This window comes from Pseudescherichia sp. (assembly GCF_031998825.1).
Lineage (GTDB): Bacteria > Pseudomonadota > Gammaproteobacteria > Enterobacterales > Enterobacteriaceae > Pseudescherichia.
Genome location: NZ_DAMACX010000003.1, coordinates 39,042 through 153,832, shown reverse-complemented (window position 1 = coordinate 153,832; position 114,791 = coordinate 39,042). Strand labels below are relative to the sequence as shown.

Here is a 114,791-nt window from a genome sequence, read left to right as displayed (position 1 = left end):
GATTATTGCAATTCGAACTGCGCCTGTTTCACCCGGGCGGAGTCGGTGCCAATAAAGACATTAAACTTGCCTGGCTCGGCAGCGTATTTCATCTTCTGGTTCCAGAACTTCAGCGCGTTAATATCGATCGGGAAGCTGACGGTCTGGGTCTCGCCCGGCTTGAGGGTGACCTTATCAAAGCCCTTCAGCTCCTTCACCGGACGGCTCAGGGAGGCGGTGACGTCCTGAATGTACATTTGCATTACCGTGGCCCCTTCCCGCTTGCCGGTGTTGGTCACGTCAACGCTGGCGGTAACCGTACCGTCACGCGACAGAGTCGGTGCCGAGAGCTTCACGTCAGAGACGCTAAAGGTGGTGTAGCTCAGGCCGTAGCCAAACGGATAGAGCGGCCCGTTAGCCTCGTCAAAGTAGCGCGAGGTGTACTTGTTCGGGTGCTCGGCGTTGTACGGACGACCGGTATTCAGGTGGCTGTAGTAGACCGGGATCTGCCCTACGGAACGCGGGAAGGAGATCGGCAGCTTGCCGGACGGGTTGTAGTCGCCAAACAGCACGTCGGCCACGGCGTTGCCGCCTTCGGTACCGGCGAACCAGGTCTCCAGAATAGCGTCCGCCTGCTGATCCTGCTTCACCATCGCCAGCGGACGGCCGTTCATCAGCACCAGCACCAGCGGCTTACCGGTGGCTTTCAGGGCGGCGATCAGATCCTGCTGGCTCTGGGGAATGGTGATATCGGTCCGGCTGGAGGCTTCGTGCGCCATCCCCTGAGACTCGCCCACGACCGCGACGACTACGTCAGCATCGTTTGCCGCCTTGACCGCTTCGTCAATCATCGCCTGCGGCGTGCGCTCGTCAACCTGAATGGCCGGTTCATACTGGTTGAGGAACTCAACAATATCTTTGTCGTTGGTAACGTTAGCACCTTTAGCGAAGATCACCTTCCCTTCGCTACCGACGGCGTTTTTGATCCCGGTAAGAATAGTGACCGACTGTTCGGTGACGCCGGCCGCGGACCAGCTGCCCATCACGTCACGCTTGCTGTCAGCCAGCGGCCCCACCACGGCAACGGTAGCGGATTTTTTCAGCGGCAGCGTCTCCATGCGGTTCTTCAGCAGCACCATGCTTTCGCGCGCCACTTCCCGGGCCTCTTTACGGTGGAGGCGGCTCTCGGCGTTGGTGTCCTGCGGATCGCTCTCTTTCGGGCCAAGGTGGCTGTAGGGATCGTTAAACAGCCCCATGTCGTATTTGACGTTCAGCACGTGGCGAGTGGCGTCGTCCAGCTCGTCCATCGTCACCTTGCCGCTCTTGATCAGCCCCGGCAGATACTTGCTGTAGTACTCATCGGCCATGCTCATGTCGACGCCGGACTTGATTGCCACGCGCACCGCATCCTCTGGATCCGCCGCCGTGCCGTGCTTGATCAGCTCTTTAATCGCCCCGTGATCGGAGATGGTAATGCCTTTAAATTTCCAGTCACCGCGCAGGAGATCCTTCAGCAGCCACGAGTCCGAGGAGGCGGGGGTACCGTTGAGGGAGTTAAGGGCGATCATCACCCCGCCGCTGCCGGCATCAAGGGCCGCTTTATAGGGCGGCATATAGTCGTTAAACAGACGCTGCAGGCTCATGTCGACGGTGTTGTACTCCTTCCCGCCCTCTACGGCACCGTAGGCGGCGAAGTGTTTCACGCTGGTCATCACCGAGTAGCGATCCGCCGGGCTTTTGCCCTGCATCGCTTCAACCATGGTTTTGCCCATCATTGCGGTGAGGTAGGTATCCTCCCCGAAACCCTCGGAGCCACGGCCCCAGCGCGGATCGCGCGTCACGTCAACCATTGGGGCCCAGGTCATGTTCAGACCGTCGTCCGCCGCTTCATAAGCGGAAATGCGACCCACGGTTTTTACCGCATCAAGGTCAAAGGAGGAGGCCAGGCCTAAGCTGATAGGGAAAACGGTCCGCTGACCGTGTACCACGTCATAGGCAAAGAAGAGAGGGATCTTCAGGCGGCTGAGCTGCATCGCCTGGTCCTGCATCGCACGGATATCCTGGCGGGTCACGGTGTTGAAGATTGCCCCCACCTGGCTGGCCTTGATCATGTCGCGGATCGCCTCTTTCGGGTTATCTGGGCCGACGCTGATCAGGCGTAGCTGGCCAATTTTTTCGTCGACCGTCATTTTTTTGAGCAAATCCGTGACGTATGCATCCCGGGCCTCCGGCGTCAGGGGATGGTTACCGGACGTATCCTCTGCCAGTGCGGGTTGCAGCGCCAGCCCTACGGCGACACCTACTGAACATAGCCATTTCATGTCGTTCACTCTCTTGTGTTAACAGCCGACTCAGCGGCCTGACCGTGCGAAAAAACGCAGTGTGCCATAATCGTAGCGCGCCTTGCAGGGTTATTCTCTTATTTTTCTGACGATTAGTCCGTCGGGATAGATTTTCCCGCGCTATGCTTTATCAGATGATTCTGGCCCTGCCACAAGGAGTGGAAAATGTCTGCTGTATCCCTACAAAATAACAATCAGTTTCTCAGCGAACTTGCCCGGCTGGTAGGCCATGCGCAGCTGCTAACCGACCCGGCTAAAACCGCCCGCTACCGCAAAGGCTTCCGCTCCGGTGAGGGCAAGGCGCTGGCGGTGGTCTTCCCCGAAACGCTGCTGCAGCTCTGGCACGTGCTCAACCTCTGCGTGCGTAACGATAAGATCATCTTAATGCAGGCGGCGAATACCGGCCTGACCGAAGGTTCGACGCCGAGCGGCAACGACTACGATCGCGATATCGTGATTATCAGCACCCTGCGCCTGGATCAGCTCCAGCTGATCGATGAGGGCAAGCAGGTGCTGGCTTATCCTGGCACCACCCTCTATTCACTGGAGAAGGCACTGAAGCCGCTGGGCCGCGAGCCGCACTCGGTGATCGGCTCCTCGTGCATCGGGGCCTCGGTGATTGGCGGGGTGTGCAACAATTCCGGCGGCTCGCTGGTGCAGCGCGGCCCGGCCTACACCGAGATGTCGCTCTTTGCCCGTATTGACGAGCAGGGGCAGCTGCGGCTGGTGAATCATTTAGGCATCGACCTGGGCGAGACGCCGGAGCAGATCCTCAGCAAGCTTGATGACCGCCGCGTAACCGACGCCGAGGTGCGCCACGACGGCCGCCATGCCCATGACAGCGACTACGTGCAGCGGGTACGCGATATCGAGGCCGATACGCCCGCGCGCTATAACGCCGATCCGGATCGCCTGTTTGAGTCCTCCGGCTGCGCAGGCAAGCTGGCGGTCTTCGCCGTACGCCTTGATACCTTCCCGGCCGCCAAGCGTCAGCAGGTGTTCTATATCGGCACCAACCAGCCAGAGGTGCTGACGGAGATCCGCCGTCATATGCTGGCCAACTTTGATAACCTGCCGGTGGCGGCGGAGTATATGCATCGGGATATCTACGATATCGCCGAGCGCTATGGCAAAGATACCTTCCTGATGATCGACAAGCTCGGCACCGATAAGATGCCGCTGCTCTTTACCCTGAAAGGGCGCACCGACGCCATGCTGGAGAAAGTGTCGCTGTTTAAGCCCCACTTTACCGATCGTCTGATGCAGCGTGTAGGCAGCGTTTTTCCTGGGCATCTGCCGCCGCGAATGAAAAGCTGGCGCAATAAGTATGAGCATCATCTTCTGCTGAAAATGGCCGGGGACGGCATTGCCGAAGCCCAGAGCTGGTTGAAAGATTACTTCACCGAGGCCGAGGGCGGCTTCTTCGCCTGCACCACCGAGGAGGGTAACAAAGCCTTTCTGCACCGCTTCGCGGCAGCGGGGGCGGCGATCCGCTACCAGGCCGTTCATGCCGATGAGGTAGAGGAGATTCTGGCCCTGGATATTGCCCTGCGACGCAACGATACCGAGTGGTTTGAGACGCTGCCGGAGGCGATCAACAGCAAACTGACGCATAAGCTTTACTACGGCCACTTTTTCTGTCACGTTTTCCATCAGGACTACATCGTCAAAAAAGGCGTGGATGTCCATGAGCTAAAAGCGCAGATGCTGGCGCTGCTGCAGGAGCGCGGCGCGCAGTATCCGGCTGAGCATAACGTCGGGCATCTGTATGAGGCGGCGGAGAGCCTGAAGCGCAACTATCGCGAGCTCGATCCCACCAACAGCATGAACCCCGGCATTGGCAAAACCAGTAAGCAGAAATACTGGGGCGAAGGTGTAGACCTGCCCCATTCGTAAAGGAGTGCAGAGCGATGTCTGCTGTTGATGTTTTAGCCATAACCGATGTTGAAGTCCGCGACGCCTTGCCGGACGACGTACACGCTATCTCCGCGATCTACGCCTGGCACGTGCTGCATGGCCGCGCCTCCTTTGAGGAGGTGCCTCCGACCATCGACGAAATGCGCCAGCGCATAGCGAAAATTACCGGCGAGGGGCTGCCATGGCTGGTGGCGCTCTATCGCGGCATCATCGTAGGCTACTGCTACGCCGGACACTACCGCCCGCGCCACGCCTACCGTTATACCCTTGAATGCTCTATCTATATTGAGTCCACCATGACCGGACGGCGGATCGGCAGCGCGCTGATGCAGGCCCTGATCGCCCGCTGTGAAGAGGGACCCTGGCGGCAGATGGTGGCGGTGATTGGTGATGGTCATCAAAACGAAGGCTCTCTGCGCCTGCATAAGAGCCACGGCTTTGAGGTGGTGGGACAGCTACGCAGCGTTGGTTACAAGAAGGGCGACTGGCGGGATACGCTCATTATGCAGCGCCCGCTCAACGATGGAGACTGGACGCTGCCGGAGTAGCTTCTAACGATTAATCATTCTGCGCGGTTTGCGCCGCGCTGCCGGTGGCGTTGATCGCCATCTGGGCCGCCTTCTGGCGTTTATAGCTCAGCGCCGAAGCTGGGACAGGCTGAACTTTGCCGGTCTCAATCCAGGTCCGCAGACGGCTGGCATCGGCGAAATGGGTATATTTACCAAAGGCGTCCATCACCACCAGCGCCACCGGTTTGTTATTGATCACCGTACGCATCACCAGGCAGTGTCCGGCCGCATTGGTGAAGCCGGTTTTGGTCAGCTGAATATTCCAGTTGTCGCGATAGACCAGGTGGTTGGTATTGCGAAACGGCAGGGTATAGGCCGGACTGGAGAAGGTCGCCATCTCTTCACGCGTGGTGCTGAGCTGGCCGATGAGCGGGTACTGCTTGCTGGCAATCAGCAGCTTCGTCAAATCGCGCGCGGTTGAGACGTTATGGATCGACAGCCCGGTCGGCTCCACAAAGTGGGTGTTCACCATGCCCAGGGATTTTGCTTTCGCATTCATCGCCCGAATAAACGCATCGTAGCCGCCCGGATAGTGATGGGCGAGGCTGGCGGCGGCGCGGTTCTCTGAAGACATCAACGCCAGCAGCAGCATATTCTTACGGCTGATTTCACTGTTCAGACGCACACGGGAGTAGATGCCACGCATCTCCGGCGTCTTGCTGATATCGACCTTCAGACGCTCGTCCAGCGGCAGGCGGGCGTCCAGCACCACCATCGCCGTCATCAGCTTGGTGATAGAGGCAATCGGCCGCACCAGATCCGGATGGCTGGCGTAGATCACTTTATTGGTTTGCAGGTCGACAATCATCGCGCTGCCGGAGGCGATCTCAGGCTGCGCCGCGGCGGTAGCAGGAGCGGTTTTTGCCAGCGCCTGGGGGGCAACGGGTGCGGCCAGCAGCAGGGCAAGGCTTAACAGGGAAACTCGAAATTTCAGCATGGTGAGACTTCTGGTGATTATTCACGCGCGTGATGACGCACACCGCTTTTGCAGGCAAAAAATGGCAAAAGCTGGCCAACGCATGATAGCTGCCATCATGCGTTGTCGCCAGAGAAGATTGTTTGCTGAACGTTACGCGCAGATCGCGGCAGGTTCAGAACAGGCGGTAGCCGTAGCCCCAGAGTATTACGGTCAGGGCCAGCAGCACTTCCAGCACCAGCACGCCGATAGCCAGCGTTGAACTGGAGAAGCTCAGCCCCTCCTCCTGGTTAATGTTCAGGAAGGTCGGGATGCCGACATAGAGCAGATAGCCGGTATAGAACAGCGCCACCGTACCTACCAGCGCGCAAAGCCACACCAGCGGGTAGAGCGCCACCAGACCGCTTAAGAAGAGCGGCGTCGCAACGTAGCCGGCAAAGACCATGCAGCGCGCCAGCGATGGCCGCTGGGGTATGTTACGCGCCATCCAGTAGATAACCCGCCCCATCACCGCCACGCCGGCCAGCATCAGGCCATAGAAGAGGATGCCAAGTAACAGCGCAGTGGAGAGCGACAGCCTCGAGAAGACACCTTCGCCAAAGTGCCAGCCAAGCTGGGTAGTACCGATGAATGCGGAGACAACCGGGATCGCCGCCATCAGCAGAACGTGGTGGATATAGTGGTGCGAAACCGTTTCGTTTTCGCCTCTGATCACCTTCATTTCACGATCGGGATGGGACAGGAGTCCCCAGACATGGTTCATAACGCCCCCTTGCTGTCAGCCCAGATGATTACGTCTTCAGTATAATGCACTTCTGGTTATTTTTTGGCTAATGGGCCGGGCCTCCCGCCGTCTGTCTATTCACAGGAGCTATGCTTATACAACCTTTTTTCTCTGGAGGAGAGTAATACGCATGGATATCAACAGCCTGATTGCGCACTACGGCTACGCCGCGCTGGTGGTTGGCAGCGTGGCAGAAGGTGAAACCATCACCCTGCTCGGCGGCGTGGCGGCGCACCAGGGCCTGCTGCGCTTCTGGCTGGTGGTCGCGGCGGTGGCGCTGGGCGGGATGATTGGCGATCAGCTGCTCTACCTGCTTGGCCGCCGTCTGGGGGACCGCGTGCTGCGTCACTTCTCGCGCCATCAGGATAAGATCGATCGCGCTCAGCGGTTGATCAACAAACGTCCCTGGCTGTTCGTGATCGGTACCCGCTTTATGTATGGCTTTCGCATCATCGGCCCGCTGCTGATTGGCTCAAGCGGCCTGCCGCCAAGGGTTTTTCTTCCGCTCAATATTGTGGGCGCTATCGTCTGGGCGCTGATCTTTACTACCCTGGGCTACGTGGGCGGTGAAGTGGTGGGTCCGTGGCTGCACGCTATCGATCAGCACCTGAAGCACTGGATATGGCTGATCCTGGCGATCGTTCTCGCCTTTGTACTGCGGGCAGTGATTAAACGCTGGCTGGCAAAAAACAGGGAGACGGGAGAGTAACCCCTCCCGCCTGCGCTTACTGAGGCTTAAACTGCGGGTTGGCCAGCATAAAGCCGCCGTCTACGATAAACGACTGGCCGGTGGTGTAGCTGGCATCCTCAGAGCTGAGCCAGCCCACCAGGCTGGCAATCTCCTGGGTTCTGCCCGGTCGGGTCAGAGGAATGGTCGGCAGGGAGCCCTCCTGAACATCTTCATCCTTCATGTCGTTCATCGGGGTGGCGATCGCCCCAGGCGCTACCGAGTTCACCAGGATCTTGTGCTGCACCAGCTCCATCGCTATCGACTTGGTCAGGCCGCCGAGGGCGTGCTTGGCGGCGGTGTAGGCGCTGGCATCCGGTAGCGGAGTGTGCTCATGCACGGAGGTGATATTAATAATGCGCCCACCCTCGCCCTGCTCTACCATCTTTCTGGCGGCAATCTGCGCGCACAAAAACGCGCCGTCAACGTCGACGGTAAAGACGGTGCGCCAGTCCTTAAACTCCATCTCCAGAAACGGCGCCTTGCTCATCGCCCCGGCGTTATTAACCAGCACGTCGATACGGCCAAATTTGTCGATCAGGGTCTGGATGGCCTGCGCGCCGTCGGGCAGGTTGCTCAGGTCGAGCTGTACGGTTTCGGCGCGGCGGCCCAGCGCGCTGACGGCCTCGGCGGTGGCTTTTGCCCCCTCGTCGTCCGAGTGCCAGGTGATACCAATATCATACCCCTGCTTAGCCAGCACCAGCGCGCACTGCTTGCCGATGCCTGAATCCGATGCCGTGACGATGGCAACCTTGTTGGTCGTGCCCATAAGAACCTCCATAAAAGAAGTGATAAGGGGAGAACGCGAAAAAGCTGAACAGTAAGTATAGAGAGTTCCCAGCTATCGCAAGGATGCAGGCCATTTTCTCCTTCGACCAGGCAAAACGGCAGATAATTGCCTATGCTTTCAGAGGTATCAGCAAGACGTCACAACAAAAGGACAGGACGATGAAAATTTTACTTTGGGCTATTTTGATTATTTTTCTGATTGGGCTGTTGGTGGTAACCGGCGTGTTTAAGATGATTTTCTAAGCTGTTCGCCTGAACATGGCCCCCGCAAGGGGGCATTCAGAAGAGTTATAGTTAATCGAAGAGTTCATTCTAATTAGTACGAGCCATTAATTTTTGATAGCGATGATACTCTTTTTCAAGAAACATAACCTTTCGCGGCAGCTCATTTAGGTAAAACTGGGGCAATACATAATCACCTGACGACTCAGCAAGTTCTTTTACCAACTGTGCAACAATGACATACAGCGGTATGCTGTGCTCAACTTGAAAACGCCGAAATTCGCGACGCCATATTATCGTAATAAAATAGTCCACATATTTCCTTGCTTCCTTAAAAGGTAAAGTTTGCAATTTTTCCAGCAAAAAGTTAAATACGGGAAGCGCTAATACTTTAATACGTATCGCTTCAGTAAATCTGTCTTTCCCCATTGGTACAGTTGCGTTTGCCAGGCGAGAAAGGATACATGCCACAGGGTTCAATACCCTGACAAAGCCATGGCTCATTGCTGCACCCTGCCGATCGGGCATAACCAAAAAAGGTTCAGTATTGAGTAAGAGCTTGTCACCTGCAAAATCATCGTGTTCGAATCCAGAAGGGCGATCGATAATATCAACTATATTCGCTTCGTTAAGCTGCTCATTCAAAAATTGCCCGTGCGAATTCTCTTTTACTTTTCCAGTATCTTTGTCTATTAGATTGAATACAGCGATAGATGGCGGATTAAATATTTCCTGCAATTTGCTATCAACATTGAATATTTTCGCAATAGCTTCTGCTCCCTCCTTTTTCGCTACATAGTCAACGTCAATTGATGTGATAAACGTCATATCTGGCTGTTCAGGGTAAAAATCCATGTAAGTGGCATACCAATACATAACGGCCTGTCCACCTACGGTTATGACAGGAGAGGGAAGCTGATCTGCATTATCAATCAGACAGCGGTTAAGCATAACCATCTGATTTTCAGGAGGTATCACCATTTTAGCCATAAAAAAGCTCACCTGTTAAGATGAGCTGATTTTAACACTACTTCATCTGGCAAGATGGGATGAGAAGTAGCTTTCAGAAAAAAGAGACGCTACGTCCGCTTTTAGCAGGCACGATACCATCAGGGCGTTGTTGCATCACACGTCCCGATGTCTGGCCGTTACGAACGGCTTCCACACGCTGTTGATACTCACGCTGATGTCTGGCTTTATCTTCTTTGGCTGACATGGTATTCACCAATTAAATGAATTTGTATATGCCTTATAGCTCAAATATACGCCTGTTTGTCCCGCCTCGCAAACCAAGCCAACATATCAACTCTGATGATACCCGCCGCCCAGCGCAGAGGTGAGTTGCAACGTAGCATCCAGCCACTGGCCGTGCAGAGTAATGCCGTTAATCTGCTCCTGAAGCAGCGGTAGCCGACTCTGGCTGACCCGCATGCCGGGAATAATCCCCACCTTAAAACGCGCTTCGGCCAACGCCACAATGCGTCCGGCATCCTGCTCGATCTGCTGCTGGCGTAGATTCTCGTCCGCCAGCGTCTCAACCTGCACTGCCGCTTTCTCTACCTCGTTGACCGCGTCTACCACCGCCTTGTTGTAGCTGGCAACGGAGAGGTTATGCTCCTCTTCGGCAATGTTCAGGCTGGCATTCAGCCGCCCACTGTCGAAAATCGGCAGCGTCAGCCCGCCGGTGACGCCCATCTGCTGCGCAGAGTGGCGGAAGAGATCGCTCAGATGCAGGGCATCCTGCTGAAGAAACGCCATCAGGTTAAGATCCGGGTAGAAAGCGGCCTTCGCCGCCTCCACGCTGCTGAGCGAGGACTCGATGTACCAGTGTGCCGCCTGCAGATCCGGGCGACGGGCCAGCAGCTCGTAGCCCAGCTGCGGCGGCATCTTGCCCTCAACTTTCGGCAGCCCGACCGGCTCCAGATGCAGCGTGGCCGCGCTGCTGTTCGTCAATGCTATCAGACGGGCTTCCATCACCCGCATTTTACCCCGGGCCTCGCTCTGCTGCTGGCGGGTTTTCTCCTTGTCGATGCTGTTTTCAGCATCTGCCACGGAAGAAGTAATGCCCGCCTGATGAAGCTGGCGGTCAGCGGCAACAACCGTCTGCTGGTCACGTTCGATCTCGTCCAGCACCTGACTGATGGCGGCCTCGGTCTGCCACTGCCAGTAGAGGCGTGCCACGCTGGTCGCCAGCAGCTGTCGCGTCTGCTGACGCTCGGCTTCGTGAGCGCGAACGTCGCCAATGCGGGCGGCAACCTCATCGCGGTTTTTGCCCCACAGATCCAGATCCCAGCCGGCAGTTAAGCCGAAAGTGCCGTTGGTATACCAGGGTCCGGTGGTACCGGCAGCGGGATCGGTTATGGCAAACGGCCCCATCAACCCCTCGGCAGACATGCGCTGCCGCTCGACGTCGGCGGAAAAATCAACTTCGGGGCCCTCGTTGGCGGCGACGCGCTGGGCCTGCGCTTCGGCGAGGTGGATCCGCTGCTCCGCAACCTGCATATCCGGGGCGTGGGCCAGGGCGCGTTCAATCAGGGCGTTAAGCTGCGGATCGTGATACGCCTGCCACCACTGGCTCTGTGGCCAGCCCGCGGCCAGCGCCGGAGGTAAGCTATTGCTAGCCGCCGCTGCCGGGGCTTGCTCTTTCAGGGGAACGACGCCGTCATGCATGGGCGCGCACCCGCTGAGGATCAATACCAGCGGGAAGCACGCCGCAGCGGCGATGATAAAGGGACGACTCATAGACACGCTCTGTCAAACCAGGGCGTTGCAGAGTACACACACTTTTATCTGGTTTTTTAGGTAAGCGTGGCAAAACACGGCTGGTCATAAAAAGACACAGCTGGAAAAACATTCATCTTATCAATGAAATAAGATGAATCTATTCTTGCAGAATATGGTTAGCGGCAGCCTCGATGGCCATCGCGATCTCCGCCGACCGCTTCAGGGTACGGATCTGGCTAAACAGGCCGTCGGCTTCCGCATACTCCTTGCGTAAATAGCCCAGCCACTGCTTGATGCGTGCTACGTGATACATCCCGGTATCGCCCTGCTTCTCAAGCTGGCTATACTGCTGGAGCAGGCCAACCACCTCCGGCCAGGGCATACGCGGCGCGTTATATTTGATCACCCGGCTGAGGTTAGGCACGTTCAGCGCACCGCGGCCAATCATCACCGCGTCACAGCCGGTCGCCGCCAGGCAATCCTGCGCACTCTGCCAGTCCCAGATCTCACCGTTGGCAATCACCGGGATGGTCAGCCGCTTACGGATCTCGCCGATCGCCTGCCAGTTGATGCGCTCCGCTTTATAGCCATCCTCTTTGGTGCGGCCGTGGACCACCAGCTCGGTCGCCCCCGCCTGCTGTACGGCATCGGCAATTTCAAACTGCCGCGCACCGCTGTCCCAGCCGAGGCGTATTTTTACGGTCACCGGCAGCGAGGCGGGCACCGCCTCACGCATCGCTTTCGCGCCGCGGTAGATAAGCTCAGGATCTTTGAGCAGCGTCGCCCCGCCGCCGCTGCCGTTCACCAGCTTTGACGGACAGCCGCAGTTGAGATCGACTCCGTACGAGCCAAGCTCCACGGCACGGGCGGCGTTCTCCGCCAGCCACTGCGGATACTGACCCAGCAGTTGGATGCGCACCGGCGTGCCGTTGCGCGTGCGGCTCTGGCGATGCAGCTCCGGACAGATTTTATAGAACGACTTTACCGGCAGCAGCTGATCGACCACGCGCAGAAATTCGGTGATGCAGAGATCGTAATCATTTACCCCGGTCAGCAGCTCGCGCACCAGCGAATCGAGCACGCCTTCCATCGGTGCCAGTAATACACGCATAACGTTACCCGTCAGAAAAGAGGCGCGTATGGTAGCGCCTCTGGCGCATGGGTGAAAGGGGCTTTATCGCCCGGTTTCCGCCTAATCTTGTATGAATGCCTGACGTTCCATTTGGGAATATTTGGTATGCTCACATTTCATGATGTGATCGATAGCACAGTTATCGAATCAATTGTATGATGAATGCGTTTCATCAGAGGCTTTCACCATGTCCAAATCGTTAACCATTGTCTGGCAGTATCTTCGTGCTTTCGCGCTGATCTATGCCTGCCTGTACGCCGGGATCGCTATCTCCGCCCTGCTGCCCATCACCATTCCCGGCAGCATCATCGGCATGCTGATCATGTTCTTCCTGCTGGCGCTGCAAATCCTGCCGGCAAAGTGGGTTAACCCCGGCTGCTACGTGCTGATCCGCTATATGGCGCTGCTGTTTGTGCCTATCGGCGTGGGCGTGATGCAGTACTACGACGTGCTGCGGGCGCAGTTTGGCCCCGTGGTGGTCTCCTGCGCCATCAGCACGCTTGTGGTCTTCCTGGTGGTGAGCTGGAGCTCGCACCTGGTGCACGGCGAGCGCAAGGTGACGGGTGATAAAGGAGCCAAACCGTGATGGAAAATATCTGGTGGTCGCTGCCGCTGACCCTGGCGGTCTTCTTTGCGGCCCGCAAGCTGGCGGCGCGTTTTAAGATGCCGCTGCTCAACCCGCTGCTGGTGGCGATGGTGGTGCTGATCCCCTTCCTGCTGCTGACCGGCATCCCCTATGAGCGCTATTTCGCCGGGAGCAAAATTCTTAACGATCTGCTCCAGCCCGCGGTGGTGGCGCTGGCCTACCCGCTGTATGAGCAGCTGCATCAGATCCGTGCCCGCTGGAAATCGATTATCTCCATCTGCTTTATCGGCAGCGTGGTGGCGATGGTAACTGGCACTACTATTGCCCTGCTGATGGGCGCCACACCGGAGATCGCCGCCTCGGTACTGCCAAAGTCGGTTACCACGCCAATTGCCATGGCGGTAGGCGGCAGCATCGGCGGCATTCCGGCTATCAGCGCGGTCTGCGTGATCTTCGTAGGTATTCTTGGCGCGGTATTTGGCCATACCCTGCTGAATCTAATGCGCATTCGAACCAAAGCGGCGCGCGGCCTGGCGATGGGTACCGCGTCTCACGCGCTGGGCACGGCACGCTGCGCAGAGCTGGATTATCAGGAGGGCGCATTCAGTTCGCTGGCGCTCGTGCTCTGCGGGATTATCACCTCGCTGATTGCTCCCCTGCTCTTTCCGCTGATCCTCGCACTGGTGGGCTAAAATTTGCGATGCGTCGCGCATTTTTAATTTGAATTTCATAAGTTGCATATACAGTGTGATTTAAATCACATATAAAGAGCCTCGCGCTCTTTACACTGGGCTCCCATTACACTGCTATGAGGCAACGCCATGCATTCACGTTTTCACTCGGCTTTCGCTACCCTTGCGGAGGATCTGCAATCTGCTTTAGCACCCCTTCTTGCGGATGACCATTTTCCCGCCATGCTGAGCGCAGAGCAGGTGAAGGCGCTGACAAGCGCCACGGGGCTGGATGAAGACGCGCTGGCCTTTGCGCTCCTGCCGCTGGCTGCCGCCTGCGCCCGGGCCGATCTCTCGCATTTTAACGTCGGCGCTATCGCCCGCGGGGTGAGCGGCACGTGGTACTTCGGCGGCAACATGGAGTTTCTTGGCTCCACCATGCAGCAGACCGTTCACGCCGAGCAGAGCGCCATCAGCCATGCCTGGCTGCGGGGCGAAAAATCCCTGGTCGCCATCACCGTTAACTACACCCCCTGCGGCCACTGCCGCCAGTTTATGAACGAGCTGAACAGCGGCCTCGACCTGCGTATTGCTCTCCCCGGCCGCGATCCGCATACGCTGGCGGATTACCTGCCCGACGCCTTTGGTCCCAAAGATCTTGAGATTAATACCCTGCTGATGGATGACGAGGATCACGCCTTCCCGGTAGAGGGAGAGGCGCTGGTCAAAGCGGCCATCACCGCCGCCAACCAGAGCCACGCGCCTTACAGCAACGCCCCCTCCGGCGTCGCCATCGAGTTGAGCAACGGGCAGATTTTCGCCGGGCGCTATGCGGAAAATGCGGCTTTCAACCCGTCCCTGCCGCCGTTACAGGGGGCGCTCAATCTGCTGAGCCTGAACGGCTATGACTATCCGGATATGCGCCGTGCCGTTCTGGCCGAGCGCCCGGACGCGCCACTCACCCAGTGGGACGCGACCTCCGCCACGCTGAGAGCGCTGGGCTGCCGCTACGTTGAGCGTGTGGCACTGCCAGCCTGAGCTGGCGGCAATAACACAATGAAATGATTGTGATGAAAATCCCCGCAGTTGAATCGCTGATTCTTGCGCTTCCTCTGCGGGTACAGTAGCCTGAATGAAATTTCATCTCTGCATCGAGCTATCTGCATGTTAAAGCGTTTGTTATACAGCCTGTTAGTCATCATCGGCTTGCTGCTGTTAACCGCGCTTGGTCTCGACCGCTGGATGAGCTGGAAAACCTCGCCGTGGATCTACGACGATTTGCAAGATCTGCCCTACCGCCAGGTTGGGGTCGTACTGGGTACCGCCAAGTATTACCGCACCGGCGTCATTAATCAGTACTATCGTTACCGCATTCAGGGAGCGCTGAACGCCTACAACAGCGGCAAGGTGAACTACCTGCTGCTGAGCGGCGACAATGCCCTGCAGAGCTATAACGAGCCGGTAACCATGCGTAAGGATCTGATTGCCGCCGGGGTTGACCCGCAGGATATCGTGCTCGATTACGCGGGCTTTCGCACCCTGGACTCCATTGTGCGTACGCGTAAGGTCTTCGACGCCAACGACTTTATTATCATCACCCAGCGTTTCCACTGCGAGCGTGCGCTGTTCATTGCCCTGCATCGGGGCATACAGGCCCAGTGCTACGCCGTGCCCTCGCCGAAAGATATGCTGACCGTGCGGGTACGGGAGTTTGGCGCTCGCCTTGGCGCGCTGGCGGATCTCTATATCTTCAAACGCGAGCCGCGCTTCCTTGGCCCGCTGCTGCCTATCTCGTCGTTGCAGGACGTACCGGACGATGCCCAGGGCTACCCGGCGGTGACGCCGGAGCAGCTGATGGATATCCAACCGAAAGCGAAAAAGTAGTGCTCAGAAGGCGATATTATCCGCCCAAGCGGTGGCGCGCTTCATGGTCTCTATCACCGTTTCAGGCGTCAGGCCGAGGCTTTTTGCTACCCTGTTAACCTCTTCCCAGCGCTGCTGTTCATAGAGGCGGGCCAGATCCAGGAACGGATAGAGTACCCCCTCATCCTCGGTCAGGGCTTGCATTACCCGCTCCGACAGCGCGATCTGCTTAACCAGATCCTCCAGCGCGATGCCGAGAATAGCATCCAGCAGTGAAAACAGACCGCAGAAGAAAGCGTCATGGGAGAGCGACTCTCGCCCCGCCGCTTTGGCAAGCAGCTCGCAGAACATGCCCCGCACCAGGCTCATATGGTATAGCTCGGTGGTTTTCACGTTGGCGATGCTGGTCAGACAGGAGATCGAAACAAAACGGCGCAGCTCGTTAAAGCCAAGATAGAGCAGCGTATCCTTGAGGGTGCTGTTCTTCACCATCTCAATGCCGCGGGTGTTATAGACCACGTTGCGGGCGTAGCGCATCAAGGTGTAGGAGAGGCTAATGTCGCTCTTCAGATAGTTTTCGATTTTTGCCAGGTCAGGATTCTCTGCGTTGACCTCAGCGATAAGCTGTATCTGCAAAACCTTATTCTGCGATAGCCGCCTGTTTTGCAGCACCTCGGGCTTGCTGTAGAAGTAGCCCTGAAAGAGATCGAAGCCAAACTCTCTGTATTGATCGAACTCCTCCTGAGTCTCGACCTTTTCGGCCAGCAGGGTAACTTTGCCCAGGCGATCGCGGTTTTGTGTGATATAGCGCGCTATCTCTTCAAAACGTTGCGCCCGGATATCAAATTTAACAATGCTGATGTAGGGAAAAAAGCGTTCCCACTCGCTTTTGAGAGCAAAGTCGTCGAGGGCGATCTGGAAGCCGCCAGCATAGAGGCGCCGCACGGCGGCCAGCAGAGCGTCATCCGGCGTCGCCGTCTCGAGGATCTCAATCACTACCTTGTCATGAGGCAGCGCATCGGCGAAGCCCTGCACAATCATCTCGCCGGGAAAGTTGATGTAGCAGGTGTGCTTGCCCACCAGCGACGGCAGCGGCGTAGAGAAGAAGAGATCGGAGATAATTTGCCGGGTCGCATACTCAGACGAGACGTCTGGAAACCGGTTGGTCAGCCCGTCACGAAACAGCAGCTCCCAGCCAACGGTCGCCATGTTTTTGTCAAAAATGGGTTGTCTCGCAACAAATGAGTACATACTCCTCTCCATGGCATATGTCGGCGGCAAAACTTAACTATAGCTAAAACCACCCTGAGATCGAGCGCTCAGGCCGCGCTAGCTCACACTTTAGTGCGTAACGCTTTTAGAAAAAAGGTTGATGACCAGTACTCCGGCACAAATTAGCGCCATCCCGCCAATGGCGGGCAGGTCCAGCTTCTGGCCGCTGAAGATCCACCCTGCGGCACTAATCAGTACAATACCGACTCCGGACCAGATGGCATAGGCAATGCCGGTAGGAATGTACTGTATCGTCTGGGACAGAAACCAGAACGCTACCGCATAGCAGCCCAGCGTTGCCGCCGTCGGCCAGAGTTTGGTGAACCCCTCCGAATAGCGCATCAGCGTTGTGCCAATCACCTCTGCCACAATGGCGATCCCCAGATGAACATAAGCGTGCATAAACCCTCCTCCTTTGAATCAATTTGTAAAATATGCCACCTGCCGTTACATCTCGCTACTTTTAAACCTCCCCCGTAGGGCATCTATACTGTTACTGACACAGGAGGTTATTCATTGTGAGAATTCTACGCTATCTATTCACCAGTCCGGAAAAGCTGCTCCAGGTAACCGATCACCGTGACGTTCAGGAATCTATCGACGACGGAGAGCGGATCATTATTGATGAGGACGGCAGGGCGCGGGTTAACGTACGCAGCCAGGCCGTGAAGGAGGATTTTATCCGCCATGTCGATGCGCTAAAGAGGGCATAAAATGGCGACAGCAATATTTATGGTATTGATGGTTTCCGGCTACTGGTACACCAGCCGCGATCTCTCGACCCGTTTCAAACTGCGGCGCTCCTTTGGCTGGGACGTCTACTTTCTGGTGGCCCTTTACGGCTGCATCTTTATGCTACAGGGGATCATTGCTACCGCGCTGGTATGGCTGCTGCTGCTGTTCTCATCCATGGGCATGGATGCGCTGCCGCAGTGGTTTGGTTATGAAGAGCACCGTCTACAGGTGACCTTCATGAACTGGAGCTTCCTCGGCATCCAGGCGCCGGTAGTGATCATGCTGGCCTTTGCCACGCTCTTTTGCCTTTACCGCTCCAACTGGGCGGGCAGCGCTCGCCTCGACAGCAACAGCCGTCGCCAGCTGTATAAGTTTCTGACGCGTGGCAACGGCGTCGAGGGGCTGCTCTATCAGTGTATGGAGACAGGCCAGCTGGCGTGGATCACGTTGAAGTCGCAGCGGGTCTATATCGGTATGATCCATGGCGCAACGCTTGACGATACCGAAGTCAGAAATATTGAGCTGATCCCGATGCTGAGCGGCCACCGGGACCGTCACTCCCACCAGCTCAATATTGAGAACAACTATAGCGCCTGGTATGCCAAGCATAATATTAACCTCGACACCGAGCCGCAGTCGGCGCTGGATTTTCGCAAGGTCATCCTGCTGGATGAGGTTGAGAGCCTGTCGCTGTTCGATCCGGCGCAGGTCATGGCGATGGGTATTAAAGAAGAGCCGCAGGCGTAACCTCAACAGGAAGGCCCTATGCGTAAAACGTCCCCGCCCGATCAGAATCCGCCTCCGGTGCGGGAGAAGCATGTCTGGTTAAGCTTCGAAGCCAACATACGCCGTATCGGCTTTTTTGTGCTGCTTTTCATTGTGCTGGCCGCCCTAAGCGGTCTCTTCTCCCGGGGCCACTTTAGCCACGTTGAACGCAGCAGCGCCGACAATACGCTGACCCTGAGCTATGAGCGGTTTAATCGCCAGCAGAGCGATGTCGATATGGAGATTTCAACTACGGCAGCCGCTGGCGACACCCTTACTCTTACTCTCGGCGGTGACTTTATGCAGGCGTTTAAGATCGCTACGCTCCAGCCGCAGCCGGATAAAACCTGGAGCGAGGGCAGCAGTCTGGTACTGGAGTACAAACGTAGCAACCTGCCCTCCGGCGGAAAAGTGTGGCTGGGCCTGCTTCCACAGCAGCCCGGCAGCAGCACGAGCACCGTCACCATCAACAACGGCCCGGCCCTCTCTTTCTGGCAGTTTACCTATCCTTAGGAGCGCAATATGGAAATGGTTCTCAGAGCGTTGGCTATCTACCTGGTGTTAATGGTGGTGTTTAAGATTGCTGGACGGCGGGCGCTGATGCAGATGACTTCATTCGATCTGATCCTGCTGCTGATTATCAGCGAGGCGACGCAGCAGGCGCTGCTGGGCAATGACTTTTCCGTTACCGGCGCTGCGCTTACCATTATTACGCTGGTGGTAGTGGATATGCTGTTTGGTTACCTGAAGCGGTATCTGCCGGGTGTTGAAGCGACCATCGACGGCACGCCGGTGATCCTCGTGGAGAATGGACGACTGCTTGAGAAGAAGATGAAACAGGCTGACATCTCCTATGACGATATCATGGCTTTTGCCCGTAACGGCCAGGGGATCGATAAGCTAGCGGATATCAAATACGCCATTCTGGAACAGAACGGCCATATCTCTATCATTCCAGCCAATAAATAAAAAAACCGGCCAGCAGGGCTGACCGGTTCTCTATAAGCCTGAGCTACTTTTTCTCAGGCTTTTTGTCACCGGACTCCGGCGACTCGGAAGGATCGTCTTTTTCAACGTTCAGGGAGTAATCAATACGCATAACGCCTCCTTATTTTTTGCCTTCGGCGATACCGGTGAGTTTCACATCGGTCTGTTTCTCTTCGTTCAGCGTCTCTTCCAGCAGCTTAGCCGCCTCTTTGTAGCCCAGCTTCAGGGCGAGGGTACGCAGCGTACCGTAAGAGGCGATCTCGTAGTGCTCGACTTTTTGCGCCGCACCAATCAAACCCTCGTCGCGCAGTTCACCTGCTTCAATGGACTCGATAATCTCCTGGGCCTCTTCCACCAGACCCTCAAGGGCGTGGCATTTCATGCGACGAATACGTAGGCCTTCGGTTACTTCAACAATTTGGTCGAGTCGCTCAATCTGTCCGTTAGTCTCTTCCAAATGAGTTTTAAAAGCGGCAATCAATTGTTCTGAGGTCGCTGCACGTGCCAGTTTTGGCAGCGCACGCGCTATTTGTTTCTCGGCGCTGTATATGTCTGACAGTTCATGAATAAAGAGATCTTCAAGTGTTTTTACCGTTGGCATAATTAATTCCTCTTTAGGTCGCCGGGATGGATCCTTAATTAAGTGTGGCAATCCTGTAAAGATAATTACAGGATTGCCACCGACAGTCAGTAGATATTTATTTAATCGGTTGCAAATTAATTAAATAATCTCTATGTGCTACGGTCAGGAGGAACGACCGCCGCTGTGACTGTTTTGTCCGCCTTTCTTACCTGCTTCAGAAGCGCGCTGCGGGTCGTTTTTGAAGTTCCCGCCGCTCTGCTGCCCGCCTTTACGGCCTGCTTCAGATGCACGCTGTTTATCTTCTGCAAAGTTTCCTGAACCGCCACGATGTTGTTGGGCCATAATATACTCCTTCCACATACAGTTTTGGTTAAAAATAGAGGGAAGTCATTCCCCCGTCAGGCATGTTTAACTGTAGCCATAATTCCCCCGCCTTCAAGTCAAAAATCCATGGAAATATCGCCAGCGAAGCATACCAGGAGCATTCCGAGAGGAATAATTTTTCCTTATAATGATAAATCAAGCAGATAGCAGAATATATATATCAGCGAAGCGGTAAATATATTCTCTCGGCTAAATATTGCAAAATATGTCTGCCCGTAATAAAAAAGCCCACCAATGAGGCGGGCTTTGATAAGCAGGCGAAAAATATAGGGTTATTTTTTACGCGCGTACTTCAGCGAGTCCAGCGCCACGGCGAAGATAATGATCCCACCCTTGATGATGTACTGCCAGTACGGGTTAACGCCGATATAGGTCAGACCGTAGTTGATAACGGTAAAGATGATTACCCCGGTCACTACCCCGAGCACCGTACCGACGCCGCCGCTAAAGGAGACCCCGCCTACCACGCAGGCGGCGATGGCATCCAACTCGTACATAAAGCCGAGGTTGTTAGTCGCCGAGCCGATACGGCCCGCTTCGAGCATCCCGCCGAAGGCATAGAAGACGCCGGACAGGGCATAGATCATCAGCAGGTTCAGCGCCACGTTAACGCCGGAGACCTTTGCCGCTTCCGGGTTGCCACCGATAGCGAAGATATTTTTGCCGAAGCGCGTCTTGTTCCACAGGATCCAGACAAAGGCCACGGCAATCAGCGCGTAGAAGGTGATGTAGGAGAGGCGGAAGCTGCCCAGCGCGACAAACCCCTGGGTAAAGGTTGAGAAGCCGCTGTCGAAGCCGGAGATCGGCGATGCGCCCACGAAGTCATAGTAGAGGGAGTTGATACCGTAGACGATGATCATCGTACCCAGGGTGGTGATAAACGGCGTCACGTTCAGATAGGCGATGATAATGCCGTTCACCAGACCAATGATCGCACCAATTACGCAGACGATAGCGATAACCGCGATAATCGGCATGGTGGCCATCTCAGGGAACACCTTGTTGGCGTTCTCCATCGACTGGAGCAGCGTTGCCGCGACAACTGCCGCGAGGCCAACCTGGCGTCCGGCAGAGAGGTCGGTCCCCTGGGTGACGATCAGCCCCGCCACGCCCAGCGCAATAATAATACGCACCGAGGACTGGGTCAGAATGTTACTGAGGTTCAGCAGGCTCAGGAACGTGGGATCCTGGAAGATAATAATGGCCAGCAACACTAAAAGAACGACGTAGAGACCGCCCTCTTTCAGGTAAGTGAGAAAACTCTTTTTATTTAGCGCACTCATGAGAAGCCCCTGATCTTAAAGGTGCAAAGACGCAAGACGTAAAATTTCGTTTTGCGTTGTCGTTTTAGTGTCAACAATTCCGGCAACGAGGCCATTGCTCATAACCAAAATACGGTCGGTGATACCCAGCAGCTCTGGCATTTCAGAGGAGATGATAATGATCCCCTTCTCCTTCTTCGCCAGCTCAGCTATCAGCTGGTAGATCTCAAATTTTGCCCCCACGTCGATACCGCGCGTCGGCTCATCCAGCATCAGGATCTCCGGCTGGGTCAACAGCCAGCGGCCGATGATGACCTTCTGCTGGTTGCCGCCGGAGAGAGAGCCAATCTGCGTGCGGTGGCCCGGCGTTTTGACGCGCATTGAATCGATCACCCACTGGGTGTCGCTCTTCATGCGGCTGTTATCCAGCAGGCCAACTTTATTTTTGTAGTTCTGGATGTTGGAGATAAGGGAGTTAAAACCGATATCCAGATAGGCGTAGATCCCCGTCGAGCGACGCTCTTCGGTTACCAGCGCAAAGCCGTTGTTAATCGCTTCGTGGGCGGTATGGTTATTGATGGTTTTCCCGTGCAGGGTGATAGTGCCGCCCGACTTTTCGCGGATGCCAAACAGGGTCTCCACGATATCGGTACGCTTGGCCCCCACCAGCCCGGCGATGCCGAGAATTTCACCCTTGTGCAGGTCAAAGGAGACGTCGCGAATAGAGGGCTGGCGCAGGGAGGTCAGGTTGCGCACCTCCATGATCGTCTCTCCCGGCGTATTCTGCTTGTCCGGGAAACGCTGGTTCAGCGAGCGGCCTACCATCATGGCGATGATTTTGTCCATATCCAGCCCTTCCAGCGGCTGGGTGGCAATCCACTGGCCGTCGCGCAGGATGGTGATCTCGTCGCAAAGCTGGAAGATCTCCTCCATTTTGTGCGAGATATAGACGATACCGCAGCCGCGCTCTTTCAGCTTACGGATAATTTTAAACAGATGGTTGACCTCTTTTTCGGTCAGCGAGGAGGTCGGCTCATCCATGATGACGATTTTGGCATCATAGGAGAACGCCTTCGCAATTTCGATCATCTGCATTTGCGAAACGGAGAGGGTTCCCACGCGGGCGCGCGGATCGATATCGATATCCAGCTCGTCGAAAATCGCTTTGGTGTCGCGGTACATTTTATCCTGATCGACAAACACGCCTTTGGTGGGGTAACGCCCCAGCCACATGTTGTCCATCACCGACCGCTGCAGCACCAGGTTAAGCTCCTGATGCACCATAGAAATACCGTTTTCCAACGCCTCTTTAGTCGAATGAAAATCGATCTCTTTGCCCTGGAATAGAATGCTGCCGGAATCTTTTTGATAGATCCCAAAAAGGCATTTTAATAGCGTTGATTTCCCTGCGCCGTTTTCACCCATCAGGGCGTGAATGGAGTGCGGACGCACTTTTAAATTAACGTTATCGAGTGCCTTAACGCCGGGAAATGACTTGTTGATGCCGCTCATTTCCAACAAGAATTCACCTGACGACTGAGTAGTATCGCTGACCATAATTATACCTTGTTGGCCTCGCACATCGCGTTATAAAAGGGCGCATCAAGATGCGCCCAGTGAAAGCAGAACAATGAATTATTTATTGCTGAACTCAGAGAGGTTCTCTTTATCCACGCCTACGTATGGGATACGGACGATTTTCTGTTCCAGCTTCCAGTTGGTGCCGTCAGCTGCGCCTTTGCCGTCGGCGAGGTTTTTCGCCAGATCAAAGGTGGCTTTCGCCTGGTTGTTGGCATCGTTCAGAACGGTACCGGCCAGCGCACCGGATTTCACCAGCGCCAGCGCTTCTGGCAGGGCGTCAACGCCGAATACCGGAATAGAGGATTTGTTGTGTGCCTTCAGGGCTTCTACCGCACCCATCGCCATGGCATCGTTGTTCGCGATAACCACTTCGATTTTGTTGGCGTTCGGGCCAGAGAGCCATGCATCCATCTTATCTTTCGCCATCGCGGTATCCCACATGGCGGTATCGAGCTGCAGCTGTTGGGTTTTCACACCCTTGTCGTTCAGCTCTTTGATGACATAGGTAGTACGCGCTTCAGCATCCGGGTGGCCCGGCTCGCCTTTCAGCAGTACGAACTGGATCTGGCCATCTTTGTTCAGGTCCCAGGTCGGGTTCGCCGCCCAGTGTTTAGCGATCAGGTCGCCCTGAATAATGCCGGACTCTTTTGAGTCGGTACCGACATAGTAGGCTTTGTCATAGCTATCCAGCGCCTTGCGGGATGGCTCTTTGTTGAAGAAGACGATCGGCACGTTCTGGCCGCGCGCTTTCTCGATAACCGTACCTGCGGCCGCCGGGTCAACCAGGTTAATCGCCAGCGCTTTAACGCCCTTCGCCAGCAGAACGTCGATCTGGTCATTCTGTTTTGACTGGTCGTTCTGCGAGTCGTTCATCAGCAGCTGAACGTCCGGCGTCTCTTTCGCATCTTTCTCAATTGCTTTACGCACAACCGACATAAAGTTGTCGTCATATTTATAAATGGTCACGCCAATGCGGGTATCTGCCGCATGTGCTGCCGCGCCAAAAAGCATGCTTGCCATTACGGCAGACAGAGTTAAAACCTTCTTATTCATGGTATCTCCGGTTTATGCAGGGTAGTTCTTGTGAATAAAGATCGGCGGGCAGCAGAATAGTGAAACGTTACTGTCGCCGAAGGTCACTCTAAAAATTGGGTCTTCCGTGTACGGTAACGCTCCAGAAAAGCTTTATTGATTGTCCATTGCGAAGCATCCTGTCTGACCGAACGGCCTGTATTACATGATGTTTCAGGCTCTGGAACGCTGACATCATAGTCAGCGCATTGTTAAGATACTGTGAATTTACTCACAGATTGAAAACGGTTACATACAGCTATGTTATAAGTTAGTGATCGGAGCCACAGTTTGCCGCAGCGCCACTGAATGACGACGCACCAGGGTCGGCATAAAGCAGTGGGTGACGGACAGATCCTGCGTCCCTGCCGCCCCCTGTAACGCCAGCTCGGTAGCCAGCCGGGCCATGGATGCGATGGGATAACGCACCGTTGTCAGCTGCGGATCGGTATAGCGAGCAATAGGGATATCATCGAAACCAATAAGGGACAGATGCTGCGGTACGGCGATGCCGTTATCCTTCAGCGCCGTCAGCGCCCCGGCGGCCATGCTGTCGTTATAGGCGAAGACGGCGGTGAGGTGCAGATTCCGGCCAAGCAGTTCAACCATCGCCGCCTCCCCACCCTGCATATCCGGCGCGCCTACCCCGACCCAGCCATCAGGTGCGTTGATACCCTGCTCGGCCAGCGCCTGACGCCAGCCCTGCTGACGCAGATCGTTATCTTCGATACGGTGGCTGGAGCCAAGGTAGCCCACGCGCTGGTGCCCCTGAGCAAGCAGCATCCGGGTGGCCATCACCGCCCCGCTGACGTTATCCAACGCAACGCAGCGGTGGGCGTAGCCGGGAACCACACGGTTGATCAGCACCATGCCGGGGATCTGCTCCATAAAGCCGGCCAGCTCCTCATCGCTTAAGGCTTTGGAGTGGACAATCAGGGCGTTACAGCGCTGGCGGATGAGGATCTCGATAGCGTGACGCTCTTTTTCCGCTTCATGATAGCTGTTGCCGATCAGGAGATACTTCTGGTGCTGCTGGGCCACGGTGTCCACCGCCTTAACCAGCGCGCCAAAGAAGGCGTCGGAGACGTCCATCACCACCACGCCAATGGTATCGCTGACCTGGGTCGCCAGCGCCTGGGCGTTGGCATTCGGACGATAGCCCAGCTGTGCCACCGCCTTCATCACCGCTTCACGGGTGTCAGGGCTGACCATCGCGCTATTGTTAAGCACGCGGGAGACCGTGGCGACGGAGACGCCCGCACGACGGGCTACGTCACGAATGGTAATCATGCCCGGCCTCCTGATTGAGATTGCAGCAGCTCACAGTTTCCCCCCTGGGTTTAGCAAGAGCGCTATTCTGGCAGGGGGAGCGGAGCCGCTACGTGAGGAAGGTCACAGCACTGAAAACGGTTACATCCGTTTTGTTAATGATTGTGATCCAGATCGTTATCTGGATGTATGAGAGAGTGAAACGCCTGCGGCACGGGCGGTCAGCTTGCGCCATAGCCACTCCACCGGCCCCTGGTGGAAAGCGCGCAGCCAGAGCACGGAGAAGAGAATATTCACCGCCCAGATAGGTGGAATAAATGCCAGCAGCTGTAAGCGGTTAAAGTGCATAAACAGGCCGAAATGATAGAAGATCGTGGTGCAGATCAGGGTTTGAAGCAGATAGTTGCTGAGGGCCATCCGCCCTACGCAGGCCACCGCCAGAACGATACGCCAGCGGCAGATCTGCGGCCAGAAGCCATAGGCCAGCGCCGCATAGCCGATGGTTTGCAGCGGTGCCCCAAGCTCGCGCGGAGCCTGCAACAAAAAGGCGCACCAGCGGTAGGACCAGCCCAGCTGCCACTGAGCAACAATGGCCGGCAGGTTGATCGCTACGCCAGCAAGGATCAGCAGCAACCCGGTTTTACGGTAGTGCCGCAGGCTAAACTGCCCTTTCAGCCAGCCGCTGCGCATCAGCGCCGCGCCCATCAGCATCATGCCCGCCAGCTGCCAGCCATACTGCGCCCCCAGCGCAATCAGGCTGTTGGAGAGCATATCCGCCCGGTTGCTGATGGCTTCATAGCCGCCGTTGGTCTTCCACCAGTACTCATATTGAAGATTGGCCGTATCGGGGATCCATGAGCGGCTGGTCTGGTTCCCGGAGATAAAGCCCAGCAGCAGCAGCACGCCTATGCCAACGAGATAGAGCATGATACCGGTATTAAACAGGCTCTTTATTCCCGGCGCGTCGCGCACCAGCCGCCAGCTAATTAACCCGATCAGCCCGTAGGCCAGCAGAATATCGCCATCCCAAAACAGCAGGCCGTGGATAAAACCCATCAGCACCAGCAGGGTAAGCCGGGACTGGATCCAGCGTTTGCCTTTAACGAGCAGCAGCTGTAACCCTGCGCCAAACAGCAGCGCAAACAAGGTGAGGAATTTTACCTGAGCAAAGAGATCGAGCACCGCCCAGGTCCAGGCATCGCGCAGGGTAATGTCGCCATACCATGCCGGATTAAGATAGGCCGCCTTCGGCAGACCAAAGGCGTTGATATTAAGCAGCAGAATACCGAGGATGGCGACGCCGCGAATGAAATCCAGCGTAACGTTTCGTTCCATGGCGTCGCCTCTGCGCGTCAATGACGGGATCGGTTATGGATGACGCACGGCGCGCAGAAACTCCTGGCGCGTATTCTGGCTGGATTTAAACAGTCCACCCAGCGAGGTGGTGGTGGTTGCACTGGTGGCATCACGAATACCGCGCGCTTTCACGCAGTAGTGTACCGCATCGATAGAGACGGCCACGTTGTTAGTGCCGAGCAGCGTTTGCAGCGCGATGAGGATCTGCTGCGTCAGGCGCTCCTGCACCTGCGGACGCTGGGCGAAGAACTGCACGATACGGTTGATCTTCGAGAGACCAATCACCGCATCTTTCGGGATATAGGCTACCGTCGCCTTGCCGTCGATAGTGACGAAGTGGTGCTCGCAGGTGCTGGTCAGCGTGATATCACGCACCGTTACCATCTCATCCACCTTCATCTTATTCTCAATGACGGTGATCTTCGGAAAGTTTGCGTAGTCGAGGCCAGAAAAGATCTCGTCAACGTACATTTTAGCGATACGGTGCGGCGTTTCCATCAAACTGTCATCACTCAGATCGAGATTTAACAGTTGCATGATCTCGGTCATGTGTCCGGCAATGAGACGTTTGCGGGTTTCATTGTCCAGATCGACCGGCGGACGCAGCGGGGTTTCCAGCCCGTGCGCGACCAGCGCCTCATGGACAAGGGCTGCTTCTTTACTGAGTGATGGCATTAGTTATTCTCCAGCAGGTGTGGCTCTCCTTTGCCGCTAAGGGGGCAAAGTGCGCGATCATTGTGCGTGAGGACGCGGGCAGAATCTAGTATTGCGTCATGATAATTATTGAAATTGCTATAACCTTTCATCTTGACGCCGCCAGACCAGCGCTCCGGCAACAAAAAGCCCTGCGCCTGCCAGACCCAGCGCAGGCTCCAGACGGTGGGTTAGCCAGGTCGATAGCGCCGAGGTCATCGGCCCGATCAGCTGGCCCACGGCATAGCCAGTGGTGAGCAAACCGGCCATATAGCGCGCGTGTCCCGCCGCCAGCTCGCGACCATACAGTAGCGACAGCTGCACGGCACAGAGAAAGCCTCCCCCCACCAGCAGCGCACCGCAGACCAGCCCCGCCATGCCCGGCAGCAGCCAGGCGGCAATCACCCCTACCCCCTGAAGCCAAAGCACCACGGCGAGACGCTGGTGGCTCTCACCCCTATGACGCAGCGCCACGCTGATAGCAATGCCGAGCACCGAGGCCAGGCCAAACACTGGCCAGACAAACTGGGCAAACAGGCTGCCGGGAAAGCGCAGCGCCGCCATCTGCGACAGAAAGGTGGCGGGCAGGATGTAGCCAAATCCGGCCAGGCTATAGCTCCACGCCAGCCGTTTAATATTTCCAGTGAGGTGTAGCGGCTGGGGCTGCTCACCGCTGCGGTGCAAGTCACCCGGCCGGGGGAGATCGCGTGCAATCAGCGTAATTAACCCCAACGCCAGCACGCCATAGACCAGCCAGCCCGCTGCCGCCGACAGACCCTGCGCCTGGATGGCCACCGCCAGCAGGCCGCTAAGGGCAATGCCCGCACCAGGGCCAGCAAACACCGCGGCGTTAAGGCCGGGCCTGCCCGTATGTGCCAACCGGTCGCCGATCCACGCGGCGGTCAGTACCATTGCCCAGCCGCTCATTACGCCGATAACCAGCCGCAGCGCGCCGTGGAGCAGCGGATTAAACGCCAGCGCCGAGAGGAAGGTCAGCAGTACCGCACCAAAGATGCCGACGTAAAGTCTGCGCTCAACATGGCGGCGGGCGCGCATGGCGTCCCACGCGCCGATAAGGTAGCCAAGGTAGTTCATCGCCGCCACCAGTCCCGTGCTGGTCAGGTTAAGCTGACCGTCGCGGATCATCAGCGGCACCTGGGGAGTAAAAGCAAAGCGCCCTATCCCCATCGCCACAATCAGCATCACAAACCCGGCCAGCGCAATACGTACCGCCATAACCGCCTCAAATGTTAACAGAAAGTTACGTTTATGATGCTTGATATTGCTTTTAGGCGGAAGTGAAAGTTTCTCTCCGTTTACGAATTATCTGTATGATTAATCAAACAGACGAAAGTATGACGATCCAAGGAGACAGGCATGGAAATGCTCGAACAACATCGCTGCTATGAGGGCTGGCAACAGCGCTGGCAGCACCACTCCGCCGTACTGAACTGTACGATGACCTTCAGCGTTTTTGTTCCGCCGTCGGCGAACGATGCCCCGCTGCCGGTACTCTACTGGCTCTCCGGGCTAACCTGTAACGATGAGAACTTCACGACCAAGGCCGGGGCGCAGCGCGTGGCAGCCGAGCTGGGGATCGTGCTGGTCATGCCCGACACCAGCCCGCGCGGTGATGATGTGGCCGATGACGCCGGTTACGATCTGGGCAAAGGTGCAGGGTTCTATCTCAACGCCACCCAGCAGCCGTGGGCCGCCCACTACCGGATGTACGACTACCTGCGCGACGAGCTGCCGGCCCTTATTAAAGAGCACTTTAACGTGAGCGATCGCTGCGCCATCAGCGGCCACTCAATGGGCGGCCACGGCGCACTGATCATGGCGCTAAAAAACCCAGGCAAATTTACCAGCGTATCGGCTTTCGCGCCGATCGTTAACCCGGCGCAGGTTCCATGGGGCGAGAAAGCCTTTGGCGCCTACCTGGGCGATAACCGCAGCGACTGGCAGGCATGGGACAGCTGCGCGTTGATGCAGGCCAGCCAGCCGGGAGAGGCTATTCCAACGCTTATCGATCAGGGCGACGGGGATCAGTTTCTGGCCGAACAGCTGCAGCCTGCCCGCCTTGCTGAAGCCGCTCGTCAGACCGACTGGCCGCTTACCCTGCGCGTGCAGCCGGGCTATGACCACAGCTATTTCTTTATCGCCAGCTTTATTGAAGATCATCTGCGTTTTCACGCTCAATATTTGCACGCTAGCTAAGTACCATACTAATATACCTCTCCACGGATGGAGAGTAGTTAAATACTGGTTAACCTGTCTGACAGTGCTGCTACATATAAGCCCTGGCGAGAACAAAATATATTCGTGATCTGCCCAGCAAAAACCTAAAACAGTATTCCAGAAATACCTCTCCCTATTACATCACTTTGCCTTTATCTATTTTCCTTTAGCCTCAGGTGTGACGCCTGTCAGATGCTGATTCATTGATAAATCAAATGAATGGTTGAAATATATTGATTAAGTTTATGAATCGTAACGATCTTTATTTTTCAAAGTTAAATAATTGTAGCACGATACAATTGCCGCACCTTTCTCAGGCATATGCCTACAGAAAATGCACAGCTTATCTATGTTGTTCAGTGCTAACTTACCTATGATGCAGTATTCACACTGTCGGAGGGAGTAATGAACCTTTTTATCTCTAATAAGCTTAAATACTTTATAGCGGTAATGGAGGAAGGCAGCGTAAGTAAGGCCTGCCAGCGGATGCACATATCAAGAACACCTATGAGTAAGGCGATATCGGATATTGAGCAGGCGCTGGGGGTCCCACTGTTTATCAGAACCAAGGAGGGAATGACACCCAGTAAATTTGGCACCATTCTTTATAACAAGATTGTGCCTTACTATAACGATTTAGTTAAAATTGAACACTGCATCCATACTGATGATGGATTACCCGTCACGCGTATAATGTGCAGCAGAAATATTCCAAGATCAATTATTAGCCACCTAAGCGTTGCGCTCGACACATACAATATAAATAATGAGTTTACCCTGGCCGATGAGATCAAGCAGGACGACCTCTCCTCGGAGCTACATTTTTATAATATTGTTATTACTGATAAAAAATTCCCCAGCCAGTACGCCAGCGCTGAATCGGTATCCTTTGATATCTATATCAACTCTACGCCTGCGGCCTGTGAGAAGATGATCCGCGGGGGAGAGGTTGACGTTTATCATGATTTTGATACAGAGAGCAGCGTCACCAATCTCTTCGCACACGATAGAATAAAGTTCAGGAGCTTCAAAAAAGTCTCTGAAAGCGATCTGATTGATATGATGTATAAGGTTAACAACCATAACGCCGTTATCATTTCTACGGATCCGCTGTTAAGCCTGCTTAACGTTAATGGTAGCACCGTATTAAAGCGCAGCGTCATCAACAAGACGTTATGGTTCTACTCGCAGTGGAAAGAAAAAAATAATAAAGAGACGGCGAAAGTAATGTCTACGGTATTTGCCGATTTAAAGAAATCAGGCCGTACCACTAATGAGTTATATCGTTAATTTACTTTTTTTTCTGGCAAACCATCCATTGGCTACGTTTTGCGGCCTGAGCGCTTTTATCGTCTCCTGCTGGTCAGGATATGTCGAAAAAGCCTCACCAGGGAATATTATAATAAGCAGCTTAGTCTGCGTCGTCAGCGCGCTGGCCTTTTTAGATGTGTTGATTCGCGGCAACCACTACCACCTTTTGTTCCCTTTAATAGGGATTATTACCGGTTTTATTGGTCCCTTTAAAATCAGAGCCATTATTACCGGTTTGTTTAAGTATTATTTTTCCTCTGACAATAAGAAATAGGTTGTAATTTTTAGGGGGGCTGGCACCCCCCATTTTTTATACGCTGTTAAAAGCGGTAGTCAACAGCCATGAAATAGCGTCGGCCATCTTCATTATAGCTGTAGTCGTCACGGCTCAGATCTTTATCCGTAAGGTTGAGTACCCCTGCCCGCAGCTTGACGTTTTTCGTCGCCTGCCATGCGCCGCCCGCATTCCAGATCACATAGCCGCCCGGCGTTTTGCCCGTATTGCTCACGTCACGCTTCTCACCGGTATAGTTACCGGTGACGTAGAAGGACCAATCCTGCATTGCCTGCCAGTCCAGGGTACCGTTTGCAGTATGGAACGGCAGCTCCTGCAACGGCTTATCGCCGCCGTCGCTGAGATCGCGACCGTCGTTATAGGTGTAGTTCAGCGTCAGCTTCCAGGCATCGTCAAACGGCACCTTCAGCTCGGTCTCTACGCCGCGAATGCGCGCTTTGTTGACGTTGAAGTAGCGGAACGTCGGCACGCGTTGACCGTTGGCATTGGTATAGAAGCCGACAAAATTAGAGTAGGACGGTGCGGCAGCCGCATCAGCGGTACGGTTGATGCTGATCATGTCGTCAACATCATTCTGGAAGGTGGTAATGCTGCCCTCCACGCCTTCCAGCCAGCCCTCTTCCCCGCTGTAGTAGAGACCCAGCTCAACGCTTTCGCTGGTCTCCGGCTTCAGATCCGGACTACCGACAATCCGACAGCTGCCGCGGCAGGAGTTCGTCGCCCAGTCCGGGCTGAGCTGTAGCAGAGAGGGCGCTTTAAAGGCCGTGGCCCAGCCGCCCTTAACGGTTACGGTATCGGTGGCGTTATAGACAAGGTAGGCGCGCGGGCTATAGTGATCCCCGTAGGTTTCATGATCGTCCATACGAATGCCGGTGGTCAGCGCCAGCGGCTCGAAAATACGCCACTCGTCTTCAATAAACAGCGCGTACTGGCTGGCGGAGGTGTTGCTGCTGCTGCCTCCGGTGAGGTTAACCGGATCCTTGAGCTTGTCGTGACGCCACTCGCCGCCGACGGTCACGAACTGATTAATCATCTCCAGCGGCAGGACATATTTGCCATCCACGGTGTTGTTTTCTGAGGTAATGCCTTTGCTGCCCGGATCTTTATTATCTACCTTCTCGCCATAGAACTTCAGCTCGCTGGTGCCGACGTCCCAGCGGCCATTGTGGCTCAGAGAGTAGTTTTCACGCTCTAGCCGGTTACGATCGAGGGAGTCGGAGTCCCGATCCTGGCGATCAAAGCCATATCCGGCGGTAAAGTCGTGGTTTTCGGACGGCGTCCAGGCAAACTCTACGTTCGCGTCGCGGCTGGTGAAGCCTTCGATACGCGGTGTCTCACCGGTCGCGGTAGTGTCTGACGGCTCCTGCTTATCCTTCTCACGCTTCGCTACGCTGCCGAAGGCCTTCATGCCCAGCACGCCATCCACCAGCGGGCCGCTGGTATAGAACTGGCCGTTGTACGTATCGCCGCGATCGCGTTTCTCCTGGATGGTGGTATCCGCCGAGAGCGTACCGGTCCACTGCTGACCCACCTTCTTAGTGATAATGTTGACCACGCCGCCCAGCGCGTCGGAGCCGTAGAGCGAGGACATCGGGCCGCGTACCACTTCAATACGCTCGATGGCATCCACCGGGATCCAGTTCAGGTCAAAATCGTTGTGGCGGAAGACCGCATTGCGCGAGTTGACGCGCTTGCCGTCGATCAGGATCAGCGTATAGCTGCTGCTCAGGCCGCGAATGCTGACGCCTTTACGGTTGTCGCCCTCGTTGGTGAGCTGTACGCCCGGTACGTCCTGGAGCACATCCTTAAGATTGTTGACCGGCCGGCGCTGCAGGTCCTGCTGCGTCACAACGCTAATACTGGCCGGGGCATCCTTCAGATTCTGCTCCGTGGCGGCGGCGGTCACGACCAGAGTGTCGGACTCACTGTCAACTGCGAAAGCTGGCAGCGCCAGCGCCATGGCGGACGCACAAAGCCCTCCCCGCACGATGGGATTCAACCTAAACATTCCATTTCTCCATGAGATAACTACAACAAATCTAAGAAGTTTTGCTCACAAGGTTTTATCTACTCCCCGCTACGTTGGCGAAGAGAGCGTAACGATAAAGCAAATAATAATGATTATCAATTTAATTGTTAAAAGTTATGTCAAGGAGAGGATTTATGGAGAAATTATGGGCAAAAAAAAGCCCTTTCAAAATGAAAGGGCTTGATAGTGAAAGGATTTATTTGTTAAACCTTTTCGGGAACTCCATGTCCCTATAGCTAACAAATTTCGTTCCGCGCGTCAGCTTGTAGCCGAACCAGATGATCAGGAACAGCGGAATACCGATATAGGTCGCTGCGACTCCGCCCCAGTCTATGCTGTCTTCAAGGAAGGCTTGATAGTTCTGACCCAGGGTGATGATCAGGCAGAGTATAAAGGCAAAGATCGGCCCCAGCGGGAAGAAGCCCGAGCGGTACGGCAGATCGCTCAGGTTATGACCCTGCATAACGTAGCCACGACGGAAACGGTAATGGCTAATAGCGATCCCCAGCCAGGCGATAAACCCGGTCATGCCCGAGGTGTTAAGCAACCACAGGTAAACCGTCTGGTTGCCAAACATGGAGGTCAGGAAGCAAAGCCCAGCAATCACCGTGGTGGCATACAGAGCGTTACGCGGTACGCCGCCATTAGAGAGACGAGCAAAGATACGCGGCGCTTTACCGTCGCAGGCCAGGGTGTAGAGCATACGCGTGGAGGCGTACATACCGGAGTTACCCGCCGACAATACCGCCGTCAGGATCACCGCATTCATTACCGCCGCCGCAGAGAGCAGGCCCGCGTGTTCGAACACCAGAGTGAATGGGCTGACGCTGATGTCTTTCACATCGTTACGCAGCAGGCTCGGATCGGTATACGGAATGATCAGGCTGATGATCAGGATAGCGAATACATAGAACAGCAGGATACGCCAGAACACCTGACGCACTGCACGCGGGATATTCTTCTCGGGATCTTCCGACTCACCCGCCGCGATACCAATCAGCTCGGTGCCCTGGAAAGAGAAGCCCACAATCATCGCCACGCCAATCATGGCGGCAAAACCACCGGCGAACGGTGCATCGCCGATGCCCCAGTTGCTCCAGCCAGCCGGTTTTGCGCCGTGGAAGATGCCGAGGATCATCATCACGCCGACGATGATAAAGATAATGACGGTGGCGACCTTAATTAACGAGAACCAGTACTCCGCCTCGCCAAAGCCTTTCACCGAGATCCAGTTCAGTAAAACGATGGCGGCCAGGAACAGCGCGCTCCAGATCCAGCCCGGCGTGTCCGGGAACCACCAGCTCATCACCAGCTGCGCGGCCACCAGGTCAACGGCGATGGTTACCGCCCAGTTGTACCAGTAGTTCCAGCCCAGCGCGAAGCCAAAGCCCTCTTCGACATATTTCTGACCATAGGTCGCGAACGAGCCGGACACCGGCATATAGGCCGCCAGCTCGCCGAGGCTGGTCATCAGGAAGTAGACCATCAGGCCAATCAATATATAAGAGAGCAGCGCGCCGCCGGGACCCGCCTGGGAGATGGTTGCGCCGCTGGCAACAAAGAGACCTGTACCAATAGATCCGCCAATAGCGATCATTGTCAGGTGACGCGCCTTGAGTTCACGGCGAAGCGTGGGCGCTTGTGTGGTTTTAGTATCGGAAACCATATGAAAATGCTATCCATCAAAAAAATGAGGCGGGATTGTAGCAGACGTCACCCTATCCTTCTGGCTCAAATATGCGGTTATAAGAGACCTTCATGATCGGCAATGGATTATAAGTAAAGCACAGAACCTCTTATATTTCACAGTAGCGCAGAAAGCGTTTCAGGGCGTTAGAGAGATGCTTCTGCCGGTGATGAATGCGCCACAGGGTACGCACCAGACGCGGCAGCGGAATAGCGATCTCCTTGAGCGTGCCGGTCTCCAGCTGCTCGGCAATCACCCGCCGCGACAGACAGCTGATACCCAGCCCGTGGCGCACCGCATGCTTGATAGCCTCCGAGTTGCCCAGCTCCATGCCGAGATGAAACTGCGGCAGGTGGGAGAGCAGCAGATAATCAACCAGTTCCCGGGTACCGGACCCGCGCTCGCGCAGGATCCACGGCGCGCTGGCGAGGCGATCCAGCGTCACCTCCCCCTGCAATAGCGGCGAGGCCGGGGAGGCAAACACCACCAGCTCATCCTCCAGCCAGGGTTCGGATACGATCTCAGCGGTATGGCACGGCCCCTCAATAAGGCCAATGTCGACGCGGAAATCCGCTACTGCGTTAATCACGTCCTGACTGTTGCCCACGCTCATCTCCAGCGGCAGCGCCGGAAAATCACGGCGGTAGCGGGCGATGATCTCCGGCAGGATATAGTTGCCGATGGTACTGCTGGCGTAGACGCGGATCGCCCCGTTATCTTCCCGGAACAGCTGCTCTATTTCTGTGGCCTGTTCAAGCAGCGCCAGCGCGCGGGGATAGAGCAGCCGACCATGCTCGTTAACCATCAGCCGCTTGCCAACCCGGTCGAAAAGCTGCACGTCAAGCTGCCCTTCCAGATCGGTCAGGGCTGCGCTGACCGCCGACTGGGAGAGCGCCAGCATCTGGGAAGCCTGGGTGGTCGAGCCGCTTTTCAGCACTTCAGCAAAAACTGCCAGCTGGCGCAGGGTGATATGCATGGTCACGGTCCTGTTAGGCAAGCGCGTTTGCTTACCACTTATATAGATTAATTATAAATATATAATCAATTTTATTTTTAAGCCAGCTCAACGTAACCTTTTATCCCAACAGAGGAGAAGGTTATGGCTGAACTGACATTAAAACATCATCGTAGCGTGGGGCATCTTGTTCCAGGCCTGGCGTTAAGCGCGGCCGTGGCTGGCGTAGCGCTGTGGAGCGGCACGATCCCTGCCGTCTCCGGTGCCGGTTTTAGCGCCCTTTCACTGGCTATTTTAATCGGGATGGTGCTCGGTAACACCCTTTATCCGCAGATTGGGCGGCCCTGCGAGAGCGGGATTGTGTTTGCCAAACAGCACCTGCTGCGGCTGGGGATCGTTCTGTATGGCTTTCGCCTGACCTTTTCCCAGATTGCTGACGTCGGCGTCAGCGGTATCGTCATAGACGTGCTGACGCTCTCCAGCACCTTTTTACTGGCGTGTTTTCTGGGCCAGAAAGTCTTCGGCCTCGACAAACATACCAGCTGGCTGATCGGGGCTGGCAGCAGCATCTGCGGCGCGGCGGCGGTCTTGGCCACCGAGCCGGTGCTGAAAGCCGAGTCCAGCAAGGTAGCCGTGGCCATCGCGACGGTGATGATTTTTGGCACGCTGGCTATTTTCATCTACCCCGCCCTCTATCCGCTGCTTGCGCACTGGTTTACGCCGGAGAGCTTCGGCATCTATATAGGATCGACGATGCATGAGGTGGCGCAGGTGGTTGCCGCAGGCCACGCCGTTAGCCCAGAGACGGAGAGCGCGGCGGTGATCGCTAAAATGCTGCGGGTAATGATGCTGGCCCCGTTCCTGATCCTGCTTGCCGCCCGCGTAAAGCAGCTGGCTCCGGCCAGGGTCGGTCAATGCGGCAAGATTACGATCCCGTGGTTTGCGATCCTGTTTATTGCGGTTGCGGTATTCAACTCTTTCGGCCTGCTGCCGAAAACCGTTGTCGATATGCTGGTTACGCTGGATACCCTGCTGCTGGCGATGGCAATGGCGGCGCTGGGCGTGACGACGCACATTAGCGCAATTCGCAAAGCGGGGGCGCGGCCGCTGCTGATGGCGCTGCTCCTTTTTGCCTGGCTAATCGTTGGCGGCGGCGCCATAAACCTGGTGGTTCATTATTTAATAACATAAATCAATACATTCTACTGTAGCGAACCCGCTATCATACGCCTTTGTTTTTACCTGCGGGTTTTACAGGAGTAGTAGATGAAATTTATTGGCGCGCACGTTAGCGCGGCGGGCGGCGTGGCAAATGCCGCCGTACGTGCGGCAGAGATCGGGGCCACCGCCTTTGCCCTGTTTACCAAAAACCAGCGCCAGTGGCGGGCGGCGGCGCTCAGTAGCGCGACAATCAACGAGTTTAAGGCCGCCTGTGAAAAACACCGCTTTGGTCCAGGGCAGATCCTGCCCCATGACAGCTATCTGATTAACCTCGGGCACCCGGTAGCCGAGGCGCTGGAGAAGTCCCGGGAGGCCTTTATTGATGAGCTGCAGCGCTGCGAGCAGCTCGGCCTGACCCTGCTGAACTTCCATCCTGGTAGCCACCTGATGCAGATCCCGGAGGATGAGTGCCTGGCGCGCATCGCCGAGTCGATCAACATCGCGCTGGATAAAACCGAGGGCGTCACGGCGGTGATTGAAAACACTGCGGGCCAGGGCAGCAACCTCGGCTTTAAGTTTGAACACCTGGCGGCAATTATCGACGGCGTGGAGGATAAATCCCGCGTTGGCGTCTGCATCGATACCTGCCACGCCTTTGCGGCAGGCTACGATCTGCGCGGCAGCGAGGCCTGTGAAAAAACCTTTGCCGAGTTTGATCGCATCGTCGGCTTCCAGTATTTACGGGGAATGCACCTCAACGATGCCAAAAGCGCCTTTGCCAGCCGCGTCGACCGTCACCACAGCCTGGGTGAAGGCAATATTGGCCACGAGGCCTTTAGCTGGATCATGCAGGACGCCCGCTTTGACGGTATTCCGCTGATCCTCGAGACCATTAACTCAGATATCTGGGATGAAGAGATTGCGTGGCTGAAGGCGCAACAGGTACAGACAGCCACGGTCCTGTAGGCCCGGTAAGCGTAGCGCCACCGGGCGCAAAAAAAGGGCAGCCCGTGGGCTGTAATGTTTGTCAGTTAAGCTGTGGGAAAAGGGAAATATGTGACTCTGGTATATGTGTTCCGTTCACCTTATGCAGGGCAGAACATATAACGAGTGTCACACGTGAACGGGATAAGGGGGCCACCGCGGCCCCCTTATCGATCCCCGCGGCCCCGCGGGGAAACCGGTGCTGCGCACTGCGCTCACCTCCCGTCCGGCTGACCGACGGCCGGCTCGACTCGACGTCGTGTCTCGTTTCGCCTCTGGCCGCCCTCCCTGGCGTCCAGTCCTTGTCATCCGGTCTCCGGTTCGCCGGTTTCAGCGGGGACTCAACACCCGCGCTGTTAGACCGGAACTTACAGCAACATTGAAGCCGCTATAAGCACGATATCAAAGCGAGGTGTTGGGTCCGGCTGAAAATCGCCGAGGCGTTCACTTCTGGCCGGGGCAGCCCGCATGGATGCGGGCTGAGGGCGTGACTTACAGGGACGTTGCATCTCGCCCGACCCGGAAGCCGGAAGGGATAAGCAGAGGACAAAATTGCCGGGAGCAATTTTGGACAGCGCTTGCGCTGCCCCCGAAGGGGTGAGCCCCAGGGATGGGGCGAACAATCCGCAAAGCGGCGATTTTCCCTGCCGGGAGCCAGGGTCGCCAGGGTGGTGGCGGCGAGCCACCCTGGCACGTTCACGTGTGTAGGTTTTTCAGAAAAGCACAGCCCATGAGGTGAACGGAAACCACTGCGGCCCCTCATATTCCTCCCTCTCTTCCCATAAAAAAGGGCAGCCCGTGGGCTGCCCTTTTTGATCCAGCAAGCGTTACGCGGTTTTTACCGCCATTTCCGCTTCCGGACGTTTCAGGAAGGCATAGGCCAGACCCGCCAGCAGCGTACCGGCAACAATCGCCACCAGGTAACCCAGCACCGGCGTAATCGCACCCGGGATCAGCAGCACAAACAGACCGCCGTGCGGCGCCATCAGCTTCGCGCCAATCGCCATTGAGATAGCCCCGGTCACCGCGCCACCTACGATACAGCACGGGATCACCCGCATAGGATCGCGCGCGGCAAACGGAATTGCGCCTTCGGAAATAAAGCACAGGCCCAGCACCAGCGCGGCTTTGCCCCCCTCCTGCTGCCCTTTATCGAACTTCTTACGGGCAACCATGGTTGCAACACCCATCGCCAGCGGCGGTACCATACCCGCGGCCATGATAGCAGCCATCGGCGCATAGGTCTGGGTACTCAGCAGGCCAACGCCGAAGGCATAGGCCGCTTTGTTAACCGGACCACCCATGTCGGTACACATCATGCCGCCGAGGATCGCTCCCAGCAGTACCGCGTTCGCCGTACCCATGGTTTGCAGCCAGTGGGTCAGGCCCGTCAGGATACCCGCAACCGGTTTACCGATCAGGTAGATCATCGCCAGGCCAACCACCAGGCTGGAGAAGAGCGGAATGATCAGGATAGGCTTCAGCGCCTCCATGCTTGGCGGCAGCTTCAGCTTCTGGCTGATCGCTTTCGCTACGTAGCCTGCGAGGAAGCCCGCAATGATACCGCCGATAAAGCCGGAGCCAGTGCTGACCGCCAGCATGCCGCCAATCAGGCCGGGAGTCAGACCCGGACGGTCGGCAATAGAGAACGCAATGTAACCTGCCAGCACCGGCACCATCAGCGCGAACGCCGAGCCGCCACCGATCTGCATCAGCGCAGCGGCCAGGGTGTCAGGGGTTTTAAACGCTTCGATACCAAAGGCAAACGACAGAGCGATACAGAGACCGCCCGCCACCACCATCGGCAGCATATAGGAGACGCCGGTCAGCAGGTGACGGTACGCGCCCGCGCCCTCTTTCTTCCCTTCCGTCGCCGCCTGGGCTTTGCCGGAAGGCTGGTAAGGCTTGGCTTCCGCCTGGGCCTTATCCAGCTCCTGCGCGGTTTTCTTCAGCGCCAGACCGGTGGTGGTACGGTACATCGGCTTACCGGCAAACTTCGCCAGATCCACTTCGATATCTGCCGCAACGATCACCAGATCCGCCTCGGCCACCTCTTCCGGAGTGATGGCATTGCCAGCACCCACGGAGCCGCGGGTTTCAACCTTCACCCACCAGCCGCGTTTTTTGGCTTCGGTTTCGATCGCTTCCGCCGCCATAAAGGTGTGCGCTACGCCGGTCGGGCATGCGGTCACCGCCACAATGCGCTTCACGCCGCCGCTCGCCGCCGGGGCGGCAGTCGCAGCGGTGGCGACCGGGGCGCTGTAGACCGCGGCGTGACTTTTCGCCTCGCTCAGGAACAGCTCCGGATGTGCAACGGCGCGGTTTACGTCGCCAAGCCACACCTTCTTGCCGCTCAGGGCGCTGTCGTTTGGCACGCTGGAGCCGAGCACAATCGCCAGCTCCGCTTCATTCGGGTTGTCGATAAATTGCAGATTTGCTTTTTGTGCCGCCGCACCCAGCAGGGTTTTCGCCATGTAAGCGCGAGCCTGTCCAAGAGCGGAGTCAATAATCAGCAGCGTTTTCATTATGCTCTCCTGCTGTTAGTTAAAAGGTTTTAAGTCAACGCGCGCCATCATCGCGGCTAACTGGGTACGATCGGTAATGCCCACGTTACTCTGGCTCACGGCCAGCGCCGCGACAGCGGTCGCAAGGCGTAACGTATGCTCACTGGACTCACGCATCAGCAGGCCATAAATCAGGCCACCAACCATCGAATCCCCTGCGCCAACGGTGCTTACCACCTCCATTGACGGCGGTTTGGCGATCCATTCGCCTGAAGCGTTAACCCACAGCGCGCCTTCCGCACCCAGCGAAATCACCACGTGGGCGATCCCCTGCTCGCGAAGGGCATGAGCGGCTTCAATCACATCTTTCAGCTCAGGCAGCTTGCGCCCGGCCCAGATCTCCAGCTCGCGGCGGTTCGGCTTCACCAGCCACGGCGCGGCTTTCAGCCCGGCGACCAGCGCCTCGCGGCTGCTATCGAAGATGATGCACGGGCACTGGCTGCGCAGGCGGGTCATCCAGTCGGTAAAGGCTTCCGGACTGACGCCGGCCGGCAGGCTACCGCTGACGCAAACCATATCGAACTGGCCCAGCCAGCTCAGGGAGTCGGCGACAAAGCGTTCCCAGTCCGACGGGGTCACTTCAAAACCAGAGAAGTTGAAATCGGTGACCTCGCTATCTTTTTCGGTCAGCTTAACGTTGATGCGGGTACGTCCCTGCACCACCTGGAAACGGTTGGCAATCCCCAGCTCGCTGAACAGCTGCTGGAAGCCATCCTGATTGTCTTTGCCGAGGAAACCGCCAACGGTAACATCAATGCCGAGGTCTTTAAGCACCTTGGCGACGTTGATGCCTTTACCTGCCGCGTGCAGGCCGGTAGTCCGGACGAGGTTCACTTCACCGCGTTCAATTTCCGGGGTGAATCCCACCAGGTCGTAGGCTGGGTTAAGGGTGATGGTGGCTACACGTCTGCTCATTATGCGCCCTCCCCCAGACCGCTCGCGATGGCTTCGCCAATCGCCTGCAGCGCCTGTTCAGCATCTTCGCCCTGCGCGGTAAAGCGCAGGCGATGGCCCTTCTTGACGCCCAGCGCCACTACCTTCATCAGGCTGCGACCGTTGGCCGGCTTGCCGCTGCCGTCCAGGTTGGTGACGGTCACGTCGCTGTTAAACTGTTTAATGGTATTGACCAGCATCGTACCCGGACGAGCGTGCAGGCCGTGCTCGTTACGCACAACAAACTCGGCGTTCAGCACGTCAGCCTTCAGCGCATCATCGCTGGTCAGCAGCGCCAGCAGCGTGGCGGAATCAGCGGACAGCAGGCGGTCAGCTTTATTCGCCAGCAGAATGTCAGCCAGACGCTTCAGCACCGCTTCCGGACCGTTGTCGGTCATCGCCACGCTCACCAGCAGCGCCGCGCGCTCGCCGTTTACGTCAAAGGCGTTTGCCGCCCGGCTGACGGCAATGGCGCTCTGCAGGTTGCCTTCGGCGCTGTCGTTCAGCCAGATACCCTGGCCGAGGTTCAGCGGCTGTTCGCTGATGGCGCGGGTCACGAAGTTAACGTCAACTGCACCGGCCTCTTTCAGGCGTCCGGCGTTCAGGGCTTGCAGAGTCACCAGATCGCTGGCGGCGACGTCGAGGGTCAGCGTCTCGTTATCCAGCTTCATGCCGGCACTCTGCTTTTCACCCATCAGCAGGGCGCGCAGCTCTTCAGCCGTCGTCGCTGACTGTAGCTGGGCTGCGACGTCATCATCGCTCAGAACGTGGGTCAGCTGGCGCAGCAGGCCCAGGTGCTCATCGGAGCTGGCAGCGATACCGATGGCGACATAGGCCACCTGTCCTTCCCCCCACAGGACGCCCTGCGGGAACTGGTAGACCTGCACGCCGGTTTTCAGCACCTGATCACGGGTATCGGTAGTGCCGTGCGGAATAGCGATGCCGTTGCCAAGGAAGGTCGAGGTCTGCTGCTCGCGCGCGAGCATACCGGCCACGTAGCCGTCAGCCACATTGCCCGCCTGCACCAGCGCGCCCGCTATCTGGCGAATAGCCTCTTCTTTATTACCGGCCTGCTGGCCTGGATGGATGTCCTGAACGGATAACTGGAACATGAATCTCCACTCCTGCTGAACTTGAATCGTTTCAGCTAGCTGGTGAAATGGAGCGTCACCGGCGCAAAGAAAGATCGGGCAGATGACGCTGAAACGTTTCACGAAGTCTTGCTCAGACTGCTCCATCGATCAAGGAAACTCTTAATTTAGGTATTAAAATTTAGAGCTAATGCACATTTTTCTACCGCTTGCCGACGCGCTGCTGAACAAAATTTGCCGTCTTCGCGGCCTGTTTCAGCAATGTCAGCCTTAATGATAATTATTTCAAAATAGCGTTTTGCTTTTTTGTGGCAAAACCCGGTCCGATAGCTGTCTATTTTCGCTCCAGCGGCGTAAAATCCGCGTCTCTCTACGATAAACGATAGTCCAAGATGCAAACTTCCCCTGCTGACGCTGCCCCAAGACCCGTTGATTTCACCTCTGCCGCGTTCCTGATCGTTGCCTTCTTAACCGGCATCGCCGGGGCGTTACAGACCCCTACCCTGAGCCTGTTTTTGACTAACGAGGTGCACGTTCGTCCAGCGATGGTTGGCTTCTTCTTTACCGGCAGCGCGGTGATCGGCATCCTGGTCAGCCAGTTCCTGGCCGGACGATCCGACCGTAAAGGCAGCCGGAAAAACCTGATCGTCTTCTGCTGCCTGCTCGGGGTGCTGTCCTGCGTGCTGTTTGCCTGGAACCGCAACTATTTTATTCTGCTGTTCATTGGCGTATTCCTGAGCAGCTTTGGCTCCACCGCTAACCCACAGATGTTCGCTCTTGCCAGGGAGCATGCTGACCATACCGGGCGGGAAGCGGTGATGTTCAGCTCAATCCTGCGCGCCCAGGTGTCGCTGGCATGGGTGATTGGCCCGCCGCTGGCCTACGCCCTGGCGATGGGGTTTGGCTTTACGACGATGTACCTCAGCGCGGCGGTAGCCTATATCGTCTGTGGTGTGATGGTCTGGCTCTTTCTGCCCGCCATGCGTAAAGAGCCACGGCTCGCCACTGGCGTAGCTGAAGCGCCGCGCACCAACCGCTGCGACGCTCTGCTGCTGTTTACTATCTGCACCCTGATGTGGGGCACCAACAGCCTCTACATTATCAATATGCCGCTGTTTATTATTGAAGAGCTGCACCTGCCGGAGAAACTGGCTGGCGTGATGATGGGCACCGCCGCCGGGCTGGAGATCCCAACGATGCTGATTGCAGGCTACTATGCAAAACGCTTCGGGAAGCGCTTTCTGATGCGCATCGCAGTGGTAGGCGGCGTGCTGTTCTATATCGCCATGCTGACGGTGCACACCCCCGCTCTGCTGCTGGCCTTCCAGCTGCTGAACGCCATCTATATCGGCATTCTGGCGGGGATTGGCATGCTCTACTTCCAGGATCTGATGCCGGGCCAGGCCGGGGCCGCTACTACGCTCTATACCAATACCACCCGCGTCGGCTGGATCATCGCGGGCTCAATGGCCGGGGTAGTGGCGGAGATCTGGAGCTATCACGCCGTGTTCTGGATCGCACTGGTGATGGCGCTGATGGCCGCCGTTTGCCTGGCGCGGATTAAGGACGTTTAGGGTGCGGTTGCCGCTTCGAGCTGGAGTAGCCAGGTTATCGCCTCGTCGCGGCTGGTGAGGCACATCTCCCGTGACGGCTGCAGGCCGGAACAGACCTTTGGGCGCAGGGGCGAGCCAAAGATGTTGCAGAGGTTATCCGCAGAGAGCTGGACGCAGCGCGTATTGGCCGGTTTGCCGTTGGGCATCCCGGGGATTGGACTACTGATTGACGGGGCGGTACAGCAGGCTCCGCAGTCCGGGCGACACTCCATAAAACGGCTCTCTTTTAGTGATGAATAGCGCAGTAAATGCCGACGCTAACACTTTTCGTAGTGAAGATGCAAAACCTGGCGAAGAGGCTTGCCAACTGCGCCCCTCGCGAGTACTTTGTCGCGATATTTTTCCCACTTTCCCGCACAGGATCCATCATGGCAAGAGCGAACGAAATCAAAAAAGGTATGGTATTGAATTACAACGGTAAGCTGCTGATTGTAAAAAATATCGATATTCAGTCTCCCAGCGCCCGCGGCGCAGCCACCCTCTATAAAATGCGCTTCGCCGACGTCCGCACCGGGCTGAAAGTGGAAGAGCGCTTCAAGGGCGATGATATCGTTGATACCGTAACCCTGACCCGTCGCTTCGTTGACTTCTCCTACGTGGACGGCAACGAATACGTCTTTATGGATAAAGAGGATTACACCCCGTATATCTTCACCAAAGAGCAGATTGAAGAAGAGTTACAGTTTATGCCGGAAGGCGGCATGCCGGATATGCAGGTTCTGACGTGGGATGGTCAGCTGCTGGCGCTGGAGCTGCCGCAGACGGTAGATCTGGAAATTGTGGAGACCGCGCCGGGCATTAAAGGCGCATCGGCCAGTTCACGGACTAAGCCAGCGACCCTGAGCACCGGTCTGGTGATCCAGGTGCCTGAGTACCTGACCACCGGCGAGAAGATCCGTATTCATATCGAAGAGAGCCGCTACATGGGCCGCGCGGATTAAGATCCCGTAAGTGAACGCCGGGTGGCGGCTAAACGCCTTACCCGGCCTACGTAAGTTCACGAAAACTTATAATAAATCGCGGAACAGCATCTGCTTCAGCGCCAGCTCCACACCACGCACTTCCGCCATCCCCTTCAGGCGGCCAATAGCCGAATAGCCAGGGTTGGTTTTCTTCCGCAGATCGTCAAGCATCTGATGGCCGTGATCCGGACGGAACGGGATCGGACGCAGATCGCCCGCCTGTTTACGCCGCTGCTCTTCGGTCAAAATCGCTTTCACCACCGCCACCATATCGACGTCGCCGTGCAGATGCGCCGCCTCGTGGAAGGTTTTTGGGTTCTCTTCCCGGCAGGTTGAGCGCAGGTGGGTGAAGTGAATACGGTCACCAAAGGTTTCTACCATCTTCACCAGATCGTTATCGGCACGCACGCCGTAGGAGCCGGTACACATGGTGAAGCCGTTGTTGATGCTGTCGACCGTCTCTTTTAACCACTGCATATCTTCAATGGTAGAAACAATACGCGGCAGGCCGAGGATTGGGCGCGGCGGATCGTCCGGATGCACCGCCAGGCGCACACCTGCCTCTTCCGCTACCGGAACAATCGCCCGCAGGAAGACGGCCATATTCTCCCGCAGCTGCGCTTTATCGATGCCGTCATACTCCGCCAGGCGGGCGCGGAACTGGTCCAGCGTGTAGCCCTCTTCCGCCCCCGGTAGACCAGCAATAATATTGCGGGTCAGCTTGTCGATCTCCGCCTCGCTGGCTGCGTTGAAGTATGCCTGCGCCTGACGCTGCTCCTCTTCGCTGTAGTCCGCTTCCGCACCTTTACGCTTCAGAACGTGTAGCTCGAAGGCGGCGAAGGCGATCTGATCGAAACGCAGGGCTTTCGAACCGTCCGGCAGCTCATACTCCAGATCGGTACGGGTCCAGTCGAGGATCGGCATAAAGTTGTAGCAGATGGTATCGATGCCGCAGGCCGCCAGGTTACGGATGCTCTGCTGGTAGTTGGCAATCCAGGTGTCAACCTGGCCACTGTGGGTTTTGATCTCTTCGTGTACCGGAATGCTCTCAACGACCGACCAGGTTAACCCTTTTTCAGCCAGCAGCGCCTGGCGCTGTTTGATCTCTTCAACCGGCCACACCTGCCCATTAGGGATGTGGTGTAGCGCGGTGACTACGCCCGTTGCGCCTGCCTGACGCACATCATCAAGTGAAACCGGATCGTTCGGACCGTACCAACGCCAGGTTTGTTCCATCGCCTCATCCTCAATAAAGTTGTTATACCAATATGGCTCATACAGATGTTGACTACCATACATGTTTCGCGGGAAGGGTCAATTGGTCCGCTATCTTTGATTGATCCAGCTCACGTTCCTCAGATATTTGGGGCACACCAATTCAATTTGCTGTCATATAACTTTACACTGCATTTTGTTAATTATTGGTTAATCAGGTGTATTGGTCATGAAAACTATTGCCTCTGTTGCCCTCGCGGAAAACGTTCAACAGCCAGGGTACGATCGTCAGGCGCTGCGCTCGCGCATTGTCCACTTCGGGTTTGGTGCGTTTCACCGCGCTCACCAGGCACTCTTAACCGATCGGGTACTGAACGCCCGAGGCGGTGACTGGGGCATCTGTGAGATCAGCCTGTTTAGCGGCGACACGTTAATGACCCAGCTCCGCGAGCAGGATCATCTCTTTACCGTGCTGGAGAAAGGCGCAGAGGGAAATCAGGCGATTGTCGTGGGTGCGGTGAAGGAGTGCCTTAACGCGAAGCTCGACTCGCTGGCAGCCATTATTGAGAAGTTTTGCGAGCCGCAGGTGGCGATTGTCTCCCTGACTATCACCGAGAAAGGCTACTGCATCGATCCGGCCACCGGCAAACTGGATACCCGCAACGAACGCATCATGCACGATCTGCAGAACCCGCAGGCGCCGCACTCCGCGCCAGGCATTCTGGTTGAGGCCCTCTCCCGCCGCCGCGAGCGAGGCCTGCCTCCCTTTAGCGTCCTTTCTTGCGACAACATTCCGGATAACGGTCACGTAGTGAAAAATGCCGTGCTGGGGATGGCGCAGCAGCGCTCCGCCGAGCTGGCAGAGTGGATCGGCGAGCAGGTAAGCTTCCCGGGCACGATGGTCGATCGCATTGTTCCCGCCGCCACCGACGCCTCGCTGGCCGAGATCGCCGAGGTGCTGGGGGTGGACGATCCCTGCGCCATCAGCTGCGAGCCTTTTATTCAGTGGGTCATCGAAGACAACTTTGTCGCCGGGCGTCCGGAATGGGAAGCCGCTGGCGTGCAGATGGTTGATGACGTTCTCCCCTGGGAGCAGATGAAGCTGCGGATGCTCAACGGCAGCCACTCCTTTTTAGCGTATCTCGGCTATCTGGCTGGCTTCGCCCACATCAACGACTGTATGGCCGACGCGCATTTCCGCGATGCCGCCCGTCGTCTGATGCTGGATGAGCAGGCCCCAACGCTGCGCATTACCGGCGTCGATCTAACCGACTACGCCGAAAGCCTGCTGGCGCGCTTTGCTAATCCGGCGCTTCAGCACCGCACCTGGCAAATTGCGATGGACGGTAGCCAGAAGCTGCCTCAACGTATGCTGGAGAGTATTCGCCTGCACCTGGAGCGCGGGACAGAGTGGCCGCTGCTGGCGCTGGGCGTGGCGGGCTGGATGCGCTACGTCAGCGGCGTCGATGACGCGGGCCAGGCCATTGAGGTGCGCGATCCGCTGGCGGAGAAATTCCGTGAGAAGGTGGCTCAGAGCAGCGAGGACGCGCGCGTTGCGGCCCTGCTCTCCCTCAGCGAAATTTTTGGCAGCGACCTGCCGCATAACCCAACCTTTGTCTCCGCCATTGAAGCCGCCTGGCAACGTATCGCCACCCAGGGCGCGCATCGGGCGGTCATCGCCACGCTACAGCGTTAACCTTTCCTGCCTTTAACGCGGACGGAAAATGCTGCCGTCCGCGGTTGCCCTTCTCTTTTCACTCTTTTTTCGCCAGGATGATGGGATCGTTTTGACGCCCTTTAGCGGGCAGGACTATTTCTGGAGTGAATGTGACTAAGACCAACTTGATTACCGGCTTCCTGGGCACCGGCAAAACGACCTCTATATTACATCTGCTGGCGAACAAGCCGGAGGGGGAGGAGTGGGCCGTGCTGGTCAATGAATTTGGTGAGGTCGGCATTGACGGCGCGCTGATGGCAGAAAGCGGCGCGCTGCTAAAAGAGATCCCCGGCGGCTGCATGTGCTGCGTCAACGGCCTGCCGATGCAGGTGGGGCTGAATACGCTGCTGCGCCAGGGTAAACCCGACCGCCTGCTGATTGAGCCAACCGGGCTGGGCCATCCGAAACAGATCCTCGATATCCTCACTGCGGAGGTCTACGAGCCGTGGATCGACCTGCGCGCCACCCTCTGCCTGCTCGACCCACGCCAGCTGCTGGATGAAAAGGCGGTCACTAATGAAAACTTCCGCGATCAGCTGGCGGCGGCGGATATCATCGTCGCTAATAAACGCGATCGCGCAACCCCTGAAAGCGAGGCGGCGCTGACCCAGTGGTGGCAGCAGTTTGGCGGCGACCGTCAGCTGCTGACGGCTACCCAGGGCGAGATCGATCCTGCGCTGCTGGATACGCCTCGCCGCAACCGCCGCGAGCTGCCCACCAGCGCCGAACACAATCATGGCCACGGAGAGAAAAAGGGGCTAGCGGCGCTGAGCCTGCCTGCTCACCAGCGCTGGCGGCGCAGCCTGAACAGCGGCCAGGGCCATCACGCCTGCGGCTGGATTTTTGATGCTGAGACACGCTTTGATACCGTGGGGATTTTGGAGTGGGCGCGTCTGGCTCCGGCTGGACGAGTAAAAGGCGTCATGCGCATTGCCGAGGGGTTGGTACGTATTAATCGCCAGGGCGAAGATTTCCGTATTGAGACGCAAAACGTCGCCCCGCCGGACAGCCGCATCGAGCTGATTGCCGATCATGACGTAGACTGGAATGCGCTTCAGTCCGCTCTGTTGAAGCTTCGTTTAGCGGATGAGGATTAACGTTGCGGCTTTAGAATCTGCCGTGATGGAATAATGAAAAACCGACTGCCGCTTATATTACTGCTTAACGTTGCCGGGCTGGCACTGTTTTTATCCTGGTATCTGCCCGTCAATCATGGTGCCTGGTTTACGCTGGACTCCGCGATTTTTCATTTTTTCAATCATCTGCTGGTGGAGAGCCGCACCTTCCTGTGGCTGGTGGCAATCACCAATAATCGCGGGTTCGACGCCTGCTCGCTGCTGGCGATGGGCTGCGTCATGCTCGCGTTCTGGGTAAAAGCCGACAGCATGGGTCGTCGGCGTATTGTAGCTATTGGCTTAACGATGCTGATAACGGCGCTGGTGATAAACCAGCTGGCACAGCACCTCTATCCGGTTAAGCGCGCCAGCCCTACCCTCTATTTCAGCGATATCTGGCGGGTGAGCGAACTGCTGAATATTCCCACCAAGGATGCCTCGAAAGATAGTTTCCCTGGCGATCACGGCATGATGCTGCTTATTTTTTCTACATTTATGCTGCGCTATTTTGGCGTAAAAACGTTTATCGTTTCCCTGATTATTTTTGTGGTCTTTGCCTTTCCACGGGTAATGATCGGCGCTCACTGGTTTAGCGATATCGCCGTCGGGTCGCTCTCTGCGGTGCTAATTGGCCTGCCGTGGGTCTTGCTTACGTCATATAGTGATAAAGTCATTTCGCTATCAGATCGATATCTGCCCATTAAAAATAAACAATTTAATAACATTTAAACGATTGACATTAACAAAAAGCGTCAGGGATACATTAGGATCCCTGACACAAATTTTTACCGTTCCGCGTAATTTGTCATCATTTTGTCACTTAAATTTGTTTACAAATTAACAGGTTGAATACTCCTTAAGCCAAATTGCACGTTTTTTGCCCAAATCATTTTTTCCACTTTGTCTATCATAATTTCTTATAAAAAATCGTATAAAACTACTCGCAATGGGGGATACGATCGGGTAATCTCGATGACGTTTCGCCTCACAGAGATAAATATTCCCGCTGTGAATTAATTTGTGCGTTTCACCACAGATTTGACCAAGAGGAATTGTCTCTCAGTGCGCAAGTAATTAGGCTCGTCACGTTTGGCATTTTATAACGATTATTTATCGTTAAGGACTTCAAGGGAAAATAAGCAACATGGTCAAATCTCAACCGTTCCTGAGATATCTCTGGCGGGCTATCCCCGCGATTGCAGTAGCGGCACTGCTTTCAGCTTGTTCGACAAATACCGCAAAGAATATGCACCCTGAGACGCATGTTGTGGGCACAGAAGATGCCTCTTCACTGCAAGCCTCTCAGGATGAATTTGAAAGTATGGTTCGTAATCTCGACGTTAAATCGCGGCTTATGGATCAATACGCCAGCTGGAAAGGCGTGCGTTACCGTCTTGGCGGCGATACCAAACGCGGTATCGACTGCTCTGGTTTCGTACAGCGCACCTTCCGTGAACAGTTTGGCCTGGAGCTGCCACGTTCGACCTACGAACAGCAGGAGATGGGTAAATCGGTATCGCGCACCGGCCTGCGTACCGGCGACCTGGTTCTCTTCCGCGCCGGCTCTACGGGACGTCACGTTGGCATCTATATTGGTAATAACCAATTTGTCCATGCGTCCACCAGCAGCGGTGTGATGATCTCCAATCTGGACGAGCCATACTGGAAGAAGCGCTACAATGAAGCGCGCCGCGTTTTAGTTCGTAGCTAATTACTACGCCGCTAATTACCCGGGACCGGTTTTCCCTTGGCCGGTATCGAGAAAACATAATAAATAGAAGCGTTGCCACGGCAGCGCTTTTTTTTGCTTTGTTACCAGGCAAATTTTACCCCGTGCAATAGCGCGTGAATCATATTCACAATATCCCCAAGGTCACTTATCATTCACTGACCTCCAGCGCCCGGTAAAAGGATACTGCCTGATGACGTTTGCGCGCCTCTCTGCTCTGCTGCTTGCCCTGATCTGTTTTACCTGTCAGGCGCAGGCTATTAAAGAGAACTATGCCTTTGCCGTCATTGGCGAACCGAAATACGCTATCAACTTTACCCATTTTGACTATGTTAATCCGGCGGCCCCCAAAGGCGGTAGCGTCACCCTGTCGGTAATCGGCACCTTTGATAACTTCAACCGCTTTGCCCTGCGCGGCAATGCCGGGGTGCGCACGGAGTCGCTCTATGACTCGCTTTTTACCACCTCTGACGACGAGCCGGGCAGCTACTATCCGCTGATCGCCGAGGTAGCGCGCTATGCCGATGACTACTCCTGGATGGAGATCTCTCTCAACCCGCAGGCCACCTTTCATGACGGGTCGCCGATTACCGCCCGCGACGTCGCCTTCACCTTTCACAAATTTATGACCGAAGGGGTGCCGCAGTTTCGTCTGATCTATAAAGGCACAACGATGGAAGCCATTGCGCCGCTTACGGTGCGCATCCGGCTTGCGAAGCCGGGCAAAGAGGATCTGCTCAGCCTGCTTACCCTGCCGGTGATGCCGGAGAAGTTCTGGAAAGATCACAAGCTCAGCGATCCTCTCGCTACCCCGCCGCTGGGCAGCGGACCGTACCGCATCAGCAAGTGGCGAATGGGCCAGTATATTGTCTATAGCCGGGTGAAAGATTACTGGGGGGCAAACCTGCCGGTTAACCACGGCCGCTGGAATTTCGACAGCGTTCGCTACGACTACTATCTCGATGATAACGTGGCCTTTGAAGCCTTCAAGGCGGGTGCGTTTGATATGCGTACCGAGGGCGATGCCAAAAACTGGGCCACCCGCTACAGCGGTAAAAACTTCAGCAATCACCAAATTGTTAAACGGGAGCTGAAAAACGAATCCGCCCAGGATACGCGCTGGCTGGCGTTTAATAACCAGCGTCCCCTGTTTAGCGACCGCCGCGTGCGCGAGGCGCTCACCCTCGCCTTTGATTTTGAGTGGATGAACAAAGCGCTGTTCTATAAAGCCTATAGCCGCACCAACAGCTATTTCCAGAATACCGAGTACGCCGCACGCGGCTATCCGGATGCGGCCGAGCTTACTCTGCTTGCGCCAATGAAGGCCGATCTGCCGCCGGAGGTGTTCAACGCTATCTACCAGCCGCCGGTGTCAAAGGGTGACGGCTTCGATCGCCCTAACCTGCTGAAGGCCAGCAGGCTGCTGGACGATGCGGGCTGGGTGCTGAAAAATAAGCAGCGGGTGAATGCCAAAACCGGCAAACCCTTTAGCTTTGAACTGCTGCTTCCCTCAGGGGCAAATAACCTGTGGGTGATGCCTTTTCAGCATAACCTTGAGCGGCTGGGTATCACCATGAACGTGCGCCAGGTAGATAACTCCCAGCTCACCAACCGCCTGCGCAGCCGTGACTTTGATATGATGCCGCGCACCGTGCGCGCCATGCCATGGCCCGGCACCGACCTGCAGATCTCCTGGGGATCGCAATACCTTGATTCTACCTATAATACGCCAGGCGTTAGCAGCCCGGTGATTGACGCCCTGCTGACGCAGATTGTCGCCAACCAGGGAGATAAAGAGAAGCTTCTGCCGCTAGGGCGCGCGCTGGACCGCGTTCTGACCTGGAACTACTACATGCTGCCGATGTGGTATATGGCCGCGGATCGCCTCGCGTACTGGGACAAATTCTCCATGCCCGAGGTACGTCCAATCTACTCCCTCGGGTTTGATACCTGGTGGTACGACGTCAATAAAGCAGCAAAACTGCCTGCCGACAGGCGCTAAGGAGCATACGAGACGATGGGTGCCTATCTGATCCGCCGCCTGCTGCTGGTGATCCCTACCCTGTGGGCGATCATTACCATTAACTTTTTTATCGTTCAGATCGCCCCCGGCGGACCGGTGGACCAGGCGATTGCCGCCATTGAGTTCGGCAGCCAGGGCGGCGTGCCGGGCGGCGGCGGAGAAGGCATGGGTGCCACCCACGCCCGCACCGGCGTCGGCAACGTTGGCGAAGGCCAGTATCGCGGCGCGCGCGGTCTGGATCCAGAGGTGATCGCCGAGATCACCAAACGCTACGGCTTTGATAAGCCGCTGTACGAGCGCTACTTCACCATGCTGTGGAACTACGTACGCTTTGATTTTGGCGACAGCCTGTTTCGCAGCGCCTCGGTGCTGCAGCTGATTAAAGACAGCATGCCGGTCTCTATTACCCTTGGGCTGTGGGGCACGCTGATTATCTATCTGGTGTCGATCCCATTAGGGATCCGTAAAGCGGTCTACAACGGCAGCCGCTTCGATATCTGGAGCAGCGCGTTTATTATCATTGGCTACGCCATTCCCGCGTTTCTGTTCGCCATCTTGCTGATTGTGCTGTTTGCGGGCGGCAGCTACTACGATCTCTTCCCGCTGCGCGGGCTGGTGTCGGCCAACTTTGACGCCCTGCCCTGGTATCAAAAAATTACCGACTACCTGTGGCATATTACCCTGCCGGTGCTGGCGACGGTGATCGGCGGCTTCGCGGCGCTGACCATGCTAACCAAAAATTCGTTTCTCGATGAGATCCGCAAGCAGTATGTGGTCACCGCCCGGGCAAAAGGGGTGAGCGAGCGGGCTATTCTGCATAACCACGTCTTCCGTAACGCTATGCTGCTGGTGATCGCCGGTTTTCCTGCCACCTTTATCAGCATGTTTTTTACCGGCTCGCTGCTGATCGAGGTGATGTTCTCCCTCAACGGCCTCGGCCTGCTGGGCTATGAGGCGACCGTGTCGCGGGACTATCCGGTGATGTTTGGTACGCTCTATATTTTCACGCTGATTGGCCTGCTGCTGAATATCCTGAGCGATATCAGCTACACGCTGGTCGATCCGCGTATCGATTTTGAGGGTCGCTGATGCGCCGATTAAGCCACGTCAACCAGGCCCGCTGGGCGCGCTTTCGCCATAACCGCCGCGGCTACTGGTCGCTGTGGATCTTCGCGGTAATTTTTCTTCTGAGCCTCGCCTCAGAGCTGATCGCCAACGATAAGCCCCTGCTGGTGCACTATCAGGATCGCTGGTATGTGCCGGTGTTTAAGGATTACAGCGAGACCGAGTTTGGCGGCGCGTTTGCCACCCCGGCGGATTATCAGGATCCGTGGCTGCAACAGCAGCTCACCGCCCACGGCTGGGCGCTGTGGGCCCCGGTGCGTTTTGGTGCCACCAGCATTAACTTTGCCACCGATACCCCCTTCCCCTCGCCGCCGTCAGTGCAGAACTGGTTCGGAACCGATGCCAACGGCAGCGACGTACTGGCGCGCATCCTCTACGGCACACGCATCTCGGTGCTGTTTGGCCTGATGCTGACCCTCTGCTCCAGCGTGATTGGCGTGCTGGCCGGGGCGTTGCAAGGCTACTACGGGGGCAGGATCGACCTCTGGGGCCAGCGCTTTATTGAGGTCTGGTCGGGGATGCCAACCCTGTTTCTGATCATCCTGCTCTCCAGCGTGATCCAGCCAAACTTCTGGTGGCTGCTGGCGATCACGGTGATCTTCGGCTGGATGAGCCTGGTCGGCGTGGTGCGGGCAGAGTTCCTGCGTACCCGCAACTTCGACTATATCCGCGCGGCGCAGGCGCTGGGGGTAAGCGATCGCGGTATTATCCTCCGCCATATGCTGCCCAATGCGATGGTCGCCACCCTCACCTTCCTGCCCTTTATCCTCTGCGGCTCTATCACTACCCTGACCTCGCTCGACTTTCTCGGCTTCGGTCTGCCGCTGGGTTCCCCCTCGCTGGGGGAGCTGCTGTTACAGGGTAAAAATAACTTGCAGGCACCGTGGCTGGGTATTGCTGCCTTCCTGTCGGTGGCGGTGCTGCTCTCGCTGCTGATCTTCATTGGCGAAGCCGTGCGCGACGCGTTCGATCCCAACAAGGCGCTCTGATATGACTCCCCTGCTCACCATTGATTCGCTCTCGATAGCCTTCCGTCACCAGAACCAGCTGCGCACCGTGGTCAGCGATCTGTCATTGCAGGTCGAGGCCGGTGAGACCCTGGCGCTGGTAGGCGAGTCCGGCTCTGGCAAAAGCGTCAGCGCCCTGTCGATTCTGCGCCTGCTTCCCTCTCCGCCGGTGATCTATCCCAGCGGAGATATTCGCTTTCACGGTGAATCGCTGCTCCATGCCAGCGAGCAGACCCTGCGCGGCGTGCGCGGCAACCGGATCGCCATGATTTTCCAGGAGCCGATGGTATCGCTTAACCCGCTGCACACCCTGGAGAAGCAGCTCTATGAGGTGCTCTCCCTGCATCGCGGCATGCGGCGCGAGGCGGCGCGTGCTGAGATCCTGACCTGTCTCGATCGGGTAGGCATTCGTAACGCCCGGGCACGGCTGGGGGATTTCCCGCATCAGCTCTCCGGCGGCGAGCGCCAGCGGGTGATGATTGCCATGGCGCTGCTTACCCGCCCGGAGCTGCTTATCGCCGATGAACCTACCACCGCCCTCGACGTCGCGGTGCAGGCACAGATTTTACAGCTGCTGCGCGAGCTGCGTGACGAGCTGAATATGGGCCTGCTGTTTATTACCCATAACCTGAATATAGTGCGCAGGCTGGCGGACAGCGTGGCGGTGATGCACAACGGCCGCTGCGTGGAGCAGAGCCGGGCGGCAACCCTGTTTAGCGCGCCGCAGCACCCTTACACCCAGCGCCTGCTGGCAAGCGATCCGGCGGGCGACCCGGTTCCGCTGCCGACTGACGCGCCGACGCTGCTTGAAGTGGATCGCCTCGGCGTTGCCTTTCCACTGCGCAAGGGCGTATTTAAGCGCGTCGTCGGCTATAAACCGGTGGTCAACGATCTGAGCTTTACCCTAAGGGCGGGAGAAACCCTGGGCCTGGTGGGCGAGTCCGGCTCGGGCAAGAGCACCACCGGGCTGGCGCTGCTGCGTTTGATCGCCTCGCAGGGAACGATTAGCTTTGACGGCCAGCCGCTGCATCAGCGGGGGCGTAAACAGATGCTGCCGGTGCGTCATCGGATGCAGGTGGTTTTTCAGGATCCCAACTCCTCCCTTAATCCGCGCCTCGACGTGCAGCAGATTATTGAGGAGGGGCTGCGCGTTCATCAGCCAGCGCTGACTCCACAGGCACGCGAGGAGCGGGTTATCACGGTGATGCAGGAGGTGGGCCTCGATCCTGAAACCCGCCACCGCTACCCGGCAGAGTTCTCCGGCGGTCAGCGCCAGCGGATCGCCATCGCCCGGGCGTTGATTTTACAGCCCGAGCTGATCGTACTGGATGAGCCAACCTCGTCGCTGGATCGCACCGTGCAGGCGCAAATCCTGAGCCTGTTAAAGTCGTTGCAGGAGAAGCACCGGCTGGCCTATCTGTTTATCAGCCACGATCTGCAGGTGGTGCGGGCGCTATGTCACCAGGTGATTATCCTGCGACAGGGCGAAGTGGTTGAGCAGGGAGAGTGCCAGCGCGTATTTGCCGATCCGCAACACGACTATACGCGCCAGCTGCTGGCGCTCAGCCAGGGTTAGAAAGGATTATTGCTGGCGAACGGCTCAGCAATGGCCACGCCGAAGTTTTTCAGGCGACAGGTAGCAGCAAACTCATCCTGGCGATTAACAAACAGGCACGGCTCGCCTTCACACTCGAGGACGGAGCAGTCAACTTCGATATCGCTCAGCGCCTGGCTAAGCTTGTGCATCACCGGCCAGGCGTTATCGCCGTCCGGACTTAGCAGCTTTAACGCCACCAGGCAGTTATCACCGCTCTGGCCGTTCGATGGGATCGGTTCGACTTGCGAGCCGGCAGATCCTGCCAGCCAGCGGTAACTTTGGGGTAACCGATGCACAATAGAGAGATTTAAGCTATTCATGTTCTTCCCCGAAGCAATCACTTCACAATTCATTTACATCTATATTAACACATCATTGACATTTCATCCTGTCACGACGTGGTAACCGCTTACATCCTTGAATTTACAAGGTTAGCAGCCTCATTATTAGGGTGATCGGATGATGTCCCGCCTCACCTTTTGGGGGTATATGTACCCGTTTCTGCGATCTAACTCAACCTTTTTAACTACAACAGTGTGACATTTACACAAATGGATTTTACATAAAAGAAACAAATGATAGCAATCTAACAATAAATTGGGATGATATGTGTCAAAGAAAGGGGCAGTTTTGCCCCCTTGGGGAGTGCGCTAGCCGCGTTTAGGACGGCTGGCGTAGAGATAGAAGAGAATCGAGCTGGTTGCGCAGAAGGCAATAGACCAGATCATCGGCCAGGCGCTGGTAAAGGTTGCCAGGGAGAGCAGCGCGCCAACAATGGCACCGATACCAAAGCGGAACGTCCCCGCCAGCGACGAGGCGGTACCTGCCATATGGGGAAACTCATCGAGAATAACCGCCATGGCGTTAGAAGCCACCAGCGAAACGCAGCCGACAAAGGCGGCGACGCCCACTACCAGCGCCCAAAAGCCGACGTCAAACGCGGCGCTTAATACCATCCACAGCGCCATTACGAACTGGATCCACAGCCCGGCGCGGAACATCCTCAACGCCCCTACCCGTCGTACGAATCGACCATTGATAATGGTCATCACAAACAGAAAGACGATGTTCAGCGCGAAGTAGTAGCCAAAGTTCTGCGGCAGAACGTGGTTAAGCTCAATATAGACAAAGGGTCCGGCGCTCAGGAACGAGAACATGCCCGCAAAGCTGAAACCGCTTGCAAGCATATAGCTCAGCACCCGCTTGTGGCGAAACAGCGTCGCGAAGTTGCCGAGGGTGGTACGAATGTGAAACGGCTGACGCCGCTCGACCGGAAGCGTCTCGCTGATAAAGAAAAAGATCATCAGCGAGGCCAGCAGCGCGGCGATGGCCAGGATCCAGAAGATAGCATGCCAGCTTAGCCAGACCAGCACCGCGCCGCCAATCATCGGAGCCAGCAGCGGCGCAACGGTGGTGACCAGCATGACAAACGACATCATCCGCGAGAACTCCTCTTTCGGATAGATATCGCGCATCAGGGCATTGATCACCACGCTTGCCGCCGCCGCCGCCAGGCCGTGGAAAAAGCGCAGGGTGATAAGCTGATCGATACTCTGCGCCAGCGCGCAGGCCCCCGCCGCTGCGGCGAAGATCAGCGTACCACCGAGGATCACCGGCTTGCGGCCAATGCTGTCCGCCATCGGACCGTAGAGCAGCTGCCCCAGCGCAAAGCCAAGAATATAGGTACTCAGGGTCATCTGGGCGCTGCCGGCAGGGACGGCAAACTGCTGGGCAATCACCGGCAGCGCGGGCAGATACATATCGATCGAGAGCGGCATCAGCATGGCCAGCAGGCCAAGAATAAAGACAATGCGCAGGGAAGAGTGCTGCCTGGTGGTCACTACGGGCTCCTGGGATTTAGCGGGACGTTAAGCTAACGCTGGCGATCTCTTCTTCGGTCAACGGACGATACTCGCCCGGGGCCAGGTCGGCGTCGAGAACAATTGCGCCGATGCGCTCGCGATGCAGCCCAACAACATGGTTACCCACGGCAGCAAACATGCGTTTAACCTGGTGATAGCGCCCCTCGCTGATGGTCAGACGCACCTCGGTGGGGGTTATCACCTCCAGCACGGCGGGCCTGGTCAGGTCGGGTTCGTTATGCAGCTGTACGCCTTTGGCGAACTGCGCGGCAGTATCGTCGCTAACCGGGGACTCCAACGTCACCAGGTAGGTCTTCTCGCAGTGGTGGCGCGGAGAGGTGATGCGGTGCGACCACTGGCCGTCGTCGGTCATCAGCACCAGCCCGGTGGTGTCGATATCCAGCCGTCCGGCGGCGTGCAGCTTGTGGGCCACCGGCTCGTCAAGGAAGTAGAGCACCGTCGGGTGATCGGGATCGTCTGTGGAGCAGACGTAGCCCTGCGGCTTATGCAGCATAAAGTAGCGCGGGCCGGTCTGCTGCACCAGCATATTGCCGTCGTACTCTACCTCGTGTTCGGGCAGGAGTTTGAACGCGGCGTTTTTAACAATCTCGCCATCCACGGTAACGCGGCTGCCGCGGATTTCACGCCCGGCAATAGCCCGGCTGACGCCGAGTTGCTGAGCGATAAACTTATCAAGTCGCATGAAGTCTTATTAGCCTGTAAAGAGTGCCGGAGTCGGACAAAAGCCCGAAAAAAATGAAGCAATTGAGAATCTCTCAGTATAACGGTGTCTCAGCCGCGCTCAAGCGAAAATATCGTGGCATAATATGAGCAGACTAATGAACGCCGAGAGACAATGACCTTTACGCTACGCCCCTATCAACGTGACGCGGTAAACGCCACCCTCACCCACTTTCGCCATCGCCATGAACCGGCGGTAATCGTCCTGCCTACCGGCGCAGGTAAAAGCCTGGTGATTGCCGAGCTTGCCCGCGTGGCGCGCGGTCGCGTGCTGGTACTCGCCCATGTCAAAGAGCTGGTGGCGCAGAACCATGCAAAATATCTGGCGCTGGGGCTGGAGGCGGATATCTACGCCGCCGGACTGAAGCGCAAAGAGAGCCACGGCAAGGTGGTGTTTGGCAGCGTGCAGTCGGTCGCCCGCAACCTGGACCACTTCCAGGGCGAGTTCTCCCTGCTGATCGTCGACGAGTGCCACCGCATCAGCGATGACGACGAGAGCCAGTATCAGCAGATCCTCACCCACCTCTCACGGGTCAACCCTCGCCTGCGCCTGCTGGGGCTTACCGCTACGCCGTTTCGCCTCGGCAAAGGGTGGATCTACCAGTTTCACTACCACGGCATGGTGCGCGGCAACGACAAGGCGCTGTTTCGCGACTGCATCTACGAGCTGCCGCTGCGCTATATGATCAAGCACGGCTACCTGACGCCTCCCGAGCGGCTGGATATGCCTATTGTGCAGTATGACTTCAGCCGCTTGCAGGCCCAGAGCAGCGGTCTGTTCAGCGAGGCGGATCTCAACCGCGAGCTGAAGAAGCAGCAGCGTATTACTCCGCACATCGTCAGCCAGATCGTGGAATTTGCTGCCGAGCGCCAGGGGGTAATGATCTTTGCCGCCACCGTGGAGCATGCCCGGGAGATCACCGGCCTGCTGCCCGCTGGTGAAGCGGCGCTGATCACCGGTGAGACCCCCGGCCCCGAACGCGATGCGCTGATCGAAGACTTCAAATGTAAGCGTTTTCGCTATCTGGTGAACGTCTCGGTGCTGACCACCGGCTTCGATGCGCCGCATGTCGACCTGATCGCCATTCTGCGCCCGACGGAGTCCGTCAGTCTCTATCAGCAGATCGTGGGCCGTGGCCTGCGTCTTGCGCCAGGTAAAACCGACTGTCTGATCCTTGACTACGCCGGTAACCCGCACGATCTCTATGCGCCTGAAGTTGGGGAGCCGAAAGGGAAAAGCGATAACGTACCGGTGCAGGTCTTCTGCCCCGACTGCGGCTTTGCTAACACCTTCTGGGGCAAGATGACCGCCGACGGCACCTTAATTGAGCACTTTGGCCGCCGCTGCCAGGGCTTCTTTGAGGATGATGAAGGCCATCGGGAGCAGTGCAGCTACCGCTTCCGCTTTAAAAACTGTCCCCAATGCAATGCCGAGAACGACATTGCCGCCCGCCGCTGCCGGGAGTGCAACACGGTGCTGGTGGATCCGGACGATATGCTAAAGGCGGCGCTGAAGCTGAAGGATGCCCTGGTACTGCGCTGTAGCGGCATGGATCTGCAGCACGGCGCGGACGATAAGGGCGAGTGGCTAAAGATTACCTATTACGACGAGGACGGGGCCGACGTCAGCGAGCGCTTCCGCCTGCACACCCCTGCCCAGCGCACCGCCTTTGAGCAGCTCTTTATCCGCCCGCACACCCGCACGCCAGGCGTGCCGCTGCGCTGGATTGTGGCCGCCGATATCGTGGCCCAGCAGCCCCTGCTGCGCCACCCTGATTTTGTCGTAGCGCGCCTGAAGGGTCAGTACTGGCAGGTACGGGAGAAAGTGTTTGATTACGAAGGTCGCTTCCGCCGGGCAAACGAATTGCGTGGTTAGCGTACTTTTCGTTGAAGAAAAGGCAATTCGGGGCTACTATATCGCCCGCTTTACATCCGTAAAGCCAGAAATCTGCCTGCTGCTGGGTCGCCTGTAGCAGGAATTATTGAAGAGAAATTGATATGTTCACTATCGAAGCACAAGCACGTAAAGAGCAGGGTAAGGGTGCGAGCCGCCGCCTGCGTACCGCTAACAAGTTCCCGGCGATCGTTTACGGTGGCACTGAAGCCCCGATCGCTATCGAACTGGACCACGACAAAGTCATGAACATGCAGGCCAAAGAAGGTTTTTACGGCGAAGTTCTGACTCTGGTTGTTGACGGTACCGAAGTAAAAGTTAAAGTTCAGGCTGTACAGCGTCACCCGTACAAACCTAAACTGTCTCACATCGACTTCGTTCGCGCTTAATCGCTGACGTGTTGAAAAAAAACCCCGCTTCGGCGGGGTTTTTTATTATTGCTTGCCTGACGTTCTGCGCTGCAGCTGATCGCGCAGGTTAGGCGGCGTGCCCTTGATGGTCAGGGTATCGGTGGCCGGATCCCAGAAGATGCGCTCGCCGAGCAACATCGCATCAAAGTTGATGGTTAAGCCCCCGCCGCTGCCGGCGTACTTGGTCAGCTGGCGCAGGGTGCTGCGATCCGCCGGGAAGCTCTCTTCCAGCTCGTAGCCTTTATCGGCAGTGAACTCCTGGAAGCTCACCTCGCTGACGCCTCCCAGCTCTTGGGACAGCGACGCCAGCTCGATCTCCTCCCCAGCCTGCAGCTGCTCGTTGCAGTAGCTGTAAACCTGCTGACGCACATTCTGGCGCTCGGCTTTATCGAGCTGCGCCTCGGCGGTAAAGTCATCCACCGCCTGCAGCAGGCCGCGGTTCTGCGCCTTGGCGTTCAGCCCCTCACTGGCACCGAGGAAATCCATAAAGAAGTCGGCGACCTTGCGCCCTACCCTGCCCTTCAGGAAGGTCAGGTAGCGGGTCGACTCCGGATTGGTCTCCCACTCGGTGAGATCGATCCGCGCCACGATATCGGCATGGTTAATGTCGAGATAGTGGGTGGAGCTGATATCAAGCTGTTCGTTGACGCGCATGCTGCTGAGGTTGTTCAGCACCGCCACCAGCAGGTACTCTACCGCCAGGTAACGGTAGTGGCAGAACAGCACGATGCCGCCGTCGGCAAAGGGGTATTTCGCCAGCTCGTCGCGCAGGCGTCCGGTTGCCGCCCGGCTGAAGGCGAGGAAATCTTCGTTACCCTGGCGCTGCAGGCGCAGCGCGTCTGCCAGCTCACTCTCTTCGCTAAACAGACCGTAGGCTTTATTTTTTGCACTGTAGATCCGGTGCAGCTCGGCCATCATCTCAACAACGGTGGCCGTCGGCTCCAGTAATGAATCGCGCAGCACCAGCTCAAGGGTTTGCTCATCACGCTTGATAAGCTGGTGCAGGGCAATCTGGTTGATATCCAGACTCATGATAAACTCTCCTGTTAGACCGGCGGTATTCAACCACCGCAGAGGTAACAGCGCAACCAGAGATCAAACCAGAGATAAAAAAGCAGAAAAAAAGCTGTTGCTACGGTAATATGTTGCCCTTTCATAAAGAGACTGATTCTGATTTTATGCCACAGATTTCCCGTTATAGTGATGAACATGTTGAACAGCTGCTGAGCGAGCTGGCGAACGTGCTCGAAAAACACAAGGTTCCGACCGATCTCTCCCTGATGGTGCTGGGAAACATGGTCACCAACCTGATCAACACCAGCGTTGCCCCGGCACAGCGGCAGGCTATTGCGAAATCCTTCGCCCAGGCGTTGCAGTCCTCCGTGACTGACGATAAAGCGCACTAAGGACTACGACGGCATTTTATGGTGACTCATCGTCAACGCTACCGAGAAAAAGTCTCCCAGATGGTTAGCTGGGGGCACTGGTTTGCCCTGTTCAACATTCTGTTGGCCATGGTTCTTGGCAGCCGTTACCTGTTTGTCGCCGACTGGCCGACCACGCTTGGCGGCAGGATCTACTCCTGGCTGAGCGTCATCGGCCACTTCAGCTTTGTGGTATTTGCCACCTATCTGCTGATTCTCTTTCCGCTGACCTTTGTGGTGATGTCGCAGCGGCTGATGCGGGCGATCTCTGCCGTGCTGGCCACCATCGGCATGACGCTGCTGCTGATCGATAGCGAAGTCTTTACCCGTTTCCACCTGCACCTTAACCCTATCGTCTGGGAGCTGGTGATCAACCCGGACCAGAACGAGATGGCCCGCGACTGGCAGCTGATGTTTATCAGCGTGCCGGTGATCCTGCTGGTGGAGTTGCTGTTTGCGAACTGGAGCTGGCAGAAGCTGCGCAGCCTGACGCGCCGCCGCCGCTACGCCAAGCCGGTGGCTGCCCTCTTCTTTACCGCCTTTATCGCCTCGCATCTGACCTATATCTGGGCCGATGCCAACTTCTATCGGCCGATCACCATGCAGCGTGCCAACCTGCCGCTCTCCTACCCGATGACCGCGCGCCGGTTCCTGGAGAAGCATGGCCTGCTGGATGCGCAGGAGTATCAGCGTCGGCTGGTTGAACAGGGGAACCCAGAGGCGGTTTCGGTGCAGTATCCGCTGAGCGATCTGCGCTATCGCGATATGGGGCCGGGCCAGAATGTGCTGCTGATCACTGTCGATGCGTTAAACTACTCGCGCTACGAGAAAGAGATGCCGTCGCTGGCAGGCTTTGCCGCAGAGAACATCACCTTTACGCAGCACATGAGCGCCGGTAACGATACCGATAACGGCCTGTTCGGCCTGTTCTATGGTATCTCGCCCTCCTACATGGACGGCGTGCTGTCGGCGCGTATTCCGGCGGCGCTGGTCACCGCGCTTAACCAACAGGGCTACCAGCTGGGCCTCTTCTCTTCCGACGGCTTCAGCAGTTCGCTCTACCGCCAGGCGCTGCTCTCTGATTTCTCTCTGCCTGCGGCGAAGTCGCAGTCCGATAAGCAGACCGCCGACCAGTGGATCAACTGGCTGGATCGCTACGCTCAGGAAGATAACCGCTGGTTCTCGTGGGTGGCGCTTAACGGCACGTCGCTGGACGCCGACCGCCAGGACTTCGAACGCCGCTACGCGCGGGCCGCCGGTAACGTCGATGGGCAGATCGAACGCGTGCTGACCGCCCTGCGCGAGTCGGGCAAACTGGATAAGACGGTGGTCATCATCACCGCAGGCCACGGCGTCTCCGCTGAGAACAGTGAAATGGATGAAGGCTGGTCACGAGGCGATCTGCATGTGCCGCTGGTTGTCCACTGGCCGGGCACGCCTGCCCAGCGCATCAGCAAGCTGACCGACCATAAAGATGTGATGACCACCCTGATGCAGCGCCTGCTTCACGTCAGCACCCCGGCCAATGAGTACTCTCAGGGTCAGGATCTGTTTAACGCCACGCGCCGCCATAGCTGGGTTACCGCTGCCAACAGCGATACTCTGGCGGTGACGACGCCAGAGATGACGCTGGTGCTGAAGCACAACGGCACCTATCAGACCTACAACCTGAAGGGTGAAAAGATCCGCGACCAGAAGCCGCAGCTCAGCCTGCTGCTGCAGGTGCTGACGGATGAAAAACGCTTTATCGCTAACTGATTGATTAATTATAAATCAGTCAGCCTATAGCCCCTTGCAATCGGCGGTGAAAAGGGTACTATTAGCGCCACAGATCGGCACGTAGCGCAGCCTGGTAGCGCACCGTCATGGGGTGTCGGGGGTCGGAGGTTCAAATCCTCTCGTGCCGACCAAAAAATCCCAGAAGAACCAGCCTCTTACGGCTGGTTTTTTTATGCCTGTAATCACCGCATAAGTCCCCCGCAGCGCCGCCTATTAATAGTGCATTTTCTAATCGCCTTCTATCCCTCATGCTGAAGTTGAGAAATTGCTGTTACCCCTATCGAGTGCTTACTATTGTGAGGTAATAAACTATGTCATGGGATAATGTCTACTCAGTTTATGCTATTAAGATTTGGACAGAATACTCTGACTCCACGCAGGGACATCTGTTTGTCAACGATAATCATCAACTGAAATTATATGTTGGGATCGATTTTACACTAAATGCAGGTACGACAGAGGGTCCTACCGACGATGAAGTACGCAGCGCAATAACACTCGTTAATAATATAGATGGCGGGCCACTGAAATATCTCACCATTGTAGATATGAACAGTTATACCGCAGTCTATGACCCCTATCATAATCAAGCCGTTGACCAGGACGATACGAGCAATGTAGATGATGGCGTCTATGATAATGTGATTACTTATTATGTTTCCAGCCCATCCTCAGTTAATGCTGAAGCCTATTCTGAAAGCATTGCCCTGACACTGGAATACCATGGTACAAGCAGTGATGGCACCGCAAAAGATATCTTTGCAGATACCTCAGCAGTAGCAGAAAAAGGCGCGTTTGCAACATACGTCTCTGTAGCGTGCTACCCGGCGAAACTCTATGGTAATAAAGGGGAAAATCGCACATGTATTACTAGTAATTTTAGGTATACACCTGATAAAAGTGAGTACCTAGAAGGCCCTTGGGATATAGATTCGTATGAATGCAGAATTTTCTGGTTCTATATAGATGATCCGTATTTCAAAATATTTTATTTTGATGGTTGTAATGATCCTGACCCAAATATTAGCCATGACCCTTATTATATATATAAAGACTATGAGTCCGCACAATGGGATGCTATTAGTAATGCATTTTTCCCCAATATAAAATGCGGCGCAATGGACTATACTGTCAGAATTAATGTTCGGCCCGACCTGGATCAGAATCATTCTAAGATTGCTGTGTATGACATTATCATTAATCAGCTGGAAAATCAGCTTACATTTGTCACTGCATGGTTTGAAGTAAAAGCATTAGATTATGCTACAGATGTAAGCAAGCAAATCAACCTCAGCATTTACGACCAGTTTGGTAATAGTGCCTATGTCGTTGCTTTTTCCAACGCTGATGATGCTCTTGTTAAAAGCGTAAGCTGAATATTAATTCGATATTTAAAAGGTGATATTATGTCATGGGATAATGTAACATCAGTTGCCTCTGCAAAGATCTGGACTGATAATCCGGATACCACTCAGGCTTACCTGTTTGCCAACGGCAACCATCAGGTTAAACTCACCGTCAGGTTAATTTTTAACGTTGTTGATGCAAATCAGCCAGGCCCTACGCAAGATGAGTGTAAAGCAGCTCTCAGCCTCGTCGATTATCAAACCGGTGCCGACCTGTCTTTTCTTAAGGTTGGGGATAAAGGTGAATATACCTATGTTTATCAGGAAAACAGGCCTGCAGAGGTTAAACCTCTTCCTGACGCGGATGAGGAAACGGTCACTCTGCCTCATAGCGGCAGTTATGAATTTGACCTGTATGTTTCAAGCGACAGCACAATAAATGCCAACTATGCATCTGAAAGTGTTGCGATGTTTATCTCTTTTATAGACGCCAGCGGCACTGAAATAACATATAACTCGACAGCCAATGGTAAACCAAGCTATGTTTCGGTGAAGGTTTATCCGCCAAAAAAATATGGTATGTCTGGGTCTAATATGGTGCCGATAATTCTTAACACCATTGATGATAATGCAACCTTTAGCGAAATAAGTCATAATGGAGTGGTAACTCACCGCTATGACCCGAGCGCTATGATTTATGGATTGAAAATTAACGATGGTTATTTCAGGCTCAAAAATTACCAAGCGCCAAATGTAGTTGTATCGCCTTATGCATTTATGCAACATATAATAGTGGATGATGACAACGAACCTGGCTATTACTACACAGTTGCCCATTGCTTTATGCCCAATCAGAATAAATTGGGTGGGGTTGCTCTCGAATATAATTGCGATGTGGCTTTTGTCACTAAAAATAATTATTTTCTAATCGAATACGCGGTTAAAGTACATCAGCAGCCCAGTCAACTAATATTCATCCGATTTTATTGTCGAATAATGTACACTGACTCTAATAATGATGGCCCTATGGCCAATAGTAGCAACCCTGTGAAGCTGGTCGTTTTTGACCAATTTGGTAACTCAGCAGATATTGAAATAGGTAACGACGGTGATGGGTATTTGAAAATTACGAGCGTAGTTTGAAATTTTTCATCGCTTTTATAATGAAGCTGCACTTGGCCCTATGGCCAGTGCAGCTTCATCTCTCAAGCCAAATCCGCCGCAATTTCAACCTGTAACTGCTTCTGCGGTTGCGCCTTCAGCACAGGAACCACGTCGCCCCTCTGCGGCTGCTCATACGTCAGGCCTAATACTTCGCTGGTCTGCTGCAATACGCGCTGGGTCGCTTCGACGTTGCCGTTCAGCTGCGTGCCGAAGCTCGGGATAATCTCCTTCAGCTTCGCCTGCCATGCGGATGAGGCAAACTGGTCTTTAAAGACCCTCTTCATCAGCTCCAGCATGATCGGTGCTGCGGTTGAAGCGCCTGGCGATGCGCCAAGCAGTGCGGCAATAGTGCCCTGCCGATCGCTGACCACCTCAGTACCGAGACGCAGTACCCCACCCAGCAGCGGATCGCGCTTGATAATCTGCACCCGCTGGCCCGCCTGCCACAGACGCCACTCCTCTTTTTTCGCCTGCGGATAGTACTCTCGCAGTGCAGCAAAGCGCGCATCGTCGTTCTGGAGCACCTGCCCTACCAGATATTTTACCAGGCTAAAGTTGGTCAGGCCCACCTTCACCATCGGCATCAGGTTAGATGGTGTAGTTGAACGCGGCAGATCCCACAGGGAACCGTTTTTGAGGAACTTGGTGGAGAAGGTGGCGAACGGTCCGAACAGCAGTACCCGCTTGCCGTTAAGGATGCGGGTATCGATATGCGGAACCGACATCGGCGGCGCGCCGACCGATGCCTGGCCATAGACCTTCGCCAGGTGGCGGTTGACCACCTCCGGATTGTCCGACACCAGGAACTGGCCGCCCACCGGGAACCCGGCAAAATCCCGCGCCTCAGGAATGCCCGACTCCTGTAACAGCTTCAGCGCCGCACCGCCTGCCCCGATAAAGACAAATTTCGCCACGATGGTGCGCGTAGTGCGGGGATGATTGACGTCGGCAACGGTCACCGCCCAGCGGCCGTCGGCGTTGCGCTTAATCCCACGCACCTCGGTGCTCAGATTAAGGGAGAAGCTGTCGCTTTTCTGCAGGGAGGCCACCAGCTGGCGGGCGATTTCGCCGAAGTTGACGTCCGTCCCCAGCTCGGTACGGGTGGCGGCAATCTTCTGCTTCGCATCGCGTCCCTCCATCACCAGCGGTGCCCAGCGCTTGATCTGTGCGTGGTCTTCACTGTAGCGAATACCGCTGAAGAGGTTGCTCTGCTGGAGCGCGGCGTAGCGCGCGCGCAGGAAGTTGACGTTCTCTTCGCCCCACACAAAGCTCATGTGCGGCACGGTGTTAATAAAGGAGCGGGGATTGTTCAGCACGCCCGCTTTCACCTGATGCGCCCAGAACTGGCGGGAGAGGTGAAACGCCTCGTTGATCTCAACGGCTTTCTCAATACTGACGCTGCCGTCGGCCTTTTGCGGCGTGTAGTTCAGTTCCATTAATGCAGCGTGCCCGGTGCCAGCGTTGTTCCAGCCCTCGGAGCTCTCCTTTGCGACTTCATCCAGGCGTTCAATCATGGTCATCGACCACGTTGGTTCCAGCGCCTGTAGATAGGTTCCCAGCGTAGCGCTCATAATGCCGCCACCCAGGAGGAGTACATCAGTTTCTCGCTTCTTCGCCGCAGTGGCTTTCCCTGTCCGTGAGGCAGCGCGACTACCCGTAGCCACAGAAGAGAGCACGGCACGCATTTTTTTCATAATGTTAATGCCCTACAATTAGTACTGCTTTATTGGAATTTATTGGAGTGAAATTACCCGTTCAACTAACCTACCACCATCGTCGGGCAATTTAAATATTGTTGAGATAGTACACAGCAAGTTGATAGATGTTAACAAAAAGTTAGATTTTTATAACGGCTATGACAAAAAAACTGGTATCTCCTGCGCCGCACCGCTACTATGCTTCGCTTTGCTACACTGCACACTTTCTGTCCGCTTTGACTCTGTGAAATTTTATGTCTGATGCCCAAAAAGCTTTAACTCCTGTACAAGCTGGAAGCGTTGCCACTGTGCTGCGCTCGCCGTCGCTGCTGATGCGCGAAACCCTTGCCGGGGTGATGACCGCCCTGGCGCTGATCCCGGAAGTGATCTCCTTCTCGGTGATTGCTGGCGTCGATCCAACCGTAAGCCTGATCGCCTCCGTAGTGCTCTGTCTGGGGATGTCCTTCCTTGGCGGACGCCCGGCAATGGTTACGGCCGCGGCTGGCTCCGTGGCGCTGGTGATCGGCCCGATGGTGCATCAGCACGGCGTGGAGTACATCCTGCCTGCCGTCCTGCTCGCCGGGGTGATTCAGATCGTCTTTGGCCTGACGGGGATGGCGCGCCTGATGCGCTTTATTCCGCACACGGTGATGACCGGCTTTGTTAACGCCCTGGGGATCCTGATCTTCTTCGCTCAGGTACCGCACTTCTGGACTCGCGATCCGCTGATCCTCGGGCTGTTTGTCCTGACGCTGCTGATTGTGCTCTGGCTGCCGAAGGTGCTAAAGAGCGTCCCCTCCCCGCTGGTGGCCATCGTGGTGCTGACCCTCTTTACCGTCTTCTCCGGGCAGATCCTGCCGGTGGTGGGCGATGAAGGTCCGATGCAGGGCGGCCTGCCTGGCCTGACCCAGTGGCTGGTGCCGTTCAACCTGACCACGCTGAGTATCATCTGGCCCTGCGCACTGAGCATCGCCTTTGTTGGCCTGATGGAGTCGCTGCTGACGGCGAAGCTGGTAGACGATCTTACCGAAACGCCGTCCAACAAGGGCCGCGAAAGCGCAGGTCTCGGCATCGCTAACATTCTGGCCGGTTTCTACGGTGGGATTGCAGGCTGCGCGATGATCGGCCAGACCATCGTCAACGTTGAGATGGGTAAAGGGCGCAGCCGCGTCTCGACCGTCGCGGCGGGTCTGGTCCTGCTGCTGCTGGTGACTGCATTGAGCAACGTGATGGCGAAGATCCCGATGGCGGTGCTGGCTGGGATTATGGTCATTGTGGCGGTGAAGACTTTCAACTGGCACAGCATTCAGCCTGCGCAGCTAAAACGCGCCCCGGTAACCGAGACGCTGGTGATGCTGGTAACGGTGATTGCCACCGTCACCACCGGTAACTTAGCAATTGGCGTAGTGGCCGGCGTGGCGCTGATGTTCGTGCTGCCCCCGGTCTTTGGCCGCAAAAAGCGCGCTAAAGCAGAAACAGCGTCGCCAGACCCAGAAAAATAAAGAAGCCGCCGGTATCCGTCAGGGCGGTGATCATTACGCTGGAGCCGACCGCCGGGTCGCGCCCCAGCCGTACCATAATCATCGGGATCAGTACCCCCATGGTGGCGGCCAGCAGCAGGTTTAGCACCATTGCCAGGGTCATCACCCCGCCGAGGGCCATATCGTCATAGAGCCACCAGGTTACGCCGCCCATAATCCCGCCCCATACCAGGCCGTTAATCAACGCCACGCCCAGCTCACGGAAGATGAGAAAACGGTAGTTCCCCGGCTGAATGTTCTGCAGCGCCAGCGCACGCACGATCATGGTGATGGTCTGGTTACCGGTGTTGCCGCCGATCCCGGCGACGATGGGCATCAGCGAGGCCAGGGCCACCAGCTGGGAGATGGTATGCTCGAAGCCATCAATCACCCGCGAGGCAATAAAGGCGGTGCAGAGGTTGATCGCCAGCCACGCCCAACGGTTCTTGACCGCTTTGCCGACCGGGGCAAAGACATCCTCCTCCGGGCTGAGACCGCCCATCAGGCGCATGTCGTTATCGCTCTCTTCATACACCACGTTAACAATCTCATCGATGGTCACGCGTCCCAACAGCTTGCCGTCGGGGTTGACCACCGGCGCACTCACCAGGTTGTCACGCTCAAAGGTGCGGGCGGTCTTCTCCGCATCGTCATGGGGCGAGAAGGTGACGGGGTCGGCCTCCATCACCTCGCTGACCAGCGTCTGGGTATCACTGAGCAGAATAGTTTGCAGCGGCAGCTCGCCCAGCAGCTGCTCATCGCGATCGGTGACAAACAGCTTATCGGTGTTCTGCGGCATGCTGCCGAGGCGATGCAGATAGCGCTGGACCGTCTCCAGAGTGACATCCGGACGGACGGTGATCACCTCAAACTCCATCAGCGCGCCCACGCTGTTCTGCTCGTAGCTCATCACCTGATGCACGCGGGCGCGATCGTCCGGCGGCAGAGAGGCCACCAGCCGCCCGGTAAGGTTACGTGGCAGGCGCTTAACCAGATAGATCTGCTCGTCGATATCCAGTCCGCGCAGCGCCTCCAGCAGCGCCTTGTCGCTCATCTCCTCAATCAGATCCTCGCGCACGCTGTCCGAGGCTTCCACAAGGATCTCACCGCGCTTGAGATCGTCGACCAGACGCCACAGCGCCCGACGCTCCTCGGTAGGCAATGCCTCCAGCGTATCCGCCAGGTCCGGGGCCGGTAGATGGGCCACCAGCACGCCGACCTCGGCGATATCGTCGTTTAGTGCACTGCCGTCGAACTGTTCAACCAGGGTCAGCTTGCCGAGGATCTGGGAGGTGATGGCGCTGTTGGTATTCAGCAGCCAGATGAGGCGCGCCCGCTCCTCGTCACGGAGGCGGGCGCTATTTTTCGGGGTGGCGGACATTAACGACTCCTTATCCTTATCCTTATGCGGTGCGTGAAACGGCGTCGCGTGAAGCGAGCGCCCGCTCTTCTCCTGTCAGCTCTGTGAGCACGCCGCTGCGCATCTCCAGCAGGCGATCGGCATGTATAAAGTAGTGGTCGTCGTGACTAATAGCAAAGATGGTTTTCCCTTCGGCCTGCATTAGAGGCAGGATTGTCTGATAAAACTCGCGCCGGAAGTGCGGATCCTGATCGGCGGCCCACTCATCCAGCAGAATAATATCCCGCTCCTCCGCCAGCGCCAGCAGCAGCGCCACGCGCTTCTTCTGCCCCTTCGACAGCTTGAGGTTGAGGATCTTGCCGTTATCCAGCTCAAGCTTGTGCGCCATCTTCAGCTGCGCCAGCCATCTGTCGACGATAGCCGGATCCGCCTGCTTGCCTTCCGGGCCAATCAGCTGGTCAAACAGCCAGACGTCGGTAAATACCGCCGAGAAGAGCTTACGGTAATCCTCTTCGCGCCCGTCAGCCAGCGGCTGGCCGTCAATCAGGATAGTACCCGATACTGGCTGATAGAGTCCGGTCAGCAGCATCGCCAGGGTCGACTTGCCGCTGCCGTTGCCGCCGATAAGAAATACCAGCTCGCCACGCTTCAGGGTCAGGTTGATCGGCCCGACGGAGAAGGCCCCCTCTTGATAGGTGAAGGTCACGTCGCGCAGCTCCAGGGTCTGCCAGCCGGTAAAGGCGGTCGGGCGCGGGAAATCGGGCTGATAGGGGGCGAGGGAGAACTGCTTCAGCTTGTTGAACGCGACCTGGGCGCTGAGCAGGGTGGGCAGCGCGCCTACCGCCGAGAGCAGCGGCGTGCGCAGGAACAGCACCGTCAGGGAGAAGGTCGCCGCGACGTTAGTATCCGCCCAGCCGAGACCGTTGGCCATCCAGAACACCAGGCCAATCGCCCCCAGCATCATAATGTTTGACCAGTTAACGGCGCTAAGGTGGAAGGTGTCGGCGCGAATAATATGGTGGCGATACTCCCGGGCATCCGGCAGGTAAGCGTTGTTAAAGATAGACTCGGCACGCTCGCGGTTGAGGGTCAGCTCTTTGCGCCCCTCCAGCACCGTCTGGTAGTCATGGTGCAGCTTGTCTTCGGTTTCACGCAGCCTCGCTAAATGCTTATAGACCCGCGACACCAGCACAAAACCACCCCAGATGGTGATCGCCATCCACAGGGCGGTGACCAGCAGCATTTTGCCGGAGAGCCAGCCCAGGTAGGCCGCCGATCCGGCGGTCAGGATGATCCCCTGCACCAGCTCCGGCAGGCGCACAAAGGCGATGGTGATGTTACGCACGTCGCTGGTCAGCGCGGCCAGCAGCGCGGCGTTGCCCAGCTGCTCCACCCGCTCCACCTGGGTGTCGAGGATGCGCTTAATAAACTCGCCCCGCAGGCGATAGACAAAGTGGTGGCCAAGGGCGGTCAGCGCCAGCTGGGATCCGAGGGTCACCGCCATCAGCAGCAGCAGCAGGCCGAGAAACTCCGGCAGCACCGTCAGGGAGATATCCACATTCTCGATCAGCCGCGCGTTGATAAAGGCGATCAGCCCGATGCCCAGCGCTGCGCTGAGCAGGGTTAACAGGATGACGGCAATAAAAGGCCAGCGGTACTGCCGCCAGACAAGAAGAAGAAGTTCCATGAGAGCGATCCGGCAAGAAAAATCAGCCCGCAGTGTAAACTGCTATCGCACTGAATCAAGAATAATTCTGATTTATATTCTTAATTACCTGCCCGGCGAAAGGTTAAGTTGTAGCGGCATTCACCGGTCGCCGGATGGTGGCCTGGCTTAAGGGGCTGTATGCCGTGATAGAAGAGACGGGACGGGCCCCCCCACACCACCACGTCGCCATGCTCCAGCAGCAGACGCTTGAGCGGATCGCTGCGTCGGCTGCCACCAAACTGAAAGACGGCGGGCAGGCCCAGCGAGACCGAGACGATAGGCGCAGCCAGATCCGGCTCGTCTTTATCCTGATGCAGAGAGAGCTTTGCTCCCGGTAGGTAGCGGTTGATCAGGCAGGCGTCCGGCTGAAAATCGCTATAGCCCGCCGCCGCCGAAGCCTGCTGGCAGAGCGCGGCAAAGGCCTGCGGCATGGCTGGCCAGGGCTGGTCGGTAAGCGGATCGACGGGCGCATAGCGATAGCCATGCGCGTCGGTTGTCCAGCCCAGGCGGCCACAGTTGGTCATCGCCACCGACATGGTATAGCCGCCGGGGGTTATCATCTGGCGAAACGGTGACGCGCTGGCAACCGCATTGATTCCCACCAGTAGCGCATCGGCGTCGGCCAGGGCAAAGCGGCGCAGGATTGTCGCCCCCGGCGCCAGCGGCTCCTGCCACGGTTCGGCATCGGCAAACAGATCGAGCATCAGGTCTCCTCTTTTAACGACTCGCGCGCCAGCAGCTGGGCCTTGCGCGCCGCCCCCCAGCGGTAGCCGGAGAGCATGCCATCGCCGCGTACCACGCGATGGCAGGGGATTACGATAGCCAGGCGGTTGGCCGCACAGGCGCTGGCTACGGCACGGATCGCCTGCGGCTTGCCGATAGCAGTAGCGATGGCGCGGTAGCTGGCGGTTTCCCCCGCCGGGATCGCCTGCAATGCCTGCCAGACCTGCATCTGAAAGGCGGTGCCACGAATATCCAGCGGCAGAGCCAGCGGGCGGCCGGGGTGTTCGATCGTCGCCACCACCTCGGCAACCCGAGCGCTAAATTCAGCGTCGTCCTGCATAAGCTGAGCGCGAGGGAACAGGGTATGCAGCTCGGCGGTGAGCAGCGATTCGCAGTCGGCCAGCAGGATCGCGCAGATACCGCGATCGCTCTCGGCCACCAGGCAGCGCCCCAGCTCACAGTGCGTCAGCGCGTAGCGGATCGCCGTGCCCTCCCCGCCCTGGCGATACTGCCGGGCCGTCATGCCCAGCGTCTCATCGGCCTTGCGGTAGTAGCTGCCGCTGTCCGGAAAACCGGCGGTCAGCACCGCGTCAGTCACGGTTACGCTGTGGGGGAGCGCGCTGCGCAGGCGTTTCGCCCGGGCGGCCTGCTGCCAGGCCTTTGGCGTCATGCCGGTGGCGGCTTTAAACTGGCGGTGAAGATGGTACGGGCTGAGACCGACCCTCTGCGCCAGCACCTCCAGGGTTATCGGCGTCTCCTGCTCAAGCAGGCGGCAGACGGCGGTGATTTTTTGCGCCAGGCTGCTCTCATCTGCGGGCCTGTCAGGCTGGCAGCGTTTGCAGGGACGAAAACCCGCCTGCGCCGCCGCCTCTGCATCAGTAAAGAAGCGCACGTTTTCACGCAGGGCATGGCGCGCCCGGCACGAGGGGCGACAAAAGATACCGGTGGTAATGACGGCAAAGACGAAACAATTGTCTGCATCGGCCCGGCGTTCGAGCACCGCCTGCCAGCGGTGCTCGTCTTCAATAAAGGTTGTTACGCTCATATCAGGCTCCTCTATTTAGCTTAGCCTGACTATGCCCTGGGCTGGTGCAGCCTTCACCTGAAATCTTGCGCTTTAATTCTATTTACTCTGCAAAAAAGCGGCAAACTGCGGCGACATCCAGGGGGTAAAGGTATCGCCCTCTTTGGTGATCATATAGATCGCCAGCCCTTCACGCATCGCCACCTCACGGGCCTTCTGCGGCCCCAGCACCATCAGCCCGGTATCCCAGGTATCGGCCTCCAGCGCCGTCGGGGCGATCACCGTGACCGACACCAGGTTGTGATCGATAGGATGCCCGGTTTGCGGATCGATAACATGCGACAGGCGTTTGCCGTCCAGCTCGTAGTAGTTGCGGTAGCTGCCGGAGGTGCTGATGCCGTGCCCATTAATATCTACTACCGCCTGCACCGCGTTCTCACGATCGGTCGGCTTCTGGATCGCCACCCGCCAGGGTTTGCCTTCGCCGTTCATACCCCGGCTTACCAGCGCCCCGCCTACCGAGACCAGATAGCGAGGGATCCCCTCCTGCTCCATCAGCCGCGCCAGATGATCGGCCGCGTAGCCTTCGCCTACCGTGGAGAGATCGACATAGAGGTCGGGAATATCCTTCTGTAAAAACTGCTGCCCCGCCAGATAAGAGACCGACAGGTGCTGCAAACCCACGCGCATTTTTGCCGCGTCAATTTGCGACGGCGTCGGGGTGGTTTCCGGCTGCTTATCCGGGCCGAAGCCCCACAGGTTGACCAGTGGACCGATGGTAATATCCATCGCGCTGTCGGTTTTAACGCCGATACGCAGGGCAAGGGTGACAATATCCGCCAGCGCGGCGTCGACCGGCCACGGCGTGGTGCTGGTGGAGGCGTTAAAACGGCTCAGGGCCGAGTCGCTCTTCCAGGTGGAGAGCAGCCTGTCGTCTGCGTCGAGTTGGGCGGTGATTTTCTCCCGCAGCGCATCGGTTTCGGCTTTATCCATATCCACGACGCTAACGCGCCAGGAGGTGCCCATGGTTTTGCCTTCCAGAACGGTAACGGTAGCGCCAGGCTGCGGCGCAGGCGGCGTTGGATCGCAGCCAGTAAGAATCAGGGTAAACGCCAGCAGGGCAGCGCGAAAAAGAGTCGTATCCATAGCAATAATTCCCTTACGCAATGGGCGCAAGAGTACACCAAAAGTGGGCCTGTTCAGGAAAAAGTCGATAAAAAAGGGGCCTGCGCGGCCCCTTCATGCAGACAGATAACGTCTTAGAACTGGTAAACCAGGCCCAGCGCTACGATATCATCCGTGCTAACACCAGCCTGACGGGTGAAGTCGTTGTCATCCAGTAGGTTGATTTTGTAATCAACGTAGGTAGACATGTTTTTGTTGAAGTAGTAAGTCGCGCCAACGTCGATGTACTCCAGCAGATCCTGGTCGCCGTAGTTAGCGCCACCGAAACCGTTGCCGTTAATGTCTTTGCCTTCAGACTTCAGGTAGGCGAGGGACGGACGCAGGCCGAAGTCGAACTGGTACTGAGCAACCACTTCGAAGTTCTGCGCTTTGTTAGCAAAGCCGTATACCGGCTGATCATCACCACGAGAACCGAAACGGGTTGCGTTATAGGTCTGGGAGTACTGCGCTGCCAGGTACAGGTTGTTGGCGTCGTATTTCAGGCCGCCGGTGTAAACGGTTGCACGATCGCCGCTACCGTAAACGCCAATTGCGTTCTGGTCAGCGGTACGTTTAGAGCTAGTGATAGCACCACCGACGCTGAAGCCTTCGCCGATGTCATAGGTCAGGGAGCCGCCGTAGCCGTCGCCGTTCTGACGCAGGAGGCTGCGGCCGCCAACGTCTTCGCCACGGGCGCTGCCGTTTTTGCCCTGGTACTGCAGAGCAAAGTTCAGGCCGTCAACCAGACCGAAGAAGTCGGTGCTGCGGTAGGTCGCCACGCCGTTAGCGCGGGACTGCAGGAAGTTGTCGGCACCGTAGGTATCGCCACCGAACTCAGGCAGCACGTCGGTCCAGGCGGTAACGTCATAGGTTACGCCATAGTTACGACCGTAGTCGAAAGAGCCAGCGTCGCCGAATTTCACGCCGGCAAATGCCAGACGGGTCCAGGACTGGTTTTCGCTCTCAGCGGTGTTGCCCTGGATCTGGTATTCCCACTGGCCGTAGCCGGTTACCTGATCGTTAACCTGAGTTTCGCCTTTGAAGCCAAGACGCATGTAGGTCTGGTCGCCATCACTACCGTCGTCATCAGAGAAATAGTGCAGGCCGTCAACTTTGCCGTAGAGGTCTAATTTGTTGCCGTCTTTATTGTAAATTTCAGCCGCGTTCGCTGCGCCTGCTACCAGCAGAGCCGGTACCAGGAGGGACAGTACTTTAACTTTCATGTTATTAACCCTCATTTATATGCTTTTATTATTGCCACTGCTTACTGATTGAGCGTCAAATCAGTCGGCCAAGCCATTCTCCTAAAAAATACAGAATAATCCAACAAGAAAATGCTACTAAAACTTTTAATATGTTTCAGTTAGATAGATAGATGTTTCATTTTGTAAATATTGGGGAACTTTTGCTGGCACGAATAGCTAAAAAATAAAGCATCAATAATCAAGAAATAATATTTCTACATAAAAATCATTAGTTTGTATGATTTAGCGGTCATAGCACTGAAAGACAAAACAAATCGCGGATTGGCTACTAAAATAACCCTCGCTATCATCATTAACTTTTATTTATTACCGTCATTCGACTCTGAATGTCCGTTTACCCCAATTCTCGCCGGATGCTCTGCATTCGGCTTTTTTTTACCTTTCTTTACGTTGCCCGCTCAATTTTATGCTACCGCCCTGAAATCATAACGACTATTAACTAATGATGACGGAAAGTAAGCAAAATTCACTACGCCAAAAACATAAGCAATATCTTGTTATTTCGTGCTATTTCGCTGCTCTCATCGATGGTTATTTATACCGCTGCCTAAACCCTGTACAGGTTTACCGCTTCGCTGTGTTAAAGTCTCTTTTATGCCGTTCAGTTTCTCGCCAGACGTGAAGAGAGTCTGGAAATTCAGGCATTACCCTTTATACTGCCTGCTGTACGCCACCAAGTAGCATAACTTTTACCAGCCTGATGACACACTGATGAGTCGATCCGACAGCATGATCCCTGGCAAGTTTTCCCTGATACCAGGCAACATTACCCGTTTCTTTCTATTACTGATTATCGTTCTGCTGGTAACCCTGGGCGTCATGGTGCAAAGCGCCGTTAATGCATGGCTGAAAGATAAGAGCTATCAAATCGTCGATATCACCCATGCGATGCACAAGCGGGTCGATACCTGGCGCTATGCAACGTGGCAGATCTACGACAATATCGCTGCCGCCCCTGCCGCTCCCGCTGACGGTCTCCAGGAGACGCGTCTGAAGCAGGACGTCTACTATCTTGAGAAACCACGACGTAAAACCGAAGCGCTGATCTTCGGCTCCCACGACGGCTCAACCCTTGAGATGACGCAGCGCATCTCTACCTACCTTGACACGCTATGGGGCGCAGAGACCGTGCCCTGGTCGATGTACTATCTTAACGGCCAGGATAACAGCATGATCCTGGTCTCTACCCTGCCGCTGAAGGATCTCTCTTCGGGCTTCAAGGAGTCGACCATTGATAATATCGTCGACTCACGCCGGGCAGAGATGCTGCAGCAGGCTAACGCTCTCGACGAGCGGGAGAGCTTCTCCCCGCTGCGCAGCCTGAGCTGGCAAAACGGTTACTACTTTACCCTGCGTACCACCTTTAACCAGCCGGGCCATCTGGCGACGGTGGTGGCGTTCGATCTGCCGATTAACGATCTCATCCCTCCCGGCATGCCGATGGACAGCTTCCGCCTCGAGCCGGATAACGGCCCTACTCCCCTGCGCGCCTCGGACAAGGAGACGGCAGACAGCGTCTCGGTCAACTTTAGCGGGGCGAAGATTGAGATCTCCTCGTCGCTGAACTCAACGGATATGCGTCTGGTGTGGCAAGTGCCTTTCGGTACCCTGCTGCTGGAGACATTACAGAATATCGTCCTGCCGCTGCTGCTCAATATTGGCCTGCTGGCGCTGGCGCTGTTTGGCTTTACGACCTTCCGCCATCAGCCGGGCCGCCAGCTCGACGGCCAGTCCTCGCCGGGTGCAAATAACGAGCTGCGCCTGCTGCGGGCGCTAAACGAAGAGATTGTCTCGGTTCTGCCGCTGGGGCTGCTGGTGCACGACCAGGAGGCCAACCGGACGGTCATCAGCAACAAGATCGCAGATCACCTGCTGCCCCATCTGAACCTGCAAAACATCACCAGCATGGCGGATCAGCACCAGGGGGTTATCCAGGCAACGGTGAACAACGAGCTGTATGAGATCCGGCAGTTCCGCAGTCAGGTGGTGCCGAGAACGCAGATCTTTATTATTCGCGATCAGGACCGGGAGGTGCTGGTTAACAAAAAACTCAAGCAGGCTCAGCGTCTGTATGAGAAAAACCAGCAGGGCCGCTCGGCGTTTATGCAGCATATTGGCGAGGCGCTAAGCCTGCCGGCTAAGACGCTTGCCGGTGAGGCTGCGGCGATCGACAGCGAAGAGAGCCGCCATCTGACGCATCATGCCCAGACGCTGGTGCAGCTGGTTGAAGATATTCAGCTGGCAAACATGCTGGAGACCGACAGCTGGAAGGGAACGCTGACCCAGTTCTCGATTCAGGATCTGATTGATGAAGTGGTGCCCGAGGTGCTGCCGACCATCAAGCGTAAAGGCCTGCAGCTGCTGATTAATAATAACCTGCCCGCTAACGAAGAGCGGCACGGCGATCGCGAGGCGCTGAGACGCATCCTGCTGATGCTGATCCAGTATGCGGTGACCACCACCCAGATCGGCAAAATTACCCTTGAGGTTGATACCGACGAGTCGGCGGACGATCGCCTGACCTTCCGTATCCTCGATACCGGCGAAGGGGTCACGGCCAGCGAAGTGGACAACCTGCACTTCCCGTTCCTCAACGATACCCAGAGCGATCGCTACGGCAAAGCCAATGCCCTCACCTTCTGGCTGTGCGATCAGCTGGCGCGCAAGCTTGGTGGACATCTGAACATTAAAGCACGCGAAAGCTTAGGCACCCGCTATACGCTGCATGTGAAGATGGCGGCCCAGGCGCAGGAGGTTGAATCTGAAGAGAAGCTGTTGGATGACGTCGTAGCGATGATCGATATTACCTCCAACGAAATTCGTCATATCGTGGTTCGCCAGCTGGAAAATTGGGGAGCAAGCTGCATCACGCCGGATGAGAGATTAATAAGTCAAGAGTACGATCTCTTTTTAACGGATAATCCGTCTAATCTTACAGCCTCAGGCTTGCTTTTAAGCGATGATGAGGCCGCCGTGCGGAAAATTGGCCCCGGCCAGCTGCGCGTGAATTTCAATATCAGTAATGCGATGCAGGAAGCGATACTGCAACTTATCGAAGAACAGCTGGCGCAGGATGAGGTCTCGCCCTCACCGATGGGCGGGAATGAAAATGCCGAACTGCATGCCAGCGGCTATTATGCGCTGTTTGTCGATACAGTACCCGACGATGTTAAGAGGTTGTATACTGAAGCGGCTGTAAGCGATTTCGCGGCGCTGGCACAGACAGCGCACCGCCTCAAAGGGGTGTTTGCCATGCTAAATTTGGTTCCCGGCAAGCAATTATGTGAAACGCTGGAACATTTAATTCGTGAGAAAGATGTTTCAGGCATAGAAAAATATATCAGCGACATTGACGCCTACGTCAAAAGCTTGCTGTAGCAAGGTAGCCTTATACATGAACAATATGAACGTAATTATTGCCGATGACCATCCGATTGTACTGTTCGGTATTCGCAAGTCACTTGAACAGATCGAGTGGGTGAATGTAGTCGGTGAATTTGAAGACTCAACACAGCTTATCAATAACCTGCCAAAACTGGATGCGCATGTCCTGATCACCGATCTCTCCATGCCCGGTGACAAATATGGCGACGGCATTACCCTGATTAAATACATCAAGCGCCACTTCCCGAACCTGTCGGTGATCGTGCTGACCATGAACAACAACCCGGCCATCCTCAGCGCGGTGCTGGAGCTGGATATCGAAGGGATTGTCCTGAAACAGGGCGCGCCAACGGACCTGCCGAAAGCGCTGGCCTCGCTGCAGAAAGGGAAGAAGTTTACCCCGGAGAGCGTCTCTCGCCTGCTGGAGAAGATCAGCGCTGGCGGCTACGGCGACAAACGTCTGTCACCGAAAGAGAGCGAAGTGCTGCGTCTGTTCGCCGAAGGTTTCCTCGTTACCGAGATCGCCAAGAAGCTGAACCGCAGCATTAAAACCATCAGCAGCCAGAAGAAATCGGCAATGATGAAGCTGGGGGTGGATAACGATATCGCCCTGCTGAACTATCTCTCCTCCGTGACCCTGAGCCCGGCGGACAAAGATTAATCCTCTCTGAACGTTAAGCCGGGCGGCGCTGACGCTTGCCCGGCCTACATTTTCTATCCCCGCGATTTTCTCACCCGCTCCGCGTAGATCGCCAGCGTCTGCTCCAGCACGTCCAGCGTGACCGGTTTCGACAGACAGCTATCCATGCCCGACTCCAGGCAGCGCTGCTTCTCTTCCGCCAGCGCGTTAGCCGTCACGCCCACCACCGGTAGGGTCAGCCCCAGCTGACGAATGCGCTGCGTCAGGCGGTAGCCATCCATATTTGGCATGTTAACGTCGCTCAGGATGATATCGATATGGTTTTTGCTCAGCACGTTCAGGGCATCCACACCGTCGTTGGCAGTTTTGCACTGGTAGCCCAGGGAGCCAAGCTGATCGGCAAGCAGCCGTCGGTTGATCGGGTGATCGTCCACCACCAGAATCATCATGTCATCATTGTGGGCGTCCTGCGTCCCGGCAGCGGAGAGCACCGGCGCGGTTTCGCTGGTATCCACCTTAACGCTGTAGATGCGTGCCAGCAGGGCCAGCAGCTCATGGGGTGATGCCACGCTGTGCGTCCACTCGCCAGGCTTGCGCTCCTGCGGAATGCCGATATGCCGACGGCAGAAGATCACCGCCGCCCTGCCCTGCCAGGGTTGGTCGAGGGCATCATCGGTAAGCAGCATATCGTCTGCATCCGGAGTCTGCCCTTCGTAGCGCTCGGCACGAATGCCGTTGCGCGCCAGCAGCGACTCCACGAAGCTGCACAGCGAGGCGTTACGGATCGCCAGCCAGCAGCGCGTGTTAGCCAGGCCGTCAACGTCAATCACCTGCGGCGACTGGGCAGAGTAGAGCGGGATGCGCAGAGTAAACTGGCTCCCCATGCCCGGCTCGGTATCCACCGCGATATCACCATCCATCATGCTGATCAGCTTCTCGCAGATGGCGAGTCCCAGCCCGGTGCCCTGGAAGTTGCGCTGTACGCCGGTGCCCACCTGGAAGAAGGGATCGAACAGGCGAACCACCTCTTTGGCCGGAATGCCGACGCCGGTATCACGCACCTGAATAGAGAGATACTCCCCTACCCGCTGCACATGAAGCACGATACAGCCTACGTCGGTAAACTTGATGGCGTTGCTCAGCAGATTAGAGATCACCTGCTGAAGGCGCATCGGATCGCCCTGCATCATCACCGGCACGTCCGGATCGATAAAGCAGTACAGCCCGAGCTGCTTGCGCACCACCAGCGGCAGGTAGTTAGCGGTGATATGGTTCATCACCTCGCGCGGGGAGAACTCACGTGGCTCGATCTTCAGCTGCTCGGACTCAATTTTTGAGAAGTCGAGAATATCGCTGATGATCTTCAGCAGCAGGCTGGAGGAGTTGTTCATAGCCGTCACCAGGCGATCTACCCCTTTCGGCAGCGCCTTGGTTTGCAGCAGATCGAGGTTACCGATAATACCGTAGAGCGGCGTGCGCAGCTCGTGGCTAACGGTCGCCAGGAACATCGACTTCGACTGGCTCGCCTGCTCCGCCGCCTGGGCCATATCCTGCAGCGACTCCTCCATTTTGACGCGGGCGGAGACATCCACCAGCACGCAGATAGCCACGTTCTCATTGCGATAGCGCGAGTGAACAAAGCTGATCTGCAGATTGGTGTTGTTGCTGGTAAGCACATCGACAAAGTTGACCTGCTGACCACAGATAATCTGCGTCAGCCGCTGCCGATCCTCGTGGGTCAGCATATTGAGGTAGTTATGCGCCAGCTCGTTACTCAGAATGTTGGTGCCATCCTGAGTACGTAAAATACAGATCCCCACCGGGGCGGAGGCAACAATCTTACGGTTGAACTGCTCATGCTCTTCAAGACGCTGGGCATCTACCTCCGCCGGAATAAAGATGCGCCGCTCGTACATCCGCGCCAGGGTAAAGAGCGCGATCCCTACCAGCACGTTAAGCAGCACCGCGTTGAGGATCAGCATGCGGATATGCTCCAGCACCAGATCCACCGGCACCGAGTAGACCACGCTCAGGGAGGAGGGTTGCAGGCTCTTCTTCAGCACCAGATCGCGGAAGCCGGAGGTGTAGCCAAACCAGGAGCGCTCCTGCATCCAGCGCGGATCGATCTCCGGACGGTTATCCGGCCCGGTCAGGGAGATCAGCGCGTGGCCGTTCTCGTCCAGAATGGTCACGCTTATTGGCAGGCTGCCCGGCGTAAAGAAGTTATCCATGCGGATAGACTGCTCAACGCCCAGCAGCGCCTGCAGGCGGTTGGCCAGGTAGACCGGCGTCAGGGCGTAGAAGTAGCCGATGCCGGGACGCGCGCCCTGGCTTATCCAGAAGATGTTGTTGCCGCGCTCTTCCTGCGGGGCGTTGCGGTATTTCAGGATGCGCTCGTGCAGGTTTTTCAGGGCACTCTCACGCTCCAGCGGCACGTCGCGCAGGCCGAAGTCGGCCATGCAGAGGTTGACGCTGCCAATCAAAAATACCCGGTTGAGATCGTAGGCGGCAGAGAAGTTATCTCGCCAGTAGCGCATAAACCACGCCAGCGACTCCAGCGAGCCGCGCCATGCCGTACCCATCGCCGAGCAGTCGGAGTCCGGGAACAGCGGTTGAAAATCGGGGACGTCGTTCTGCGCACTCTGCACGCGAGAGGCCATGATGCCGTTCTCTGCCGTCAGGCGATTTTCTGCGATGTACTTGAGCTCTTTCATCACGTCTGAGGTGCGCTGAATATAGCGCTGGGCCTGATCGGAGCTGAGATTAAACTCCTTACGGATTTCAGACTCTTTCTGGTGCAGGGCGTTAACGATGTAGAACACCGAACAGAGGACAATCAGCAGCCAGAGCAGCAGTGCCAGCGCCCGGAACAGGTAGCGTGAAACTTTGAGAGTGGTTCGAAAAGAGACGAGGTATTTCAACGTGGCGATGCTCCGCCGTCAGGGTCACAAAAGGATGTCGATAAGGTAGCGGTAAAACGGGCAGACCGCAAAGAAAAAGGGCCGGATTGCCGGCCCTTTCATCAATGCTCTGACTTAATGCGCCGAATTACTCTTCGCCGTCATCCGCTGCATCATCGTCAGCTTCGGTTTCCGGGGCGATATCGTCATCGCCCTCGGCAACCGTACCGTCGATAGCGTCCAGCTCTTCGTCATCTACCGGCTCGGCCACGCGCTGCAGACCCACCACGTTCTCATCTTCCGCCGTGCGGATGAGGATCACGCCCTGGGTGTTACGCCCAACCACGCTGATCTCCGACACGCGGGTACGTACGAGGGTACCGGCATCGGTGATCATCATGATCTGGTCGCAGTCGTCGACCTGTACCGCGCCCACAACGGAGCCGTTACGCTCGGTAACCTTGATAGAGATAACGCCCTGGGTACCACGCGACTTGGTGGGGTACTCTTCCTGCGCCGTGCGTTTACCGTAGCCGTTCTGCGTCACGGTCAAGATAGCGCCTTCGCCACGTGGAATGATCAGGGAGACGACCTTGTCAACGCCGGCCAGCTTGATACCGCGCACGCCGGTAGCCGTACGGCCCATCGCACGCACCGCGTTATCTTTGAAGCGCACCACTTTACCGGCAGCGGAGAAGAGCATCACTTCGTCGTCGCCGGAAGTCAGGTCAACGCCAATCAGCTCGTCGCCGTCGTTCAGGTTCACCGCGATGATCCCGGCGGAACGCGGACGGCTGAACTCGGTCAGCGCCGTTTTCTTCACCGTACCGCTGGCGGTCGCCATAAAGACGTTGACGCCCTCTTCATACTCGCGCACCGGCAGAATAGCGGTGATACGCTCGTTGGCTTCCAGCGGCAGCAGGTTGACGATCGGACGACCGCGCGCACCACGGCTCGCTTCCGGCAGCTGGTAGACCTTCATCCAGTAGAGACGGCCCCGGCTGGAGAAGCAGAGGATCGTGTCGTGGGTGTTGGCCACCAGCAGACGGTCGATAAAGTCCTCTTCTTTTATGCGGGCGGCAGACTTACCTTTACCGCCGCGGCGCTGGGCCTCGTAGTCGGTCAGCGGCTGGTACTTAACGTAGCCCTGGTGCGACAGCGTGACCACCACGTCTTCCTGGCTGATCAGATCTTCGATATTGATATCGGCGCTGTTCGCGGTGATTTCGGTGCGGCGCGCGTCGCCAAACTGGTCGCGGACCAGCTCCAGCTCCTCGCGGATCACCTCCATCAGACGATCGGCGCTGCCGAGAATGTGCAGCAGCTCGGCGATCTGCGCCAGCAGCTCTTTGTACTCGTCAAGCAGCTTCTCGTGCTCCAGGCCGGTCAGCTTCTGCAGACGCAGGTCCAGGATCGCCTGAGCCTGCTGCTCGGTCAGGTAGTACTTACCGTCGCGTACGCCGAACTCCGGCTCCAGCCACTCCGGACGTGCGGCGTCATCGCCGGCGCCTGCCAGCATGGCCGCCACGTTGCCCAGATCCCACGCCTGCGCCACCAGCCCTGCCTTCGCTTCGGCCGGGGTCGGCGCACGGCGGATCAGCTCGATAATCGGATCGATGTTAGCCAGCGCAACCGCCAGCGCTTCAAGGATGTGCGCACGGTCGCGGGCTTTACGCAGTTCAAAAATGGTACGGCGGGTCACCACTTCGCGGCGGTGACGCACGAACGCGGAAAGAATATCTTTCAGGTTCATGATCTTTGGCTGGCCGTGGTGCAGCGCAACAATGTTGATGCCGAAGGAGACCTGCAGCTGCGTCTGGGAGTAGAGGTTGTTCAGCACCACCTCACCTACCGCGTCGCGTTTGATCTCAATCACGATGCGCATGCCGTCTTTATCGGACTCGTCGCGCAGGGCGCTGATGCCCTCGACGCGTTTGTCTTTCACCAGCTCGGCAATCTTCTCGATCAGGCGCGCTTTGTTCACCTGGTACGGGATTTCGTGCACGATAATGGTTTCACGACCGGTTTTCGCATCGGCTTCAACTTCCGCGCGTGCGCGAATGTAGATCTTGCCGCGGCCGGTGCGATAGGCCTCTTCGATACCGCGACGACCGTTAATGATCGCCGCCGTCGGGAAGTCCGGCCCCGGAATGTGCTCCATCAGCCCTTCAACGCTGATGTTCTCATCGTCGATGTAGGCCAGGCAGCCGTTGATCACTTCCGTCAGGTTGTGTGGCGGAATGTTGGTTGCCATACCGACTGCGATACCGGACGCGCCGTTAACCAGCAGGTTCGGGATTTTGGTTGGCATGACGTCCGGAATTCTTTCGGTACCGTCGTAGTTATCAACGAAATCGACCGTCTCTTTTTCCAGATCGGCCATCAGCTCGTGGGCAATTTTCGACATACGGATTTCCGTATAACGCATCGCCGCGGCGGAGTCGCCGTCTACCGAGCCGAAGTTACCCTGGCCATCGACCAGCATGTAACGCAGCGAAAACGGCTGCGCCATACGGACGATGGTGTCATACACCGCCGTGTCACCATGGGGATGGTATTTACCGATTACGTCACCAACGACACGGGCAGATTTTTTGTAGGCTTTATTCCAGTCATTGCCCAATACGTTCATGGCGTATAGTACGCGACGGTGTACCGGTTTCAGGCCATCGCGGACGTCTGGCAGCGCACGGCCAACAATGACCGACATCGCATAGTCCAGATAGGAGCTCTTCAGCTCTTCCTCGATGTTAACCGGTGTAATTTCTCTCGCAAGGTCGCTCATCTAACCGCTATCCCTCTACTGTATCCCGGATTCAAAGGTCGCAAATTATAACACAGCCGCCGTCATTCCGGTAAAGGAAACACCCCCGCTGGTGCTTTATTGATACTTCTCTCCTGATATACTCAATGCACTGATTGATTAAGGAGTAAAAGCGCCAATGAATGCTGAAAAACCGCCGGTGGCTCAAAACGTTGACTATGAAGAGATCGCCAAATTTGAAGCCGTGGCGTCACGCTGGTGGGATACCGAAGGCGAGTTTAAGCCGCTGCATCGTATCAACCCCCTGCGCCTGGGCTATATCGCCGAGCGCGTCGGCGGCCTGTTTGGCAAAAAAGTGCTGGATGTCGGCTGCGGCGGCGGCATTCTGGCCGAGAGCATGGCCCGGGAAGGCGCGAACGTCAGCGGCCTCGATATGGGCTTTGAGCCATTGCAGGTTGCTCGCCTGCACGCCCTGGAGTCCGGCATTCATGTCGACTACGTCCAGGAGACGGTTGAGGAGCATGCGGCAAAGCAGGCGGGACAGTATGATGTCGTGACCTGCATGGAGATGCTGGAGCACGTGCCCGATCCGCAGTCGGTAGTCCACGCCTGCGCCCGCCTCGTTAAACCGGGCGGCCACGTCTTCTTCTCGACGCTTAACCGCAGCGGTAAAGCCTGGCTGCTGGCGATTGTCGGCGCAGAGTACGTGCTGCGCATGGTGCCGAAAGGCACGCACGACGTGAAGAAGTTTATTAAGCCCGCCGAGCTGATTGGCTGGATCGATCCTACCCCGCTGCAGGAGCGGCACATGATCGGCCTGCACTACAATCCGCTTACCGATCGCTTCAAGCTGGCCCCGGGCGTTGACGTGAACTACATGCTGCATACTCAGGCAAAAAACAGCTAACGTTATTTGAAAATGTGATGACCATTACGCAGTGCCATAGGCTGCGTAATGGGCTTTTGCCACTTGCACGATGAAGATTTCAGCGTTCGATCACATTCAGATTTTTTTTTCGCATGCGTTGACTTTCCTGTAGCCCTTATCGTTCGCGGACTTAGCGATTATTACCTTTCCGCAACCGCAATTTAACCTCAAAATCAACTCTTGTACTGAAAAGAATCCAGACTAAAATACTCACCATATTGTGACGTTTTCATTAAACACCCCCTACATATAGTATTTATCCACAGGTTTAACCACAGCGCCGAACTGTGGATAAGCGGGGGATACTTTTTTTCTTAAGGACAGGTACATGAATCAGAGTCTGCTGGTGACGAAGCGTGATGGTCGTACTGAACGCATCAATCTGGATAAAATCCACCGGGTGCTGGATTGGGCGGCAGAAGGGCTGAATAACGTATCGATCTCTCAGGTTGAACTGCGCTCCCACATTCAGTTCTACGACGGCATCAAAACGTCCGACATCCACGAAACCATTATCAAAGCCGCGGCGGATCTCATCTCCCGCGATGCGCCGGACTATCAGTATCTGGCGGCCCGCCTTGCTATCTTCCACCTGCGTAAAAAAGCCTACGGCCAGTTTGAGCCGCCGGTGCTGATCGACCACGTGCGCAAGATGATTGAGCTGGGTAAATACGATAATCATCTGCTGGAAGACTACACGGAAGAAGAGTTCCAGCAGATGGATGGCTTCATCCAGCACGATCGCGATCTGACCTTCTCCTATGCGGCAGTGAAGCAGCTGGAAGGGAAATACCTGGTGCAGAACCGCGTAACGGGCGAAATCTACGAGAGCGCCCAGTTCCTCTACATTCTGGTTGCTGCGTGCCTGTTCTCTAACTATCCGCGTGAAACCCGTCTGGACTACGTGAAGCGTTTCTATGACGCGGTCTCGACCTTTAAAATCTCGCTGCCGACGCCGATCATGTCCGGCGTGCGCACCCCGACCCGCCAGTTCAGCTCCTGCGTGCTGATCGAGTGCGGCGACAGCCTGGACTCCATCAACGCCACCTCCAGCGCGATTGTGAAATATGTCTCCCAGCGTGCCGGTATCGGCATCAACGCGGGCCGCATTCGCGCCCTCGGTAGCCCGATCCGCGGCGGTGAAGCGTTCCACACCGGCTGCATTCCGTTCTACAAGCACTTCCAGACCGCAGTGAAGTCCTGCTCCCAGGGCGGCGTGCGCGGCGGTGCGGCGACGCTCTTCTACCCGATGTGGCATCTGGAAGTTGAGAGCCTGCTGGTGCTGAAAAACAACCGTGGCGTCGAAGGCAACCGCGTTCGTCACATGGACTACGGCGTACAGATCAACAAGCTGATGTACACCCGTCTGCTGAAGGGCCAGGATATCACCCTCTTCAGCCCGTCCGACGTTCCAGGCCTGTACGACGCCTTCTTCGCCGATCAGGACGAGTTTGAGCGCCTGTACGTGCAGTACGAGCAGGACGAAAGCATCCGTAAGCAGCGCGTGAAGGCGGTCGAGCTCTTCTCGCTGATGATGCAGGAGCGTGCCTCCACCGGCCGTATCTACATCCAGAACGTTGACCACTGCAACACCCACAGCCCGTTCGATCCGGCGGTGGCGCCGGTGCGCCAGTCAAACCTCTGCCTGGAGATCGCCCTGCCGACCAAACCGCTGATGGACGTCAACGACGAGAACGGCGAAATCGCGCTCTGCACGCTGTCGGCGTTCAACCTTGGCGCTATTAACAGCCTGGACGAGCTGGAAGAGCTGGCCGTGCTGGCGGTACGTGCGCTGGATGCCCTGCTGGACTATCAGGACTACCCGATCCCGGCCGCAAAACGCGGGGCCATGGGTCGCCGTACGCTGGGTATTGGCGTGATCAACTACGCCTACTGGCTGGCGAAAAACGGCAAGCGCTACTCCGACGGCAGCGCCAACAACCTGACTCACCAGACCTTTGAAGCCATTCAGTACTTCCTGCTGAAGGCCTCTAACGAGCTGGCAAAAGAGCAAGGCGCGTGCCCGTGGTTCAACGAGACCACCTATGCGCAAGGTATTCTGCCGACCGACACCTATAAAAAGGATCTCGACGGCATTACCGATGAGCCGCTGCACTACAACTGGGAAGCGCTGCGTCAGTCCATCAAGACGCACGGCCTGCGTAACTCCACGCTCTCTGCGCTGATGCCGTCCGAGACCTCGTCGCAGATCTCTAACGCCACCAACGGCATTGAGCCGCCGCGCGGCCACGTGAGCATTAAAGCATCAAAAGATGGCATCCTGCGCCAGGTGGTGCCGGACTATGAGCACCTGAAAAACAACTATGAGCTGCTGTGGGAGATGCCGAATAACGACGGTTACCTCCAGCTGGTAGGTATCATGCAGAAGTTTATCGACCAGTCGATCTCTGCGAATACCAACTACGATCCGTCCCGCTTCCCGTCTGGCAAAGTGCCGATGCAGCAGCTGCTGAAGGATCTGCTCACCGCCTATAAGTTTGGCGTCAAGACCCTGTACTATCAGAACACCCGTGACGGTGCGGAAGATGCGCAGGATGACCTGGTGCCTTCTATTCAGGACGACGGCTGCGAAAGCGGCGCATGTAAGATTTGATATCATTTAGCCGGGTGGCGCTTCGCTTACCCGGCCTACAGGGTATTGTAGGCCCGGCAAGCTCTGCGCCGCCGGGCGCTACCATTTTTGACAGGACTTCCATTCATGGCATACACCACCTTTTCACAGACGAAGAACGATCAGCTGAAAGAGCCGATGTTTTTCGGCCAGTCGGTCAACGTCGCCCGCTACGATCAGCAAAAATATGACATCTTCGAAAAGCTGATTGAGAAACAGCTCTCCTTCTTCTGGCGTCCGGAAGAGGTTGACGTCTCGCGCGACCGCATCGACTTCCAGGCGCTGCCGGAGCATGAAAAGCATATCTTCCTCAGCAACCTGAAGTATCAGACGCTGCTGGACTCCATTCAGGGCCGCAGCCCGAACGTGGCCCTGCTGCCGCTGATCTCTATCCCTGAGCTGGAGACGTGGGTCGAAACCTGGGCGTTTTCCGAGACCATCCACTCGCGCTCCTACACCCATATTATCCGTAACATCGTTAACGATCCGGCGATCGTCTTCGATGATATCGTTACCAACGAGCAGATCCTCAAGCGTGCAGAGGGTATCTCCCACTTCTATGACGATCTGATCCAACTGACCAGCTACTGGCACCTGCTGGGCGAAGGGACGCATACCGTCAACGGCCAGACCGTGACCGTGAACCTGCGCGAGCTGAAGAAGAAGCTCTACCTCTGCCTGATGAGCGTTAACGCGCTGGAAGCTATCCGCTTCTACGTCAGCTTCGCCTGCTCCTTCGCCTTCGCCGAGCGCGAGCTGATGGAAGGCAACGCCAAGATCATCCGTCTGATCGCCCGCGACGAAGCCCTGCACCTGACCGGCACCCAGCATATGCTGAATCTGCTGCGCAGCGGCGTAGACGATCCGGAGATGGCGGAGATCGCTGAAGAGTGCAAGCAGGCGTCTTACGATCTCTTCGTGCAGGCGGCACAGCAGGAGAAAGAGTGGGCAGAGTATCTCTTCCAGGGCGGCTCAATGATCGGCCTGAACAAAGATATTCTCTGCCAGTACGTGGAGTACATCACCAATATCCGCATGCAGGCGGTGGGTCTGGATCTGCCGTTTAAAACCCGCTCGAACCCGATCCCGTGGATCAACACCTGGCTGGTCTCCGACAACGTGCAGGTTGCACCGCAGGAAGTTGAAGTTAGCTCCTATCTGGTGGGCCAGATCGATTCGGAAGTGAACACCGACGATCTCAGCGATTTCCAGCTCTGATGGGAGCGGTGACGCTGCGCATCACTGGCGCACAGCTGCTGTGCCAGGATGAACATCCGTCGCTGCTGGCAGCGCTGGAGTTCCACAAGGTCAAGGTTGAGTATCAGTGCCGGGAGGGCTACTGCGGCTCCTGCCGCACCCGCCTGCTTGCTGGCCAGGTTGAGTGGCTCACCGAGCCGCTGGCCTTTATTCAGGCAGGGGAGATCCTCCCCTGCTGCTGTCGTGCAATGGGCGATATCGAACTCGACCTGTAATTAGCAGCCGAAAAATATAAAAAATCCCTGAGCATATATATGTTCAGGGATAAATTTCCGGGTTGACATCACTCACGCCGGAATAGCTAACTCTCCGTTATTTTCTCAGGGCTGCGCTGGAGTTCACTGACCCTGTAATAGATTGGCGTAATATCAACGTAGTTAATGATATAGCCGCTTCCCCTGACGTTGACGATAAAATCATCCGGTAATCCCAGCAGGCTAAGGCGTCGGTTAAGATTTTTTAATACCTGCCACAGACGCTGGCTCGACGGCACCAGATCGTTCTCTTCCCACACCACGCGCAGCAGCTCTTCGCGCGGCACCGTCGTATGACGGGCATGCTGTAATAGATAAACAAAAAGATGCAGCATCGTATGGTTAAATAATACCGAGCCAAAGATAAACGATTTATCGGCGTGTCCCTGCGGCAGGCGATAAAGCCTTCGGTTTTCAATTTCAAAGTGAATTTCTTTGCCTATTACGTAACCGTATAGCCGATATCCCATCGTATCTTTACTCATATCTTTTAAAACTGTCCGTAGAGTGCCGTTCGATCCTTATTTCATAAGTCGTACTGATAATAAGAACGATTATATGGCGATAGTGAATACTTTCAACATACAGCCCGGCGCTTATTTTTTCACGCCACCGTACATGTAAATAAATTATTATTCGACGTTAACAGCAATATTTAGCGTTAAATAGTGAAAAAAGGTAAACAGAGAGTCACACTGGGTCATCCAGGATCGTTGCGCGGATCATCAACATAATCTATTGATTTTACATGGTTTGTAAGAAGTAAATGCTACGTGAACCTTACCTGTTTCCTGGATACAAAAAAAGGGCCTTGCGGCCCTTTTCTGTTTTAATACTTATTAACGACGCGCCAGCACCTGCGCATGGTGACGTTTTTCACCGAACATCACCACCGTGAGCAGTAATACCGCCAGCACGCTCCCGCCAATCATCACCATGAAGCCACCGTCCCAGCCGAAGAAGTCAACGGTGTAGCCGACAATAGCACTCGCCGCGACCGAACCGCCCAGGTAACCAAACAGGCCGGTAAAGCCTGCCGCCGTGCCTGCCGCTTTTTTCGGTGCCAGCTCCAGCGCGTGCAGACCAATCAGCATTACCGGACCATAGATCAGGAAGCCGATAACAATCATGCAGGCCATATCCACGCCAGGGTTACCCGCCGGGTTGAGCCAGTACACCACGGTAGCGATAGTCACCAGCGTCATAAAGAAGACGCCCGTCGCACCACGGTTACCTTTAAACACCTTATCCGACATCCAGCCGCATAGCAGCGTGCCAGGGATCCCCGCATATTCATACAGGAAGTAGGCCCAGGAGGATTTATCCAGCGCAAAGTGCTTCACCTCCCGCAGGTAGGTTGGCGACCAGTCGAGGATGCCGTAACGCAGCAGGTAGACAAAGACGTTTGCCACCGCGATGTACCACAGCAGCTTGTTGGGCAGCACGTACTTCATGAAGATCTGTTTGGCGGTCAGCTCCTCCTCATGCTCTTCGCTGTAGTCATCCGGATAATCATTTTTATACTCTTCAACAGGCGGCAGCCCCTGGGACTGCGGCGTATCACGCATCAGCGCAAAGGCAATAATCGCTACTACAATCGCGCCAAACGCCGGCATATAGAGCGCCGCCTTCCAGTCGTTGAACCACGCCATCCCCAGCAGGAACAGCAGGGGCGGAATGCCGCCGCCTACGTTATGCGCGCAGTTCCACACTGAAACAATACCGCCGCGCTCTTTCTGCGACCACCAGTGAACCATCGTGCGTCCGCATGGCGGCCATCCCATCCCCTGGAACCAGCCGCACAGGAAGAGCAGCACAAACATAACGGCAATGCTTGATGTCGCCCAGGGTACAAAGCCCATAAATAGCATCACCGCTGCCGCCAGAATCAGACCCGCAGGCAGGAAAACGCGCGGGTTAGAACGATCGGATACCGAGCCCATAATGAATTTGGAGAAACCGTAGGCAATGGAGATGCCCGACAGCGCAAATCCAAGATCGCCGCGCGAAAAGCCCTGCTCCACCAGATAAGGCATAGCAAGAGCAAAGTTTTTGCGCACCAGGTAGTACGCCGCGTAGCCAAAGAAGATGCCGATGAAGATTTGCCAACGCAAACGACGGTAAAGCGGATCGATTTCTGCCTTTCCCAGGCGCGCCTGATGTGGCGCTGGTTTAAAGATACTGAGCATGTAGCCTCCGTGGCTAAGTATTAAATTTGTAGGGGTTTAAGTGCCTCACCACTCCAGCGAGGCGGCGATGTTAAGGAATATCGGTAATTGTTACTGTGAATCCACGCACAGATTGTTACAGAAATATGACAAAAATGCGCAAAAAGGCGCATTAAGCCACAAATATATTTTCGAATTACGCTCGGTATCGCTCACAATCAAACAAAATCAGCGTTAACAGGACTGAACGATCGTCAAACGAACATGCGGGAAGAGGAAGGAAAGCGTACGAGATGTCCACGAGCAGACGCTGTGAACATCCCATGATGCTACTGGTGCAGGTGTATCACGCCACAAACAGGGAATCGACGACGTTTACCCAGCCGTGATCGCTGGCGACCTCTTTACCGCTGAGCCAGCGGCGCAGCATGTTCAGAGCCATCATGGCGCACACCTCCTGGCGCACCGCCACGCCGTGGCGTCCGGTGGTGAATTTAACCCGCAGAGCATGGACGCCCTGCGGCGTGGCAAGGGCAAAGTTAATATGCTCTTCGTCCAGCCCGCCAACGGACAGCGCCAGCCCGGCCAGATGACGGTTACGCAGCTCGGCTGCCCAGCGTGCGGTCTGCTCCAGCGTGTCGGCCTGGAACGGCAGCACCTCACTCGCCAACAGCGGGGCGGAAGCGCGGGAGAGCTGTAACGCCAGCAGGCCGCTGGTAAACTGCTCGCTGACGGTCAGGCTCAGCTGCTGCTCACGCATCTTCTCCGCCAGCAGGGCCGGTAGCCCCTGGGTGCCTTCAAAGATCAGGCTTTCGCCAGCGACGCGCTGCACCTCTGGCCACAGCGCTTCCATTGCCTCGCGCTGCTCCGCCGGGCCGGTTAGCTTCAGTTCAATAATCGGCATGGACGAGCGATAGCCCATCACCACCCCTTCCGGCAGCTGAAGGTGATCGAGACTCTGGGCCAGATCGCTCTCAGAGCGGCCAAAGGTGGTCAGGCGCAGACAGACTGGCGGCAACGGCAGGCTAAAACGCTCCCGCAGGCGCGGCAGGATCTCCTGCTGCACCATCACCTTGAATTCAGAGGGTACGCCCGGCGTAAAGAACATCAGGCAGCGATTGAGCTTGACGGCAAAGCCGCAGGCGGTGCCCACCGGATTATCGATCAGCTCCGCGCTGGCCGGGATCTCCGCCTGCTTGCGGTTGCTGGGCGCCATCACGCGTCCGCGTTCGGTAAAGAAGCGCTCCATGTGGCTCAGCCACTCTTTATGCAGCACCAGCTCTTCGCCCGCCGCGGTCGCCGCCGCCAGGGCGCTGAGATCGTCGCTGGTCGGCCCCAGTCCGCCGTTCACGATAAGAACGTCAGCCTGTTCGCTGCGCTCGCGCAGGATAGCGATCAGATCGTTAAGGCTGTCGCCCACGGTATTGCGGCGCGTCAGCGGCAACCCTTCGGTGAAAAATAGATCGGCAAGCCAGGCGGCGTTAGTATCAACAATCTGGCCGTGCAACACTTCATCGCCGGTAGACAGCATTTCCACATTTATCATCAAATTGTCCCCTGAAGAACTTGCCCGGTCAGGCGGAAAGAAAAGGGGGTGCTAAATAACCCGACTTCTTTTTGTTTGGCCACTATCAATACCTCTTACATTTTTGCGTGTATTTTGTACAGTCATGAAACGCGCCTACAAATACAGGTTTTACCCAACACCCGATCAGGCTGAGCTACTGGCTCAGACGTTTGGCTGTGTGCGTTTCGTCTATAACAGCATCCTTCGCTGGCGCACTGCTGCCTGGTATGAGCGCCAGGAGAAAATCGGCTATATGCAGGCCAGCGCACGCTTGACAGCTCTGAAAAAAGAACCCGAATTTGCCTGGCTGAATGATGTTTCCAGCGTACCGCTCCAGCAGGCCCTGCGCCACCAGCAAACCGGATTCTCAAACTTCTTCGCCGGGCGTGCCAGATACCCAAAATTCAAAAGCAAGCGCCATAAACAGGCTGCTACCTTCATGAATACGGCGTTCAAATACCGCGACGGCGCGTTGTACATGGCAAAGAGCACCGCCCCGCTGGACGTGCGCTGGAGTCGTACGCTACCGTCTGCGCCGTCCTCCATCAACATTACCCGCGATGTCGCCGGACGATATTTCGTCTCCTGCCTCTGCGAATTTGAACCTGCATCACTGCCGTTCAGTCCGAAAACGACCGGCATTGATGTTGGTTTAAAAGATTTATTCGTCACCGATAGCGGATTCAAATCCGGCAATCCCCGCCATACCGCTAAATACGCGGCACGCCTGGCGCTGCTCCAGCGCCGGTTAAGCAAAAAGGCCAGAGGCTCAAAAAACCGCGCCAAAGCCCGCATGAAGGTTGCCCGGCTCCACGCGAAAATTGCCGATTGCCGTCTGGATGCCCTGCACAAGGCCACCCGCAAACTGATTAACGAGAACCAGGTTGTTTGCGTCGAATCCCTTAAAGTGAAGAACATGATCCGTAACCCGACGCTGTCGAAAGCGATAGCAGACGCAGGCTGGGGCGAATTTATGCGCCAGCTAAAGTATAAAGCCGAATGGGCAGGGCGTAGCGTGGTCGCCATTGACCCGTTTTTCCCGTCCTCAAAACGCTGTAGCTGCTGCGGCTTCACCCTGCAAAAAATGCCTCTTAACGTGCGTAAATGGTACTGCCCGGAATGCGGGGCAGATCATGATCGCGACATTAACGCGACCCGTAATATCAAAGCTGCCGGGCTGGCAGTGTTAGCCCACGGAGAGCCTGTAAATCCTGAACCGCATAAAGCGGCTCAGGTCCGGCTCGGTGAAGTGGGAATCCTCTCCCTTTAGGGCGGGGAGCAGTCAACTCCGTACTCTCCCTTACCTGTTGTCGGAGTACTATAACGCATGGGGAAATAAATAGGGGCAGGATCCAGCAGAGGAAAAGGCGCGGCAGATCGCCGCGCCAGGGGATTAGAAGCTAGCGTTAACCCCAACGTAGGGGCCATCGGCAAGCGCATTATCGCGGTTACCGTCTTTACCCGCCAGGTTCAGGTAACGATAGCCCGCTTCAATGCTCAGCGGACGCATGATAGTCCAGCGCGCACCGGCGTTGGCTTCCTGATAGCTTTCGATACCGCTGGAGAGCGAATCCGGAGAGTAGTAGTACTCGCCAAACAGGCGGAAGCTGTCGCCGATCGGCCACTGCAGGCCGCCGCCAACCGCTGCGGCATAGCCTTCATCGCCGTCGTTTGGATTGGTATAAATACCTTTACCGCCAACTGTCGCCAGCATCGGGCCGAGCGGAATATTAAGACCCAGACCCAAGCCCGCAGCATCGCCGTCGTCGTCGCTGTGCGTCCAGTTGCCGCTTAACGCCAGGCCGCTGGTTTCAGTCCCAAACCCGGCCGCCAGGTTAGTGTAGTGCTCCCCTGCCTGACCGCTGAGGCTCAGCGCGCTGGCCGATGCCGATACCAGCATCAGGCTGGCCACTCCCCACAAAATTCTCTTATCCATTGCCCTTTTCCATACAAAAAATGTAATACGCCCCAAAACCGGCACAGTGTACAAGCCTTTACTCCCTGCCGATGGGCGAAAAGTGTTTTACACGGTTTAGCGGCGCAGGGGAAGTGCTATCCGTCGCGCAGAGTCTGCTGAACCCAGTCGGTCAGCGACCGGCGGGAGATTTTAATCCCCCCGCCGTTAAGGCGTTCGGGCAGGGTCAGCCAGTGCACCGGCTGCTGGAAGCGGGCAAGTTTGTCGTTGACCCACTCCGCCAGCGAGTCGATTGCAAAGCCGCTGGCGCACTCCACTACGGCGACCGGACGCTGGCCAAATTCGTGGTCAGCCAGCGGCACCACAAAGGCCTGCTGCACGTGGGGATGGGCGACAATGACCCGCTCCACCTCCTCGGGCTGGATCCCCTCCCCGCCGCTGAAAAAAAGATTATCCACTCTCCCGAGCACGCTTAGCCGCTCGTTATGCAGCACGCCGCAATCGCGAGTGGCAAACCAGCCCTCGGCGTTAACCAACGGGATAAGTTCACCATGACGCCAGTAGCCTGCGGCCATACTCTCGCCGCGCAGCCATATCTCGCCGTTGACGACTCGCACCTCGCGTCCCGGCAGCGGCTGGCCGACATCTGGCTCACCGTCGGCTGTTTTTGCACACACCGTAGAGGCAAACTCGGTCAGCCCGTAGCCGCACCAGGTGCGGATCCCATGCTCGCTGGCGCGGGTGGTAAGCTCAACCGGTATGGCCGCGCCTCCCAGTAATACTGCCTTCAGGCTTACGCCAGCGTTCTCATTAAGCAGCCGCCAGAGCTGGGTCGGCACGAGCGAGGCGTGGGTACACCCCTCCAGCGCCTGCGCCAGAGGCTGTTTGTCGCGAACCGTCAGCCGCCCACCCGCCAGCAACCAACGCCATAAGATACCCTGCCCGGAGACATGAAACAGTGGAAGAGAAAGCAACCAGTCATCCTCCTGACCGTAGGGCAGCAGGGACAGCACGCCGCGAGCGCTAGCTAAGTGCGCAGCAGCGGTATGTACCGCGGCCTTCGGCAGACCGGTAGAGCCGGATGTTAAGGTCATGGAGGTTAGCCGCTGCGGCTGCCAGCTGACGGCACCCCTGCCTTCTGCTTCGCTTAACGTCAGCGCCGTAAGCTCGATGCCGCGCCAGTTATCACCAAAGCTCAATGTATGTTGTAACGAAAGCGACGGCAGCAGTTCTGCCAGCAGCGCATCGGGCAGCTGGGGGTTAATATGCAGCACCCGCGCCCCGCACTGGAGCAGCGCCAACCAGGCCAGCAGCGTCTGCGGTGAGTTGCCGGCGCGCAGCAGCACGCCATCTCCTGGCCGAACGTTCTGCCGGGCAAAGCCCACCGCCAGCGCATCGATGCGTGAACAGAGCGCACGCCAGCTGAGCGTTTCGCTATTCAAACGCACGGCGGCGGCGTCGCCCCGCTTCGCCCGCCAGTGACGCCAGGGCCAGTCGGCAAAGATCATCGCAACGGCTCCAGGGCAGCAAAATCAAGGCATGGCAGAATGCTGCCCGGCCAGCGGCGAACCTGCTGAACCTGCATCAGGCTCAGGGTATCGAGACCCGGAATGGTCTGCGGCGTCAGCCAGGCGGCAATTCGCGCCAGCTGGGTCAGGCCGAGGCTTGACTCAATGGAGGAGCTGATCACCGCCGTCAGCCCCAGCGCATGCGCAGCCTGCACCTGCTCGCGAACCTTCTCCAGCGCACCGGTGAGCATGGGCTTGATCACCACCGCCTTGACTCCCGCCTCGGCGACAAGCGCAAAATCAGGTTCGCGGAGGCTCTCATCCCAGGCGATGGCGATCCCGGTATCATGGGCAAAGGCCAGCGAGTCGGCACAAGTTCGGCACGGCTCCTCCAGGAAAGCGATGCGGGCGCGATGCTCTGGATGGATATACTTCGCAAACTGCTGCGCTTTTTGCGGGGTCCAGGCACGGTTAGCATCCAGCCGCAGCTGAAGATCGGGCAGCGCTTCGAGCAGCAGATTGACCACCATACCGTCACGCACCGCTTCATAGAGTCCCACCTTCACCTTCGCGACCTTCTCGCCGGGCATAGCAGCAAGCTGAAGCACCAGCTCGTCAGGGTCGCCGGTGCAGAGCGGCGCGGCGCGATAGTCCGCTGCCTCAGGTAAGGTTTCGGCCAGCTCCGCCTGCGCGCAGCTTACGCCAAAGGCTACCGACGGCATCGCCGGTAGTACATCGTCACCCTCCAGCCAGCGATCGACCCAGCCCAGCAGGGCGATCTTCGCCTCGTCCCGGGTTTCACGACTGAAGCCCGGCAGCGGAGCAATTTCCCCCCACCCTTCGCGTTGACCGTCACCCAGACAGAGATAGAGACCTTCGCGGGTTTTCAGCCGCCGCTCGCGCAGCACAACCCCCGCGTCCATCGGGATCTGCCAGCGGTAAACCTGCGCCCGGCGCATTACGGATTCCGTTTAAACTTGCTGAAGTCTGGCTGGCGCTTCTCGTTGAAGGCGTTGCGTCCCTCCTGCCCCTCTTCGGTCATGTAGAAAAGCATGGTGGCGTTGCCCGCCAGCTCCTGAAGTCCCGCCTGGCCGTCGCAGTCGGCGTTGAGGGCCGCCTTCAGGCAGCGCAGCGCCATCGGACTGTTTTGCAGCATCTCGCGACACCAGCGCACCGTCTCTCTCTCCAGGTCGGCAACCGGCACCACGGTATTGACTAGCCCCATGTCCAGTGCCTGCTGCGCGTCGTACTGACGACAGAGGAACCAGATTTCACGCGCTTTTTTCTGTCCAACAATGCGGGCCATGTAGGCTGCGCCCCAGCCGCCGTCGAAAGAGCCCACCTTCGGGCCGGTTTGACCGAATACCGCATTTTCTGCCGCAATGGTCAGATCGCACATCATATGCAGGACGTGGCCGCCACCGATCGAGTAGCCCGCCACCATCGCCACCACCGGTTTCGGACAGGTGCGGATCTGGCGCTGGAAATCGAGCACGTTGAGGTGATGCACTCCGGAGTCATCCTGATAGCCGCCGTAGTCGCCGCGCACCTTCTGGTCGCCCCCGGCGCAGAAGGCTTTCTCACCTTCGCCGGTGAGGATAATCACCCCAACCGCATCATCGTAGCGGGCGTCCGCCAGCGCCTGAAGCATCTCCTTCACCGTTAAGGGGCGAAACGCATTGCGCACCTGCGGCCGATTGATGGTGATTTTGGCGATGCCGTCCGCGGATTTGTGGTAGCGAATGTCGCGGTAGCCTTCAGAACAGTCCTGCCACTCTATTGGCGCGTAAAGCATGGATTCATCGGGGTAGATCATCAGAGTTCCTTAATCAGTAGCGCAAAATGTGCGCCAGACAGGCCGCCGCCCCGCCAGGGTTTTCCCGGTGGGCATTGTGTCCGGCGTCGTTAATCAGCTGGCAGGGAGCCGCAAGCTCTGCACCGAGGGCGCGAAATTTGTGGTCGTGCTCGCCGCACAGGTAGTGAATGGGGAAATGGCACCGTCGCAGCGCCGGACGGAGATCGGGCTGCACCGCCAGCGAGGTCGCCTCCAGCATCGCAGCCAGCGCCGCGCCGCTGTTCTCGCTGCGTAGAGTCACCAGCGTCTGGCGCTGTAACGCAGTCAGTCCGGCAAAAACCGGCTGCCGGTACCAGTCATTAAATACGTCTGCAAGCGGCTCCTTGCGAAAGCGCTGCGCCCACCGGGCATCAGAGAGCCAGCGTGCCTCGCGGGCGTCGGAGTGGGTGAGTCCGGGATGGCCGCCTTCCACGATTAAACCCTGCAACCCGGCAGGTTTTTGACATGAATAGTGCATAGCGATGCGGCCCCCGAGGGAGTAACCCACCAGCCAGTATTTAAGTATGTTGTAACTAATAAGGGTGGCGCTCAGCTGCAAACACACTTCGTCAAAGTCGCGTGCGAAAACCGCCGATGAGCCGCCGTGACCGGGAAGATCGATATAGAGCCGAGGGTGGCGGGAGAAACGCTCCCCGACTGCCATCCACTCCCGGCTATCGCCAGCGAAGCCATGCAGGAACACCAGCCAGGGCAGGTCATCCTGTCCCGCTTTTGCCACCGCATGGAGGATCATAGCTGGCTAACCTGGGCAAGGAGCTGCTGCAAAGTTTGCGCCCCCTCCTGTGGATCAACCACTAGCTCAATAAGCGTCGCCTGAGGCGTGCGCCAGGCTCCCGCGAGCGCCGACTCCAGCCCGGCCCAGCTCTCTGGGCGATGGTAGGCTAAACCGAACATTGCCGCCGCATGGTCAAAGTGAACGTTCTGCGGCATCAGGTAGAACTGCTCGCGCTCGGCCTGCGGGGTCGGCAGCAGAGAGAAGATCTGCCCGCCGTTATTGTTCACTACAATCAGCACAAAGGGGGCGGAGACCTGGCGCAGCAGCGCCAACGCGTTGAGATCGTAGAGCGCAGAGAGATCGCCCACCAGCGCCAGCGTCGACCTTGCGGTGGCCCGCTGCACCCCGGCAGCAGTTGAAAGCAGGCCATCAATGCCGCTGGCACCCCGATTGCTGTACACCGGATAGCCCGCTGGCAGCTGCCCAAGCGCATCCACCAGGCGTACCACCAGACTATTGCCAAGGAAGAGCTGCCCCTGATCCGGCAAAAACTCCGCCAGACGGTGGGCCAGCTGCGCTTCTCCCAGGGTTTCACGTCGGGTCGCAACGGCCTGCCACGCCCGCTCCGCCAGGGTTGGGATTGCCGTATACCACGGATGACGCTTTTCGGCCGGGTGCAACGCCAGCCACTCGCCAACGCCGGATAGCAGCCGTCGTCCGCGATGGTGCGCCGGATCGAGGCGGCCTGGAATATTATCAACCAGCCAATACTCCTCTGGCGCGCAGGTTGCCTGCCACTGCAACAGCCGTTTCCCGGTCAGGCTGCTGCCCAGCTGAATGACGATCTGCGCCTGAGCCAGCTCGCTTACCGCGCTGGCGTTTCCCAGCCACAGATCGGCGCAGGGCAGCGGCTGTCCGGTCTGAGAGAGCACATCGCCAATCAGCGGCCAGCCCAGAGTCTGCGCCCACTCGGCAACCCGTTTGCCCTCGGCGGCACTCATCCGCCCGGCCACCACGACGCCGCGCTTCTGCCGCCAGAAGAACCAGTCGCGCTGCTTCTCACTCTCGCGACGGATCTCCTCCCGCAGCCACGGACGATCGCTCTGCCACCAGCTGCCCAGCGCGCCCTGCCACTCGAGGCCGGAATCATCCAGCTCGCCATAGAGCGGCTCCGCAAAGGGAGAGTTGATATGCACCGCGCCGCCGTGCAGCGATCCAAGCGCGTTATCCAGGGTAGAGACCAACCAGCGGGCCGGGATCTCCCGAGCCGGGCGCGGCAGCGAGAGTGTCTGTGCCGGATGCGAGGCAAACATCCCCGGCTGGCGAATCGCCTGATTCGCGCCGCAGTCAATAAGCTCTGGGGGACGGTCGGCGGTCAGCAGGATCAGCTTTTCACCGGTCAGTCCGGCCTCAATCAGCGCGGGGTAGAGATTAGCCACCGCCGTTCCCGAAGTGACAATCACCGCCACCAGCTGCTGGCTGGCCTTTGCCAGCCCGAGCGCCAGATGACCCAGCCCGCGTTCGTCAAAATGGGTGTGGTGAATAAACGCCTTATTCTGCGCGGCCGCCAGGGTGAGCGGCGTCGAGCGGGAGCCGGGCGCGATGCAGACGTGTCTGACCCCGTGCCGCGCCAGCGTTTCGAGGATAACTTCCGCCCAGCGCCGGTTGAATGAGCTTGCTAACATGAGTTTGTCCGGTATCAAGAATACGGACCAGTATACGGAAACGCAGAGGCGGGATTTTTGATGTAAATCGGTAAGGCGTGAGGAAGCGAGAAAAAACAGCGGGCGCTGCCCTTAAGACAGCGCCCGCATCGAAAAGACCGTTACGGTATTAACGACGCAGCAGCAGGCCTAATACCAGGCCAGCAGCGGCACCGATACCCACGCCCTGCCACGGTTTTTCATGCACATAATCATCTGCACGGTATGCCGCCTGCTTAGCACGCACATAATAGGTGTCGGATGCCTGGCTCACGCGGTTTTTTACATCGTGCAGGGCCTGCTCGGCGCGTGCTTTCAGCTCGACATATTTCTGGTCGGCCGGATCGCCGGAGGAGCGTAGCACTTCTTCCAGCGTGTCGCTTAGCAGGGTCAGGTCGTCATCGATACGGGTACTCGTAAATTGGTTAGACATTAGGTTTCTCCATGTTTTGCACCTGTCAGCTAACTATAGACAATGACTTGCGGTTACGCCTGGTCAACTTTACCTGTGATTTCACGCGCCATACCAATATGAGGAATGCCATCTTCGTCGTAGACGTCGGTCACCGGGATGAAGCCAAAGTGGCGATAGAAGCTCTGTAAGTGCGCCTGCGCACCCAGATATATCGGGCTTTGCGGCCAGTTTTGGCTACAGCAGGCAACCGCCCTTTCCATTAGCTGGTAGCCCAGTTTTTCTCCCCGTACCGCAGCGCTAACGATGACGCGGCCAATCACTACCGGGGCAAAATCATCATCGCTTTTCAGAATCCTCGCATACGCCACCAGCTCGTTATCGCGCCAGCCAAGCAGATGCCGGTTTTCGCCAACCAGATCGTCACCGTCGACGTCGAGATAGACGCAGTTCTGCTCAACGACAAAGACTTCGCAGCGCAGCTTCAGCAGGGCGTAGAGTTCAGAGACGGTTAATTCAGAATGATGCAGGTCTTGCCAGCGGATCATGGTGCGCTCCTTTTTATACGTAGCTCGCTATAATAAGGCTTTTACCGACCCAGAGCGCATATGGAACTGATATTTTTAGGCACCTCGGCAGGCGTTCCCTCGCGTTCGCGAAACGTCAGCGCGGCGCTGCTCAATCTCCGTCACCCGACCCGGCCCGCACTGTGGCTGGTGGACTGCGGAGAGGGTACCCAGCAGCAGATGCAGCGTACCGCATGGCATCCCGGCAAGCTGGATCGCATATTCATTACCCATCTCCATGGCGATCATATCTTTGGCCTGCCGGGCCTGCTTTGCAGCCGTTCAATGGCGGGAAACGTCCACCCGCTGACTATCTATGGCCCCAAAGGGCTACGGGAATTTATCGACACCGCGCTGCGCCTGAGCGGCTCCTGGACCGACTACCCGCTAACGGTGGTAGAGATTGAAGAAGGCCCGGTGGTGGATGATGGCCTGCGCCGCGTCACCGCCGTTGCCCTTAACCATCCGGTGGAGTGTTACGGCTATCGCATCGAGGAGCACGACAAACCCGGCGCGCTTGACGCCGCTGCGCTAGTGGCGCAGGGCGTCAGGCCCGGTCCGCTTTTTCAACGTCTCAAAGCTGGCGAGAGCGTCACGCTGGAGGATGGCCGACGCATCAACGGCAAAGATTTCCTCGCCCCCGCCGTGCCGGGCAAAAAATTGGCGATGTTTGGCGATACCGCCCCCTGCCCCGGTGCGCTGACGCTGGCCCGTGGCGTGGACGTGATGGTGCACGAAACGACGCTGGAGGCGGAAATGGAGGAGAAAGCCAATAGCCGGGGTCACAGCTCGACGCGTCAGGCGGCGCAGCTGGCGCAGGAGGCGGGCGTCAGCAGGCTGGTGATGACGCACATCAGCTCACGCTACGATGATGAGGGCTGCCAGAGACTATTAGCAGAGTGTCAGGCCATCTTCCCCGACACGCTGCTGGCAGAAGATTTTGCGGTGGTCGAAATTTGATGTAAAACCCACCTCCACTTTTTCCTCAGCGTGCCGATAACTGTCTAAACGCAGGTATTTCACTCTGAGGGCATAATGGATAGTTTCCAGAAAGACATCGATGACAGGGCTAATCTCACCCTGTCCAACCGCTTTGAGCTGTTACTGTTTCGCCTTGGCACGTCTCAACATGAACAGAAATCGGAACTCTACGGCATCAACGTATTTAAGCTGCGTGAAATTGTGCCCATGCCTGTGTTTACCCGCCCTGCCGGGATGAAATCGCCCCTGCTGGGAATGGTCAATATTCGCGATCAGGTGATCCCGGTGATCGATCTCCCTGCCGTTGCGGGCTGCAAACCCACTACCGGTTTGAACATTCTGCTGATTACCGAGTATGCCCGTAGCATCCAGGCCTTTGCCGTCGAGTCGGTGGAGAACATTACCCGTCTGGACTGGAAGCAGGTACATACGGCGGAAAAGGCAATCAACGGCCGTTACATCACCAGCATCGCCTGCCTCGACGAAGAGAAAGACACCAATAACCTGGCGCTGGTGTTGGACGTTGAGCAGATCCTCTATGACATTGTACCGTCCGATCATGATGTACACGCCAACAATGCCGCAGTACAGAAATTCAATATTAAACCGGGCGCGGTGGCGATCGTCGCCGAGGATTCAAAGGTAGCGCGCGCGATGCTGGAGAAGGGTCTGGAGACCATGCAGATCCCAAACCAGATGCACGTGACCGGCAAAGACGCGTGGGAGAAGATCCAGCTGCTGGCCCAGCAGGCGGAAGCCGAAGGCGTACCGGTAAGCGATAAGATTGCTATGGTGCTGACCGACCTCGAAATGCCAGAGATGGATGGCTTTACCCTGACGCGCAAAATCAAAACCGACCCGCGCCTGAAGCACATTCCGGTGGTGATCCACTCCTCGCTCTCCGGCAGTGCCAACGAGGATCACGTCCGCAAGGTGCAGGCCGACGGCTACGTCGCCAAGTTTGAGGTTACCGAGCTGTCGGCGGTACTCAAAGAGGTCATGGATCGCGCCTCGAGCAAGGCCAACGGTCCGCTGATTAGCCATAAACAGGCAGTGTAACCGATTAACGCCTGATGGCGCTGCGCTTATCAGGCCTACGAAACGGTAGGCCGTACCAGCACCGCGCTATCCGGCTTCATCCGCTAGTCGGCGTCTAATAGAAAATAGCGATAGCTAAAGTCATCTAAAATGTCCGTATCCGGATCGCGCTGCAAATAGTGCTTAAGTTCTTTTTTACGGATAGTCATCCTGGCGCCAACGTTGAGTCCGTAAAGCTTAATCGTTGTCTCCGCGCGTAGTTGATTCTCGGCCGATGCCAACGGGTTAGGTTTTATCTCTCCCGTTAAGTAGTCTGCAATAAAATAGTCCTCAAAGGCATAGCCTTCTGCATCGGCAATCAATAGTGCATCGTCATATTGTTCGCGTTTCTCGCTCTGGCAGCGATCGCAGCAGGGGTAAAGGTTCTCCCACTGGTAAGCCAGCCGGTGAAACTCTGGCCTGCTTTTAGGACGAAAATGCTCCAGCGTTTCACGACTCATGGCACCTAAATCCCCGCCGTCACAAAATGCGCAATGGTTGTTGGTCATAACCAGGAGCAACTCACGCGTCTCTTCATAACGAAACTTTGTAAACCAATAAAAGTTATATTTCGGATTAGCTTTCTTTGCTGCTTCATACCGCAACCCTAAAGCTTCCCAGCATTCGGTTAAGTAGTCAGGACAAGCCGGACGGATAAAGGGATACATGAAATCGTCCTTATTTCTTACCCAGTAGCCGGGTCATCTGCCGCAGCTCCATACTTACCAGCGTCGCCAGCTCTTCACTTTTATCGCGAAGAGTTTGCGCCAGCGTCATCACTCTGGAATCATCCTGCGGGTTTTGCAGGTAGTGGCGTATAGCGAGTTTAAACGCGTGTAGCTGACGTTCGGTTTCGACATCAAACTCTTCGTCAATATCGAAAATTTCAGCGAGGATCAGCTGATAGCTTTTCCCCGCACCGGATTTAATGGCTTTTACGCTCTCGGGCACGCTGGCATCACGACAGATATTGCGCTCCAGCTCGGGTAAGCGATAGACATAGGCATCCTCTACCGATCCAACCACAAAGGGGGAGTGTGTTGAAACAAAAACCTGAGCGTTAGGCAGGAGCTTTTGGATCGCGGGTAGGATCCGTCGCTGCCATTTGGGATGAAGATGAATATCGACTTCATCAAGGAACAAAATCACCGGCTGAGAGAAAATATCCCGCTGCGTTTTCCAGGGGATGGCCTCAAGACGCAGGGCCATATCGCCTATCCAGCTGATAATCGATTTCAGCCCCTCCGGAAGCGTATCCAAATTGACCCGCTGACCAGCAAGCCCGACCTTCACTTCCAACGGATTTCTTTGCAGATGAAAGGTTAACTCAAGCTGACAGATATCGTTCACAAATGTAGTAATACGGTTTATCGCCGTATCATACTGCCTGGCCTCTTCCTCTGAACCATCATCTCTGGCGAGCGCGGCCTGCGTTCGGTTATTAGCAATCCACTGTGCCAGCAGTTGAGGACGAACGGTTTGGTCGAACGAGAGCGCTTTATCAAACGGTGACTGGATAATGTTTTGAATGGCGGAAAAGACATAGCCGGTCTGGGCGGCCCGGCTGCCTGAATAGGCAAGCGCTGCATAGTCAAATGTTTGAGAAGTGATGCTTTGGTTCATGTCCAACCATGGTCGATTTTTCCATGCTGGATGCTCTAAAGTTTCAGCAATGCGGTAATAGTAGGCCTTATCTTCAAGCAGCATATTACTGAGTTTCTCTTCGGCTTTAACACCATATCCTCCGGCTGCGCCGCAAAAGCGAAAATTCACTTTGCTGGTAACGCCGTGATAGCGTTTCCTGACCAGATCGTCGCCTCCCTGTCCTGGGTTTAAAATCCCCGCCAACGCATACAGCACCGTGCTCTTGCCGCAGCCGTTTGGCCCGGTAAAGATATGGATCTCCGCTTTTGTCGCATCCTCTGTTTCACTCACTATTTGCGGAAAGTCAAAATGGGTGTGTTCAAAAACGCCGATATCTCTTAGCGTAACGCTCTCAATCCTGTAAGGCTGTCGCATGGCGGGTTCCCTGAAGTTAGCTTCAATGCATGCGGCATATTACACCCTGGCCGAGTAAGGTTGTCATTAGCGTTTCAACTATGCGCGGCAGTACGCAATTTGCAAAAGACGAAAAAAAACGCCGACAAGTCGGCGTTTTTTTTTGGTATTACCACACGGTTACATCAGCGGCTGGGCCATCTGTACCAGGCTGATCAGCGGCTGCGGGTAGACACCCAGCAGCAGCACCAGCAGCGCAGAGATCAGGACTACAATCCCACCCGCGCTGTAGGCCCAGTCGGACGGCGCATCGCGGTTGAGCTGCTGCGGCGCATTGAGGTAGAGGCTCACCGCTACGCGCAGGTAGTAGTAGAGGCCGATAGCCGAGCCAATCACGACTGCCGCCGTCAGCCACCACAGGTGAGCATTCACACCCACCGCCAGCACGTAGAACTTACCGATAAAGCCGAGCGTCATCGGGATCCCCGCCAGGGAGAGCATCATCACCGTCATCACCGCAGAGAGGATCGGACGGTGCCAGAAGAGGCCACGGTAGGAGTAGAGCGAATCGGCATCCGGGCCACGGTACGGGCTGGACATCAGGCTGACCACGCCGAATGCACCGAGGCTGCTGAACAGGTAGCCCGCCAGGTAGACGCCTACGGTCTCCATCGACATCTCGCCGCTCTGCAGGGCAATCAGCGCCACCAGCAGATAGCCGAGGTGAGAGATAGAGGAGTAGCCGAGCAGACGCTTGATGTTGGTCTGGCTCAGGGCCATCAGGTTACCGAAGATAATCGAGGCGAAGGCGATAATGCCCAGCACCACGCGTACGGCTTCGCTCTCACCTACCGGCGCGTAGAGGAACAGACGCATCACCACGCCAAAGATGGCGATCTTGCTGGCGGTTGCCAGGAAGGTGGAGACCGGCGCAGGCGCGCCCTGATAGACGTCCGGCGTCCAGAGATGGAACGGCACCAGCGACAGCTTGAAGCCAAGGCCGACGATCATCAGGCCGAGACCGATCAGCAGCAGCGGCTCGTGCAGCATGCCGTCACCGAGGCTCTTACCGATGGCCAGGAACGACAGGTTACCGGAGTTGGCATACACCAGCGCCATACCAAACAGCAGGAACGACGACGCTGCGGCAGAGAGGATGGTGTACTTGATGCTTGCTTCCAGAGAGCGCTTCTGGCGGAACGCGTAGCCAATCAGGCCGAACAGCGGCAGCGAGATCAGCTCGATGCCGAGGAACAGCGCGGCAAGATGGTTAGCGTTGGCCAGCAGAATGCCACCGAGGGCGGCAATCAGCACCAGCAGGTAGAACTCCTCTTTATTATCTTTGTACCCTTCCAGCCACGGGTAGGCAAAGGTACAGGTCGCAAGGCTCGCCAGCAGCACCAGCCCGGTATAGAGCATGGAGAAGCCGTCAACGCGCATCAGCGGCGTCACGTCCATGGCTCCCGCCTGGCCAACCAGCCAGAGCGAGACCAGGGCGGCGTTCAGGCCGACAACGGCAATCGTGGCGTTCAGGAAGTGGTTGCGTCGCCACGCAATGGAGAGCATCACAACCACCACCGTCAATCCGACGATCAGCAGCGGTAGCAGCGCGATCAGGTGTTGTGGAGTAAGTGTCATATGCGCTTTACGGCCTTGTAGTAGTAACGGAATTAACAAACCACTGCTGGATATTGCTCATCGCAGAGTGCGAGGTATCCAGAATCGGCTGCGGATAGATGCCGAGCAGTACCAGAAGTACTACCAGCAGCAGGATGATGAACAGCTCACGCAGCGACATCCCTGGCAGTTCTTTAGCGGCAATTTCACTCTTCGCCTTACCGAAGTAGGCGCGGTGCAGCATCGCCAGCGAGTAGACCGAGGCGAAAACCAGACCAAAGGTCGAGATCACGGTGATGACCGGTACGACGCCGAAGCTGCCGAAGAGGATCATAAACTCGCCCACGAAGTTACCGGTACCCGGCATCCCGAGGGTGGCGACGGCAAAGAACATCGACAGCGCTGGCAGCCACTTAATTTTGCTCCACAGGCCGCCCATCATGCGCATATCACGAGTATGCAGACGCTCATAGAGCTGGCCGCAGATGATGAACAGACCGGCCGCAGAGAGACCGTGAGCAATCATCTGGATCACCGCACCCTGATAGGCGAGCTGGCTGCCGGTATAGATGGCGATCAGCACGAAGCCCATGTGGGAGACGGAGGTGTAGGCGATCAGACGTTTAATATCGGTTTGGGCAAAGGCCATCCACGCGCCGTAGAAGATACCGATTACACCCAGCCACATCGCAATAGGCGCAAACTCGGCAGAGGCGTTCGGGAACAGCGGCAGCGCAAAGCGCAGCAGACCATAGGCCGCGGTTTTCAGCAAAATCCCTGCGAGGTCAACGGAACCCGCGGTCGGTGCCTGGGAGTGCGCGTCCGGCAGCCAGCCGTGCAGCGGTACGACCGGCATTTTCACCGCAAAAGCGATGAAGAAGCCCAGCATCAGCAGGTACTCTATGCCGTGAGACATCGGGGTGTTCAGCAGCTGCTCGTAGTTGAAGGTCCAGACGCCGGTGGCGTTATAGTGGACAAACACCAGCCCAAGGATCGCAATCAGCATCACCAGCCCGCTCGCCTGGGTGTAGATGAAGAACTTGGTGGCCGCCGTGATACGCGTTTTACCATCGGAGGCCTTGTGGCCCCAGAGCGCGATCAGGAAGTACATCGGCACCAGCATCATCTCCCAGAAGAAGAAGAACAGGAACATGTCGATGGCAAGGAACACGCCGATCACGCCACCCAGGATCCACATCAGGTTGAGGTGGAAGAAGCCCTGGTATTTTTCGATCTCGCGCCATGAGCAGAGTACCGCCAGCACGCCGAGGAAGCCGGTCAGGACGACCATCAGCAGCGACAAACCGTCCAGCGCCAGGTGAATGGTGATACCAAAGCGCGGGATCCACGGCAGCACAAACTCAGACTGCCACTGCGGCAGACCTGCAGCCTGGGTAAGAGAGTAGCCGCCCTGCATCCATAGCTGCAGGGAAAGCGCCAGCGTCAGCCCCATTGTTACCAGCGCGATCCAGCGCGGCACCTTCACGCCGAAGCGTTCAGTTTGCCAGCACAGGAAGCCGCCGATAAAGGGAATCAGTATTAGCCAGGGTAATAACATGGCGATATTTGTTCCTTGTTAAAGTCTAAATTGCCCGGTGGCGCCAGCGCTTACCGGGCTTACCGATTAACGCAATACCACCAGCAGGGCGAGCACCACGACCGCACCAACGCTCATGGATGCCACATACCAGCGTAGCTGTCCGTTTTCGCTGAACAGCAGGCCTTTCCCGGCAAAGCGGGAGAGAATAGCCGGCGTGTTCATCAACGCATTCAGCGGATCGCGCTTAATCAGCCACGCAATGCCGAGGAAAGGTTTAACGAAGATTTTGTCATACAGCCAGTCGAAGCCCCAGGCGTTGTACCACCAGGTGCCCAGCAGACGACCCGGTGCGCTGTTGGCAATGGAGGTGACCAGCGTACGCTTACCCAGCCACAGCCATGCGGCAATCAGGATCCCGGCGATAGCGACCACGCCCGAGGTGATCTCCAGCGTCAGCACGCGGCCGTGCTCAAGCTCGGTAGTATCCGGCAGCACGCCCTGCAGCGGCGGTACGATCATCGCCCCAACGAAGGTCGAGAGGACCAGCAGCACAATCAGCGGCAGGTGGTGGGTAATCCCCTTCCCGGCGTGGGCATGGATCTGCTCTTTGCCGTGGAAGACGATAAAGATCATCCGGAAAGTATAGAGCGAGGTCATGAACGCACCCACCAGGCCCGCCACCATCAGGTTGATATGGCCGTTCGCCATCGCCCCGGCGAGGATCTCATCCTTACTGAAGAAGCCCGCGGTGATCAGCGGCAGAGCCGCCAGCGCCGCACCGCCTACCAGGAAGCAGACGTAGACCAGCGGAATTGATTTACGCAGCCCGCCCATCTTGAAGATGTTCTGCTCGTGGTGGCAGGCAAGGATCACCGAGCCAGACGAGAGGAACAGCAGCGCTTTAAAGAACGCGTGGGTCATCAGGTGGAAAATCGCCGCATCCCATGCCTGCACGCCCAGCGCGAGGAACATATAGCCAATCTGGCTCATGGTGGAGTAAGCGAGAACGCGTTTGATGTCGGTCTGTACCAGCGCCGCAAAACCGGCCAGCACCAGAGTAACCGCGCCGACGATCCCCACCAGATGCAGGATCTCCGGGGTCATCAGGAACAGGCCGTGGGTACGGGCGATCAGGTAGACACCGGCGGTAACCATCGTCGCGGCGTGGATCAGCGCCGAGACCGGCGTCGGGCCAGCCATCGCGTCCGCCAGCCAGGTCTGCAACGGCAGCTGCGCGGATTTACCGACCGCACCGCCCAGCAGCATCAGCGTCGCCCACGTCAGCATGTTGTTACCCGCTTCGAAGTGCGCAGGTGCCAGCTCGACCATCTCGCGGAAGTTCAGCGTGCCCAGCTCGGTGTAGAGAATGAACAGTGCGAAAGCGAGGAAGACGTCACCCACACGGGTCACGACAAACGCTTTCATTGCCGCCGCACCGTTCTTCGGATCGGTGTAGTAGAAGCCGATCAGCAGATAGGAGCAGAGGCCTACGCCTTCCCAGCCGAGGTACATCAGCAGCAGGTTGTCCGCCAGCACCAGCACCACCATGCTCGCGATGAACAGGTTGGTGTAGGCGAAGAAGCGGGAGTAGCCCTCTTCACCGCGCATGTACCAGGAGGCGAACATGTGGATCAGGAAACCAACGCCGGTCACCACCGAGAGCATAGTCAGCGACAGGCCGTCCAGCACCAGGTTAACGCCGATGTTGAAATCGCCCACCGCCATCCAGGTCCACAGCGGCTGGCTGAAGGCCTCGCGTCCGTTGTTAAAGAAATCAACGCCAGCAATCACCGTTACCAGCGCCGCCAGCCCGACGGAGCCCATCCCCACCGCGGCGGAGAGGTTTTCCGACCAGCGGCCACGGGAGAACGACAGAAGCAGAAAGCCAATCAATGGCAAAATAATGGTTAAGGCAAGCATGTTCATCCACGCAACTCACTTACTGAATCGATATTCAGGTTCTGGCGACGGCGATGCAGCTGGAGCAGCAGCGCCAGGCCAATACTGGCTTCCGCTGCCGCAAGGCTAATCGCGAGGATATACATCACCTGGCCGTCGGTCTGGCCCCAGTAGCTGCCCGCGACGACAAAAGCCAGCGCGGCGGCGTTAATCATGATTTCCAGCCCAATCAGCATGAACAGCAGGTTGCGGCGGATGATAAGCCCCGTCAGCCCGAGCACAAACAGAACGGCGGCAAGGATCAATCCGTGTTGTAAGGGGATCATACGTGCTCCTCCGTTTTTCTTTTCGCATCTGCCGGACGGTTGCTGAGCACCTCGCCCGGACGCTCTTCGCGGCCAACGTGGAAGGCCACAACCAGACCGGCCAGCAGCAGCATCGACGCCAGCTCAACCGCCAGAACGTATGGCCCGAACAGGGTAATACCTACCGCTTTCGCGCTAATCGAGGTGCCATCAATGCCCTGATCGTTAACGGTGAGGATGGCGTAAACCATCACCACCAGCAGCACGGCAGAGACCAGCCCCGGGCCGATCCACACCTGCGGCTTCAGCCACTGGCGCTCCTGCTCAATCTCGGCTCCGCCAAGGTTAAGCATCATCACCACGAATACGAACAGCACCATGATGGCCCCGGCGTAGACGATGATCTCCAGTGCCCCGGCGAAGTAGGCGCCAAGGGAGAAGAAGACCCCGGAAATCGCCAGCAGGGAGACAATCAGGTATAGCAGCGCATGCACCGGATTGGTGTGCGTGATCACGCGTAGCGTAGTCACGATGGCAACAAGGCCACAGATATAAAAAGCGAACTCCATTGCCCCTCTCCTTACGGTAACAGGCC

Annotated in this window: 102 protein-coding genes and 1 tRNA gene; 44 read left to right on the top strand and 59 right to left on the bottom strand. The window is 56.9% G+C overall.

All coding sequences use genetic code 11. The annotated features are described in order from the left end of the window. Nucleotides 1–2: 2 nt before the first annotated feature. Nucleotides 3–2,300 carry a beta-glucosidase BglX gene (gene bglX / locus RTP97_RS02655; protein WP_312410618.1) on the bottom strand — a complete coding sequence of 766 codons (2,298 nt, stop codon included), beginning with the start codon at nucleotides 2,298–2,300 and terminating at the stop codon, nucleotides 3–5. A gap of 186 nt (nucleotides 2,301–2,486) precedes the next feature. Between bglX and dld the strand changes: the two genes are divergently transcribed. Next, nucleotides 2,487–4,217 (top strand): D-lactate dehydrogenase, encoded by a 1,731-nt coding sequence (gene dld, locus RTP97_RS02650; RefSeq protein WP_312410616.1) that lies wholly within the window; start codon nucleotides 2,487–2,489, stop codon nucleotides 4,215–4,217. Nucleotides 4,218–4,231: 14 nt separating this feature from the next. Further along, nucleotides 4,232–4,786 (top strand): N-acetyltransferase family protein, encoded by a 555-nt coding sequence (locus tag RTP97_RS02645; RefSeq protein WP_312229266.1) that lies wholly within the window; start codon nucleotides 4,232–4,234, stop codon nucleotides 4,784–4,786. A 10-nt stretch (nucleotides 4,787–4,796) separates the two neighbouring features. Here RTP97_RS02645 and pbpG read toward each other — a convergent pair whose 3' ends face one another. Then, nucleotides 4,797–5,744, bottom strand: coding sequence for a D-alanyl-D-alanine endopeptidase (gene pbpG, locus RTP97_RS02640; protein WP_312410613.1), 948 nt, complete (start codon nucleotides 5,742–5,744; stop codon nucleotides 4,797–4,799). Between the two features lie 154 nt (nucleotides 5,745–5,898). After that, nucleotides 5,899–6,486, bottom strand: a complete 588-nt coding sequence (locus tag RTP97_RS02635; protein WP_312410610.1) for a Yip1 family protein — start codon at nucleotides 6,484–6,486, stop codon at nucleotides 5,899–5,901. A 151-nt stretch (nucleotides 6,487–6,637) separates the two neighbouring features. Between RTP97_RS02635 and RTP97_RS02630 the strand changes: the two genes are divergently transcribed. Further along, nucleotides 6,638–7,216: a DedA family protein gene (locus tag RTP97_RS02630; RefSeq protein WP_312410607.1), complete on the top strand. Its 579-nt coding sequence runs from the start codon at nucleotides 6,638–6,640 to the stop codon at nucleotides 7,214–7,216. A 16-nt stretch (nucleotides 7,217–7,232) separates the two neighbouring features. Here the strand turns inward: RTP97_RS02630 and RTP97_RS02625 are convergent, their stop codons facing one another. Next, on the bottom strand, nucleotides 7,233–8,003 hold the full coding sequence (locus RTP97_RS02625) for an SDR family oxidoreductase (RefSeq protein WP_312410605.1): 771 nt from the start codon (nucleotides 8,001–8,003) through the stop codon (nucleotides 7,233–7,235). Nucleotides 8,004–8,086: 83 nt separating this feature from the next. On the opposite strand from RTP97_RS02625, the gene yohP reads away from it, so the two are divergent. After that, nucleotides 8,087–8,266: a small membrane protein YohP gene (gene yohP / locus RTP97_RS02620; protein WP_312410603.1), complete on the top strand. Its 180-nt coding sequence runs from the start codon at nucleotides 8,087–8,089 to the stop codon at nucleotides 8,264–8,266. Nucleotides 8,267–8,335: 69 nt separating this feature from the next. Here the strand turns inward: yohP and RTP97_RS02615 are convergent, their stop codons facing one another. From RTP97_RS02615 to dusC, 4 genes are all read right to left on the bottom strand, one after another. Then, nucleotides 8,336–9,235, bottom strand: coding sequence for a hypothetical protein (locus RTP97_RS02615; RefSeq protein WP_312410601.1), 900 nt, complete (start codon nucleotides 9,233–9,235; stop codon nucleotides 8,336–8,338). Between the two features lie 73 nt (nucleotides 9,236–9,308). After that, a complete protein-coding gene (locus tag RTP97_RS02610; protein ID WP_312410598.1) occupies nucleotides 9,309–9,461 on the bottom strand; it encodes a hypothetical protein in 153 nt (50 codons plus the stop codon). Nucleotides 9,462–9,547: 86 nt separating this feature from the next. After that, entirely contained in the window at nucleotides 9,548–10,987 is a 1,440-nt protein-coding gene (gene mdtQ, locus RTP97_RS02605) for a multidrug resistance outer membrane protein MdtQ (RefSeq protein WP_312410595.1), read from the bottom strand. A 139-nt stretch (nucleotides 10,988–11,126) separates the two neighbouring features. Beyond that, complete coding sequence (dusC, locus tag RTP97_RS02600; protein ID WP_312410593.1) at nucleotides 11,127–12,080, bottom strand: tRNA dihydrouridine(16) synthase DusC; 954 nt, start codon at nucleotides 12,078–12,080, stop codon at nucleotides 11,127–11,129. Nucleotides 12,081–12,288: 208 nt separating this feature from the next. On the opposite strand from dusC, the gene RTP97_RS02595 reads away from it, so the two are divergent. The 4 genes from RTP97_RS02595 (at nucleotide 12,289) to sanA (ending at nucleotide 15,242) form a co-directional block, all read left to right on the top strand. After that, nucleotides 12,289–12,687 carry a CidA/LrgA family protein gene (locus RTP97_RS02595; protein WP_312410590.1) on the top strand — a complete coding sequence of 133 codons (399 nt, stop codon included), beginning with the start codon at nucleotides 12,289–12,291 and terminating at the stop codon, nucleotides 12,685–12,687. Continuing rightward, nucleotides 12,684–13,379 (top strand): CidB/LrgB family autolysis modulator, encoded by a 696-nt coding sequence (locus tag RTP97_RS02590; RefSeq protein WP_312410587.1) that lies wholly within the window; start codon nucleotides 12,684–12,686, stop codon nucleotides 13,377–13,379. Before RTP97_RS02595 ends, RTP97_RS02590 begins: the two co-directional genes overlap by 4 nt. Before the next feature lie 129 nt (nucleotides 13,380–13,508). After that, entirely contained in the window at nucleotides 13,509–14,396 is an 888-nt protein-coding gene (gene cdd, locus RTP97_RS02585; RefSeq protein WP_312410584.1) for a cytidine deaminase, read from the top strand. Between the two features lie 126 nt (nucleotides 14,397–14,522). Further along, a complete protein-coding gene (sanA, locus tag RTP97_RS02580) occupies nucleotides 14,523–15,242 on the top strand; it encodes an outer membrane permeability protein SanA (RefSeq protein ID WP_312410580.1) in 720 nt (239 codons plus the stop codon). 3 nt (nucleotides 15,243–15,245) lie between these two features. On the opposite strand, the gene RTP97_RS02575 is transcribed toward sanA, so the two are convergent. Beyond that, nucleotides 15,246–16,472, bottom strand: coding sequence for an EAL domain-containing protein (locus tag RTP97_RS02575; RefSeq protein ID WP_312410577.1), 1,227 nt, complete (start codon nucleotides 16,470–16,472; stop codon nucleotides 15,246–15,248). Nucleotides 16,473–16,562: 90 nt separating this feature from the next. Then, nucleotides 16,563–16,895, bottom strand: a complete 333-nt coding sequence (locus tag RTP97_RS02570; RefSeq protein WP_312410575.1) for an EmrE family multidrug efflux SMR transporter — start codon at nucleotides 16,893–16,895, stop codon at nucleotides 16,563–16,565. A 113-nt stretch (nucleotides 16,896–17,008) separates the two neighbouring features. On the opposite strand from RTP97_RS02570, the gene RTP97_RS02565 reads away from it, so the two are divergent. Genes RTP97_RS02565 through RTP97_RS02550 form a run of 4 tightly spaced genes read left to right on the top strand, consistent with a single transcriptional unit; the run spans nucleotide 17,009 to nucleotide 18,962 of the window. Then, a complete protein-coding gene (locus RTP97_RS02565) occupies nucleotides 17,009–17,206 on the top strand; it encodes a hypothetical protein (RefSeq protein WP_042389943.1) in 198 nt (65 codons plus the stop codon). A gap of 1 nt (nucleotide 17,207) precedes the next feature. After that, entirely contained in the window at nucleotides 17,208–17,975 is a 768-nt protein-coding gene (locus RTP97_RS02560) for a hypothetical protein (protein ID WP_312213299.1), read from the top strand. 18 nt (nucleotides 17,976–17,993) lie between these two features. After that, nucleotides 17,994–18,506 (top strand): hypothetical protein, encoded by a 513-nt coding sequence (locus RTP97_RS02555; RefSeq protein ID WP_312410572.1) that lies wholly within the window; start codon nucleotides 17,994–17,996, stop codon nucleotides 18,504–18,506. 9 nt (nucleotides 18,507–18,515) lie between these two features. After that, complete coding sequence (locus tag RTP97_RS02550; RefSeq protein WP_312410570.1) at nucleotides 18,516–18,962, top strand: DUF421 domain-containing protein; 447 nt, start codon at nucleotides 18,516–18,518, stop codon at nucleotides 18,960–18,962. 139 nt (nucleotides 18,963–19,101) lie between these two features. Here the strand turns inward: RTP97_RS02550 and RTP97_RS02540 are convergent, their stop codons facing one another. The 9 genes from RTP97_RS02540 to RTP97_RS02500 form a co-directional block, all read right to left on the bottom strand. Further along, entirely contained in the window at nucleotides 19,102–19,581 is a 480-nt protein-coding gene (locus RTP97_RS02540; RefSeq protein ID WP_312410568.1) for a ferritin-like domain-containing protein, read from the bottom strand. Nucleotides 19,582–19,725: 144 nt separating this feature from the next. After that, the gene (locus tag RTP97_RS02535; RefSeq protein WP_042389732.1) at nucleotides 19,726–19,905 is read right to left on the bottom strand and encodes a general stress protein; all 180 of its coding nucleotides are present in this window, start codon (nucleotides 19,903–19,905) and stop codon (nucleotides 19,726–19,728) included. A gap of 314 nt (nucleotides 19,906–20,219) precedes the next feature. Beyond that, the gene (mglC, locus tag RTP97_RS02530; RefSeq protein WP_312213307.1) at nucleotides 20,220–21,230 is read right to left on the bottom strand and encodes a galactose/methyl galactoside ABC transporter permease MglC; all 1,011 of its coding nucleotides are present in this window, start codon (nucleotides 21,228–21,230) and stop codon (nucleotides 20,220–20,222) included. A gap of 15 nt (nucleotides 21,231–21,245) precedes the next feature. Then, on the bottom strand, nucleotides 21,246–22,766 hold the full coding sequence (gene mglA / locus RTP97_RS02525) for a galactose/methyl galactoside ABC transporter ATP-binding protein MglA (protein ID WP_312410565.1): 1,521 nt from the start codon (nucleotides 22,764–22,766) through the stop codon (nucleotides 21,246–21,248). Nucleotides 22,767–22,844: 78 nt separating this feature from the next. Then, nucleotides 22,845–23,843, bottom strand: coding sequence for a galactose/glucose ABC transporter substrate-binding protein MglB (gene mglB, locus RTP97_RS02520; protein WP_042389726.1), 999 nt, complete (start codon nucleotides 23,841–23,843; stop codon nucleotides 22,845–22,847). A 282-nt stretch (nucleotides 23,844–24,125) separates the two neighbouring features. Next, complete coding sequence (gene galS, locus RTP97_RS02515) at nucleotides 24,126–25,166, bottom strand: HTH-type transcriptional regulator GalS (protein ID WP_312410653.1); 1,041 nt, start codon at nucleotides 25,164–25,166, stop codon at nucleotides 24,126–24,128. 141 nt (nucleotides 25,167–25,307) lie between these two features. After that, nucleotides 25,308–26,465 carry a DUF418 domain-containing protein YeiB gene (yeiB, locus tag RTP97_RS02510; protein WP_312410562.1) on the bottom strand — a complete coding sequence of 386 codons (1,158 nt, stop codon included), beginning with the start codon at nucleotides 26,463–26,465 and terminating at the stop codon, nucleotides 25,308–25,310. 33 nt (nucleotides 26,466–26,498) lie between these two features. Then, entirely contained in the window at nucleotides 26,499–27,161 is a 663-nt protein-coding gene (folE, locus tag RTP97_RS02505; protein ID WP_312410561.1) for a GTP cyclohydrolase I FolE, read from the bottom strand. 117 nt (nucleotides 27,162–27,278) lie between these two features. Beyond that, complete coding sequence (locus tag RTP97_RS02500; RefSeq protein WP_312410560.1) at nucleotides 27,279–28,415, bottom strand: YbfB/YjiJ family MFS transporter; 1,137 nt, start codon at nucleotides 28,413–28,415, stop codon at nucleotides 27,279–27,281. A gap of 141 nt (nucleotides 28,416–28,556) precedes the next feature. On the opposite strand from RTP97_RS02500, the gene fghA reads away from it, so the two are divergent. The 3 genes from fghA (at nucleotide 28,557) to RTP97_RS02485 (ending at nucleotide 31,002) form a co-directional block, all read left to right on the top strand. Beyond that, nucleotides 28,557–29,396, top strand: coding sequence for an S-formylglutathione hydrolase (gene fghA, locus RTP97_RS02495; RefSeq protein WP_312410558.1), 840 nt, complete (start codon nucleotides 28,557–28,559; stop codon nucleotides 29,394–29,396). A gap of 426 nt (nucleotides 29,397–29,822) precedes the next feature. Further along, the gene (locus RTP97_RS02490; RefSeq protein WP_312410556.1) at nucleotides 29,823–30,707 is read left to right on the top strand and encodes a LysR family transcriptional regulator; all 885 of its coding nucleotides are present in this window, start codon (nucleotides 29,823–29,825) and stop codon (nucleotides 30,705–30,707) included. Then, complete coding sequence (locus RTP97_RS02485) at nucleotides 30,691–31,002, top strand: phage holin family protein (protein WP_312410553.1); 312 nt, start codon at nucleotides 30,691–30,693, stop codon at nucleotides 31,000–31,002. Before RTP97_RS02490 ends, RTP97_RS02485 begins: the two co-directional genes overlap by 17 nt. Before the next feature lie 46 nt (nucleotides 31,003–31,048). Here RTP97_RS02485 and cirA read toward each other — a convergent pair whose 3' ends face one another. From cirA to yieE, 3 genes are all read right to left on the bottom strand, one after another. After that, entirely contained in the window at nucleotides 31,049–33,031 is a 1,983-nt protein-coding gene (gene cirA, locus RTP97_RS02480) for a catecholate siderophore receptor CirA (RefSeq protein ID WP_312410550.1), read from the bottom strand. Between the two features lie 217 nt (nucleotides 33,032–33,248). Next, on the bottom strand, nucleotides 33,249–34,718 hold the full coding sequence (locus tag RTP97_RS02475) for an amino acid permease (protein ID WP_312410548.1): 1,470 nt from the start codon (nucleotides 34,716–34,718) through the stop codon (nucleotides 33,249–33,251). 130 nt (nucleotides 34,719–34,848) lie between these two features. Next, on the bottom strand, nucleotides 34,849–35,715 hold the full coding sequence (gene yieE, locus RTP97_RS02470; protein WP_312410546.1) for a DNA-binding transcriptional regulator YeiE: 867 nt from the start codon (nucleotides 35,713–35,715) through the stop codon (nucleotides 34,849–34,851). Between the two features lie 123 nt (nucleotides 35,716–35,838). Between yieE and RTP97_RS02465 the strand changes: the two genes are divergently transcribed. Together RTP97_RS02465 and nfo are read left to right on the top strand one after the other, a co-directional pair. Then, nucleotides 35,839–36,885: a YeiH family putative sulfate export transporter gene (locus tag RTP97_RS02465; protein WP_409455920.1), complete on the top strand. Its 1,047-nt coding sequence runs from the start codon at nucleotides 35,839–35,841 to the stop codon at nucleotides 36,883–36,885. 75 nt (nucleotides 36,886–36,960) lie between these two features. Next, a complete protein-coding gene (nfo, locus tag RTP97_RS02460) occupies nucleotides 36,961–37,821 on the top strand; it encodes a deoxyribonuclease IV (RefSeq protein WP_312410545.1) in 861 nt (286 codons plus the stop codon). An 845-nt stretch (nucleotides 37,822–38,666) separates the two neighbouring features. On the opposite strand, the gene fruA is transcribed toward nfo, so the two are convergent. The 4 genes from fruA to RTP97_RS02440 all read right to left on the bottom strand — a co-directional run bounded on the left by fruA (nucleotide 38,667) and on the right by RTP97_RS02440 (nucleotide 42,825). Then, nucleotides 38,667–40,364 (bottom strand): PTS fructose transporter subunit IIBC, encoded by a 1,698-nt coding sequence (gene fruA, locus RTP97_RS02455; RefSeq protein WP_103819062.1) that lies wholly within the window; start codon nucleotides 40,362–40,364, stop codon nucleotides 38,667–38,669. 15 nt (nucleotides 40,365–40,379) lie between these two features. Next, a complete protein-coding gene (fruK, locus tag RTP97_RS02450; RefSeq protein WP_312410543.1) occupies nucleotides 40,380–41,318 on the bottom strand; it encodes a 1-phosphofructokinase in 939 nt (312 codons plus the stop codon). Next, entirely contained in the window at nucleotides 41,318–42,448 is a 1,131-nt protein-coding gene (gene fruB, locus RTP97_RS02445) for a fused PTS fructose transporter subunit IIA/HPr protein (protein ID WP_312410540.1), read from the bottom strand. Before fruB ends, fruK begins: the two co-directional genes overlap by 1 nt. 146 nt (nucleotides 42,449–42,594) lie before the next feature. Further along, complete coding sequence (locus RTP97_RS02440) at nucleotides 42,595–42,825, bottom strand: hypothetical protein (RefSeq protein ID WP_312410538.1); 231 nt, start codon at nucleotides 42,823–42,825, stop codon at nucleotides 42,595–42,597. Between RTP97_RS02440 and setB the strand changes: the two genes are divergently transcribed. After that, nucleotides 42,820–44,001, top strand: a complete 1,182-nt coding sequence (gene setB / locus RTP97_RS02435; RefSeq protein ID WP_312410537.1) for a sugar efflux transporter SetB — start codon at nucleotides 42,820–42,822, stop codon at nucleotides 43,999–44,001. The two genes, RTP97_RS02440 and setB, sit on opposite strands and share 6 nt — an antisense overlap. On the opposite strand, the gene RTP97_RS02430 is transcribed toward setB, so the two are convergent. Next, a complete protein-coding gene (locus RTP97_RS02430; RefSeq protein WP_312410535.1) occupies nucleotides 43,998–44,252 on the bottom strand; it encodes a YkgJ family cysteine cluster protein in 255 nt (84 codons plus the stop codon). The two genes, setB and RTP97_RS02430, sit on opposite strands and share 4 nt — an antisense overlap. A gap of 156 nt (nucleotides 44,253–44,408) precedes the next feature. Here RTP97_RS02430 and yeiP point away from each other — a divergent pair, with 156 nt between their 5' ends. Beyond that, the gene (gene yeiP, locus RTP97_RS02425; protein ID WP_312212227.1) at nucleotides 44,409–44,981 is read left to right on the top strand and encodes an elongation factor P-like protein YeiP; all 573 of its coding nucleotides are present in this window, start codon (nucleotides 44,409–44,411) and stop codon (nucleotides 44,979–44,981) included. A 66-nt stretch (nucleotides 44,982–45,047) separates the two neighbouring features. Here the strand turns inward: yeiP and uxuA are convergent, their stop codons facing one another. Continuing rightward, on the bottom strand, nucleotides 45,048–46,238 hold the full coding sequence (uxuA, locus tag RTP97_RS02420; protein ID WP_312410533.1) for a mannonate dehydratase: 1,191 nt from the start codon (nucleotides 46,236–46,238) through the stop codon (nucleotides 45,048–45,050). 208 nt (nucleotides 46,239–46,446) lie between these two features. On the opposite strand from uxuA, the gene RTP97_RS02415 reads away from it, so the two are divergent. The 8 genes from RTP97_RS02415 (at nucleotide 46,447) to yejF (ending at nucleotide 56,509) form a co-directional block, all read left to right on the top strand. After that, on the top strand, nucleotides 46,447–47,913 hold the full coding sequence (locus tag RTP97_RS02415) for a mannitol dehydrogenase family protein (protein ID WP_312410532.1): 1,467 nt from the start codon (nucleotides 46,447–46,449) through the stop codon (nucleotides 47,911–47,913). Between the two features lie 131 nt (nucleotides 47,914–48,044). Next, a complete protein-coding gene (locus RTP97_RS02410) occupies nucleotides 48,045–49,031 on the top strand; it encodes a GTP-binding protein (protein WP_312410530.1) in 987 nt (328 codons plus the stop codon). Between the two features lie 33 nt (nucleotides 49,032–49,064). Next, nucleotides 49,065–49,778: a phosphatase PAP2 family protein gene (locus RTP97_RS02405; RefSeq protein WP_312410527.1), complete on the top strand. Its 714-nt coding sequence runs from the start codon at nucleotides 49,065–49,067 to the stop codon at nucleotides 49,776–49,778. Nucleotides 49,779–50,193: 415 nt separating this feature from the next. Then, on the top strand, nucleotides 50,194–50,760 hold the full coding sequence (gene mepS / locus RTP97_RS02400) for a bifunctional murein DD-endopeptidase/murein LD-carboxypeptidase (protein WP_312410524.1): 567 nt from the start codon (nucleotides 50,194–50,196) through the stop codon (nucleotides 50,758–50,760). A 211-nt stretch (nucleotides 50,761–50,971) separates the two neighbouring features. Continuing rightward, nucleotides 50,972–52,780, top strand: coding sequence for an extracellular solute-binding protein (locus RTP97_RS02395; RefSeq protein WP_312410521.1), 1,809 nt, complete (start codon nucleotides 50,972–50,974; stop codon nucleotides 52,778–52,780). 15 nt (nucleotides 52,781–52,795) lie between these two features. Next, complete coding sequence (locus RTP97_RS02390; RefSeq protein ID WP_312410518.1) at nucleotides 52,796–53,890, top strand: microcin C ABC transporter permease YejB; 1,095 nt, start codon at nucleotides 52,796–52,798, stop codon at nucleotides 53,888–53,890. Further along, nucleotides 53,890–54,915 (top strand): microcin C ABC transporter permease, encoded by a 1,026-nt coding sequence (locus RTP97_RS02385; RefSeq protein ID WP_312410515.1) that lies wholly within the window; start codon nucleotides 53,890–53,892, stop codon nucleotides 54,913–54,915. Before RTP97_RS02390 ends, RTP97_RS02385 begins: the two co-directional genes overlap by 1 nt. A gap of 1 nt (nucleotide 54,916) precedes the next feature. Further along, nucleotides 54,917–56,509: a microcin C ABC transporter ATP-binding protein YejF gene (yejF, locus tag RTP97_RS02380; protein WP_312410514.1), complete on the top strand. Its 1,593-nt coding sequence runs from the start codon at nucleotides 54,917–54,919 to the stop codon at nucleotides 56,507–56,509. Here yejF and RTP97_RS02375 read toward each other — a convergent pair. From RTP97_RS02375 to rsuA, 3 genes are all read right to left on the bottom strand, one after another. Further along, nucleotides 56,506–56,850 carry a YejG family protein gene (locus RTP97_RS02375; protein ID WP_312212237.1) on the bottom strand — a complete coding sequence of 115 codons (345 nt, stop codon included), beginning with the start codon at nucleotides 56,848–56,850 and terminating at the stop codon, nucleotides 56,506–56,508. The two genes, yejF and RTP97_RS02375, sit on opposite strands and share 4 nt — an antisense overlap. 330 nt (nucleotides 56,851–57,180) lie before the next feature. Further along, nucleotides 57,181–58,371, bottom strand: coding sequence for a Bcr/CflA family multidrug efflux MFS transporter (locus tag RTP97_RS02370; RefSeq protein ID WP_312410512.1), 1,191 nt, complete (start codon nucleotides 58,369–58,371; stop codon nucleotides 57,181–57,183). Nucleotides 58,372–58,387: 16 nt separating this feature from the next. Further along, the gene (gene rsuA / locus RTP97_RS02365; protein WP_312410509.1) at nucleotides 58,388–59,095 is read right to left on the bottom strand and encodes a 16S rRNA pseudouridine(516) synthase RsuA; all 708 of its coding nucleotides are present in this window, start codon (nucleotides 59,093–59,095) and stop codon (nucleotides 58,388–58,390) included. A gap of 153 nt (nucleotides 59,096–59,248) precedes the next feature. On the opposite strand from rsuA, the gene RTP97_RS02360 reads away from it, so the two are divergent. After that, on the top strand, nucleotides 59,249–61,009 hold the full coding sequence (locus RTP97_RS02360) for a DEAD/DEAH box helicase (RefSeq protein WP_312410507.1): 1,761 nt from the start codon (nucleotides 59,249–59,251) through the stop codon (nucleotides 61,007–61,009). A 122-nt stretch (nucleotides 61,010–61,131) separates the two neighbouring features. After that, nucleotides 61,132–61,416, top strand: coding sequence for a 50S ribosomal protein L25 (rplY, locus tag RTP97_RS02355; RefSeq protein WP_042389657.1), 285 nt, complete (start codon nucleotides 61,132–61,134; stop codon nucleotides 61,414–61,416). Nucleotides 61,417–61,461: 45 nt separating this feature from the next. Here rplY and yejK read toward each other — a convergent pair whose 3' ends face one another. Further along, on the bottom strand, nucleotides 61,462–62,469 hold the full coding sequence (gene yejK, locus RTP97_RS02350) for a nucleoid-associated protein YejK (protein WP_312410504.1): 1,008 nt from the start codon (nucleotides 62,467–62,469) through the stop codon (nucleotides 61,462–61,464). A 146-nt stretch (nucleotides 62,470–62,615) separates the two neighbouring features. Between yejK and RTP97_RS02345 the strand changes: the two genes are divergently transcribed. The 5 genes from RTP97_RS02345 (at nucleotide 62,616) to RTP97_RS02325 (ending at nucleotide 67,129) form a co-directional block, all read left to right on the top strand. Continuing rightward, nucleotides 62,616–62,843: a YejL family protein gene (locus RTP97_RS02345; RefSeq protein ID WP_103819463.1), complete on the top strand. Its 228-nt coding sequence runs from the start codon at nucleotides 62,616–62,618 to the stop codon at nucleotides 62,841–62,843. Nucleotides 62,844–62,861: 18 nt separating this feature from the next. Next, nucleotides 62,862–64,619, top strand: a complete 1,758-nt coding sequence (yejM, locus tag RTP97_RS02340; protein ID WP_312410500.1) for an LPS biosynthesis-modulating metalloenzyme YejM — start codon at nucleotides 62,862–62,864, stop codon at nucleotides 64,617–64,619. A gap of 75 nt (nucleotides 64,620–64,694) precedes the next feature. Further along, a tRNA-Pro gene (locus RTP97_RS02335) sits at nucleotides 64,695–64,771 on the top strand. Nucleotides 64,772–64,951: 180 nt separating this feature from the next. After that, nucleotides 64,952–66,016, top strand: coding sequence for a hypothetical protein (locus tag RTP97_RS02330; RefSeq protein WP_312410499.1), 1,065 nt, complete (start codon nucleotides 64,952–64,954; stop codon nucleotides 66,014–66,016). Between the two features lie 30 nt (nucleotides 66,017–66,046). Beyond that, a complete protein-coding gene (locus tag RTP97_RS02325) occupies nucleotides 66,047–67,129 on the top strand; it encodes a hypothetical protein (protein ID WP_312410498.1) in 1,083 nt (360 codons plus the stop codon). A gap of 62 nt (nucleotides 67,130–67,191) precedes the next feature. On the opposite strand, the gene mqo is transcribed toward RTP97_RS02325, so the two are convergent. Further along, nucleotides 67,192–68,844 carry a malate dehydrogenase (quinone) gene (gene mqo / locus RTP97_RS02320; RefSeq protein WP_312410496.1) on the bottom strand — a complete coding sequence of 551 codons (1,653 nt, stop codon included), beginning with the start codon at nucleotides 68,842–68,844 and terminating at the stop codon, nucleotides 67,192–67,194. A 257-nt stretch (nucleotides 68,845–69,101) separates the two neighbouring features. Between mqo and RTP97_RS02315 the strand changes: the two genes are divergently transcribed. Beyond that, a complete protein-coding gene (locus RTP97_RS02315; RefSeq protein WP_312410494.1) occupies nucleotides 69,102–70,349 on the top strand; it encodes a SulP family inorganic anion transporter in 1,248 nt (415 codons plus the stop codon). Here the strand turns inward: RTP97_RS02315 and mgtE are convergent. From mgtE to RTP97_RS02285, 6 genes are all read right to left on the bottom strand, one after another. Beyond that, nucleotides 70,312–71,748 (bottom strand): magnesium transporter, encoded by a 1,437-nt coding sequence (gene mgtE / locus RTP97_RS02310; protein WP_312410491.1) that lies wholly within the window; start codon nucleotides 71,746–71,748, stop codon nucleotides 70,312–70,314. The two genes, RTP97_RS02315 and mgtE, sit on opposite strands and share 38 nt — an antisense overlap. A gap of 22 nt (nucleotides 71,749–71,770) precedes the next feature. Beyond that, a complete protein-coding gene (locus RTP97_RS02305) occupies nucleotides 71,771–73,414 on the bottom strand; it encodes a multidrug ABC transporter permease/ATP-binding protein (RefSeq protein WP_312410488.1) in 1,644 nt (547 codons plus the stop codon). Nucleotides 73,415–73,494: 80 nt separating this feature from the next. Then, nucleotides 73,495–74,139, bottom strand: a complete 645-nt coding sequence (alkB, locus tag RTP97_RS02300; protein ID WP_312410485.1) for a DNA oxidative demethylase AlkB — start codon at nucleotides 74,137–74,139, stop codon at nucleotides 73,495–73,497. Continuing rightward, entirely contained in the window at nucleotides 74,139–75,203 is a 1,065-nt protein-coding gene (gene ada, locus RTP97_RS02295; protein WP_312410483.1) for a bifunctional DNA-binding transcriptional regulator/O6-methylguanine-DNA methyltransferase Ada, read from the bottom strand. Before ada ends, alkB begins: the two co-directional genes overlap by 1 nt. 78 nt (nucleotides 75,204–75,281) lie before the next feature. Then, nucleotides 75,282–76,328: an FAD:protein FMN transferase ApbE gene (gene apbE, locus RTP97_RS02290; protein WP_312410482.1), complete on the bottom strand. Its 1,047-nt coding sequence runs from the start codon at nucleotides 76,326–76,328 to the stop codon at nucleotides 75,282–75,284. A gap of 113 nt (nucleotides 76,329–76,441) precedes the next feature. After that, on the bottom strand, nucleotides 76,442–77,569 hold the full coding sequence (locus RTP97_RS02285) for a porin OmpC (protein ID WP_312410481.1): 1,128 nt from the start codon (nucleotides 77,567–77,569) through the stop codon (nucleotides 76,442–76,444). 753 nt (nucleotides 77,570–78,322) lie between these two features. Here RTP97_RS02285 and rcsD point away from each other — a divergent pair. Beyond that, the gene (gene rcsD, locus RTP97_RS02280; RefSeq protein WP_312410479.1) at nucleotides 78,323–80,989 is read left to right on the top strand and encodes a phosphotransferase RcsD; all 2,667 of its coding nucleotides are present in this window, start codon (nucleotides 78,323–78,325) and stop codon (nucleotides 80,987–80,989) included. A 16-nt stretch (nucleotides 80,990–81,005) separates the two neighbouring features. Beyond that, nucleotides 81,006–81,656, top strand: a complete 651-nt coding sequence (rcsB, locus tag RTP97_RS02275; RefSeq protein WP_103819029.1) for a response regulator transcription factor RcsB — start codon at nucleotides 81,006–81,008, stop codon at nucleotides 81,654–81,656. Nucleotides 81,657–81,709: 53 nt separating this feature from the next. Here rcsB and rcsC read toward each other — a convergent pair whose 3' ends face one another. Both rcsC and gyrA read right to left on the bottom strand, forming a co-directional pair. Next, entirely contained in the window at nucleotides 81,710–84,556 is a 2,847-nt protein-coding gene (gene rcsC, locus RTP97_RS02270) for a two-component system sensor histidine kinase RcsC (protein WP_312410478.1), read from the bottom strand. A 127-nt stretch (nucleotides 84,557–84,683) separates the two neighbouring features. Next, nucleotides 84,684–87,320 carry a DNA topoisomerase (ATP-hydrolyzing) subunit A gene (gene gyrA / locus RTP97_RS02265; protein WP_312410476.1) on the bottom strand — a complete coding sequence of 879 codons (2,637 nt, stop codon included), beginning with the start codon at nucleotides 87,318–87,320 and terminating at the stop codon, nucleotides 84,684–84,686. A gap of 157 nt (nucleotides 87,321–87,477) precedes the next feature. Here gyrA and ubiG point away from each other — a divergent pair, with 157 nt between their 5' ends. The 4 genes from ubiG to yfaE all read left to right on the top strand — a co-directional run bounded on the left by ubiG (nucleotide 87,478) and on the right by yfaE (nucleotide 92,331). Beyond that, complete coding sequence (gene ubiG / locus RTP97_RS02260; protein WP_103819026.1) at nucleotides 87,478–88,206, top strand: bifunctional 2-polyprenyl-6-hydroxyphenol methylase/3-demethylubiquinol 3-O-methyltransferase UbiG; 729 nt, start codon at nucleotides 87,478–87,480, stop codon at nucleotides 88,204–88,206. Between the two features lie 349 nt (nucleotides 88,207–88,555). Continuing rightward, the gene (nrdA, locus tag RTP97_RS02255; protein WP_312410474.1) at nucleotides 88,556–90,841 is read left to right on the top strand and encodes a class 1a ribonucleoside-diphosphate reductase subunit alpha; all 2,286 of its coding nucleotides are present in this window, start codon (nucleotides 88,556–88,558) and stop codon (nucleotides 90,839–90,841) included. Between the two features lie 105 nt (nucleotides 90,842–90,946). Next, a complete protein-coding gene (nrdB, locus tag RTP97_RS02250) occupies nucleotides 90,947–92,077 on the top strand; it encodes a class Ia ribonucleoside-diphosphate reductase subunit beta (protein WP_312410471.1) in 1,131 nt (376 codons plus the stop codon). After that, nucleotides 92,077–92,331 (top strand): class I ribonucleotide reductase maintenance protein YfaE, encoded by a 255-nt coding sequence (gene yfaE, locus RTP97_RS02245; RefSeq protein ID WP_312212259.1) that lies wholly within the window; start codon nucleotides 92,077–92,079, stop codon nucleotides 92,329–92,331. Before nrdB ends, yfaE begins: the two co-directional genes overlap by 1 nt. Before the next feature lie 86 nt (nucleotides 92,332–92,417). On the opposite strand, the gene RTP97_RS02240 is transcribed toward yfaE, so the two are convergent. From RTP97_RS02240 to RTP97_RS02230, 3 genes are all read right to left on the bottom strand, one after another. After that, nucleotides 92,418–92,855, bottom strand: a complete 438-nt coding sequence (locus RTP97_RS02240; protein ID WP_312410469.1) for a helix-turn-helix domain-containing protein — start codon at nucleotides 92,853–92,855, stop codon at nucleotides 92,418–92,420. Between the two features lie 354 nt (nucleotides 92,856–93,209). Further along, on the bottom strand, nucleotides 93,210–94,559 hold the full coding sequence (gene glpT / locus RTP97_RS02235) for a glycerol-3-phosphate transporter (protein ID WP_312410467.1): 1,350 nt from the start codon (nucleotides 94,557–94,559) through the stop codon (nucleotides 93,210–93,212). 325 nt (nucleotides 94,560–94,884) lie between these two features. Continuing rightward, a complete protein-coding gene (locus RTP97_RS02230; protein WP_312410465.1) occupies nucleotides 94,885–96,084 on the bottom strand; it encodes a nicotinamide mononucleotide deamidase-related protein YfaY in 1,200 nt (399 codons plus the stop codon). A gap of 124 nt (nucleotides 96,085–96,208) precedes the next feature. Between RTP97_RS02230 and RTP97_RS02225 the strand changes: the two genes are divergently transcribed. Further along, complete coding sequence (locus tag RTP97_RS02225; protein ID WP_312410463.1) at nucleotides 96,209–97,375, top strand: transposase; 1,167 nt, start codon at nucleotides 96,209–96,211, stop codon at nucleotides 97,373–97,375. A gap of 123 nt (nucleotides 97,376–97,498) precedes the next feature. Here RTP97_RS02225 and RTP97_RS02220 read toward each other — a convergent pair whose 3' ends face one another. From RTP97_RS02220 to RTP97_RS02185, 8 genes are all read right to left on the bottom strand, one after another. Further along, entirely contained in the window at nucleotides 97,499–98,041 is a 543-nt protein-coding gene (locus RTP97_RS02220) for a YfaZ family outer membrane protein (RefSeq protein ID WP_312212266.1), read from the bottom strand. Between the two features lie 116 nt (nucleotides 98,042–98,157). Then, nucleotides 98,158–99,528: an o-succinylbenzoate--CoA ligase gene (gene menE, locus RTP97_RS02215; protein WP_312410461.1), complete on the bottom strand. Its 1,371-nt coding sequence runs from the start codon at nucleotides 99,526–99,528 to the stop codon at nucleotides 98,158–98,160. Next, complete coding sequence (gene menC, locus RTP97_RS02210; protein ID WP_312410460.1) at nucleotides 99,525–100,487, bottom strand: o-succinylbenzoate synthase; 963 nt, start codon at nucleotides 100,485–100,487, stop codon at nucleotides 99,525–99,527. Before menC ends, menE begins: the two co-directional genes overlap by 4 nt. Beyond that, a complete protein-coding gene (menB, locus tag RTP97_RS02205; RefSeq protein WP_312410459.1) occupies nucleotides 100,487–101,344 on the bottom strand; it encodes a 1,4-dihydroxy-2-naphthoyl-CoA synthase in 858 nt (285 codons plus the stop codon). Before menB ends, menC begins: the two co-directional genes overlap by 1 nt. Before the next feature lie 13 nt (nucleotides 101,345–101,357). Beyond that, entirely contained in the window at nucleotides 101,358–102,116 is a 759-nt protein-coding gene (gene menH / locus RTP97_RS02200; protein WP_312410458.1) for a 2-succinyl-6-hydroxy-2,4-cyclohexadiene-1-carboxylate synthase, read from the bottom strand. Further along, nucleotides 102,113–103,783, bottom strand: coding sequence for a 2-succinyl-5-enolpyruvyl-6-hydroxy-3-cyclohexene-1-carboxylic-acid synthase (menD, locus tag RTP97_RS02195; protein WP_312410456.1), 1,671 nt, complete (start codon nucleotides 103,781–103,783; stop codon nucleotides 102,113–102,115). Before menD ends, menH begins: the two co-directional genes overlap by 4 nt. Before the next feature lie 148 nt (nucleotides 103,784–103,931). Beyond that, on the bottom strand, nucleotides 103,932–104,234 hold the full coding sequence (gene elaB, locus RTP97_RS02190) for a stress response protein ElaB (RefSeq protein WP_103819015.1): 303 nt from the start codon (nucleotides 104,232–104,234) through the stop codon (nucleotides 103,932–103,934). A 53-nt stretch (nucleotides 104,235–104,287) separates the two neighbouring features. Then, complete coding sequence (locus RTP97_RS02185; protein ID WP_312410455.1) at nucleotides 104,288–104,761, bottom strand: GNAT family N-acetyltransferase; 474 nt, start codon at nucleotides 104,759–104,761, stop codon at nucleotides 104,288–104,290. Nucleotides 104,762–104,821: 60 nt separating this feature from the next. Here RTP97_RS02185 and rnz point away from each other — a divergent pair, with 60 nt between their 5' ends. Together rnz and RTP97_RS02175 are read left to right on the top strand one after the other, a co-directional pair. Then, entirely contained in the window at nucleotides 104,822–105,739 is a 918-nt protein-coding gene (gene rnz, locus RTP97_RS02180; RefSeq protein WP_312410454.1) for a ribonuclease Z, read from the top strand. A gap of 75 nt (nucleotides 105,740–105,814) precedes the next feature. Further along, on the top strand, nucleotides 105,815–106,819 hold the full coding sequence (locus tag RTP97_RS02175; protein ID WP_312410452.1) for a chemotaxis protein: 1,005 nt from the start codon (nucleotides 105,815–105,817) through the stop codon (nucleotides 106,817–106,819). Between the two features lie 83 nt (nucleotides 106,820–106,902). On the opposite strand, the gene RTP97_RS02170 is transcribed toward RTP97_RS02175, so the two are convergent. From RTP97_RS02170 to nuoJ, 7 genes are all read right to left on the bottom strand, one after another. Beyond that, a complete protein-coding gene (locus RTP97_RS02170; RefSeq protein ID WP_312410449.1) occupies nucleotides 106,903–107,505 on the bottom strand; it encodes a hypothetical protein in 603 nt (200 codons plus the stop codon). Between the two features lie 10 nt (nucleotides 107,506–107,515). Next, nucleotides 107,516–108,856, bottom strand: coding sequence for an AAA family ATPase (locus RTP97_RS02165; RefSeq protein WP_312410447.1), 1,341 nt, complete (start codon nucleotides 108,854–108,856; stop codon nucleotides 107,516–107,518). A 159-nt stretch (nucleotides 108,857–109,015) separates the two neighbouring features. Beyond that, nucleotides 109,016–110,473, bottom strand: coding sequence for an NADH-quinone oxidoreductase subunit NuoN (gene nuoN / locus RTP97_RS02160; RefSeq protein WP_312212275.1), 1,458 nt, complete (start codon nucleotides 110,471–110,473; stop codon nucleotides 109,016–109,018). Nucleotides 110,474–110,480: 7 nt separating this feature from the next. Then, nucleotides 110,481–112,010 carry an NADH-quinone oxidoreductase subunit M gene (gene nuoM, locus RTP97_RS02155; RefSeq protein ID WP_312410444.1) on the bottom strand — a complete coding sequence of 510 codons (1,530 nt, stop codon included), beginning with the start codon at nucleotides 112,008–112,010 and terminating at the stop codon, nucleotides 110,481–110,483. A gap of 66 nt (nucleotides 112,011–112,076) precedes the next feature. After that, a complete protein-coding gene (gene nuoL / locus RTP97_RS02150) occupies nucleotides 112,077–113,918 on the bottom strand; it encodes an NADH-quinone oxidoreductase subunit L (RefSeq protein WP_312212277.1) in 1,842 nt (613 codons plus the stop codon). Beyond that, a complete protein-coding gene (gene nuoK, locus RTP97_RS02145) occupies nucleotides 113,915–114,217 on the bottom strand; it encodes an NADH-quinone oxidoreductase subunit NuoK (protein ID WP_312212278.1) in 303 nt (100 codons plus the stop codon). Before nuoK ends, nuoL begins: the two co-directional genes overlap by 4 nt. Further along, nucleotides 114,214–114,765 carry an NADH-quinone oxidoreductase subunit J gene (gene nuoJ / locus RTP97_RS02140; protein ID WP_103819008.1) on the bottom strand — a complete coding sequence of 184 codons (552 nt, stop codon included), beginning with the start codon at nucleotides 114,763–114,765 and terminating at the stop codon, nucleotides 114,214–114,216. The genes nuoK and nuoJ overlap by 4 nt, the downstream gene beginning before the upstream one ends. Nucleotides 114,766–114,791: the final 26 nt, after the last annotated feature.

Excerpts from the sequence above, each read along its gene's own strand:
- bglX (WP_312410618.1), bottom strand. The coding sequence starts at position 2,300 with ATGAAATGGCTATGTTCAGTAGGTGTCGCCGTAGGGCTGGCGCTGCAA.
- dld (WP_312410616.1), top strand. The coding sequence starts at position 2,487 with ATGTCTGCTGTATCCCTACAAAATAACAATCAGTTTCTCAGCGAACTT.
- RTP97_RS02645 (WP_312229266.1), top strand. The coding sequence starts at position 4,232 with ATGTCTGCTGTTGATGTTTTAGCCATAACCGATGTTGAAGTCCGCGAC.
- pbpG (WP_312410613.1), bottom strand. The coding sequence starts at position 5,744 with ATGCTGAAATTTCGAGTTTCCCTGTTAAGCCTTGCCCTGCTGCTGGCC.
- RTP97_RS02635 (WP_312410610.1), bottom strand. The coding sequence starts at position 6,486 with ATGAACCATGTCTGGGGACTCCTGTCCCATCCCGATCGTGAAATGAAG.
- RTP97_RS02630 (WP_312410607.1), top strand. The coding sequence starts at position 6,638 with ATGGATATCAACAGCCTGATTGCGCACTACGGCTACGCCGCGCTGGTG.
- RTP97_RS02625 (WP_312410605.1), bottom strand. The coding sequence starts at position 8,003 with ATGGGCACGACCAACAAGGTTGCCATCGTCACGGCATCGGATTCAGGC.
- yohP (WP_312410603.1), top strand. The coding sequence starts at position 8,087 with ATGCAGGCCATTTTCTCCTTCGACCAGGCAAAACGGCAGATAATTGCC.
- RTP97_RS02615 (WP_312410601.1), bottom strand. The coding sequence starts at position 9,235 with ATGGCTAAAATGGTGATACCTCCTGAAAATCAGATGGTTATGCTTAAC.
- RTP97_RS02610 (WP_312410598.1), bottom strand. The coding sequence starts at position 9,461 with ATGTCAGCCAAAGAAGATAAAGCCAGACATCAGCGTGAGTATCAACAG.
- mdtQ (WP_312410595.1), bottom strand. The coding sequence starts at position 10,987 with ATGAGTCGTCCCTTTATCATCGCCGCTGCGGCGTGCTTCCCGCTGGTA.
- dusC (WP_312410593.1), bottom strand. The coding sequence starts at position 12,080 with ATGCGTGTATTACTGGCACCGATGGAAGGCGTGCTCGATTCGCTGGTG.
- RTP97_RS02595 (WP_312410590.1), top strand. The coding sequence starts at position 12,289 with ATGTCCAAATCGTTAACCATTGTCTGGCAGTATCTTCGTGCTTTCGCG.
- cdd (WP_312410584.1), top strand. The coding sequence starts at position 13,509 with ATGCATTCACGTTTTCACTCGGCTTTCGCTACCCTTGCGGAGGATCTG.
- sanA (WP_312410580.1), top strand. The coding sequence starts at position 14,523 with ATGTTAAAGCGTTTGTTATACAGCCTGTTAGTCATCATCGGCTTGCTG.
- RTP97_RS02575 (WP_312410577.1), bottom strand. The coding sequence starts at position 16,472 with ATGTACTCATTTGTTGCGAGACAACCCATTTTTGACAAAAACATGGCG.
- RTP97_RS02570 (WP_312410575.1), bottom strand. The coding sequence starts at position 16,895 with ATGCACGCTTATGTTCATCTGGGGATCGCCATTGTGGCAGAGGTGATT.
- RTP97_RS02560 (WP_312213299.1), top strand. The coding sequence starts at position 17,208 with ATGGCGACAGCAATATTTATGGTATTGATGGTTTCCGGCTACTGGTAC.
- RTP97_RS02555 (WP_312410572.1), top strand. The coding sequence starts at position 17,994 with ATGCGTAAAACGTCCCCGCCCGATCAGAATCCGCCTCCGGTGCGGGAG.
- RTP97_RS02550 (WP_312410570.1), top strand. The coding sequence starts at position 18,516 with ATGGAAATGGTTCTCAGAGCGTTGGCTATCTACCTGGTGTTAATGGTG.
- RTP97_RS02540 (WP_312410568.1), bottom strand. The coding sequence starts at position 19,581 with ATGCCAACGGTAAAAACACTTGAAGATCTCTTTATTCATGAACTGTCA.
- RTP97_RS02535 (WP_042389732.1), bottom strand. The coding sequence starts at position 19,905 with ATGGCCCAACAACATCGTGGCGGTTCAGGAAACTTTGCAGAAGATAAA.
- mglC (WP_312213307.1), bottom strand. The coding sequence starts at position 21,230 with ATGAGTGCGCTAAATAAAAAGAGTTTTCTCACTTACCTGAAAGAGGGC.
- mglA (WP_312410565.1), bottom strand. The coding sequence starts at position 22,766 with ATGGTCAGCGATACTACTCAGTCGTCAGGTGAATTCTTGTTGGAAATG.
- mglB (WP_042389726.1), bottom strand. The coding sequence starts at position 23,843 with ATGAATAAGAAGGTTTTAACTCTGTCTGCCGTAATGGCAAGCATGCTT.
- yeiB (WP_312410562.1), bottom strand. The coding sequence starts at position 26,465 with ATGGAACGAAACGTTACGCTGGATTTCATTCGCGGCGTCGCCATCCTC.
- folE (WP_312410561.1), bottom strand. The coding sequence starts at position 27,161 with ATGCCATCACTCAGTAAAGAAGCAGCCCTTGTCCATGAGGCGCTGGTC.
- RTP97_RS02500 (WP_312410560.1), bottom strand. The coding sequence starts at position 28,415 with ATGGCGGTACGTATTGCGCTGGCCGGGTTTGTGATGCTGATTGTGGCG.
- fghA (WP_312410558.1), top strand. The coding sequence starts at position 28,557 with ATGGAAATGCTCGAACAACATCGCTGCTATGAGGGCTGGCAACAGCGC.
- RTP97_RS02490 (WP_312410556.1), top strand. The coding sequence starts at position 29,823 with ATGAACCTTTTTATCTCTAATAAGCTTAAATACTTTATAGCGGTAATG.
- RTP97_RS02485 (WP_312410553.1), top strand. The coding sequence starts at position 30,691 with ATGAGTTATATCGTTAATTTACTTTTTTTTCTGGCAAACCATCCATTG.
- cirA (WP_312410550.1), bottom strand. The coding sequence starts at position 33,031 with ATGTTTAGGTTGAATCCCATCGTGCGGGGAGGGCTTTGTGCGTCCGCC.
- RTP97_RS02475 (WP_312410548.1), bottom strand. The coding sequence starts at position 34,718 with ATGGTTTCCGATACTAAAACCACACAAGCGCCCACGCTTCGCCGTGAA.
- yieE (WP_312410546.1), bottom strand. The coding sequence starts at position 35,715 with ATGCATATCACCCTGCGCCAGCTGGCAGTTTTTGCTGAAGTGCTGAAA.
- RTP97_RS02465 (WP_409455920.1), top strand. The coding sequence starts at position 35,839 with ATGGCTGAACTGACATTAAAACATCATCGTAGCGTGGGGCATCTTGTT.
- nfo (WP_312410545.1), top strand. The coding sequence starts at position 36,961 with ATGAAATTTATTGGCGCGCACGTTAGCGCGGCGGGCGGCGTGGCAAAT.
- fruA (WP_103819062.1), bottom strand. The coding sequence starts at position 40,364 with ATGAAAACGCTGCTGATTATTGACTCCGCTCTTGGACAGGCTCGCGCT.
- fruK (WP_312410543.1), bottom strand. The coding sequence starts at position 41,318 with ATGAGCAGACGTGTAGCCACCATCACCCTTAACCCAGCCTACGACCTG.
- fruB (WP_312410540.1), bottom strand. The coding sequence starts at position 42,448 with ATGTTCCAGTTATCCGTTCAGGACATCCATCCAGGCCAGCAGGCCGGT.
- setB (WP_312410537.1), top strand. The coding sequence starts at position 42,820 with ATGCAAACTTCCCCTGCTGACGCTGCCCCAAGACCCGTTGATTTCACC.
- RTP97_RS02430 (WP_312410535.1), bottom strand. The coding sequence starts at position 44,252 with ATGGAGTGTCGCCCGGACTGCGGAGCCTGCTGTACCGCCCCGTCAATC.
- yeiP (WP_312212227.1), top strand. The coding sequence starts at position 44,409 with ATGGCAAGAGCGAACGAAATCAAAAAAGGTATGGTATTGAATTACAAC.
- uxuA (WP_312410533.1), bottom strand. The coding sequence starts at position 46,238 with ATGGAACAAACCTGGCGTTGGTACGGTCCGAACGATCCGGTTTCACTT.
- RTP97_RS02415 (WP_312410532.1), top strand. The coding sequence starts at position 46,447 with ATGAAAACTATTGCCTCTGTTGCCCTCGCGGAAAACGTTCAACAGCCA.
- RTP97_RS02405 (WP_312410527.1), top strand. The coding sequence starts at position 49,065 with ATGAAAAACCGACTGCCGCTTATATTACTGCTTAACGTTGCCGGGCTG.
- mepS (WP_312410524.1), top strand. The coding sequence starts at position 50,194 with ATGGTCAAATCTCAACCGTTCCTGAGATATCTCTGGCGGGCTATCCCC.
- RTP97_RS02395 (WP_312410521.1), top strand. The coding sequence starts at position 50,972 with ATGACGTTTGCGCGCCTCTCTGCTCTGCTGCTTGCCCTGATCTGTTTT.
- RTP97_RS02390 (WP_312410518.1), top strand. The coding sequence starts at position 52,796 with ATGGGTGCCTATCTGATCCGCCGCCTGCTGCTGGTGATCCCTACCCTG.
- RTP97_RS02385 (WP_312410515.1), top strand. The coding sequence starts at position 53,890 with ATGCGCCGATTAAGCCACGTCAACCAGGCCCGCTGGGCGCGCTTTCGC.
- yejF (WP_312410514.1), top strand. The coding sequence starts at position 54,917 with ATGACTCCCCTGCTCACCATTGATTCGCTCTCGATAGCCTTCCGTCAC.
- RTP97_RS02375 (WP_312212237.1), bottom strand. The coding sequence starts at position 56,850 with ATGAATAGCTTAAATCTCTCTATTGTGCATCGGTTACCCCAAAGTTAC.
- rsuA (WP_312410509.1), bottom strand. The coding sequence starts at position 59,095 with ATGCGACTTGATAAGTTTATCGCTCAGCAACTCGGCGTCAGCCGGGCT.
- RTP97_RS02360 (WP_312410507.1), top strand. The coding sequence starts at position 59,249 with ATGACCTTTACGCTACGCCCCTATCAACGTGACGCGGTAAACGCCACC.
- rplY (WP_042389657.1), top strand. The coding sequence starts at position 61,132 with ATGTTCACTATCGAAGCACAAGCACGTAAAGAGCAGGGTAAGGGTGCG.
- yejK (WP_312410504.1), bottom strand. The coding sequence starts at position 62,469 with ATGAGTCTGGATATCAACCAGATTGCCCTGCACCAGCTTATCAAGCGT.
- RTP97_RS02345 (WP_103819463.1), top strand. The coding sequence starts at position 62,616 with ATGCCACAGATTTCCCGTTATAGTGATGAACATGTTGAACAGCTGCTG.
- yejM (WP_312410500.1), top strand. The coding sequence starts at position 62,862 with ATGGTGACTCATCGTCAACGCTACCGAGAAAAAGTCTCCCAGATGGTT.
- RTP97_RS02330 (WP_312410499.1), top strand. The coding sequence starts at position 64,952 with ATGTCATGGGATAATGTCTACTCAGTTTATGCTATTAAGATTTGGACA.
- RTP97_RS02325 (WP_312410498.1), top strand. The coding sequence starts at position 66,047 with ATGTCATGGGATAATGTAACATCAGTTGCCTCTGCAAAGATCTGGACT.
- mqo (WP_312410496.1), bottom strand. The coding sequence starts at position 68,844 with ATGAAAAAAATGCGTGCCGTGCTCTCTTCTGTGGCTACGGGTAGTCGC.
- RTP97_RS02315 (WP_312410494.1), top strand. The coding sequence starts at position 69,102 with ATGTCTGATGCCCAAAAAGCTTTAACTCCTGTACAAGCTGGAAGCGTT.
- mgtE (WP_312410491.1), bottom strand. The coding sequence starts at position 71,748 with ATGTCCGCCACCCCGAAAAATAGCGCCCGCCTCCGTGACGAGGAGCGG.
- RTP97_RS02305 (WP_312410488.1), bottom strand. The coding sequence starts at position 73,414 with ATGGAACTTCTTCTTCTTGTCTGGCGGCAGTACCGCTGGCCTTTTATT.
- alkB (WP_312410485.1), bottom strand. The coding sequence starts at position 74,139 with ATGCTCGATCTGTTTGCCGATGCCGAACCGTGGCAGGAGCCGCTGGCG.
- ada (WP_312410483.1), bottom strand. The coding sequence starts at position 75,203 with ATGAGCGTAACAACCTTTATTGAAGACGAGCACCGCTGGCAGGCGGTG.
- apbE (WP_312410482.1), bottom strand. The coding sequence starts at position 76,328 with ATGGATACGACTCTTTTTCGCGCTGCCCTGCTGGCGTTTACCCTGATT.
- RTP97_RS02285 (WP_312410481.1), bottom strand. The coding sequence starts at position 77,569 with ATGAAAGTTAAAGTACTGTCCCTCCTGGTACCGGCTCTGCTGGTAGCA.
- rcsD (WP_312410479.1), top strand. The coding sequence starts at position 78,323 with ATGAGTCGATCCGACAGCATGATCCCTGGCAAGTTTTCCCTGATACCA.
- rcsB (WP_103819029.1), top strand. The coding sequence starts at position 81,006 with ATGAACAATATGAACGTAATTATTGCCGATGACCATCCGATTGTACTG.
- gyrA (WP_312410476.1), bottom strand. The coding sequence starts at position 87,320 with ATGAGCGACCTTGCGAGAGAAATTACACCGGTTAACATCGAGGAAGAG.
- ubiG (WP_103819026.1), top strand. The coding sequence starts at position 87,478 with ATGAATGCTGAAAAACCGCCGGTGGCTCAAAACGTTGACTATGAAGAG.
- nrdA (WP_312410474.1), top strand. The coding sequence starts at position 88,556 with ATGAATCAGAGTCTGCTGGTGACGAAGCGTGATGGTCGTACTGAACGC.
- nrdB (WP_312410471.1), top strand. The coding sequence starts at position 90,947 with ATGGCATACACCACCTTTTCACAGACGAAGAACGATCAGCTGAAAGAG.
- yfaE (WP_312212259.1), top strand. The coding sequence starts at position 92,077 with ATGGGAGCGGTGACGCTGCGCATCACTGGCGCACAGCTGCTGTGCCAG.
- RTP97_RS02240 (WP_312410469.1), bottom strand. The coding sequence starts at position 92,855 with ATGAGTAAAGATACGATGGGATATCGGCTATACGGTTACGTAATAGGC.
- glpT (WP_312410467.1), bottom strand. The coding sequence starts at position 94,559 with ATGCTCAGTATCTTTAAACCAGCGCCACATCAGGCGCGCCTGGGAAAG.
- RTP97_RS02230 (WP_312410465.1), bottom strand. The coding sequence starts at position 96,084 with ATGATAAATGTGGAAATGCTGTCTACCGGCGATGAAGTGTTGCACGGC.
- RTP97_RS02225 (WP_312410463.1), top strand. The coding sequence starts at position 96,209 with ATGAAACGCGCCTACAAATACAGGTTTTACCCAACACCCGATCAGGCT.
- RTP97_RS02220 (WP_312212266.1), bottom strand. The coding sequence starts at position 98,041 with ATGGATAAGAGAATTTTGTGGGGAGTGGCCAGCCTGATGCTGGTATCG.
- menE (WP_312410461.1), bottom strand. The coding sequence starts at position 99,528 with ATGATCTTTGCCGACTGGCCCTGGCGTCACTGGCGGGCGAAGCGGGGC.
- menC (WP_312410460.1), bottom strand. The coding sequence starts at position 100,487 with ATGCGCCGGGCGCAGGTTTACCGCTGGCAGATCCCGATGGACGCGGGG.
- menB (WP_312410459.1), bottom strand. The coding sequence starts at position 101,344 with ATGATCTACCCCGATGAATCCATGCTTTACGCGCCAATAGAGTGGCAG.
- menH (WP_312410458.1), bottom strand. The coding sequence starts at position 102,116 with ATGATCCTCCATGCGGTGGCAAAAGCGGGACAGGATGACCTGCCCTGG.
- menD (WP_312410456.1), bottom strand. The coding sequence starts at position 103,783 with ATGTTAGCAAGCTCATTCAACCGGCGCTGGGCGGAAGTTATCCTCGAA.
- elaB (WP_103819015.1), bottom strand. The coding sequence starts at position 104,234 with ATGTCTAACCAATTTACGAGTACCCGTATCGATGACGACCTGACCCTG.
- RTP97_RS02185 (WP_312410455.1), bottom strand. The coding sequence starts at position 104,761 with ATGATCCGCTGGCAAGACCTGCATCATTCTGAATTAACCGTCTCTGAA.
- rnz (WP_312410454.1), top strand. The coding sequence starts at position 104,822 with ATGGAACTGATATTTTTAGGCACCTCGGCAGGCGTTCCCTCGCGTTCG.
- RTP97_RS02175 (WP_312410452.1), top strand. The coding sequence starts at position 105,815 with ATGGATAGTTTCCAGAAAGACATCGATGACAGGGCTAATCTCACCCTG.
- RTP97_RS02170 (WP_312410449.1), bottom strand. The coding sequence starts at position 107,505 with ATGTATCCCTTTATCCGTCCGGCTTGTCCTGACTACTTAACCGAATGC.
- RTP97_RS02165 (WP_312410447.1), bottom strand. The coding sequence starts at position 108,856 with ATGCGACAGCCTTACAGGATTGAGAGCGTTACGCTAAGAGATATCGGC.
- nuoN (WP_312212275.1), bottom strand. The coding sequence starts at position 110,473 with ATGACACTTACTCCACAACACCTGATCGCGCTGCTACCGCTGCTGATC.
- nuoM (WP_312410444.1), bottom strand. The coding sequence starts at position 112,010 with ATGTTATTACCCTGGCTAATACTGATTCCCTTTATCGGCGGCTTCCTG.
- nuoL (WP_312212277.1), bottom strand. The coding sequence starts at position 113,918 with ATGAACATGCTTGCCTTAACCATTATTTTGCCATTGATTGGCTTTCTG.
- nuoK (WP_312212278.1), bottom strand. The coding sequence starts at position 114,217 with ATGATCCCCTTACAACACGGATTGATCCTTGCCGCCGTTCTGTTTGTG.
- nuoJ (WP_103819008.1), bottom strand. The coding sequence starts at position 114,765 with ATGGAGTTCGCTTTTTATATCTGTGGCCTTGTTGCCATCGTGACTACG.